Below are 96,975 nucleotides of genomic sequence, written 5' to 3' on the forward strand. Positions count from 1 at the left end.
ACTCCCGGACCGGTCACACCATACGAATCAGCGACCCGCGAAGTACGGGTCTAGACGGAGGGCCCGGGTCAGTCACCAGCCGGTGGCTGTCCCGGGCCCTCCGTCTGCGAGTAGGCCAGTCCTTGAGCACGGCCGGGGCCAGCACACTTCAGTACTGGCCCCGACGGGCTTGGTACCGCCCTGGCCTGGTCATGTGCCGTGGGGGAATGAAGTGGCAGTCCCGGGCCAGGACGGAGCTACCTGCGAGAGAACGACCAGCCAACGCGACGGTGGCGGCCCGGCCGCCTGCTGGCGAGGTGTTCCTCACCACGCGTGGCGGCTGAGACGGGGCCCGCTGGTTCATCGTTGAGGAGGATCGAGCGCCACACCCGGTCCTGGAGTTCACGGATACAGGGCCCACAGCCGTACATCGCCGCCTGGGCGCCGGCAACGGTGGCTGGGCCGATCCAGAGGACTCGGGTCCACTGCTGGCCGCAGTACAGCCAGCAGAATCCGTCGACCCAGCGGTTGCCGTCGTCGGTCGACGGCGGGTCGGGCAACCCTCCGCGGGCGAACTCGGTGATGCCGGGGATCACCATGTGCGGCACCGCCAGCTCGGTCAGCACAACGTCACCTCCGGTGTGGCTCGCCGCCAGGCGGGCTGCTGGGAAGGTGACCTGCCTCCGTGACGCCGGGCGCGACCGCGTCGGGGGGCCGCAGCCCGTCGGCCGGTGTCCACTCGTGCTCCAGGATCGAGTAGGTGATCGAGTCGCGCCATGCGCCATGGACGAAGACGTGGTCGCGGATGCGGCCGTCCTCGGTCATGCCGGCACGGAGGAGCGTCCGCGCGGACGCCTCGTTGAGCGGTGAGCGAGCGGCCCAGATGCGGTGCAGGCCGAGGACGTTGAAGCCGAGCTCACACAGGAGGTGCACGGTCTCGGTGCCGAGTCCCTTGCCCCACTCCGCCCGGTGGAGAGCGAAGCCGATGGTGGCGGCCTGTTGGGGTTCGGTGGCCAGGCGGGCGTACCCGATCAGCCGGTGGTCGCCGAGGTGGGTGACGGCGAGGCCGTACTCGGTCCTCGGGCTGTCCTTCGCCGAGTTCATCGAGCGGTCGATGATCGCCTGGACCTGTTCGCGGGTGCGCGGCTCGAAGCTGAGGTGCCGGGTGGCCTCGGGGTCGCCGTAGACGGCCAGGAGGGCGTCGGTGTCCTCGTGTTCGATCTCGCGCAGTGCCAGGCGGGGGCTGGCCAGGTGGACTGGGGTCATGGCTGCGGAGCCTACCTGCGCGGTCACCGGATGAGGACCGATGTCGGGGTAGCGGTGAACGCCTCGATCTCCTCACGCAGATCGGCCGCCGCCCCGCCGACTCGTCGGCTGCCGGACGGCAGGGCCGCGTAGACGCGCTGGGCACTGCTGGTGATGCCGAAATTCCGCTGCTCGATGGGCAGGTCGAGCACGGGCCGGACGGCCTCGGCCGCGCCGTCGATCTCTCCTCGGGCGAGGCGGGCGAGTGCGAGGTCAGTCTGGGCCCCGGCCTCGTCGCCGAAGGCCCACTCGTCCTCGGTGGCAGTGCGGTAGGCGGCGACGGCGGCCTCCGCCTGGCTCTCGCCGAGCGCGGGATCCTCGCCGAGGTGCACGGTGGCCTCGGCAACGTAGTAGAGCTGGCGGGGCACCGGGAAGGTCATGATGCCGCCGAAACCATCCAGGTCGTCCGGCTGGGCCATGGCGCGGGTGTCCTCGGCGCGCTGGATGGCGGCGCGGGTCGCCTCGCCATCGCCGAGCAGGGCGTGGGCACGGGCGGAGAGACAGGCAAGCCAGACGCTCGTGGTGCCTCGGACGTTGCCAGCGGCAGCCTGTCCGAGGTCGGCGTAGTCGGCGGCCTCGGCCGGGCGACCCGCCCAGTAGGAGATGAGCGACTGGAGTGACCGCACCCAGGCGCGCATGGCGTGGTGGTCGGCGTTGTCCGCGCAGACGAAGGCGGTGCGGGCCTGCATCATGGCGGCGCCCGGGTTGCCCAGGTCGTGGCTGGCCTTGGCGAGCATGCCGGAGGTGATGCCGGCGAGCAGGTACAGCTCGCGGGCCTGCAGGGGCTTGACGCGGCCGTGCTCCAGCAGGCGGAAGATCAGGTCCTGAACCTCGACGAGGTCGCCGAGTAGGGTCGGCAGGGCGAGTTTGGGATACGCGACGGTGAGTCGCCGTACCTCGTCCTGGATCTGGCCCAGGGTCTCCGGGCCGACACTGCTTCCTTCCGCCATCGCGGTGAAGCGAAGCGCACGACGAGCCGCCATCGCGACCTGCCTTTCCAATTCCGTGGTGCCCGCGTCGAGGCGGGTCTCGCTGCTGAACGGGCCACCCGCAGGCAGTACCTGCGCCTGCTCGGGTGGGAGGAGGACAGGGACCGGCCGTGGCGGCGGAACGACGACGAGCGGGGACGCCACACGGACGTCGGGCCGTGCGGGTGCGGGTCCGAGCAGTTGGTCGACGCTGACGCCGAACATGGCTTCCAGGACCCGGCACTGGTCCGGGTAGGGACGGGTCTTCACGGCACCGCCGTACCAGCGCTCGAACTGCCGCTTGGATACCGACAGCCCAGTCAGGCGCGGGTCGGTCTCAGCCTCGGCGAGCCGGGTCGCGGCACCTTCGAACCGGATCCTGAAGGTCTCGTAGACCTGCCAGTGCCGCTCCAGCGTCAAGACCCGTAAGAGCGTGGGAGTTTCAGCCACCGCAGATCCTCTCCGGTCCCTGTTCGTCTGATTCGACGATAGCCACGAGCGTTCGGCAGGAAACCCCTTCGGCGGCCTTGCGGCCCAGATGACGGCAGCCATGACGGCAGTCATGACGCACGGCATCGTCGACCGCTCCTCAGTGCCGGAGATGACGGCGCGTTCGTGACGGCGGCCACGTCGTATCGGTGCCGCAGGCTCCAAGGCCATGCTGAACGGCACTTCGCTTTCCGTGAATCTCCGACAGCGAAGCGTGAGATCGGTAGCTGCGAACGGCAGCACCGTCCGAACCACCCCATCCAGCACTACGTGCACACCGGCTCCGCTCGGGGCCGGCAACGGGAGGGAACCGATGGACAGCACCTTGACCGGTCTGGCCGGGCAGATCGCCCAGCTGGACACCGTGGACTCCGCCCAGTTGGAGCGGATGCGCCACGAGGCCCTGACCGCCCAGGCGCCCTGGAAGGCGGAGTACGGCGCCTACCAGTCCGGCGGCTGGTGGACCACCTCGCTGATGAACGCCTCCGGCGACGCGGCCGACGTGACGATCGGCGACTGCACCGCCCGCCCGACCGGCCTGCTCGGACGGATGCCGGCCACCGCCGCGTTCCTGGCCGACCTCGGCCTCAACTTCATGTGGGTGCGGCTCGCCCGGCTGGAGGGCAACGCCTTCCTCTGGGAGCACCGCGACTACGACGAGCTCGACCAGGTCGAGCGGCACCGGCTGCACATCCCGCTCCACACCAACAGCTCTGCCTTCCTGGTCACCGGCGGCACCAAGGTGCACATGGCCGGCGGCCGGATCTGGCGGCTCACCCCGACCTACGCACACGGGGTGTGCAACCTGCTCGGCCCGGACCGGATCCACCTGATCGCCGACGTGTACGCCGACGACGCCTACCGGCGGCTGGCCCGCCGCCCCGCGCTCCACCCGGCTGTCGCGGAGCCGCTGCCCGCCGCCGACCAGACGGTCCTGGCCGAACGGCTGGAGACCGCCCGCAACATGGCCACCCTGGGCTACACCGAGGCGGCCGAGCGGATGCTGCTGCGGCTCTTCTACACCTACGCCCTGCCCGAGGGCACGGCCTACGACCTGATCGCCGAACTGCACACCTCTCTCGGCGACTTGGAGGCCGCAACGCGCTGGACGACGGCCAAGCACCGCCTGCTCGCCCTCACGGCCTGACCGCCCCAGGAGCCCGCACCCGCGATTCCCATACTCCGAAGGGAGAAGCGCATGCCCACCCTGCAACTGGCAGAGATCACCCACGCCAACCGGCCTGCCCAGCTGCCGCTGCTGTCCAAGCTCGCGGACATCCTGGCCACCTCCCCGGCCGTCACCCACCTGATGGTCCGCGGGTCACTGGCCCACGGCACCGCCGACCGCCTCTCCGACGTCGACTTCGTCGTCGGCGTGCACGACGCCCAGCTGCCCGCCTTCGTCGAGACCTTGGACGGCCTGATGTCCATCGAGGCTGGCGCCCTGCTGCCCGGCTGGCGCGACACGATCGTCGCCGACCTCGGCGGCGTCGGGATGGTCTTCCTCGTCCCCGACGACGGGCGGCTCCAACAGATCGACCTCTACCTCGCGCCCGCCTCCCGCATCCCGCGCCTGCGGGAGACGGTCAGCACCGCTGTCATCCTCGACCGGAAGCCCACGCCGGCGGCCACGCCGGACATCGCGGTGGCCGAGAGCTTCGCCGCCGCCTTCCTCGCCCAGCCGCGCACGTGCACCGAGTTGCTGATCGAGCACCTGGTCCTGGCCGTGCTCCTGCACAAGCGGATCAAGCGCGGCCAGCGGTTCGTCGCGTACTCGGAGTGGCACCGGCTGCACACCGCGACGAAGGACCTCATCAAGACCGCCCTCGCGCCGGCCTCGCAGTTCTGGGGCTGGTACCAGCTGCGCGAGGAGATCGCCGTCACCCCGATCGGCCGAGCCTGCCTGGGCGACCTGGACGCGGCGGTCAGCGGCCCCGCGATCCCGGAGGCGACCGACGTCAACGCGGCGATCGAGCGGGTGCTCGCCCTGGTGGAGCGGGCCTGCCCGCAGGCGCTCGACGGCCTGCACGACGCCGTCACCGCCTACCGCACCTATCAGGAGCTGGTGTGAACGCACTCCACCTCGCGGGCCCGGCCGTCAGCCGGGCCCGCGAGAGCCTGACCGCCGTCTTCTTCGGCGGCGTCGTCCCCGCCTCCGCCGAAGAGGAGATCCTGGCGGAGGAGATCGGCCGGAGCCTGGCCCGGGCCGGATACGAGCTGCTGCACGGCGGCTACAACGGCCTGATGGAGGCCGCCGCGCGCGGAGCCGCCTCCCAGGGCGTCACAGTCACCGCGGTCACCCTGGTCGGGAAGCACGACGAGTGGGGCGCGTTCAACCCGCACGCCACCATGTCCGTCCACCTGCCCGACCTCGGCGCCCGGCTCAACCACTACTTGGACCACGCCGACGTGATCGTCGCCATGGGCGGCGGCGTTGGCACCCTCCACGAGCTGACCGCCGCGCTCTACTACGCGACCACCATCCGCCCCGTGCCGGTCTGCGTCGCCGGCCCGGCCGCCCTTCGCCTCCTCGCCTTCCTGCACGAGGAGAAGTGGCTCTTCGAGACACCCACCCGGCCCCTCGGTTTCCTGCGCGCCGCCGCGACCGCCGAGGACTTCCGCACCCATCTGGCAACGCTCGACAGCAGCACGATCGGAGGAGCATGACCACCAGCCCGACGCTGGCCGGCCTCGCCGCCCGCCTCGCCGAGACCGCCTGCGTGAACGCCCCGTTCAAGCTCGCCGACGGCACTCAGCTGAGCGCCTACTTTGACGAGTACCGCCTCGCCGCCGACCCCGAGCTGCTGCGAGACACCGCCAGCGCGATGACCCCCCTCATCCCCGACGACGCCCAGGCGCTGGCCGGCATCGAGCTGGGTGGCGTCCCGCTCGTCGTCGCCCTGTCGGCCGCCACCGGCCTGCCCGCCGTCTTCCTGCGCCGCCGACCGAAGGGCTACGGTTCCCGCCGCCAGATCGAGGGCGCCGACATCACTGGCCGACGCACAGTCCTGGTCGACGACGTCGTCCGCTCCGGCGGCCAACTGCTCACCATGGCCCGTACGTTGCGGATGGCCGGGGTGCCGGTCACCGATGCCGCCTGTGTCCTGGAGCGCCCGCTCGGCGGTCGCATGCTGCTGGCCGAGCACCGCGTCGCCCTCCACTCCCTGCTCACGGAAGCCGACCTGCCCGCCCAGGGGACCGGTGATGCCGCGTGAAGCGGGCCGTCCTTTTCGACCTCGACGGCGTCCTCGTCGACAGCCGAGCCGCCCAACTCACCACGCTGGCCGGGTACGCGACCTCGGCGCTCGACCGGCGGATCACCGTCGCCGACCTACCGTCCGACGCGGCCACCACACCGCGCGAGCAGGTGCTGGCGAACCTCGGCCTGCACGGAGCAATCAACGAGGACGGCTGGGACGCGGCCACCGCCACCGCCAGCCTCCACGCCGAGGTCTTCCCGTTCGTCACCGATACCCTCACCGGGCTCCGGGCCGCAGACGTCGCCACGGGAATCGTGACTCTGCGAAGCCGCCGCAGGGTCAACTGGCTCCTCCCGCCTAACGTTCTCGCCCTGATCGACACCGTCGTCTGCTACGAGGACGCCACGCCCAAGCCAGCCCCTGACGGCGTGCTACTCGCCCTGGACCAGCTCGGCGTTGCGCCGAACAGCGCCGCGTTCGTCGGCGACATGGACGTCGACATCCACGCCGCCCGCGCAGCCGGTGTCAAGGCCGTCGGCGCAGGTTGGGGCTTCGCCGGGCCCGAGGCACTCACGGCAGCGGGTGCCGACCTGGTTCTGCCGCACACCACAGAGCTCGCCGACGTACTGCTCCTTCTGGTGGGCGCCGAGCAATCATCCGAGTTCGCCAAGCGATCTTGACGCCGGACCCGCTACTCTGGGTGGTGCAGCCCGTACAGGATCAACGGGTCCACTTCGGGCTGCACCACCTCAGAGCATCGGATCTGGAGTCATGGTCTACACCGTGGGGGCGCGAGCTATCTGCGCCGAGCTGGAGAACTGAGAACCACTCAGTCCTCGTTCTCGGCCCGGCTCGGCGTGTGAACACCCCCCACCTCTCCCACGACTCTTCCGTGAGGGCCATACCGCCATGCGCTCGACGCAGATCCGCTCCACCTTCCTGGACTTCTTCACCTCCCGCGGCCACCGCCAGGTCCCGTCCAGCCCGCTGATTCCCTCCGACCCGACCCTGCTGCTGGCCAACGCCGGCATGAACCAGTTCAAGCCCTACTTCCTGGGCGAGGTCACCCCGGAGTACCGCCGCGCCACCACCATCCAGAAGTGCGCGCGCACCTCCGACATCGACAACGTCGGCCGCACCAACCGGCACGCCACGTTCTTCGAGATGATGGGCAACTTCTCCTTCGGCGACTACTTCAAGGCCGACGCCATCGCCTTCGCCTGGGAACTCCTCACCGAGGGCTACCAGTTGGAGAAGGACCGGCTCTGGATCACCGTCTACGAGGACGACGACGAAGCCGAGCAGCTCTGGCGCAAGATCGGCGTTCCCACCGACCGGATCCAGCGCCTCGGCATGGAGGACAACTACTGGTCCATGGGCGTCCCCGGACCGTGCGGGCCCTGCTCCGAGGTCAACTACGACCGCGGGCCGGCCTTCGGCCGCGAGGGCGGCCCCGCCGTCGACGGCGAGCGCTACATGGAGATCTGGAACCTCGTCTTCATGCAGTACCAGCGCGGCGAGGGTGACAAGAAGGGCGACTTCCCGATCCTCGGCGAACTCGCTCAGCAGAGCATCGACACCGGCCTCGGCCTCGACCGCCTCGCCGCGATCCTCCAAGGCGTCGAGAACGTCTGCGGCACCGACCTGCTCCTACCCACCCTCAAGACCGTCCAGGAACTCGCCGGCCGCGACTACCCCGGCAGCGGTGAGCAGAAAGTCTCCTTCCAGGTCGTCACCGAGCACGCCCGCTCAATCGCTTTCCTCATCGCCGACGGCGTCCTGCCCGCGAAGGACGGTCGCGGCTACGTCCTACGCCGCCTGATGCGCCGCGCGATCCGCCACGCCCGCCTGCTCGGCATCGACGGCCCGGTCCTCCAGGCCGCCACGGCGAGCGTCGTCGGCAACCTCGGCGACGTCTGGCCCGAGCTGACCGCCCAGTCCGCGCTGATCGAGCAGGTCGTCACCGCCGAGGAGGAGTCTTTCACCCGCGCCCTCACCCAGGGCACCCGGCTGCTGGACGCCGCCATCACCCACACCCGCACCACCGGCTCCACCTCCCTCGCCGGAGACACCGCCTTCGAACTGCACGACACCTACGGCTTCCCCGTCGAGCTGACCATCGAGGCCGCCCGCGACGCCGGGCTGACCGTCGACGAGGACCGCTTCGCCAGCCTGCTCACCGAACAGCAGCAGCGAGCCAAGGCCGGCGGCAAGGCCAAGACCTCCGAGGCCCTGCGCCGCCAGGACGCCTACCGCGAGCTGTCCGCCCGCCACGGCCGCACCGACTTCGTCGGCTACGACCGACTCACCATCGAGGCCACCGTCCTCGGCCTGATCTCCGACGGTGCCGTCGTGGCCGGAGCCGACCAGGGCAGCACCGTCGAACTGGTCCTCGACCGGAGCCCCTTCTACGCCGAGTCCGGCGGCCAGGTCGGCGACACCGGCACCATCCACACCGCCGACGGCGCCGTCCTCAAGGTGCTCGACACCAAGCTCGGCCTGGAGGGCTTCCACGTCCACACCGTCCGCGTCCTCGAAGGCGAGATCCGCAGCGGCCAGCTCGCCGAGGCCGTCGTCGACGGCGGACGCCGGGACGCCGTCGCCCGCTCCCACTCCGCCACCCACGTGCTCCACGCCATGCTCCGCCGCACCCTCGGCAACCACGCCCGCCAGCACGGCTCCCTCGTCGACGCCGGACGGCTCCGCTTCGACTTCGCCCACTTCTCCGCCGTCGACCCCACCCAGCTCGCCGCCATCGAGGCCCTGGTCAACGACCACCTCCTCGACGACCCCGAGGTCCGCATCTGGCACGCCACCCGCGCCGACGCGGAGGCCGCAGGTGCGACGGCCCTGTTCGGCGAGAAGTACGGCGACCACGTCCGCATCGTCGACATCGGCGACTTCTCCCGCGAACTGTGCGGCGGCACCCACGTCGGCCACGGTTCCAACGCCGGCCCCGTCCGCATCCTCGGCGAAGCCTCCATCGGCTCCAACCTCCGCCGCATCGAAGCCCTCACCGGCCGCGACGCCCTGAACTACTACGACACCGAACGCCGCCTCCTCGAAGAAGTCTCCACCCTCCTCGGCACCCGTCCCAAGGACGCCCCCGAAGCCTTGCGCAAGCGCCTCGACGCCCTCACCACCGCCCAGCAGGAACTCAGCCGCCTCAAGGACGCCGAGCTGCGCGACCAGGCTCAGCGGCTCGCCGCGTCCGCCCGCGCTGTCACCAGCGGCCGAGTCATCGCCGAGAGGCTGACTGGCCTCGGCCCCGAGGACCTCCGCCACCTGGCCGTCGAGACCACGGCCCTCCTCGACGCCGACCGCGCCGTCGTCGTCCTCGGCAGCGAGCACCAGGGCAAGGCCCTGCTCGCCGCCGGGATCACCCGCGCCCTCCACGAGGCCGGCACCCAGGCCAGCCAGATCCTCTCCCCCGCAGCCCGCGCTGTCGGCGGCGGAGCTGGCGGCAAGGGAGCCGTCGCCAGCGCTGGCGGACGCCGCATCGAGGCCCTCGACGAGGCCCTCGCCATCGCCGCCCAGGAAGCCGCAAAGCTCCTCGACCGGTAGCACGGAGCTGCCCCGCACCGCGCTCTGTGGGCGTGTCCCCAATTTGGGGACACGCCCACAGGGCTCTTCCTATGGCGGTCAGCCTGTAGGCAGGGCTTTCAGGAGAACGACGCTCCTGTAGTTGGTCACATCCCACCGCCAGGTGCCGATCGGCACGTACCCCCGTCGGCGGTACCAGCCGACCAGCTCGACCGCCTCGTCCGACGTGTCGATGACCACCTCGGTCGCCCCGAGAACAGTGATCCGCTCCTCCGCCAGGGTCAGCAACCGTTGCCCAAGCCCCGTCCCCCGGTACGCGGGGTCCACCGCCAGCTGCCAGAACGAACCCGCGCCCGTCGGGGCCGGGTAGCTCTCCGGCGCCTCGTACGGAGCCGCTACCGTCACGGTGCCCACCAGCTCACTCCCGGCCAGAGCTATCCAGCACTCACCCTTTCCCAGGCGGTTGGCCGTGTCCTGGACGGACTGGTACGAGGCAAAGAAGACTCGCCCAGCGACGACGTGATCGGAGTAAGCGCGGTGAAGCAGGCGCGTCAGTGCCTCGACGGAGTCACCCTGGATGAAGCGCCGCACCACGACCGGTTCGCCGGGGCGTGGCGACATCGACCTTCGAGCCGATCGCCTGGTCACGTGATCAAGTTTCCGGTGATCCGCGACCTGCCGCCCGCTGAACCGTGATCGCTGTTCCCGATCAGGCCCCTCGACCAGGCAGAACACGATCGTCCGTGGTTGCAGTTCTGGTTGCATTCACCCCCGTCCGGCACCGTTCAGAGCCCAGTCAGCGAGCTGTTCCGCCGCAGGTCAGGACGCATATGGACAGCCCCGGACAGCCGGACGAACATTTGGAAAGCGTGTTGGGGGCAACCTCACGAGTTCGAATCTCCCCCGCCTTCACGAAGGCCCGGACCGTGTCACACGGTCCGGGCCTTCGTCGCACCCACCCCGCGTTGGTACGTCATCCTTGTGCTCCCGGCTGGTTCCGGCAGGCCATGGATGTCTTCCTATGCGGTGAGGTGCCCCATCAGTAAGAAGAGCGGATCGGCACTGGCCGCATGGCTGCGTGGTCTGGACGCAGCTGCGTTGGAGCGCGTCCTGGCGGCTCGCCCGGACGTCGTGTCGGCTCCGGAGCCGCGGTCGGTCGGTGAACTGGCGGACCGCCTCCAGCGCCCGGCGTCCGTGGCGTTGGCCCTGCCCCGGCTCGCGCTGCCGTGCCTTCAGGTGGCGGAGGCCATCGCCGCGCTGACGGCCGTGTCACGGGACGACCTGGCGGGCCTCCTGGACGCGACGCACGGCGACCGCGCCCACGGATTGGATGCTGTCCTGGAGACGCTGGCCGACCGCGCCCTGGTGTGGCCAACCGGCAATGGGCTGCTGCACATGGCGGCGCCGCTGCGGAACGCATGGGGCTCACCCCTAGGGCTCGACGCACCGCTCGTGCACCTGCTCGCAGGCTCGAACTCCGACGATCTGGGCCGCATGTTGGCAAAAATCGACGTCAAACCTGCCACTAACAGAAAAGAGATGCGGCTGGCGGCGCTGGTCGACCATCACAGCGATCCGGCTCGGGTCGCCGCGCTGGTGGCCAAGGCGCCCGCAGCCACCCGGAAACTCCTTGAGCGGCGGGCACGTGGGGCTCCGGAGCGACCGGGCTTCATCATGTTCGGGACTCCGGCCGACTCCAAGCCCGGCGAGCAGTGGGCGCTGGAGCGGGGGCTACTGATCCAGGACCGCTACCGGTACGGGTCGGCCCGCATGCCCGCGGAGGTGGCACTCGCACTGCGCGGCTCCGACTGGCACGCCCCGTTCACACCCGTCCCACCCGGTGTGCGGTCGGTGCCTGCCACCGTCTCGGACATCGACCGAGAAGCCGCAGCCGCTTCGATGGCGTTCGCCGCCCATGTCGCGTCCGTCCTCGGGGTGTGCGCCGCCGCTCCCCCGGCTCGGCTGAAGGCCGGCGGGATCGGCGCCCGCGAGCTGTCCCGGATCGGCAGGGCGGCACAGTGTGACGAGATCGTGGTGCGCCTGGCGCTGGAGGCGGCGAGCGCGGCCGGGCTACTGACCCGGGACGGCGACCGGGTCGCGGCGACCGCCGCCTACGACACCTGGGCCGAGGAAGAACCGGCCGACCAGCTCGCCAGGCTCCTCCGGGCCTGGTGGACACTGCCGCTGACCCCCGGCGGGAGCCGCGACGAGAATGGGAAGGCTCTGCCGGCGCTCGCCGGGGCACCGGCCTGCGGAGGCTGCCTTCAGGCTCGACACGGGCTGCTCACGGCTGCGGCGCAACTCCCGGCCGGCGAAGGCGCGGCGAACCCGGCGGAACTGGGGGCGCTGCTCGTGTGGCTCCGCCCGCTCGCCGACGAACTCCCCCAGGACGCCACGCCGTTCGCCAACCTGATCCGCGAAGCAGAACTGCTCGGGGCGCTCGCCCGTGGGGCCGTGTCCCCTATCGGGGCCGCCCTGCTCGCCGACGATGCCGAAGCCCTGGCCGACGCCTGTCGGCGGCTGCTGCCCGCCGCCAGCGGGACCGCCCGATTCGGCAGCGATCTCACCGCCGTGGTCACCGGTACGCCGTCTGCGCATCTTCTCGCGCTACTGGACTCCGTCGCGGACCGGGAGAGCGCCGGGACAGCGTCCGTCTGGCGGTTCAGCCCGGCCAGCGTCCGCCGCGCCCTCGATGCTGGTCTGACCCCCGACACCTTGGCGGCCGATCTGGCTGACGTCGCCGTCGAACCGCTCCCCCAGCCGCTCTCGTACCTGATCCACGACACCGCGCGCGGCCACGGCCGGGTTCGCGTCGCCTCCGCCGCCTGTGTGATCCACGGCGAGGAGCCCGCCCTCCTGGCCGAGCTGGCCGCGCACCGCAAGCTCACCCAGCTCGGGCTGCGGTTGCTGGCGCCGACGGTGCTGATCAGCCGGACCCCGCCGGACAAAACGCTCTCGGCGCTGCGTTCCGCGGGCTACGCCCCCGTCGCCGAGAAACCAGACGGGTCCGTCCGCATCGAGCGGGCCCAACGCCCCCGCGCGGCGAGCCCGGCCCCCCTGCCCAGCGGCAGGTCCCGCCCACAGCGGTCGGGCGACCGCCCCGCAGACGTTCGGACCGCCGTCGACCTGCGCGCCCTCGCCGCCCGTCTACGGGGTGCCCCACAGGACGTCCCGGAGCCCGATCCGTACGACGGCCGCCCCTACGACAGCGACACCGAGGAGATCATCGCCGGGTGGGCGCGCAACCTCCCCTTCACTGATGTCCGCCAGTTGGCCCATGCCGTCAACAACGGCCAGGCCATCACGGTCGAGTACGTAGCCACCTCGGGCAACACGACTGTCCGCACGCTCAGCCAACTCGAACTGGACGCCCCCTACCTCCACGCCTGGTGCCACCTGCGGAATGACGACCGCGTGTTCACCCTCTCCCGCATCCACGGGGTGATGCCCTCATAGCTCCGGGCGGGATCAACACCACCTCGAAGAGGCGCCTGGTTGCAGTTCTGGTGGCATTCACCCCCGTCCAGCACCGTTCACCGCCGAGCCGAGGAACCACTCCGCCGCAGGTCAGGACGCCTATGGCCGTCCCCAGACGGCCAGGCGAACATGTGGAAGGCGTATTGGGGGCGACCCCTCACGAGTTCGGATCTCGTATCCTCCGCCGGCAGAAGGCCCGGACCGTTTCGACGGTCCGGGCCTTTGTCGTCTCCTGGTGGGCGGGCGGGGCGGGTGGGTCAGTGCTTGGTCACGAAGATGTATGCGGCGGTGCGGGTGGGCAGTTCGGTGGTTCGGCCGGATCTGGTGACTGTGATGCCGGCGGGCGAGGGTGTGACGTGGATGGTCGCGTCGGGGTGGATTCCGATGTGGTGCAGGGTGGACATCAGGTGGGTGTCGGTCTGGCTGACGGTGGGGCCTCTCTGGTCCAGGCGCTCGGCGATGCGGGCGCGCATGGGGGCCACGCCTTCCTCCTCGAGCTCCAGGATGGTGCGGAGGTACATCTCGGTGGTGTCGATGAGTCGGGACATGTGGTGGGTCAGGCGGGGGTCTCGGCGGTGGCGGTCAGGACCGCGCGGCCGAGGGTGTGGCCGGCCAGGGCGAAGCCGAGGGCGGCCGGGGTGGCGTCGGCCGCCACGCCGACGGACTCGACGTCGAGGGCGTGCACCACGACGAAGTAGCGGTGCGGGCCGTGCCCGGCCGGCGGGGCGGCGCCGATGTAGCGGGCGGCGCGGGCGTCGTTGGGGAGTTGGAAGGCGCCCTCGGGCAGGCCGGAGCCGGTGTCGTCGCCGGCGCCCTCGGGCAGGTCGGTGACGGTGGCGGGGATGTCGGCGACCGCCCAGTGCCAGAACCCGGAGCCGGTCGGGGCGTCGGGGTCGTAGACGGTGACGGCGTAGCCCTTGGTGCCGGCCGGGGCGCCGCTCCAGGACAGCTGCGGGGAGACGTCCTTCCCGCCCGGGACGCCGAAGATGCCGGAGAACTGCTCGGGCGACCAGGCGGCGCCGTCGGTGACGGTGCCGCTGGTGACGGTGAAGGGGACCGCCTCGGGGAGGCGCGCAAAGGGGTCGTTGGCGCTCAAAGCGTCGTTCCTTTCGACTGCGGGGTGGAGGGCCCTGCTGCCCTCGCCTCTCGCACGATCGACGATAGCATCAATAATCGATTATCTGTCGAGTCGTCTATGCTGACGGGCATGACTCAGGCGGCCCACACCCCGACCTCGTCGGGGAAGCAGATGCTCTCCGAGCAGGTCTACGCGAGCCTTCGGGACGCGATCATGCGTGGGGAGTACGGCCCGGGTGACGCCCTCAAACCGCAGGAACTCGCCAAGCGGCAGGGCGTCAGCCTGGCCGTCGTGCGGGAGGCGCTCCTACGGGTGGTGGGCGAGGGCCTCGCCGACCGGCTGCCCAACCGCGGCTTCGCCGTGCCGGCCTTCTCCGACCGCCGCTGGCAGGAGATCGCGGAAGCCCGCCGAACCATCGAACCGGTCATGCTGCGGATGTCCGTCGAGCGCGGCGACCTCGACTGGGAGGCCCGCGTACGAGCCGCCCACCACCGCCTGGCCCGTACCCCGGCGTACGTGCCCGAGGAGGGCGGGTACTACAGCGCCGCCTGGTCCGAGGCCCACCGGGTCTTCCACCGGACCCTGCTGGAGGGGTGCGGCAACCCCGTCCTCCTGGAGACCTTCGACCGGATGTGGACCGCGAGCGAGCTCGCCCGCCGCTGGTCGGCGCACCGCGCCCCCGAACGGGACGGCATCGACGAGCACCGCCGGCTGGAGGAGGCGGCACTGGCCCGGGACGCCGACACCGCAGCCGCGGAACTGGTCCAGCACCTCACCCAGACCGCGGCCAAACTGGCCGATCGCGACCCCGACCGCGAGGAGCAGGGCCGGACGGACGGGGCCTAGGACATCCCCGCCGGGATCTTCGCAGGCGGGATCTCCGCAGGCGGGGCCTCCTGCTGCTGCGGCAGGTCGCGGCGCGTCCGGACCGGTGAGAGGAAGACGGGCAGGAAGGCCGTCGACAGGAAGGCGGCGCCCACCCAGAGCGTGGTGTGCACGGTGGCCAGCTCGCCGATCACGCCTGCCACGGCGGCGCCGACGGCGAGGGCGCCGGTGAGCAGGAAGCGGAAGGTGGCGTTCATCCGGCCGAGGAGCGCGTCCGCCGTCGAACGCTGCCGCAGGCTCACGCCCAGCACGTTGTCCACACCTACCTTGAACATGGTCAGCAGCCAACCGGCCCCCGCCAGCCAGAGCCAGGGACCACGCCCCAACAGCGGGACCAGCAGCCCGGCGGGCGCCAGCAGCAGACCCAGCAGGCCCAGGGTGCGGCCATGGCCGAGGCGCCGGGCGATGGGCCGGGCGCAGCGCGCGCCGAGCAGGAGGCCGACTCCGCCCGCCGCCCAGAACAGGCCCAACGCCTCGGCCGGGAGGTGGAGTTCTCGGACGAACAGGACCGGAAGCACGGTGTTGATGATCTGGGAGCCGAGGTTGCTCAGGGCGGCGGTGAGTGCGAGGGCGCGCAGCTCGCGGTTGCCGAAGACGTGCCGCAGGCCCTCGGCGATCTGCGCCCTCAGCCGCGTGGGGCTCCCGGGCGACGGCGGGGCCGGCCGGGGCGTGCGGCGGATCGCGGTGAGGCGCAGGGCCGAGGCCAGATGGCCCACGGCCGCGCAGGCCACGGCCACGGGGGCGGTGAGCAGGTGGACGAGTTCCCCGCCCGCGCCCCGGCCCGCGACGTTGCCGGCGGCGATCAGGCTCACCACGGAGGCGTTCGCCCGGACGAGACTGTCGCGGCCGACGAGCTGCGGCAGCACGCTCTGCGAACCGATGTCGAAGAAGACGGTGGCGAAGCCGTTCATCAGGACGGTCAGGTACAGCTGGCCGAGCGTCAGGGAGTCGAGCCACCAGGCCAGCGGGACGGTGGCGAGGAGGGTCGCTCGCATCAGATCGGCGGTGATCAGCACCCGCCGATGACGCATCCGGTCCACCCATGCTCCGGCCGGCAGGCCGATGAGGAGGAAGGCGGCGGTGCTCAGGGCGGACAGCGCCCCGACCTGGCCGGGACCGGCGTCGAGGGCGGAGACGGCGATGAACGGGACGGCGACGTAGCCGATGTTGGTGCCGAGCTGGCTGAGCGTCGTCGCGGTGAACAGGGTACGGAAGTCGGCTTTGCGCCACGGTGATTCGGCCGACGCGGTCACGGTCATCCGATGCTCGATCCGGAGGGTCGCCGCGGCGCTTCCACGGCGGATGCGGCGGACGGGGCAGGGGCGGGGACGGGGGCGGGGGCGGGTGCAGCGGCGGGGGCAGGGCTCTGCCGGCGCGTCAGTCCGACGCCGACGAGCACCAGCGCGATGCCCCCGACGACGCGCAGGCCCACCCGCTCACCGAGCACGATCGCGCCCAGCGCCACCGAAACCACCGGCAGCAGATAGCCGACGGCCGCGGTCGTGGTGGGGCCCACATCGGCGATGAGCCGGGAGTTGAGGTGGAAGGTGATCCCCGTGCCGAGGACGCCCAGGGCGGTGACGGCGGCCACCGCGGTGAAGGTGGGAGCGGACAGGGCCGTGGTGGTCCCCGTGGGAAGGGCGAGGGCGCTGAGGCCGGTCGCGGCGAGGAGTTGGGCGGCCGAGAGGGCCAGCGGGGCGGTCTGCCGGCCGATGAGGTGTCGGGCCATGTAGGCGAAGGCCACCGCGTAGCTGACGGCCGCGGCGAGCAGGGCCGGCACGCCCCAGCCGGTCAGGCCGCCCTGCTGCCACGGGGCGAAGATGACCACCGTGCCCGCGAAGCCGAGCAGCAGGCCGGCCAGGCGGACCGGACGGAGGCCGCGCTCCGTGCCGATCGCGACGCCGATGGCCAGGGACCACAGCGGAGTTGTGGCGTTCAGGGCACCGGCCATGCCCGAGTCGACACGCTGTTCGCCGATCCCGAAGAGGAAGAACGGCAGGGCGTTGCAGAGGAAGGCGGCCACCACGAGGTGGCCCCAGGTCCGGCGGTCGCGCGGGAGGCGCTGGCCGCCGGAACGGGCCAGGACCAGCAGCACACCCGCCCCCAGCGCGCAGCGGATGACGGTGATGTGGAGCGGGGACAGGCCGCCCTCCAGGGCGAGCTTGATCCAGAGGAAGCCCGATCCCCACAGCAGGGCGAGGACGGCCATGCGTACGAGGGTCCCGCGTGAGCCGCTGAGCACTGTCCGCCTCCTGGTGGTTTCTCCTTCCCGTACGGTGCCGCGCGGGCCGACGTAAGACAAGCGAAAAGATCTGGATGGAGAGTTAAGCTGCTCTACATGCTTGATATGCGGCGTATGCAGGTGCTGAGGGCCGTGGTCACCAGTGGATCGGTCACCGCGGCGGCGCGGAATCTCGGGTACACGCCCTCCGCCGTCAGCCAGCAGATGGCGGCGCTGGAGAAGGAGGCCGGGATCGGCCTGCTGGAGCGGACCGGGCGGGGCGTGCGGCCCACGGAGGCCGGGCGGCTCCTCACCGAGTACGCGACCGTCATCGGCAGGCACGTCGCCGAGGCGGAGACCGCGCTCGCCGAGCTGCGGGCCGGGCGGACGGGGCGGGTGGTGGTCCGGTACTTCGCCACGGCGGGAGCGACGATGGTGGCCCCCGCCGTGGCGGCGCTCCGCCGCGAGCAGCCGGGCGTCCAGGTCGAACTCAGGCTGAGCGACGCCGAGGACGCCCTCCTGGAGGTGCGGGAGCGTCGGGCCGACGTCGCCCTCGTGGTCCGGTCGCGGGACAAGGTGACCGTCGACGGCCTCCGGTTCGTCCACCTGGCCGACGACAGGTACGTCGCCGTACTGCCCCGGGGGCACCGGCTCGCCTCGAAGCCGGCGCTCGACCTGATCGACCTCGCCGACGAGCCGTGGATCGGCAGCGACCAGCCCGGCGCCTGCCTGGACCCCGTCCTCGACGCCTGCGGTTCGGCCGGCTTCAGCCCGGACTTCGTCGTCGAGAGCGGGGACTACGCCACCGCGCAGGGGTTCGTCGCCGCCGGGCTCGGGGTGGGCCTGGTCCCGGCGATGGGGCTGGGCAACCGCCACCCCGAGGTGGTCGTCCGCGAGGTCCGCAATCCCGAGCCGGTGCGAGCGATCTACGCGGCCGTACGGGAGCCGGCTCCCGTCCAGCCCGCGCTGCACCGACTGCTCGACGCGCTGCGGAGCGCGGCCACCCGACTCACCGAGCGCTGAGCACGGCCCGGGCGCTGAGCACAGCCCGGGCTCTCAGTGCTCTCAGTGCACCGCGGCCGACACCGCAGCCGCCGCGGCCGAGGCTGCGGCCACCCTCGACGTGATCGCAGGCGAGCGCCGCCACCTGCTCAATCTCGGCTACCGCCTGCTGGGCTCGCTCGCCGAGGCGGAGGACGCGGTGCAGGAGACGTACGCGCGGTGGTACGCGATGTCCCGGGAGCAGCAGGACGCGATCGCCTCACCGGCCGCGTGGCTGACCCGGGTGGCGGGGCGGATCTGCCTGGACCTGCTGGGGTCGGCGCGGGTGCGGCGGGAACGGTACGTGGGGGAATGGATCCCGGAGCCGGTGCCGGGCCCGGCCGAGTGGCTGACCGGCCGGGCGGACCCGGGCGAGGCCTCCTCCGAAACGGCGGACCCGGCGGACCGGGTCACCCTGGACGAGTCGGTCGGCATGGCCTTCCTGGTCGCGCTGGAGGCGATGACCCCGGCGCAGCGGGTGGCGCTGATCCTGCACGACGTGTTCGAGTACCCGTTCGCCGAGGTGGCGGCGGTCACCGGCCGGACGCCCGCGGCCTGCCGGGAGCTGGCCTCCTCGGCCCGCCGGCGAGTACGGGCCGCCCGCCCGGGCGGCGCCGCCCCCGACTCCGCCACCTCGGCCACCTCCGCCGCCGGCCAGGCCGCCCTGGTCCGCGACTTCCAACGCGCCTGGCACACCCAGGACCTCAACTCCCTGCTGGCCCTCCTCGACCCCGACGCCGTCTTCACCGCCGACGGCGGCGGCCTCGCGACCACCGCCACGCGCCCGATCCACGGCGCCGAGCAGATCGCGCGCTTCATCGTCGAGGTGTCCCGGCAGGTCCAGGCCACGGTGACGCTGCACGAACGGCCGGTCAACGGACGGCCCGGACTGCTGGTACGGAAGGGGGGCGAGACCTCGGCGGTGTACGCGTTCGATGTGGTGGCCGGACGGATCGCCCGGATCTGGGTGGTGCGGAATCCGGAGAAGCTGCGGTTGTGGGGTGCCGAGTGAGCCGGTCGATCCGGCCCGAGTTCTGATCCCGCGCCCTCCGCCGGTGCCCAGTAGGGCAGTTGAAGGCCCGGACCGTGTCACACGGTCCGGGCCTTCGTCGTGTCGTGGTGTCGGTTTCGGTCCGGCTCTCACCGGGCGGAGAGGCGCGACGGCCGCCTCACGCCGTCGGGGTGGCGGCGAGGAGGCCGGTGGCGCGGTCCGCGGTGAGGACGCCGAGGATGTAGCCGTCCTCGTCGACGACGGGCCAGACCGCCAGGTGCTTGATCCGCATCGCGAGCGCGGCCAGCGGCAGCCCCATGGTCGGCCAGGTGAACGGGCCGCGCTGGTGCCTGGTGGCGCTGATCGCGGTCGGCTCGGCGGACCGGGAGCGGGCCAGGAACGGATGGAGTCCGGCGCGGGTGACCAGCCCCTCGCACCGGCCGTCGTGGTCGCGGACGAGCAGGTACTCGACGCCGGCGCCGCGGAGGACGTCATTGGCCTGCTCGACGGTGCTGTCGTCGGCTATCCGGTAGTCGCAGGGTTCCATGGCGTCGGCGACCGTGAGGTCCTGGCCGGGCCGCGGTGGATGCGGGGAGTGCGGCGAATGCGGGGAGTAGGTGGTCACGGTGTTCACCGGTCCCGTCTCCGGTGGCCCACGAGGGGCCGCCGGACTGTCCTTCACCCAGAACGAAGCCGGAACGGGTACCGGAATACGGGTTGCCCTGGATGTCTCCGAGACTACTCCGTCGGCGAACGGCCTGGAGGGGGCAACGGCGGAGTAGCCTGGGAGGCAACCGAGGACATTCCGCACACCGGCAGCAGCGTCGACGTCGCCCTGGGTCATGACGGGTCCCTCGTGGACCGGACGGGCGGCCTCCCATGATGCCGATTCCTCTCCCCAGCTCTGCCGGGCCATGGACGGTGCCCGGCGTCCCGCTGCTGCCACGTCTGGTGCTGGAGCCGACGATGTCGCGGGACGGGATCTTCGACGGCGCCTGGTGGCCCCGCTCGAACGACGTCGCCGCCGAACTGCCCGATCTGCTCACCGCGCTCGGCGCGCACGTCGGACGCATCCTCCGGGTCGGCCTCGACACCTCCGCGTGGGCCGGCGTACCCCGCTCCGTCGCGGCGAACGGTCTGACGATCAGGATCAACCGGTTCGCCGGCAGCGACGAGACGATCAGCGTCACCCGGGGCTTCCAGGACCACTTCCTCCTCCTCGTGGTGCCCCCCGGCACCGACCCCGCGACGGCCGCCTCGGCCATGGCCGGCGCCTCCGCGACCGGCAACCACACCCCGGCGGCGGAACTCCTGCTCGCCTGACCGGCCCGGCCCGCCGCCGACGGGTCGGACTCGCGTCGGACCTGGGTCGGACCTGGGTCCGACGGCGGGAAGCAGACCGTGCTCCGACGCGGCGGCGCCCTTCCGGGCGGCATCGTTCACGGCATGACGACACGGCAGAGCGCGCCCCCCGGCCACGACACCACCGCCGACACCACCGCCCCGGCGAAGGCCCGGCTGCTCCCGGTGGAGTGGTCCGGCGACTCGCCCTTCCCCGGCCGGTGGGCCGGCGGGGTCTCGCTGGTGGTCGGCCCGTTGCTGTTGGGGACGGGAGTCCTGCTGCGGCTCCCCTTCCACTTCTTCTTCCCCGAGCAGCTCGCCGCCCGCACCGAGCACCCCGCCCTGATGGCGGCCTCCTACGGCGCCTTCGCCGCCGGGACCGTCCTGCTCTGGCCGGCCATCGCCACGCTCGCGGCCCGGATCGGCCGCCGCAGCCCCGGCTTGGCCCTGTGGGGCGGGATCTTCGCCGTCCTCGGTCTCTTCGCCCGGACCTTCCACGCCGGCATCGACCATCTCGCCTTCCAACTGGCCGACCGCCAGGGCGCGGAGGCGGCCACCCGGCTCGTCGGCGACACGTACGGCGCCTTCCATGTGTTCAGCGCCCTCAACCTCGCGATCATGGGCGGCTGGATCCTCCTCGCCGTGGGGGCCTGGCGGGCGCGGGTGCTCGGCCCGGTCCGTGCCGTCGCACTCGCGGCAACCGCCGCGCTGCCGCTCGGTGTCCTCAAAGGCACCACCCCGCTGTCGGTCGTGGCCGTCGCCGGACTCTGCCTCGCCCTCGTCCCGCTGGGGGTCACCGTGCTGCGCGACGGCCCGGTACCGCGCCGCGCCACCGTCCTGCGCTGGACCGCCGCCGTCACCGCCGCGGTGATCCTCATGACCCTGATCGGACAGGCCGGTTGACGCTGTACGGTCGGGCCATGCGTCTCCCCCGGCGACCGCCCGACGGCCATCTGCTCGCGCTCGACCTCGTGGGCGCGCTCCTGATCGCCGCCGTCTACGCCGGTTTCGCCCGGATGTCCGGCAGCGGCGCCCAACCCGCCTTCACCGGGCCGGCGTGGGCTGGCGTCCTGGTGGCCGCGACGGTCGGGCTACCGGTCGCGTTCCGCCGGCGGTGGCCCGTACCGGCCGCGACGGCGGCCCTGGCCGGGGCCGTCGTCGCCACCCTCCTGGACATCACGCACGAGCCGTTCATCGCGGTCGGCCTCACCCTGTACCTGGTCGCCCTCGCCGAACCACCGCGCCGCTCCGTGCCGCTGCTCGCCGCCGCGCTCGCCATCTCGGCGGCCGCCGTCCTCACCGGGGAGGCCGTGGTCACCCCGGCCGAGACCTGGCGCGGGGCGGCCGGCGTCGCCGTCATCGTCTGGCTCGTCGCGGGCGGCGGCTGGGCGGCGGGCTTCGCGGTACGTATGCGCCGGGCCGGGGAGGCGGACCGCGCGGCCCGCCGCACCGAACGCGCCATCGTCGACGAACGGCTGCGGATCGCCCGTGAGTTGCACGACATCGTGTCGCACAGCCTCAGCCTGATCGCCGTGAAGGCGGGCGTCGCGGGGCACGTCGCCCAGCACCGCCCCGAAGAGGCCCTGGAAGCGCTGAGCGTCATCGAGCGGACCAGCCGGGCCGCCATGACCGAGATGCGCCGCACCCTCGGCGTGCTGCGCGCCGACACCGCCGACACCGCCGACACCACCCACGCCGCCGACGCCCCGCTGGGCCCGGCCCCGGGGATCGACGACCTCCCGCTCCTGGCGGAGCAGGCCCAACGGGCCGGCGTGACCGTCGACATGACCGTCCGGCTCCCGGACGGAGGCCTGCCCGCCGGGCTCGCCCTGGCCGTCCACCGGATCGTCCAGGAGTCCCTCACCAATGTCGTGAAGCACGCGGCCCCGGCCCGCTGCCGGGTGGCGGTCGAGGCGGATCCCCGCGAGGTGAGGATCGACGTCACGGACGACGGCGGCCGGGGCGGCGGACGCGGCTTCCACGGGGGCCACGGCCTGGTCGGCATGCGGGAGCGGGTGACGATGTACGGCGGGACGTTCAACGCCGGCCCGCGCCCCGAGGGGGGCTTCGCGGTCTCCGCCCGCCTGCCGCAGGACGCCACGAGGAGGACCGCATGACCGACCCGACCCGGGTACTCGTCGTCGACGACCAGGTGCTGCTGCGCGGCTCCTTCCGGATCCTCGTCGAGAACGAGCCCGGCCTCACCGCCGTCGGAGAGGCCGGTGACGGAGCCGAAGCCGTCGAACTGGCCCGCCTGCACCGGCCGGACGTGGTTCTGATGGACGTCCGGATGCCCGTCATGGACGGCATCGAGGCGACCCGACGGATCTGCGGCTCCCCGGAGGCCGCCGGGGTGCGGGTGCTGATCCTCACCACCTTCGACCTCGACGAGTACGTCTACGCGGCCCTGCGGGCGGGCGCGGCCGGCTTCCTCCTCAAGGACTCACCGCCCGCGGAGGTACTGGCCGCGATCCGGGTCGTCGCCGCCGGCGACTCCCTGCTGGCTCCGTCGGTCACCCGCCGCCTGATCGAGGAGTTCACCCGCCGCCCCGCCTCGGGCCGGGGCCCGACCGTGCTCGCGGGGGTGACGGAGCGGGAGCACGAAGTCCTGGAACTGATCGCGAGGGGCCTGTCGAACCACGAGATCACGGCACGCCTGCACCTGAGCATGGGCACCGTGAAAACCCACATCGGCCGCCTCCTCGCCAAGCTCGCCGCCCGCGACCGCGCCCAGCTGGTGATCGCGGCGTACGAGTCGGGCGTCGTGTCGGCCTCCGGCGGTACAGCGCCGTCCGAGTGATCCGCACAGGCATTCCGATTGACTTCGGAACGTATTCCGAAGTAGCGTCGCCCCATGTCGACCCTCACCGTGTCGTTCTCCGATCTGTCGAAGAACTCCAAGCGCGTCGCGGACACCGTCGAGCAGGCCCAGCGCGTGCACGTCACGCGCCGCGACGGCGAGGACCTCTACCTCACCACCGAGCGGCACGACCGCCAGCGCGAGGAGACCGCTGATGTCACCGCGCGCCTGTTCGCCGCGCTGATCACCAGCGACGAAGGGGCCCGGGCCGTACTCCTCGCGCTCCCCGAGGTGTTCCCCTGGACTCGACATCTGTCCACCGACGAGGTCCGGGAGTTCGTCATCGACCTCGTGAACGCCACTCGCGACGTGGTGGAGCTGGACGTCCACGCCAACCTGCACCGCGTGATCGTCGAGTGGCGCGCGACCGCCCGGATCCTGGCGGATCCCGAACTCGCCTCACAGCTCACCGAACCGCTTCCGGACGAGGACCACGGCGAGGTGCTCGCGCCATGAGCCCCAAGCGCGGCGACGACGTCCCACCGCCGCCGGTCGGCGACGAGTGGCGCCTGCGATTCGCCACCAACGAAGCGGCCAAGGGATGGGGCGATCTCTGCGTGGAGGCTCCGGGCAACACCCGTCGCTGCTTCGAAGCACTCCGCACCGACCCCTTGTCCCTGACCGACCCGGATCGACAGCACCGACTGCGGGGCCGCCTGGCGACCCGCTCACTCGGAGGGCGCGAGCTGCCCCAGTGGGAGTACGAGGTGACCGCCGGCGGGCGCGTCCGGTACCTCGTCGACGAACCGGCCCGGACCGTCCATCTCGTCTACGCCTCACCCCGGCACCCCAGGGACACCGACAGCTGACCAGCGCTCCGGGCCGAGCGGCCGGCGTCAGACGGCTACGAGGCGGACGCGGTCGCCGCAGAGTTTCGCCATGTCGTCGATGTCCGAGGTCAGCAGGACGACCGGCCGTTGCTGTCGGAGCGCCAGCTCGGCCACGGCCGCGTCGATCGCGTACTTGTGGCCGTGGAGGCCGGCGGCGATCAGCAGCGCGGACGCCGCTCGGGCCTCCTCGTCCCCCACCTGTGCGTTCCGCACTCCGGACAGGATCCATCGGAGGCGGGCCTGGTCGGTGCGGCCGTGCACGGCTTCGATGATGGTCAAGGCGCTGACCACCACCTCCATGCCCCGTTTGCGGGCCTCCGCGACCAGGGCGACGGCGGGCTCGTGGTCGTTGAGCAGCTTGGACAGGCCTTCGGAGTCGAGCACCAGGGTGCCCTCGTGGGTCAACTTGCGACGGGCCATCCGCCCTCCTCGGCGAACACCTCGTCGAAGACCTGGCGGGCCCGGTCCTGCTCCTCCGGCGAGATCGGTCCCTGCCTGCGCTCGTAGTCGGCCAGGTACTCGTCGAGGATCTGGCCGCGCAGCTCCCGCTCGACGGCCGCGGTGATGAAGGCCGAGAACTCGCGCTTGCCCACCCGCCGGCGGATGGCCTCCGCCGTACCTTCGGGCAGGGAGAGGCTGACCCTGGTGGCCGGTCCCTCACCGATGCTGTAGGGCGTCTCCGTCATGGCGCCCAGATTATCAAAGAAGTAGGAATTTCGGGCCTCCGGTCCCGCCACCGCGGGCCACGTTTCCGCCGCGGGCCACGTTTCCGCCGCGGTCGGAGGTGTCGTGCATGCGACACTTCGGGGCAGGGGCGGAGGGAGAAGCGTGGGATCGTCGGAGCTGCTGATCGTTCTGGACCGGGACAGCTCTACGCCGCTGCAGCAGCAGGTGTGCGACGGGATCGCCGCGCTGGTGCGTTCCGGGCGGCTGCGGGCCGGGGAGGCGGTGCCGGCCTCCCGGGAGTTGGCGGCCCAGCTCGGGGTCTCCCGTACCGTGGTCCTGCGGGCGTACGAACTCCTCACCGCCAACGGGCTGTTGACGGCCCGCCAGGGGTCGGGCACCCGGGTGGCCGAGCGTGGCGTCGGGGAACGGGCCGGGGGCGGGACGGGCGCCGGGCGGGTCGCGCTCGCGCCGCAGCCACCGCTGGCCACCGACCGGGGGGACGCGCTGTGGCAGCCGTGGGAGCCTCCGCCGATGCACCACCCCGGTGCCGCGCTGGACTTCCGGCACGGCACCCCGGCCCTCGCCAACTTCCCGGTGTCGCGCTGGCGGCAGTCCGTGCACGAGGCCTACGCGCGGGCGGACGTCGCCGCCCTCGGGTACGGCCCCGCCGAGGGCTCCCCCGCACTGCGGGCCCGGATCGCCGCACTGGTCCGGCAGAGCCGTGCCCTGGACGCCTCGCCCGACAGCATCCTGGTGACCAGCGGGGCGACCCAGGCGCTGGACATCCTGGTCCGGCTGCTGGTCGGCCCGGGCGACGTGGTGGTGATCGAGGATCCGAGCCACACCGTGCTGCGCCAGGTCTTCGGCTCCTCCGGCACCGGCACCGTGGTCCCGGTACCGGTGGACGAGGAGGGGCTGCGGGTCGCCGACATCGACGCCCAGATCCGGGCGCACGGGCAGGACCCGGCCCGGGTGCGCCTGGTCTACGTGACCCCCTCGCACCAGTTCCCGACCGGGTTCATCATGTCCGAGGCCCGGCGCCGGGCCCTGCTGGCCTGGGCGGAGCAGCGCGGCGCGATCGTGCTGGAGGACGACTACCACAACGAGTTCACCTTCGCCGCCGAACGGCTCCCGGCGCTGGCCGCCGCCCGGCACCAGGGCACGGTGGTCTACGTCGGCAGCTTCAGCAAGACGCTCTTCCCGGCGCTGCGGATCGGCTACGCGATCGTGCCGCCCCGCCTGGTGCAGCCGTTCCTCGGCATCAAGTGGATCACCGACCGGCTGACCCCGACGGTCACCCAGGAGGCGCTCGCGCACTTCGTCGCCACCGGCGCCTACGGCCGGCACGTCAGCCGGATGACCCGGCTGTACCGGCAGCGGCGGCGCGCGCTGCTGGACGGCCTCTACACCCACTTCGGCGCCGAGGTGCGGATCTCCGGGGCCGCCGCCGGCCTGCACGTCCTGGTCGCCCTCACCGGCGCGCGCGGCGTCGGCGAGGACGAGATCGTCCGCCGGGCCGCGGCGCTCGGGGTGCGGGTCTACCCCGCCTCGGGCTACTTCGTGCGGGAGCCGCCGGCCGAACCGACCTTCCTGATGGGCTACGCCGCCCTGCCCGGCGCCCGGATCGCCGAGGGGACGGCGCTGCTGGCCCGGGCGGTCCGGGAGGCGACGGCCGCAGCTAGGCGGGCTCCGGGGGCTCGGTGAACCGGGCCCGGCGGAAGCGGTGCCGCTGCGCGTACGGCACGGTGCAGTCGAATACCGCCTTGGCCGTACGCCCGTCCGCCGACAGCGCGGGCGAGTAGGCGACCGACTGCGACGGGTCGAGCGGGAAGCCCTCCCGGTCCGGCAGGACGAGCAGGTCCCGGTCCGCCTGCCACCGGGTGGCCATCGCCCACCACAGGTCCTGGTCCGACTCCAGGTCCACGTCCTCGTCCACCGACACCACCAGCTTCGCCATCCGGAACTCCTCCAGGACGGCCTGCGAGGCCTCCCGCACCAGCGCGTCGTCCGCGGCCGCGCGCTTGGGGGCCCACTGCAGCACGACCATCAGCTGCCCCCCGCCGGCGGTGTGGCAGTGCACCGCCCGGACCGGGGCGCCGCGGCGGCGCAGCGCGGCCAGCACGGCCGCCTCCATCCCGAAGCCGAGCAGCACCGACTGTTCGTGCCCCGGGCCGGAGACCGCCTGCAGGATCGGGCCAGGCCGGGCGGTGATCCCGGTGATCCGGACGGTCGGCAGGGCCGGGTGCGCGGTGCCCTGGTAGCCGAGGAACTCCGGGGTGGCGGCGGTGCCCCGCGGGTTCTCCGGCATGGTGTCCGCCAGCAGTTCGCCCTCCAGCACGTACTCGGCGTGGGCGATGTACTCGGCGTCCACCGTGCGGCAGGGCAGCAGTTCCACCGGCGCGCCGCCGAGCGCCCCGGCCACCGCCAGTTCGTCGGTCCCGGCCGGGACGAGCGAGGTGGGGCAGCAGGAGGCGAGCAGCACGGCGGGGCCGAGGCCGAGGTGGATCGCCACCGGCAGCGGCCGTCCGGCGGCCAGCGCGGAGCGGTGGGCCTGCTCCAGGTCCCGGCCCGGCACCATCCAGATGGTGAGCAGGTCGGGGCCCTGGACGCACATCCGGTGGATCGACAGGTTGCGGACCCCGGTGGCCGGATCGGTGGCCAGGACGGCGCCCAGGGTCAGGTACGGGCCGGCGTCCTCCTCGGTGAGCACCGGGACGGGCAGCGCGGTCAGGTCCGGCTTCCGGTCGCTGCGGGCCCACCGGCCGGGGTCGGCGGCGGGCACCGGCGGGAGCGGGGCGGCGACCGCGTCCAGCAGCCGGTGGGCCAGCTCGGCGGGGGTGGCGCCGAGCAGGGCGGCCGCCCGGCGCCTGGTCCCGTACAGGCCCATCAGCACCGCGCCGGCGCCGTGCGCGTCCCCGGCACCGCTCGCGTCCCCGGCCGCGCCGCCCGGGGGTGTCACCTGCTCGAACAGGACGGCGGGGCCGGGGCCGGTGGGCGGCGCCGCCGGGGCGCCGGCCCACCGGGCGTAGCGGGAGGAGACCCCGAACCGGGCCGGGACCTCCTCCCGGACCCGGACCAGTTCGCCCGGCATCGCGTCCAGCGCGGCGAGCGCGGCCCGCAGGTCGGCCGGGTGCCGACGGCTCATGGCCCTTCCCCGGCCGCGGACCCGGTGCCGGCCGCGGCTGCCCGGCGCTCGGCCAGGAGCTCCATCTGCATCCCGGTCAGCTCCGTGATCAGCGTGCGGTAGGTGGCCTCGGCGATCCCGGGCGGCATGCCGTGGTCGGCCGCCAGGCCCCGGACCTTGGCGACGACCTGCTCGACCCGGCCCGGGGAACGGACCGTCTCCTCGTCGCGCTTGAACACGGTCAGCTCGCGCACCACCGCGGTGCGCTCCGCCAGCAGCGCGATGATCTGCCGGTCCAACACGTCGACGGCCAGCCGGAGTTCGCCGATCCGGGGGTCGACGGCGGGGTCGACGGCGGGGTCGACGGCTGGCAGCGATTCGGTGCTCATACGGTGGGCACCACCTTGTCGACGACGTAGACGACGGTCGGCTCGCCCTCCGCGCCCTGCGAGCGGTGCTTCTCGCCGTCCGGGATCACGAAGCCCATGCCGGGGCGGCACGGCACCGAGCGGTCCTCGAAGTGGATGGTGAACTCGCCCTGCAGCACGTAGCCCTGGTGGCCGCGCAGGCACCACTCGTGCTCGTCGAAGCCGGCGGGCAGCTCCATCAGACGGACCCGCAGGCCCTGGGTGTAGACGAGCTTCACCCGGCCCTCGGCGCCCGGCTTCTGCCACTTCTCCCACGGGATCTGGTCGAAGTCGACGCCGACCACGGCGGCGGTCTCGGTCTCGGTGGTCATGGCACTCCTCAGCACGTCGGAATGAGCAAGTGGGGGTCAACAGGCGGGGATCAACGGAAGGGGATCAACAAGCGGGGTCAGCTGGCCTGCTTCTCCGAAGCGGTCCGCTGCCCCGGCAGGACGACCCGCGGCGCGCGGGTGATCCGCTCGTTGCGGTCGTCGAGCGGCAGGACGGGCCGGCCGTCGGCCGCCTCGTGGCGGCGGAGCAGCAGCGTCATGTCGATCATCCGGTGGAGCATCCGCTCCAGCGCCTCCAGGCCCTCGGTGTCCTGGAGCTGCGGCTGCGGCGAGGTGTTGCGCAGCAGCGCCGGGAAGCCGCTGCCGACCAGGATCATGCGGTTGAGCAGCAGGTTGTCGACCAGCTGGCTGTGCACCGCGGCGTCGCTGTAGCGGCGCGAGGTGATGATGATGCCGCCCACCTTGTTGGCCAGCGGGCGGTCGAAGCGCAGGAAGCCGACGCCCGCGCGCTCGATGAAGATCTGCATCAGGTGAGCGGGGCCGAAGCCGTGCACCGGGGTGGCGTAGACGATCGCGTCCGCCTGCCTCATCTGCTCGACGATCGCCGGCATGTCGTCGCGGAGTTCGCACGGCGTGCTCCGCTGGTTGCAGTCGCCGCACGGGCTGCACGGCGAGATCCGGTGGTCGCGCAGGTGGATGGTCCGGAACTCGGCGCCGCGTTCCCGCACCAGGCGGCCGGTGTACTCCAGCGCGAGGTCGGTGTTGCCGCCCGGCCGCTCGGAGCCGCAGATCCCGAGCACGATCGGAAGTGGTCCTTGCACGTGGTTCCCCCCTCGTGGTGTGCCCCTGCGGGGCGGGCGGCCGGACGGGCCCCATGAGGAGGGCCCGTCCGGCAGTGCTCGCCCCCTGATTCAGTCCTTCGTCAGTCCTTGAGCTTTCCGGCGAAGTAGTCGATGTACGCCTGCATGTCGAAGTGCCCGTGGCCGGACAGGGTGAACAGGATGGTGCGGGCCTCGCCGCTCTCCTTGCAGGCCAGCGCCTCGTCGATGGCCACCCGCACCGCGTGGGTGGACTCCGGCGCCGGCACGATGCCCTCGTTGCGGGCGAACAGGGTGCCGGCCTCGAAGCAGGCGGTCTGCGCGACGGCCCGGGCCTGGAGCAGGTCGAGGTCCTTCAGCGCGCTGATGATCGGCGCCATGCCGTGGTAGCGCAGCCCGCCCGCGTGGATGCTCGGCGGCACGAAGTCGTGGCCGAGGGTGTGCATCATGGTGAGCGGGGTCAGGCCGGCGGTGTCGCCGAAGTCGTACTCGTAGCGGCCCTGGGTGAGCGTCGGGCAGGAGGCCGGCTCGACGGCGATCGCCTGCACGCTCCGGCCGCCGGCCAACTGCTCGCGCAGGAACGGCAGGACGAGGCCGCCGAAGTTGGAGCCGCCGCCCGCCGCGCCGATCACCACGTCCGGGTAGTCCTCGGCCAGCTCCATCTGCAGCAGCGCCTCCTGGCCGATCACCGTCTGGTGCATCAGCACGTGGTTGAGCACCGAGCCGAGCGCGTACTTGGCCCGGCCGCCGCTCTTGACCGCGGCCTCCACCGCCTCGGAGATGGCCAGGCCCAGGCTGCCGGTGGCGTCGGGGTCGGCGGCGAGCGCGGCGAGGCCGGAGTCGGTGAGCTCGCTGGGGCTGGCGTGCACGGTCGCCCCGAAGGTCTCCATCAGGCCGCGGCGGTACGGCTTCTGCTGGTAGCTCACCTTGACCATGAAGACCTCGCATTCGAGGCCGAAGTAGGAGCAGGCCAGGGCGAGCGAGCTCCCCCACTGGCCGGCGCCGGTCTCGGTGGTGAGCTTCTGCACACCGGCCTGCTTGTTGTAGTACGCCTGCGGCACGGCCGTGTTGGGCTTGTGGCTGCCGGCCGGGCTGACGCCCTCGTACTTGAAGTAGATCCGCGCCGGGGTGTCGAGCGCGCGCTCCAGGCGGTGGGCCCGGACCAGCGGGCTGGGCCGCCACTGGCGGTAGACGTCGATCACCGCGCCGGGGATGTCGATCTCGGCCTCGGTGCTGAACTCCTGGGCGATCAGCGCCTCGGGGAACAGCGGCGCCAGGTCGGCGGGGGTGAGCGGCTCCCGGGTACCGGGGTGCAGCATCGGCGGCACCGGCTTCGGCAGATCCGCCAACACGTTGTACCAGGTGGTGGGGATGCGGTCCTCGGGCAGCAGGAACTTGGTGATCATCGGCCCTCCCAGAATGAATGGATACGTCGGTGGATCGGATGGGGCGGGTACGTCGGTCGATCGGATGGCGCGGGTACGTCAGGCCCCGGAGTGGACGGCGTCGGCCGGTCCGGGCGCGGCGGGGGAGACGGGGGTGACGGGGGCCGGCTCGCTCTTGGCGGCGGACCGGATGCGGAGCACCGCGAACACGGCGATGCCGAGCAGCGGCGTGACGAGCATGGTGTGCAGCACCGGACGCGCCCCCTGGTGCTGCCAGATCAGCCCGAGGCCGAACGGCACCACCAGGCGGGCCAGGCCCAGCACGAAGCCGTTGAGCGCCATGAAGCGGCCGACCCGGTGCTCGTCGACGTGGTCGGCGATGTAGGTGGGCACCACCACGGAGGCGATGATCTCGCCGAGCGTCCACACCACCGTGGAGGCCAGCACTGCGGCGAGCGAGAAGCCGAAGTCGAGCACGGCGAGCCCCAGCGCCCACAGCGCGCCGGCCACGAGCAGCAGGGAGCGGGTGCGGTAGCGCGCGATCCGCTTCTCCAACTGGAGCCCGAGGCCCACCACGACCACGCTGTTCACCGTGTAGACCACGCCGACCAGCCCGGCCGAGGCGTTCAGCTCGGTGGTGACGGCCAGCGGCAGCGCGTACTCCAGTCCGATCAGCGGGGCCACGTAGAAGAAGGAGGCGAGCACCAGCCACAGCACGTGGCCGTGGACGCCGCCGAGCCGTACGGAGCCGCCCCGGCCGGCCGCCTTGGGCCGGACGGCGCCGGTCCGGTCGTCCCGGGGCACCCAGATCCGGATCACCACCGCGCACAGCACGCCGACGGCGATGTTGCCCGCGAACATCAGGTGGTAGGAGTACGCGGCGGCGAGCCCGCCGAGCAGCGGGCCGATGCCCATCCCCAGGTTGTTGCCGATGTAGCTGACCGTGTACGCGAACGGCCGCTGCTCGGGGGTGGCCAGGTCGGCGATCAGGGTGTTGGCCGCCGGGCCGAACATGCCCATCCCCACCAGGGCGACGAACAGCAGCAGCGCGTACGTCCACGGCGGGCCGTCCAGGGTGCCGAGGCCGAGATAGCCGAGCGCGTTCAGCGCGAGGGCGGCGACCAGGGCGGGGCGCCGGCCGCGCAGGTCGCAGAGCGGCCCGCTGAGCAGCGAGCCGACCAGCAGGCCGGTCGAGCCGACCGAGATCAGCAGACCGGCCTCGGCGGTGCCGAGGTCCTTGCTGCGCACCAGGTAGACGGCGAGCAGCGGGAAGACGAACATGCCCGCGCGGTTGACGAAGGACGTCACGAACAGCACCCGCAGCGGGAGCGGGAGTTCCTTGAACCTGGCCGTCCAGGTCGTGGCGGCGGCCCCCTCCGAAGTGTCCGTACCCATCCCGGTCAGACCGCCGACTCGGTCTCGACCCGGAAGGCGCTGCGGACGGCCACGAAGCGCGTCAGCACGTCCTTGTAGTCGCGGCCCTCGCAGACGTACCAGCCGAGCACGTCGTTGGAGGCGACCGGCGGGGCCAGCACGTCGCCGACGCTCTTCCAGACGTCCGCGTCCAGTACGCCGTCGAGCGCGTTGAGCTCCCCGGGGGAGCTGATCCCGGTGATCCGGCCGTACTTGCCCGAGGACAGGTACTCGGTGCCGATCTCCGGGCCGAGCCGGGCCTCGGTGCGGTGCGCCGGGTCGAGTTCGAGCCGGGCCCACTCGCCGGCCAGGTTGATGCCGCGCCCGGCCTGGATCGCCGGGACGATCGAGCCGCCGCCCGCCCGGGCGCCCGCCTCGCCGAAGACCACCTCGCCGTCGTCGAGCAGGAAGAACTCGACGTGCGCGACGCCGGTGCGCATCCCGAAGCCGCGCAGCACCGTGGCGTTGAGCTCCAGGATGCGCTGCTCGCGCTTGGAGAGGTCGTGCTTGCGGGAGATGGTGCCGCCCGGCTCGTCCCGGTACTCCAGCACCGAGTAGGTGTAGCGGGAGAGCTGCTCGAAGACCACCTCGCCGTCCTGCAGCAGCGAGTCCACGTGGAACTCGGTGCCGCGGACGAACTCCTCGACCCGGTACTCGTGCCGGTCGTCGCCCATCTCCTGCCACACCTCGGCCAGGCGCTCGGCGCCGTCGACCCGGTAGGTGCTGCCGCAGGCCCAGCCCGCGTACGGCTTGATCACCAGCGGGTAGCCGACCTGGGCGGCGAACTCCTCGACCGCGCCGAGGGTGTCGGGGCGGCAGGAGCGGGCGACCCGGACGCCGAGCTCCTCGGCGCGGCGGTGCATGACGTTCTTGTCGCGGAAGTTGAGCGCCTGGTCCGGCGTCAGTCCGGGGATGCCGTGGTCGCGGCGGGCCCGGGCGGCGGGCAGCACGTCCCCCTCGAAGAGCGGGAAGATCCGGACCAGCCGGTGCTCGGCGGCGATATCGTCCACCGCGGCCCGGAAGGCCGGGGTGGAGTCCAGGTCGGCCTCCCGCACCGTCAACCCGTCGACCTCGGGCGGTAGTTCACCGGTCGGCACCAGCACGACCGGCCGGTGGCCGAGTTCGGTGGCGACCGCGACCACACTGCGGAACTGCGCGAGGTAGCGGCCGGCGGCCGGGCGGTAGACGATCAGAATCGCGGGGCTCATCGGGTCCTCCTGGAGGTAGTGGTCGGGCCGGCGCTCGGGCCGGCTCCCACGACGGTCAACCCGCGACGACGGACGACTCGGCCTCGGCCGGCCCGGCCGTCGGCCCCGACACGAAGAGTTCGGCCCCGGCTTCGGCGGCGTCGAGCACGACGGGCCGCTCACGCAACGCGCCGAGGCCGTCGAGCGCGCTGGCGAGGCGGTCGAGCGCGCGCTCCACGTCCGCGCGTCCGCCCTCGTGCACCGCCTCGACCGTGAGCAGCAGCCGGCGTCGGCCGACGTCGGTCCTGATCACCTCGCTCTGCCGCCAGTTCCACCGGCGCGAATGCGCGCGGTCCTGGGCGTCGGCGTAGACCACCTCACCCGCTTCTGGGTGCTCCGGCGCGTCCGGCGCCCCCAGCGGCAGGTAGGTCTCGCCGCCGTGGGCCAGCCGGACGGCCAGCTCGCCGGTGATGTCGCCGACGTCGCAGGAGGCGACCGGCAGCCGGCTGTCGAGCGAGACGCCGTTGCAGAGGTCCACCAGGGAGTTGATCCGCGGCAGCCGGTCGCCCTTGGCCACCCGGCGCAGCACCGACTCGGCCGCGCAGGGGAAGCGGTTGGGGTTGACGTCGACGCTGCGGTACGCGTCCCGCCAGGCGGCGATCGGGGGCAGGGCGGAGACCTCGGCCTTCCCCAGGGAGAGCAGGTGGACGGCGTCCTCGGCGGCGCCGAGCAGGGCGTCGACCTCCGGCACGGCCGCCGCGACGTGGACCGCCGGCACGGCGATCAGCCCGAGGACGTAGCCGGGCACCCGCGCCAGAAAGCTTGCGTCGACGGTGACCTTCAGGGCGCTGGTCCGGTCCATGAGGTGAGTCCTTCGTGTCCGAGCTGGGTTGATGACGTGACCGACGATAGGGAGCGGAGCCGCGGCCGACTGCGGCCAATTCCCGGTCATCTGTTGGTGCCACTTACGGCTGTGCCAGCTGTGCCACTTGCGTCCGTGCCCCTTGCGGCCGTGCAACTTGCGGCAGTGCTACTTGCGGCTGTGCCCCTTGCGGCCGTGCCACGTGCGTCCACCCGGCGGCTGACTCCGGCGGGCGTGAGCGCCGCCCCCCGCGCGTACGCGCCCTGACTCCGCATCCGCCGACGCGACCGCCCCCGCGGTCCGCCCCGACCCCCCTCGCGTGTCCTCACGCTTCGGATGTCCGTGCGAGACGAGTCCACCAAATGTGACAATGCTCGGTCCATACCACTTCACCCTCTGCACAGGAGGCCACTTGTCCTGGCATCTGGCCCTTGAGGTGGATCGCGCCTCACGCGTTCCACTGGCCCTGCAGGTACGCGACTCGGTCCGTCGCCTGGTCGAGGACGGGACGCTCCGCACCGGCACCCGATTACCCTCCAGCCGTCAGCTCGCCGCCGACCTCGGCGTCTCCCGCAGCGTGGTGGTGGAGGCGTACGAACAACTGGCCGCCGAGGGCTACCTGGTGACCCGGCGCGGCTCGGGCACCTCGGTCGCCGCGGACGGCGGCGGCCTGGCCCCCGTCGACTCCGCCCTCACCGCCGCGGCCTCCACGTCCACCTCCGCCCCGGCGGACGGCGACGGCAGCGAGGCCGCCTGGGACCTCCGGACCGGCACCTCGAACCTGCTCGCCTTCCCGCGCCAGGAGTGGATCCGCTGCGTCACCGCCGCGCTGGCCGACGCCGGCCACCGCGAACTCAGCTACTCCCCGCCCGCCGGGGTCCCGCTGACCCGGCACATCCTGGCCGGCTACCTCGGCCGGGTCCGCGGGGTCCGCACCCGCCCCGAGGACCTCATGATCACCTCGGGCTTCGCCCAGGGCCTCGCCCTGCTCTGCCGCGTCCTCCGGGACCGCGGCCACCGGGCCCTGGCCGTGGAGGACCCGGGGCACCCGGGCGAGCGGGAGTTCATCGCGAGCGCCCACCTCCGGCCGGTCGGCATCCCGGTCGACGCCGAGGGCATCCGCGTCGACCTGCTCGAACGCTCCGGCGCCCGGGTCGTCCTGACCACCCCCGGCCACCAGTTCCCCACCGGCGCCTGCCTGAGCCCCGCGCGCCGCGAACAGCTGATCTCCTGGGCCCGCGCGGTCGACGGCTACGTGATCGAGGACGACTACGACAACGCCTACCAGAGCCGGGCCGGCCAGCCCTCGGCCCTGCAGAGCCTGGCCCCGGACCGGGTCGTCTACGCGGGCAGTGCCAGCAAGGTCCTCGCCCCCGCGCTGCGGCTGGGCTGGGTCGCCGCGCCGTCCGAGCTGATGGCCTCCCTGGAACACGTGCGCGCCGGCTGGGACATCGGGTGCTCGGGCCTGGAACAGCTCGCCTTCGCCCGCTTCATCGACACGGGCGCGCTCGACCGCCACCAGCGCCGGCTGCGCGCGGAGTTCGGCCGGCGCCGCGAGGTCGTCCGGCAGGAGACCGCCCGCCACCTGCCCGGCACCCGCGTCCTCGGCGGCGACGGCGGGCTGCAGGCCTACCTCGAACTCCCGCCCGCCGTGGACGAGGACTCCCTGATCCGCGCGGCCCGGACGCGCTCCGTCCTGATCCGCGGCGGCCGGTTCCACACCCTCACCGACACCAGCCGTCCGCCGGCGCTGGTCCTCAGCTACGCCACCGTCGGATGCGACGGCCTGGTCCGCGGCATCGCCGAACTCGGCGCCGCCTACCGCCGGTTGCCGGCCGGCCAGGTCGGCGCGAACGCGTCGTAGCGGCGGGACACGCCGGGAGGCCCGGCCTGCGAGGGGCAGGCCGGGCCTCCGGTGAGAGTGGGGGTGGTGGTCAGGGGACGGGGATCCGGTCAGGGGACGGGGCCGGCGCCTGGGCGGCGGGGGCGCGGCGCGGCGTGGGCCGCAGCGGCCACCAGAGGGCGCGGCCGAGCAGCGCCGCCAGGGCGGGGACCAGGACCAACAAGAGGACGACGGCCGAGAGCAGGATGCCGAGCGTCATCGCGAAGGCGACCTGCTCGCTGCCCGGCGTGATCGCGAGGGTCGCGAAGGAGCCGGCCAGGACCAGGCCCGCCGTGGCGATCGCCGGGGCGGTGTGGCGGACGGCGCGGGCCACCGCGCCGCGGACCGGCCCGGGGTGGTGCATCTCCTCGCGGATCCGGTCGGTGATGAGGATGTTGTAGTCGGTGCCCAGGGCCACCACGAAGAGGAACAGCACCAGCGGGAGGGTGAAGCTGACGCCGGGCTTGTCCAGCAGGTGCTGGAACACCAGGGTCGCGGCGCCGAGGGTGGCGGCGAAGCCGAGCCCGACGGCGAGCATCAGCACCACCGGGGCGAGCAGACTGCGCAGGAGCAGCAGCAGGATCAGGGCGATGAGGGCCGCCGCGACCGGGAAGACGACCGCCAGGTCGTGGTCGACGGCCTCGGAGATGTCGGCGAAGATCGCCGCCGTGCCGCCCACATGGGCGCTCGTACCGGCCGGGGTGTGGGCGGCCACCGGCGGCGCGGACCGGGCCTGAGGCCAGGTCGCGGGCCCGCCGGCTCTGCGGGTCGGCGGTCAGGAAGAGGTCGATCCGGGCGGCCCGGTGGTCCGCGTTCAGGACGGTGCCGGCCACCTGGCCGACGCCCTCGACCTGGCCGAGCGCGCGGGAGAGGCCGTCCAGCCGGCGGGCGTCCAGGGTGCCGCCGTCGGTGGCGGTGAGATAGACGCTGGTCGGGTCGGACACGCCGGCCGGCAGCGCGCGGGAGATCTCGGCGGCGGTCGCGGCGGCCGGCGTCCCGGAGTCGCCGCCCTGCCCGTAGTCCATCCGGATCCCGGTCATCCCGGCGGCCAGCGCGCCGAGCAGCGCGACGGAGGCGACGAGCACGGCGAACGGCCGGCGGGCGACCAGCGCGCCGAAGCGGGCGGCGACGCCCTCGCGCGGCTCCCGGCGCAGGCTGCGGGACGGCCAGAACATCCGGCGGCCGCAGGCGGCGAGCAGGGCCGGCATCAGGGTGAGGCTGCCCAGCAGCATGACCAGGACGGCGACGGCGATGGCCGGGCCGAGCGAGCGGAACTGCCCGAAGCTCGCGACGCCCAGGGTGGCGAAGGCGGCCACGATGGTCAGCGCCGCCGAGGTGATCGCCGTGCCGACCCGGCCGGACACCTCGGCGGCGGCCTCGCGGGCGGGCTGGTCGGGCCGGGCCCGCAGGTGCTCGCGGAACCGGAAGAGCAGGAACAGCAGGTAGTCGATCCCGATGCCGAGCAGCACCACGGCGATCAGGCCCGGGGTGGAGGCGTCCAGCTTGAGTCCGGTGAGCGCCGCGGCGCCGGCCACCGCTCCGGTGGCCGCGGCGCTGATCATCGCGACGGCGAGGATCGGCAGCAGGGCCGCGAGCACGCTGCGGAACACCAGCACGTTGAGCAGCACGATCAGGCCCAGCACCAGGCTGCTGCCGATCGTCGCGGCGGTCCGGTTGGCGTCGGAGGTGTCGGCGGCCTCGGCCAGGCCGCCGGTGAAGCCGGTGCGCATCCCGGCCTCGCCGAACTGCGCGCGGGCGCCGTCCCGGAAGGCCCGGTAGACGCTCTGGACGCCCTCGTCCGCGGCGTTCCCGGTCAGTTCGGCGGAGAGCAGTTCGAAGCTCCGGTCGGGGGCGACCATCGCCGGGGCGACCCGGGGGGTCTGGGAGTGGTCGGGCACCAGGAACTCCGGCTCGTCGTCCTTCCGGGGCATGACCACCCGGCGCTGCCCGAGCTTCGCCGCCTCGGCCTCGATCCGCTGCTGGTCGGCGGGGGTGAGGGCCTGGCCGTCGGCCCGGGCGACCAGCACCGTCACCGTGGTGGCGTCCGGCTTGATCCCGAAGTCCTCCTCGGCGATCCGCAGGGCGGCGGCGGAGTCGTAGCCGCCGGGCAGGAAGTCACCGCTCTGCGACTGGGTGACCCGGGAGATCAGCATCGGGCCCAACACCCCCAGCCCGACGCCCAGTACCACCCAGAGGGCGATGACCTTCCACGCGTTTCTGGTCGAGAAACGGGTCAGTGCGCGGATCACGCTGCCCCCCGGCGGCTGGACGCGAACGTCGGCTTCGGAACCGGGGGTTCCCGGCCTGTTCCCAGACCATCAGGCGGCGGGGGTGGCGGGCGTCCGGGCAGCGGACGATCCGGGGCGGGGCCCCAGCTCCCCCGGCGGGCCCGGACCCGGGACCGTGCTCCTGGTTCCGGCCGCCCGCTCTCGGCCGCGGGGACCACGTCAGGCCCGGTGGGGCGGTGCCAGAATGGGGCATCATGGCTGACCAGCCCGGGAGGACCGAGATGGACGGGCGTCAGCGCCCCGGAGCGGACGCGGCAGCGCCGCCGAACCGGACGGACGGCACCGCCGCGTCGGGCCCGGTGGACGGCACCGCGTCAGGCCCGGTGGACGGCACCGCGCCGGTCCCGGCGGACAGCACCGCGCCGGTCCCGGCGGACGGCTCCCCGTGGAGCCACACCGACGCGCTGGTGGCCGTCGGCGCCGGCCTGCTCGACCTGGTGGCCTACCTGCTCTTCAACCAGGTCGAGGGCGCCCGCAGCATCAGCGTGCCGGGCTTCCTACTCCTCCTGCTGTCGGGCCTGCCGCTGCTCGCCCGGCGCCACCGCCCGGTGTGGGCGCTCGCCGCCGTCCTGGCGCTGGAGACCCTGGCCAACGTGCTGGCACCGATGGGCACCCACTTCGGCGCCGTCCTCACGGTGGCCGTGTACTCGGTCGCCCGGCACTGCAGCGGTCGCGTCACCGCCGCCGCGAGTGCGGCGACGGCGGTGGTGACGATGCTGAGCCAGAGCGGCATCGGCGCCCCCTCCTGGGGAGAGACCATCGCCGCCACCGCCTCCACCGCGCTGGTGGCCGCCGCCGGCCTCGCGGTCTCGCGCTGGCAGCGCGAGGTCGCGGCCAACCGCCAACTGCTGGCCGACCGCGCGGTGGCCGAGGAACGCCGCCGCATCGCCCGGGAGTTGCACGACATCGTGGCCCACCACATCACCACCATGCAGCTGATGGCCGGCGGCGCCCGCGCCAACCTCGGCAACCAGGAGGTGGTCCGGGACGCCCTGGTCACCCTGGAGTCCTCCGGCCGGCTGGCGCTGCGCGAGATGCGCCAGCTGCTGAACGTCCTGCGGGCCGGCGACGAACCGGACGCCGCCCCGCCCTCGCCGCAGCCCGGGGCGGAGGACCTCGACCGGCTGGTCGAGGAGTCCCGCCGGGCCGGACTGCCCACCGAACTCAGCGTCCACGGCGCCCCGCAGCCGCTGCCGCCGACCGTCGGCCTGACGGTGTTCCGGATCGTCCAGGAGGGCCTGACCAACGCCCGCAAGTACGCCGGACCGGCCCGCGCGTCCGTCCGGCTCGGCTACCGCCCGGACGGGATCACCGTCGAGGTCCGGGACGACGGCGCGGGCTTCGCCTCGCCGGACACCGGGCCGGCCGCCGGCGAGCGGGGCGGGTACGGCCTGATCGGCATGCGCGAACGGGTCGCCCTGCACGGCGGCACGCTGCGGACCGGTCCCCGGCCGGAGGGCGGCTTCGCCGTCCTCGCCGAACTGCCGCTGGCCCCCGACGAGACCGCCGAGGCGGCCGTCCAGCACGGGAGGGTGACCCGATGACCACCACGACGCCCCCGATCCGGGTCCTCCTCGTGGACGACCAGCCGCTGGTCCGGCGCGGGCTGTCGCTGATCCTCTCGCCGAACCCGTCCTTCGAGGTGGTCGGCGAGGCCGAGGACGGCGAGCGGGCCGTCGCCCTCGCCCACCGGCTGCGCCCCGACGTCGTGGTGATGGACATCCGGATGCCCGTCCTGGACGGCGTGGGCGCGACCGAGGAGCTGGCCCGCACCCTGCCCGGCTGCAAGGTCCTCGCGCTCAGCACCTTCGACATGGACGAGTACGTGGTGGCCGCGCTGCGGGCCGGCGCCCACGGCTTCCTGCCCAAGGACGTCTCACCGGAGGACCTCGCCACGGCGATCCGCACCGTGCACGCCGGGGAGGCGGCGGTCGCGCCGCGCCTGCTCACCCGGCTGATCTCCACCTACGTCCGGGCGCCCGTCGACGCCCCGCCGCCGCCCGCCGCCGCGACGGGGGAGCTCACGCCGCGCGAGGTGGAGGTGTGGCGGCTGATGGCCTGCGGTCTCGACAACGCCGGGATCGCCCAGGCGATGGACATCAGCAACTCCACGGTGAAGAACCACATCACCAGCATCTTCGGCAAGCTCGACGTCCGTGACCGCGCCCAGGCGGTCATCGCCGCCTACGAGTCCGGCCTGGTCACCGCCCGGACGGGCGGCGGGAGCGCCTAGGGCCTGTCGCGGCCCGGCGGTGTGGCGCGGCGTCAGGCCAGGCCGAGGATCACCGGGTCGCGGGCCAGGTCGTCCAGCAGGGCGTCCAGCTTCGCCCGGTCGACCGAGGGCATCAGGAACACGTGCACGTACCCGCGCAGCCCGGCCGGGTCGCCGGGGGTGGTCAGGACGTTCTCGGAGGACAGCGACCACTTGGCCACCAGCTCGGCGCTCGGCTTGCGGAACCGTACGGTGATCGCGCCCGGCGTCCTGGCCGGCCAGAGCTCGGCGCCGGTCTCCCGCTCCACCTCGCGGAGCCGGCGCTCCAGGTACGCGGCCAGCTCCTGGGAGCGGCGGATCCGGTCGACCTGGTCCCGGTAGGAGAGCCGGGAGAGGTGGTCCCAGAGCACCAGCGGCGAGAAGCCGTTGCGGGAGCCGGCGAAGGTGCTGTCCGGTGCGCCGATGTACTCCGGCTGGGTCGGCGGTTCGAGCTGGTACCTGGTCTTCGTCATGAAGACGCCGCAGGGCCACGGCACACCGGCCCACTTGTGCCCGCTCATGGCGATCGACGCGACCGGGTCGACGTCCCCGGACTCCCGGGTCGGCAGGGTGAGGCCGAAGTCGAACTCCGGCGGCTCGGCCTCCGGCGCCCAGCCGAACGCCGCCGGGTCCGCCGCGGCCATCCGCAGGAACGGCGCGTAGCCGGCGCCGAGCGCGCCGTCCACGTGGATCCAGAAGCCCCGGCGCGCGTCCTCCCCGGCGCGGGGCAGCAGCCCGTGGCGCTCGAAGATCGGCAGCAGGCGCTCGCAGGCACCCCGGACGTCGTCGTGGGCGCCCTTGAAGGTGCTCCCGAGGTTGAAGTTGACGAAGATCGGGTGCCCCTTCGCCGCGAAGAACTCCACCAGCACCGCGAGCGCGTCCACGTCGACGGCGCCGGGGCCGTCCCAGGAGCGGCCCGACGGGCCGGGCAGCGAGGGCACCTCGGCGGGCCACTCCCCGCCGAGCGGGCACGCGTCCGGGTAGTCCGCCGCGCCCACGGCGTGGAAGGTGTCGACGCCGAGCACGCGGACGGCCTTGGCGAAGGAGTAGTGGGTGTCCTCCGAGTAGAACGCCACCGGCCGGGGCGCGCCGGGCCGGGGCGCGCCGGGCCGGGTCAGGTAGTCGCGCGCGTTCCAGAGCGCGTACATGTTGCCCTCGGTCGAGCCCATGGACAGCATGTAGCCCCAGTACGACTCGGGGTCGGCCGGGTCGTACGCCGGCCCGGCGTGCCAGAGCCGGGCGTAGTAGTCGAGCACCGCGCGTTCGACGACCTTGGTGTTGGGCTTGTAGCCGCCGCTCTGGAACGGGTCGCCGAGGTTGTTGATGTTGCTCAGCATGAAGCGGGCGAGGTCGAGCGCGCTGCCCGCGAGCTCCTGGGTGGCCTGGTAGCCGACCATGTGCCGCCGCTTGCGGGTGAGGTAGCCGTCCATGCGGTCGAGCGCGCGCAGCCGCTCGCCGTCGGTGAGGCCCTCGGCGGGTATCGCGAAGTCCCCGCTCTCCGGCTCCGCGTCGAGCGCGGCCCCGTCGAAGTCGAGGACGCGGTCGACGGCGGCTGCACGGGCGGTCGTGGGGCTCATGGGCGCGGCACTCCGGTTCACTGGGACGGATTCGGCCGGGGCCGCTCGCCCGCCAGGATGGAACTTTTCACCACCTTGACGGAAGTGTTCCGAAGAAGATTCGAAAGCAGCCGGTTCAGCCTTGCGGATCTGCGGCACGGTCGGCGACCCTGAACGACGTGCCGAATTTTCCGCAGGCCCACCGGACGCCCATCGACGACATCGACCGCGCCATCCTGCGCGTCCTCGCCGAGAACGCCCGCACGCCGAACAACGCGCTCGCCGAGGCCGTCGGCGTCGCCGCCTCGACCTGTCTGGCGCGGGTGCGCGCCCTGCGCGACCGCGGCATCATCCGCGCGTTCCGGACCGAGATCGACCCGGCGGCCATCGGACTGCCACTCCAGGCGATGATCTCGGTCCGGCTGCGGGCGCACACCCGCGAGCAGAACGAGAGCTTCCGCAGCACCGCGCCCGACCTGCCCGGCGTCCTGGCGGTGTTCCACATGGCCGGGTCCGACGACTACCTGCTGCACGTCGGCGTGGCCGGCCCGGAGGGGCTGCGCGACTTCGTCGTGGACCACCTCACCACCCACCCGGCGGTGGCCCAGACGCGGACCAATCTGATCTTCGAACAGATACCGGGGCGGCGCTATCTGACCGAAGAGTGACGCCCGCGCCGGGCGGGCCGACCTCCGTGTCACCGCCCGTCGGCGTACAGGGCCTGGACGGTGGCGTAGCCGGGGGTGTCGGCGGGAGCGGCGGACACCGGGTCACCGGTGCGGACGGCGAGGGCGGCGGAGACGGCCGCGGCGAGGGCGGTCCGGTAGAGGAGCGATCCGAGGCTGACCCGGGCGACCCCGAGGGCCGCGAGTTCGGCGAGGCCGGGGCCGGTCGGGCTGAAGAGGACGTTCAGCGGGCCGGCGACGGTGCCGCAGATCCGCTCGATGGCGGCCGGGTCGGTCAGGCCGGGGACGAACAGGCCGTCCGCGCCCGCCCGTTCGTAGGCGGCGAGCCGGCGGTCGGTCTCCGCGGCGGGATCGGGCACGGCCAGCCAGTGGGTGTCGGTGCGCGCGTTGACGAACAGGGTGGGCGCGGCGGCCTTGACCGCGGCGATCTTGGCGGCGTGCACGGCCGCTGGGGTGAGCGTGCCGTCCGGACGACCGTCCTCCAGGTTGATGCCGACGACCCCGGCCTCCGCCAACTCGACGGCCAGCGCCGCGACTTCGTCCGGATCGTCGCTGAACCCGTTCTCCACGTCGACGGAGAGCAGGTAGCGCCCCGAGCGGCCGAGGCGGCGGGCCAGCCGGAGCGTCTCGTCGCGGGTGGCCGCGGCACCGTCGGGCAGTCCGGCCGCCGCCGCGACGCCCAGGCTGGTGGTGCCGATCGCGGGGAAGCCCTGCTCGGCGAGGACGGCGGCGGAGGCGTGGTCCCAGGCGTTGGGGAGCAGCAGCGGCTCGCCGGGGCGGCGGTGGAGGGCGGCGAACGGGGTGTCGAGCGGGGCATGCGGGGTGTGCGGGGTGGTGCTCATCGGACGGTCCTCTCGTACGAACGGAAGTCGGGTCGGGCGGTCAGGTGGTCGGCACGGCGAGGACCGGCGGGGCGGCCGAGGCGCCGTGCAGGATGCCGGTCGCGATGGCGAGCGCGTGCGTCCGCCCCGGGCAGCCTCGGCGGGGCGCCGAAGGTCAGCGGCGGCAGGTCGGGGCGGGCGGCCTGGGCGGCGGCGATGTCGAGCAGCACCTCCGCCCCGGCCGGGACGGGCACCCCGCCCACCTCGGTGGCCCGGGCGGCGCGGCGGCGCATGGTCCGCACGGGCGGGTCGTGCCGCAGCGCGGCGACGAGCGCCCCGGCCTCCCCCGCCCCGGCGCCGCCCGCCCCGCCCGCGCGACGGGCGTTCTCGACGAGGGTGGCGGTGGCGTCGCAGGCCTGGACGAGCAGCCCGATCCGGTTCGCCGCCCGCTCCAGCTCCAGCTCCGCCTCCGGACCCGCCGCACCGTCCCCGTCCGGCACCGCCCCCGGCCGCATCCGGGGCAGCAGCCAGGTCACCGCCGCGTCGGCCGCCGGGTTTTCCGGCCGCTCGACGAAGTACGACCCGGCGACCACCACGACCGCCCGGGCCACCTCCTCCGGCTCCGCCAGCCCGAGCGCCTCCGCGAGGACCCGGACCGCCCGGACCCGCACATCCGCCCCGGCACCCGCGGCCGCCGCCGACCGCAGGGCGTCCGGGTCGAGCCCGGCCAGGTCCGCCTCGACGAACGCCCGCCGGGCGGCGTGCCGCTCCCCCGCGCTGAACCGGGCCACGGTGGCCCGCAGCCAGGCCATGCCCCCGACCGGTCCCGACCCGGCGGGCGGCGGCACCAGCGCGGGATCGGCGAGGGCGGCGACGACGTCCTCGTACCGTTCGAAGCGCCGGACCGGGACGGGGCCAGTGGCTGGGGCGGAAGGGGCAGCGGAGGCGGTGGTGTCGGGCATGGACCTCACGCTAGGACCGGAACGTTTCGGCGCCCGCCGAACCGTCCGCAGGGCACCATGGACGCATGTCGCTCGTCCAACTCGCCGCCCTGCTCGCCGATCCGACCCGCGCCGCGTTCTGTACGGCCCTGCTCGACGGCCGCGCCTGGACCGCCGGCGAACTGGCCCGGCACGCGCGGGTGGCGCCGTCCACCGCGAGCGAGCACCTCTCCCGGCTGATCGCCGGCGGCCTGCTGGCCGAGGAACGGCAGGGCCGGCACCGGTACGTCCGGCTGGCCGGACCTGAGGTCGCCACGCTGATCGAGGACCTCACCTCCTTCACGCCCCCGGCCGCCGCCGCCCCGGGCACCGCCGCCCCCGCCCCGCGCTCCCTCCGCGAGGCCACCCGGCTGAGCGCCGAGGCCCGCGCCCGGACGTGCTACGACCACCTCGCCGGCCGCCTGGGCGTGGCGGTCAGCGACGCCGTCCTCGCGCGCGGCCTGGTGGCGGACGAGGCCGGCCCGGCCCTCACCGTCCGCGGTCGGGCCTGGCTGGCCGAGCTGGGCGTGGAACTGCCGCCCCGGGCCGGACGCGGCGGCGCCCGCCCGGTGGTCCGCACCTGCCTGGACTGGACGGAGCGGCGCAACCACCTGGGCGGCGCGTTCGGCGCGCTGCTCTGTCGGACGGCGCTGGACCGGGGCTGGGTCGAGCGGATCGGCTCCGGCCGCGCGCTGCGGGTGACGCCGGACGGCGACCGGGCCCTGCGCGACCTGCTCGGCGTCGACGCTGCCTGGCTTACCCTCCTCAGCCCATCGTCTTCGCCCCGTCCAGCGCCTCCCGGATGATGTCGGCGTGCCCGGCGTGCTGCGCCGTCTCGGCGATGATGTGCAGCAGCACCCGCCGGACCGACCAGGCGGCGCCCGGCTCGAACCACGGCGCGGTCGGCAGCGGATGCGCCAGGTCGAGGTCCGGCAGGCTCACCACCAGGGCGTCCGTCTCGGCCGCCACCCGCTCGTACTCGGCGAGCAGCCCGGCCAGGGTCTCGCCCTCGGCCATCCTGAACTGCCCCTCCCAGTCGACCGGTTCGGCCGCCATCGCGGTCGCGCCGCCGACCGCGAACCGCATCCAGCTCGCCTCCGTCCCGGCGACGTGCTTGATCAGACCGGCCAGGCACAGCTCGCTGACCGTGGTGCGCCGGGCGGCCTGCTCGTCGGTGAGGTCGCGGACCGTGAGGCGCAGGAACCCCCGGTGCTTGTCGAGGGTCTGCACCAGCTCCGCCCGCTCACCGCCCGACCCGGCCGACCCGGCCGCCCCGGACGGCGCCGCCGCGGTCACTCCGCCACCATGGCCGGCATGTCGCCGGCCGTCCGTCCGAGATCGATCACGCCGAACGCCGCGCCCTGCGGGTCACCGACCGCCGCGAACCGGCCGAACGGGCTGTCCATCGGGCCGAAGTGCAGTGTCCCGCCCCGCTCGGTGACCTTGGCGACGGTGGCATCGCAGTCGTCCACGGCGAAGTACACGCTGAGGTAGTTCGGCGCCTCGGGCGCCAGGTCGGTCGGGCCCGCCTGCATCCGGCCGAGCACCGGCTGCTCCCGGACGTGGAAGATCTTGTAGTCGACCTGCTCGGAGTCCATCCGCTTCACCGCGTACGGGAAGACGGCGGGGAAGAAGCCGTCCGCGGCGGCGGCGTCCCGGGTGATGACCTCGGCCCAGGTGTACGCGCCCGAGGCGCCCTGCTTCTCGAAGCCCTCGTGGGTGCCGGCCTGCCAGACGCCGAAGGCGACGCCCGCCGGGTCCTTGGCGATCACCATCGAACCGAACTCGCCGACCGCCATCGGGCCCATCAGGACCTCGCCGCCGTTGGCGCGGATCTTCTCGGCGGTGGTGGCGGCGTCGGGCGAGGCGAGGTAGAGGCACCAGGCGGACACCACGGTCCCGTCCTGGCCGGGCATCGGCGGGACGATCGCGGCGACCGCCTTGCCGTCGGAGTAGGCCTGGGTGTAGTTGCCGTACTCGGAGGAGGACTCACCGAAGGTCCAGCCGAGCACATCGCCGTAGAACGCCTTCGCGCCCTCCAGGTCGGTGAACATCGCGTCGGCCCAGCAGGGCGTTCCCTCGGGTAGCACAGGCATGGCGGAACCCTCTCGTGTGGCATTTTGTCCCGATTTGCCACCCTAGTCAGTCCCCAGCCGCCCCGCACACCCACACACCCGCGCGTCCCGCGACCAGCGGCGGCCCGCCGAGGACCGAAAACCCCAGTGGACCGCCGCTCACCCACTCACTAACCGACCACCGCCGCGACGCCGCCCCGGCCGGCCGCACCGAACACCGAGGCCGCCGACGTCCCCAGCCCGGTCGGCCCTCCCAGGAACGCACCCACCACGCCGCCGCCCGGCTCGGCCACCTCCTCGGCGGCCGCGGCCGGCGCCCCGGCCGCCTCCCGCCCGAAGTGCCGCAGCAGGTCCTCCTCCCGGTACCGGCGGCAGTCCCGGTGCCAGATCAGGATCCCGGCGAGCCAGTTCTCCAGCTCCTTGACGTACCCCGCGAGCGTCGCCCGCGCCGGCCCGCCCAGCTGGAAGTCCTCGAACAGCACCGGGAACTCCTCGGCCACCACGTGCTGGAACTGGTCGAGCCGCGAGTGCATGAGGTCGTCGACGATCCGCACCGCCGCCGGGTAGTCGCAGTTGAAGAAGGTCTGCACCACCAGGACGGCGTTGTGCACCTCGCCCTCGAACTCCACCTCCTTCTGGTACGAGTGGAGGTCGTTCATCATCGCCGCGTAGTCGGAGACGGCGTTCTCCACCGAGCGCATCGGACCGCTCGCGTAGACCTCGTCCGGCACGACCTCCCCGTGCGCCAGCCGCGCGAGGCTCATGGTGAGCTCGGAGCCGAAGGTGGCGCGGCGCATCTCCAGGTAGTCGACCGGGTCCGGGATCCGGTTCTGGACCTGGTTGTTGAGCTCCCAGATCCAGCTCGACACCATCGCCTCGATGGTGTCGCGGAACTTCCGGCGCGCCTCGACGGCCATCGGGCCGGCGGTCCGCTCCCAGAGGTCGGCCAGCGCGCGCTCCACCGCGTTCAGCGGCTCCGCGGCCGGCTCGCCGTCGACCGGCATGAGCAGCACGTACCGCGCGACCGCCGCCTTGGCGCCGGCGAGGTCGCCGGTCCGGCCGAACGCCCTCGGGAACCAGTCGTCCGCGTAGGTGCCCCAGAACAACCAGTCGGTGGAGAGGTCGAGTTGGTCGGCGCTGGCGTCCGGGTGGATGCCGGCCGCGCAGAGCGCGAGATCGTAGTCGGCGGCGTCCTCGGCGCTCCAGATGCCCGCGGACGGGTCGTCCGGGCGGGCCTCCAGCAGCCCCATCCGCTCGGCCCACTCGATCGTGTGCAGCCGCGAGGCCGCCAGGTAGGGGCTCAGCTCGACCGTGAACGGCAGCCGGAACTCGGGCAGCACGGACGGGCCGACCGCCTGGAACGGCACGTGCGCGTGCGACCGCGCCCGCCGGATCCCCGGTTCGACGTCCCCGCGCGAGCCGCCGACCAGACCGGTCCCGGGCGACTCCAGCGAGGCCCCCGGCCCCGGGCCCGCCGCCCCCAGCGCGGCCAGCAGCGCGGCGACCGGCGACTCCCCGACCGTCGGCGCCCAGTCCTTCGTCACCGGCCCGGACCGGCTCAACGAGCCCAGCTCGTCGGCCAGATCACCCAGCGCCTCGCCGGACCGCAGCACGTCCAGCGCCGACGTCCCGACACCGCCGATCGCGAACGGGTCCCACCAGGTGGCCGTGCCCGCGGCCGCGCCGCCGCCGTTCATGTACCGACTCGACCGCATGTGCCACTCGTGCCCGCCGGCCTGCCAGTCCTGCAGCCCCTTGACGTAGGCCAGCACCCGGGCGCAGCCGTCCGCGTCGAGCCCGGTGTCGGCGAACAGCTGCGGCAGTTCGGTGACCACGGTGTTCTCGAACTGCTGGAGCCGCGAGGTGAGCAGGTCGTTGACGGCGTCCGCCGCCTCCTGCGTGCCGCACTCCAGGAACTTCTCCAACACCAGGACGCCGTTGCTGAGTTCGCCCTCCTCCGTGACCTCGCGCTGGTAGGAGAACAGGTCGTTGCGCAGGTGGACGCCGTCCGAGAAGGCGTCCATCAGCACCCGCAGCGGCCGCGACCCCGACACCTCGGCCGGCACCTCGGCCCCGGCCGCGTACTCGATCAGCCCGGCGGACCAGGGCGCGCCGCCCACCTTGCGGCGCATCTCGATGTACTCGACGGGGTTGGAGATCCGGCCCGCGTTGATGTTCGCGAGCTCCCAGAGCGACTCGTTGAGCAGATTCCGGGTGCTCTCGGCGAACCGCACCCGCCAGTCCTCACCCATCGCCGGCACGGTCCGCCGCCAGAGGTCGGCCAGCCCGGCCTCGACCGGATTGGTGGGCTCGGGCATCGGCGCGCCCGGATCGGCCGGCATGAACAGCGGCAGCCGGTCCAGGTACGCCTTGCCACCCACCCGGTCGTTGGTCCGCTTGAAGACCTCCAGGAAGTGGTCGTCGAAGAAGAACACCCAGACGTACCAGTCGGTGACCAGCGACAGGACCTCGGACGACGCGTCGGGGTGGGTGTAGGCGCAGAGCAGCCCGTAGTCGTGCGCGTCCAGATCCGCCCGGGTCCACACGCCCGACCCCTCCAACATGCCCATCTCCCGCGCCCACGCGGAGGAATGGACCCGCGCCTCGTCAAGGTACGGATTGAGCCGCGCCGGATGCGGCACGTAGAAGGACGGCAGTTCGAACGGCTGGGACACCGGGCGAGCCTTTCTGGACGCGTCGACAAGGCCGACACAGCATTACCCGACTTCACCGATCTCAGCCGGAGAACCGGAACAGTCATATGAGATAGCCCACCCCACTCGAACACCTGCCCACCCCGGGGCCCTCATTAGCTCACTCGTGCGACTGATCGGCCCCACCCCACCCTTCCACTACGCTCGGACCGGACCGCCCGCCGCCGTCACCACCCCACCCGCACCGCCGAGTTCGACAGGCGGCGACCCGACAGCCGATAGAGGGAACACCCGCCACTGGAGGCTTTCATCGCCGGCCTCGGTGTCGACCTCGGCGACCGTATCCACCTCGGCTACCCTCACATGACCCTCGGTCTGGCGTAGCGGCACTGTCAGCGGCACCGGCACCGCACGGAACTCCGCTGACGAACCACCCCGTGATTCCAAGGAATCGGCTGGTCATGGCGTGTTGACACGGCCCCCTCCTCGCCCGTCCAGCAGACTGGGCGCGACCCGAGTCCATGCTCCGAGGAGGTCAGCCCATGAACGTCACCGTGCGGCTAGCGCAGCAGCCCGAGGCCGACGAGCTGCTCGGGCGGAGCCCGCTCGCCGCGCTCGTCGGGATGCTGCTGGACCAGCAGGTGCCCATGGAATGGGCGTTCACCGGGCCGCTCACGATCGCGCGGCGGCTGGGGCACGAGGACCTGGACGCGCACGAGATCGCCACGTACAACCCGGACGAGTTCGTCGCCCTGCTCTGCGAGAAGCCGGCGGTGCACCGGTATCCGGCGGCGATGGCCAAACGGGTGCAGCAGCTCTGCCAGTTCCTGGTGGCGCAGTACGACGGGGACGCCGCCGCGCTGTGGAAGGACGTCGCGACCGGGCGGGAGGTGCTCAGCCGGCTCAACGCGCTTCCGGGGTTCGGGAAGCAGAAGTCGCAGATCTTCCTGGCGCTGCTCGGCAAGCAGTACGGCGTACGGCCGGAGGGCTGGCGGGAGGCGGCCGGGGCGTACGGCGAGGAGGGGGCGTTCCGCTCGGTCGCGGACATCACCGGGCCGGACTCGCTGGAGCAGGTGCGCGCCACCAAGCAGGAGCTGAAGCGCGCCGCCAAGGAGGAGAAGGCCGCGAAGGACGCCCAGGCCAGGACGAAGGTCCGCGCCTGAGCCGGGCCCGGCCGCACCGCCGGGCCCGGCCTCACCGCAGCCGCCGGTACGGGTAGCGGTCGCGGATCTCCCGGGCGAAGTAGCGCCCGAGGCTGTCCGCCGCCACCAGTTCGCGGTGCACCCGCCCCGGCACGGACCGGTAGGCGTACAGGCCGCCGCAGGTGAACTCCAGCTCCAGCATGCGGTGCGCCGCGTCGTAGCCGACCGAGCGCAGCGCCGAGGAGTCCACCGGCGTACGGAGCATGGTCCTCCCAGTGTGCGCGGTGGGCCCCGGCCGCGCACTCCGCGCGACCGGGGCCCACCCCCGAGTCCACCCGCCCCGGGCCTACATCAGGACGAGCTCCTTCTCGGCCTCCTCGACGGCCGCCGGGGCGGCGTCCGTCCGCCGCCCGGGCAGCGCGAACATCAGCAGGAACACCACCGCCAGCACCCCGAGCACCCACCACATCGCGTGCTCGAACGCCCCGACGAACGCCGCGCCCGCCGCCGTCCCGGCCGGCACCGCGTCGAAGAAGGCCACCGAGACCAGGCCCAGGCCGAGCGCCAGGCCGACCTGGTTCACCGTGTTGATCAGCCCGGAGGCCGAGCCGGCGTGCTCCCGCGGGACCTCCGCCAGCACCGCGTCGGTGATCGGCGCGACGATCAGGCCCATGCCCGCGCCCATCACCACCAGCGGCAGCGCCATCTGCCAGGGTGCGATGCCGGTGCCGTACCGGTGCGCCTCCGCGATGTAGACGAGCACGCCGGCCGCCATCACCAGGGCCCCCGCCTGGAGCACCTTCCGCCCGAACCGGGGCACCAGCTGCTGCACCGAGACACCGGCCGCCGTGGACACCGCGAGCGAGAACGGGATGCCCGTCGCGCCGGCCTTCAGCGGGCTCCAGCCGAGACCGAGCTGCATGTAGAGGGTCCAGACCAGGAAGAAGATCCCGGTGACGACGCCGAAGGTCAGCTGGACGCCGATGCCCGCCGCGAACGACTTCACCCGGAACAGCGACAGCTCCACCAGCGGCGAGCCGTCCCGCCGCGTCTTGACCCGCTCGTACGCGACGAACAGCGCGAACACCGGTAGGCTCCCGGCCATCGTCAGGTGGCCCCAGAGCGGCCAGCCGGCCTCCCGGCCGTGGGTCAGCGGGTAGATCAGCATCAGCAGGCCGAGGCTGGCCAGCAGCACGCCCGGCAGGTCCAGCTTGAGCGCCCGCTCGGCCTTGGACTCGGTGATGAAGATCCGGCCGAGCAGCAGGCCGGCGATCCCGACCGGCAGGTTGATCAGGAAGATCGGCCGCCAGCCGAGCCCGAACACGTCCCACTCCGTCAGCACCGCGCCGATCATCGGACCGCTGACCGCGCCCAGGCCGATCACCGCGCCGAACAGGCCGAACACCTTGCCGCGCTCCTCCGCCGGGAAGGTCGCGTGGACGATCGACAGCACCTGCGGCACCATCAGCGCCGCCGTCCCGCCCTGGAGGATCCGCATCGCGACCAGCATCTCGGAGCCGCTCGCCAGACCGCAGAGCGCCGAGGCGAGCGTGAAGCCGGCCATGCCGATCAGGAACAGCCGCTTCCGGCCGTGGATGTCACCCAGCCGGCCGCCGGTGATCAGCCCGATGGCGAAGGCCAGCGCGTATCCGCCGGTCACCCACTGCACGGCGGAGAACGACGCCCCCGTGGACTCCTGGATGCTCGGGATCGCGATGTTCACGATCGTGACGTCCACCAGGTCCATGAAGGAGGCCGTCATCACGATCGCCAGCGCGATCCACCTCCGCCGGTCCGACACCGGCGCCGATACCGATGCCGGCACCGCCACCGGCCCCGCCACCGACACCGGCCCCGCCACCGGCCCGGCCCCCTGGCCCGAAACCTTCTCCACCGCACGCTCCTCGTCGCCGTTCTTCAGCACGTCGACGACGGTACGGGCCATCTAGGTCAGATCCTGTCCTGGACTTCCGGCACCCTGGTCCCATGACCGATACCCCGGCACGACTCCTCAGCCTGCTCTCCCTCCTCCAGACCCCGCGTGAGTGGCCCGGCAGCGAGCTCGCCGATCGGCTCCAGGTCAGCCCGCGCACCATCCGCCGCGACATCGACCGGCTCCGCGAGCTCGGCTACCCGGTCGAGGCCACCATGGGTCCGGTCGGCGGCTACCGGCTGGTCGCGGGCACCGCGATGCCACCGCTGCTGCTCGACGACGAGGAGGCGGTGGCCATCGCGGTCGGCCTGCGGGCGGCCGCCGGACACGCCGTGGTCGGCATCGAGGAGGCCTCGGTGCGCGCCCTCGGCAAACTGCTCCAGGTGCTGCCCGCCCGGCTGCGGCACCGGGTCGCCACGCTCGACCGGGCCACCCTCCCGCTGCTCACCGGCGACGGCCCGACCGTGGACCCGGAGGACCTCACGGTGCTGGCCAACGCCGTCGCCAACCGCGAGCGGCTCCGCTTCGGCTACCGGGCCGGCAACGGCGCCGAGACCCGGCGCCAGGTCGAGCCGGAGCGGCTGGTCTCGGCCGGCCGCCGCTGGTACCTGGTCGGCTTCGACCTCGACCGGGACGACTGGCGGCTGTTCCGGGTGGACCGGATCAGCGATCCCTTCGCCACCGGCGCCCGCTTCACCCCGCGCCCGCTCCCGGCCGAGGACGCCGCCGCGTACGTCGCGAGCAAGCTCCGCCGCCAGTCCTCGACCCACACCCTGGACGCCACCCTCCGGCTGCCGGCCGACGAGGCCCGCCAACGGCTGGGCGGCTACGGCGACGCCGAGGTCGAACCGATCGACGAGCACAGCTGCCGGCTCCGCTCCCGCACCGACTCCCTGGAGTGGCTGGCGGTGCGCCTGCTGATGGTCAACTGCGACTTCGAGGTCCACTCGCCGCCCGAGATGCGCGACCACCTCCGCGCCATCGCCACCCGGGCGGGGCAGGCCGCCGGCCCCGCCTGACGACGCGACGCCGCCGCCCGCCGCCCGCGGTCCACGGGCGGCGGCGTCGGCACACACAGTCCAGCGAGTCCGGCCGGTCCTCAGACGCCGTACTCGGGGGTGAGGACGGCGCGGGCCAGGGTGTGGAAGGTGATGTGGAAGCCGACCTGGGCCGCCGGGGTCTCGGGGGTGACGTCCAGGGCGTCCACGTCGAGCGCGTGGACGGCGAAGGCGTAGCGGTGCACCGGCCCGGGCGGCGGGGCGGCGCCGTCGTACTTGTTGCCCGGGAAGTCGTTGCGGGCGTGGAAGGAGCGCTCGCCGGGCAGGTCGCCGTCGGAGGCGCCGGCGCCGCGGGCCAGGCCGGTGGTGTCGGCGGGCAGGTTGAGGGCGAGCCAGTGCCACCAGCCGGAGCCGGTCGGGGCGTCCGGGTCGTAGCAGGTGACGGCGATCGAGCGGGTGCCCTCCGGCAGGCCCGACCAGGCCAGCTGCGGCGACCGGTTGCCGCCTCCGTGGATGAACTCATCGGCCAGCGTGCCGCCGTCGGTGACGTCCTCGCTGGTCAGCTCGAAGGACGGCACCTGCGGCAGGAACTCGTACGGCAGCGGCGGACGCACGCTCATGGAGGGTCACCTCTCGGCACAACGGGAAGGGGAGGCCCAGGCCTGGGCACGACATTCACCCTATCGGGGTGACCGACCCGGCGGCCCGGCCCTACAGTCGGGGCATGGCCCCGCGATTCGCCCGTCTGCTCCGTGACTCCCGTGCCGCGCTGCTCACCATGCTCGGCGCCCTCGCCGTCATCTGGGCGGTCCAGGTGGCGAACTGGCTCGACGACTACCGGCTCTCCTACGAGTACGGCATGAGCTCGGGCCGGCTCGACGAGCTGCCGGACGTGCTCACCATGCCGTTCCTGCACTTCGGTTGGGAGCACATCGAGGCCAACTCCTGGCCGCTGTTCGCGTTCGGCTTCCTGGCCGCGTACCGGGGCATGAAGCGGTTCCTGCTCGCGACCGCGCTGATCGTGGTGACCAGCGGCCTGACGGTCTGGTGGTTCGAGCGGCCCGATGCCGTCACGGCGGGCGCCAGCGGCGTGGTCTACGGGTACTTCGGCTACGTGGTGCTGCGCGGGATCTTCGACCGCAACCTGCTGGACACGGTGATCGGCGTGGCCGTCGCCGCGCTCTACTCCTACCTCCTGCTGGGCGTGCTGCCGGGCGCCCAGGGCGTCAGCTGGCTGGGCCATCTGGGCGGGCTGGTCGGCGGGCTGGCCGGCGCCTGGCTGCTGCGCGACCGCGCCCCTCGGCGCGCACCCGGCGCCGCCACGACCACGGCAAGCCCCGGCCCCGGCAGCCCCGCCGGCGCGCTGCTCAAGGAGCTCGACGACCTGGGCATCTGAGCCCTCCCTGCGGCCCCGGGCGCGCCGCCCCGGCCAGGTATAGACCATTCCCCGCCCCTGCGGTTAGCGTGAACGGGCCCCCGCCCCCTGCTCCGGAGCCACACCGTGGAGTCGTCCGTCCTCGCCTTCGCCACCGACCTCCTCGACGAGGGCGCCGACACCTTCTTCGGCAACCTCACCGACCGGGCCGGGGTCGGCGGTGTCACCCTCGCCTCGGTCTACCACGAGGCCCGCGACGTCTTCCCGCACAACCCCCGCCGGGTGATCCGCTACCTGGAGCCGGGCGCGGCCTACTTCCGCCCCGACCCGGCCCGCTGGTCCGGCCGGCGGCTGCGGCCCGTGCCGTCCACCGCGATCGGCGACCGAGATCCCTTCGCCGAGGCCGCCGAGGAGGCCCGTCGGCGTGGCCTGAAGCTGCACGCGTGGACGGTTTTCTGCCACAACGACCGGCTCGGCTTCGAGCATCCGGACTGCGCGCCCGCCAACGCCTTCGGGGACCGCCACCTCACCGAGCTGTGCCCGGCCCACCCCGAGGTCCGCGCCTACGCCCGCACCCTGGTCACCGAGCTGGCCCGGTACGGCGTGGACGCGATCCGGGCGGAGTCGCTGCACTTCCACGGCCTGCGCCACGGCTACCACCACGAGCGCTACTTCGAGGAGCTGGGCCCGGCCGCCGAGGCGCTGCTCGGCCTCTGCTTCTGTACGCACTGCCGGGCGGCCGCCGTCCGCGCGGGCGTGCCCGCCGAGGAGGCGGCCGCGGCGGTCCGCGCCGAGCTGCGCCGCCGGCTGGCCGACGACACGGCCGCCGCCGAGCCCGCCGCGCTGGACGAGCTGGCGGACGGCGCCGTCGCCGCCTATGTGGACGCCTCGGCCGCGACGGTGACCTCGCTGGCCGCCGAGGTGACCGAGGAGGCGGACCGGTACGGCATGCGGCTGAGCTTCCTGGACGGCGGCGGCCCGGGCAGCGGCTGGCTGTCCGGGATCGACCTGCCGGCGCTGGCGAAGGCCGCCCACCAGATCGAGACGCTGGGTTACGCCCGCACGCCCGAGGCGGTCCGCGAGAAGCTCGCCGCCTTCGCCCTGCACGGGGTGCGGCCGCGGGACATGGCGGTGATCCTGCGGCCGATGGCCTCGGACTGCGACGGCCCGGCCAACCTCGCCGCCAAGGTCGCCGTGCTGCGCGAGCTGGGCGTACCGGAGGTCGAGTTCTACCACTACGGCCTGATGCGGCTCTCCTCGCTGGACCGGATCGGCGCCGCCCTGGCCTGATGCTGCCATGGCCGGAATCGATCGCTCACCCGTACGGCCGATCCTGGCCATGCCAACATGTGCTCCCTAAGCTCCCCCTCAGTCGTGATCATCCGACGAGGGGGAGCACCCAATGACCGAGCCGCAGTTCAGCCGCCGCCGCCTGCTCGCCGGAGCCGCCGGCACCGCCGGGGCCGCCGCCCTGGCGGGCACCGTCGGCGCCACCGGGGCCGCCGCGGCCACCGTCCCGGCACCCAGCCCGTACGCGCTCAAGCTGCCGCACCAGATCGAGGCCGAGGCCCTGATCGACAACCTGCGGCTGCGCCCCTGGGACCAGAACGCCAACCGGTACAAGACGGCCGGTGAGTTCGAGGACGTCTACACCAGCGTCCGCTGGGGCACGGCCGGCCACCCCGAGGAGTTCTACAACCTCGCCCAGTGCTCCTCCTTCATCACCCTGGCGCTCCAGCGCGCCTACGGCACCCAGCCCACCGTGCCGGCCGGCACGCCGATGCCGTGGGGCGGCTACAGCTACGGCTGGGCGACCAGGGAGTACTTCCAGCAGTACTTCATCAAGGACCCGGCCAACACCAACCCCTACCCGACCGCCGAGAAGTACCAGCAGGCCTTCCTCGACCCGGGTTCGCTCCCGCACTTCACCCGCGTCACCAAGCCGGTGAACCTGCGCCCCGGCGACCTGGTGGCCCTCGACTACCACCCCGACGAGGACGGCTCCAAGCCGTACACCGGTCACATCGTCATGATCCGCGAGCGCAAGGGCACCTGGACGGACGCGGTGGTGGACGCCAAGCTCGGCCGCCCCGTCGTGCCGTACGTCTTCGAGATCATCGACTGCACCAGCGACCCGCACGGCAACCCGGCGAACGGCGGCACCGCCACCGAGCTCTACCGGGCCTTCCCGGACACCCGGATCGAGGAGATCCCGACCACCGCCGGCACCTCGGCCTGGAAGGAGCACGACGGCGTCGGCTACGGCCACATGGTCTTCTACGCGGACGCCGACACCAAGCTGTTCGCCGGCTACCGGTGGAGCCTCAACAGCACGGTGCCGCGCAGCGTCGCCGAGCGCCCGATCTCGGCCGGCCGGGTCTGGCTCACCGACGCGATCTGAGCCCGGCGTCCGAGCCCGGCGCGCCGCCTCACCTCCGCCGCCGGGACGTTCCGAACAGGCTCCGGGAGATCTCCCGCCCGAGCTGCGTCCCGGCGGAGCGGGCGAAGGACTTGAGCGCCGGGTTGCTCATCAGCGCCCCGAGCAGCCCGCCGCCCTCCTTCTCCCGCTCCCGCTCCGGCGGCTGCTCCACGTCCGCCGGCGGCACCGACACCGGCACCGGCTCGGCCTGCGGCCGGGCGGCCCGCGCCGCGAGCTTCTCGTACGCCGACTCCCGGTCGATCGCGTCCCGGTACTTCCCGGCCAGCGCCGACCCGTCCACCGCCGCCCGCAGCGCCGCCGGCGCGATCGGCCCCATCAGCGACTGCGGCGCCCGCAGCCTGGTCGCCGCCACCGGCGTCGGCGCGCCCTTCTCGGACAGCACCGTGACCACGGCCTCGCCGGTCCCGAGCGAGGTCAGCACCTCCCCCAGGTCGTAGGCGGGCGACTTCGGGAAGGTCGACACGGTCGCCTTCAGCGCCTTGGCGTCGTCCGGGGTGAACGCCCGCAGCGCGTGCTGCACCCGGTTGCCCAGCTGGGCCAGCACCTCCGACGGCACGTCCTTGGGCGTCTGGGTGACGAAGAAGATGCCCACGCCCTTCGAGCGGATCAGCCGGACGGTCTGGGTGATCGCCTCCAGGAAGGCCTTGGAGGCGCCCTTGAACAGCAGGTGCGCCTCGTCGAAGAAGAACACCAGCTTCGGCCGGTCGAGGTCGCCGACCTCGGGCAGCTCCTGGTAGAGGTCGGCGAGCAGCCACATCAGGAAGGTGGAGAAGAGCCGCGGCCGGTCCTGCACGGCCGGCAGCTCCAGCACCGAGACCACGCCCCCGCCCGCCGCGGACCGCAGCAGTTCGGCGGTGTCGAACTCCGGCTCGCCGAAGAACGCCCCGGCCCCCTCGTTCTCCAGCAGGGTGAGCGAGCGCAGGATCACCCCGGCGGTGGCGGCGGAGATCCCGCCGAGGCCCTTCAGCTCCTCCTTGCCCTCGGGCGAGGTGAGGAAGGTGATGACCGCCGTGAGGTCCTTGAGGTCGTACAGCTCCAGGCCGTTGCGGTCGGCGTAGAGGAAGACCAGGCCGAGCGAGGACTCCTGGGTCTCGTTCAGGTCCAGCACCTTGGCCAGCAGCAGCGGGCCGAAGCTGGTCACGGTCGCCCGGACGGGGATGCCGCTGCCCAGGCCGCCGAGCGCGTAGAACTCGACCGGGCAGCCCCGGGGCCGCCAGTCCTGGCCGACCTCGGCGGCCCGGGCGGCGGTCCGCTCACCCGGCTCGCCCGGCGCGGCCACCCCGGAGACGTCGCCCTTGATGTCGGCGAGGAACACCGGCACGCCCTGGGCGGACAGCTGTTCGGCGATCAGCTGGAGGGTCTTGGTCTTGCCGGTGCCGGTGGCGCCCGCCACCAGCCCGTGCCGGTTGAGCACCCCGAGCGGCACCCGCACCGGGGCGTCGGCGTACGCGGTGCCGTCCAGCAGCACCGCGCCGAGCTCCAGCGCGGGCCCGGTGAAGGCGTACCCGTCGGCGATCTCCCGGACGGCGTTCGGAACGGCAGCGGACATCGGAGACCCTCCAGGGTGATGCGGCGGTGCGGCAGTACGGGGGACCTACCCGACATTTCCCATGAAACAGCCGTAATCCCCCGCCCGCAGCTCACACCCGTGCGCGTGGCGCAGCCACGGCTGCTGGGCCATCCGCCGCCCAAACGGTAGGCTTTCCGTGTGATCTTCAAGCGCATCGGCAATGGGCGGCCGTACCCGGATCACGGCCGTACCAGCACCCGCCAGTGGGCGGACGTCGCCCCGCGCCCGGTGCGACTCGACCAGTTGGTGACCACCAAGGGCCAGCTGGATCTGGAAACCCTCCTCGCGGAGGACTCGACCTTCTACGGGGACCTCTTCGCGCACGTCGTGAAGTGGCACGGCGACCTGTACCTGGAGGACGGCCTGCACCGGGCGGTCCGCGCCGCGCTCCAGCAGCGCCAGGTGCTGCACGCCCGCGTCCTCGAAATGGAATGACAGACGAGCCGGTTCACCCGGCCGTACGCGTCGGACCGCCCTCCGGTCAGGGACCGGAGGGCGGTCCCCGCATACCCGGGTGCCGCCACGGTGCCGCCATTCGGGTACCGGCGTACTCCGGATGATGATCGTTTAGTACCTTCACAGCGGTACGGCACTAATCTGCTGACTACGGCCGCGATCGCCTTCCCGCGACGCCGCGCCCGGCCCCACCGTCACCCGATCCCCGCCCCGGCACGAGGGGGAGACAAACCGTGAGCATGTTGACTCCCCAAGGCCTGAAGGGGAAGCAGTACCGGATCACCGGCAACGCCTATCCGCGACTGGGCCGCCCACCGAAGAAGAGCCGCAAGGTGTTCGCGCTGCTCGGCGCGCTGCTCGCGCTGGCCCTGATCGGCCTCGGCGGCGTCCAGCTCTGGGACATCTTCACCGGCAAGGGCAAGCACGCCTCCGCCCAGGCCTGCGCCAACCCCTCCGGCAAGCCGCTCGCCGCCCCGACCCCGGACGCCGGGCCGACCGCACCGGGCACGGCCGCCGCGCCGATCGACCCCGCGGCGGTCCCGCAGCCGGCGGCCGTCACCGTGAACGTCTACAACGCGACCGCCAAGGCGGGTCTGGCGGCCCGCACCGCCGAGGAGCTCAAGAAGCGCGGCTTCACCATCGGCAAGGTCGGCAACGCCCCGGCGGAGCTGGACAAGAAGGTGCCGGGCACCGCCCAGGTGGTCGCCGGTCCGACCGGCGCCGGGGCGGCCACCCTGGTCGGCTCGGTGATCGCCGGTGCCACCAGCACCGCCGACGCCCGGACCGACGCCACCGTGGACTTCGTCATCGGCGACAGCTACAACGCGCTGCTCGACGAGACCCAGGCCGCCGCCGCGCTGGCCGCCGCCACCCGTCCGGTCCCCGCCCCGAGCAGCACCGGCAGCTGCTGACCCGTTCGGAGCAGCGCCCGCAGCTGCTGACCCGCTCGGAGCAGCGCCCGCCGCACAGCGAGGAGCCCCCCGGCAGCACGCCGGGGGGCTCCTCCGTATCCGTATCCGTGTCCGGACGGGCTGGGCTCAGCCCGCCGTGCCGTACAGCCGGTCGCCCGCGTCGCCGAGGCCCGGGACAATGTAGCCGTGCTCGTTCAGCCGCTCGTCGACGGCCGCGGTGACCACCGTGACCGGCAGGCCGGACAGCTCGCGCTCCATCACCTCGACGCCCTCCGGCGCGGCCAGCAGCACCACGGCGGTGACGTCGGTGGCACCGCGGTCGATCAGCATCCGGATCGCCGCGACCAGCGTGCCACCGGTGGCCAGCATCGGGTCGAGCACGTAGACCTGGCGGCCGGAGAGGTCGTCCGGCATCCGGGTGGCGTAGGTGGAGGCCTCCAGGGTCTCCTCGTTGCGCACCATGCCCAGGAAGCCGACCTCGGCGGTCGGCAGCAGCCGGGTCATGCCGTCCAGCATGCCGAGGCCGGCCCGCAGGATCGGCACCACCAGCGGGCGCGGGTAGGACAGCCGGGTCCCGGTGGTCACGGCCACCGGGGTGGTGATCTCCACCTCGTCGGTGCGGACGTCCCGGGTGGCCTCGTACGCGAGGAGGGTCACCAGCTCGTCGGTCAGACGACGGAAGGTCGGCGAGTCGGTGCGCTCGTCGCGCAGGGTGGAGAGCTTGTGGGCGACCAGGGGGTGGTCGACGACGTGGATCCGCATGCGTCGAGGTTAGCCCGCGTCCGGACGCCCGTACGACACGCCGTGCCAGGCGGCGCCGCCCGGCCGCCCGGGTCGCGCTCACTCTCCCGTGACGCGCCGTGACGCACCGCGAATGTCCGGGACGGAACGGCTTCCTGTGGTATCAACCCGGCCGATCTGGGAAAGTCAGGTCCTATGACGAGCAACCCGAACCCCGGGACCGGCTCGGCGGACGAGGCCGCGACCTCGTCGGGCGGCCTCTCGGGCCCGCCCCCGGACCGTCCGGAGACCGAGGCGGAACGCCGCAGGCGCCGCGCCGTCTTCCTGCGCGAGCTCACCGAGGCACGCGAACTCCGCGAGCGGGTGCAGCCCCGCCGTACCAAGGAACGCCGGATGCGCGAGGCCATGCGGATGCGAACCTTCCGGATCTGACGCCCCCTCCACGGCTTCTCCACATTCCCGCTGCCGCCCGGCCTCCTTTACACCGTCCGACGGCCAACCCTTCCGACACGACCTGCGAAGACGCGCTGCGGAACACTCCCCGTGGAGCCTGGCTTTCTGTCACGATTCCGAGGGGACGGTCCGAACAGCGGACCGCCTCTGGCGCGGGGGCGGCCAGTTCCGCGTTGCCCGAGAGCGCCGACAGCAGAGACGAGATCTTGGGAGTGTCCCTGGTGGCGTACTTCGCTGCAGTGCTTGCTCGCACCGAGGACGGGTGGGATGTGAGCGAGACGGAACTCGACAACGTCGAAACCCTCGCCGACCTGGCCGACCTGGCCCGCGAGGCGACCCAGGACGACGACAGCGTCCTGGTCTTCATCGAACAGGAGGACTCCTGGTTCGCCATCGTCCGGGTGGACGGCGAGGAGGACCCGCGGATCTTCGTGTCGGACGGCGCCGCCGCCGCCCGCAGCTCCTACGGCTCCGTCCTCACCGACGAGCTGGTGGACCAGGCCGGCGAGAGCGAGTTCGGCGACCTCGACGACCTGGTCGCCGAGTTGGAGGAGGACGCGGAGGCCGAGGCCCAGGAGGACGACGAGGACGGCGAGGGCCGCGACGGCGTCCCGGTCGGCCCGCTCGGCGACGCCCACCTGCTGACCGAGTTCGGCCTCGCCTCCGACGCGCTGCTCGCCCTCAGCGGCGAGGGCGCGGTGCCCGGCGACGCCCTGGAGGAGATCGCCGAGGCGCTCGGCTGCGGCGAGGTCCTGGAGGCCGTCCGGTAACGCCCCGTGTCCGCCGCCCGGACGGCCGGACCGCCGCCATGCCCGACACTGGATGCCATGCAGTCCGTCCGACCGATTCCGCCGCTGCCCGCCCCCGTCCGCCCCGACCCGGTCCGCGACCGCTGGGCGGCGCCGATGCGCCTCGCCATCGCCGAGGCCGCCCTGGCGCCGGCCACCGGGGACGTCCCGGTCGGGGCGCTCGTCCTCGGACCGGACGGCGAGATCCTCGGCCGCGGCCACAACGAGCGCGAGGCCGTCGGCGACCCGACCGCCCACGCCGAGGTGGTGGCGATCCGCGAGGCCGCCCGGACCCTCGGGAGCGCCGCGCACTCCACCCCGAACGGGGACGGCGCACGACCGGACGGCGGGCGACCGGACGGCTGGCGACCGGACGGCTGGCGGCTGAGCGGGTGCACCCTCGTCGTCACCCTGGAGCCCTGCACCATGTGCGCGGGCGCGATCGTGCTCTCCCGGATCGACCGCGTCGTCTACGGCGCCCTCGACGAGAAGGCCGGCGCGGCCGGCTCGCTCTTCGACGTGATGCGCGACCGGCGGCTCAACCACCGCCCCGAGGTGATCTGGGGCGTCCTCGCCGACGAATGCGGCGAACAGCTGCGCGCCTTCTTCGACGGCCACCGCTGAACCGCGCCCCGCGGCCGCCCCGGGATACGGATTTCGTCCCCGCGCCACCCGTCCGGTAGAGTTCCCCTCGGTAGCGTGTCCGAGCGGCCAAAGGAGCACGCCTCGAAAGCGTGTGTGGGGGCAACTTCACCGTGGGTTCGAATCCCACCGCTACCGCCAGCAAGCCCGAGGGCCCGTCCGGAGATCCGGACGGGCCCTCGGCGTTTCCGCGCACCCTCGAACGCGGAAAGGGCTCCGCACCCGTCGGCCGATGACCACCAACGCCTGTCGAGTACGGAGCCTGGAGGGGGGAGCGGTTCGGGGGGACTGACCGCTCCCCCGGGCGGAGTCCCACAACCGGGGCCGCGTCGGGGGGGAAGCCGCGGCACCGGTCCCACAGCGGGGAGCTCCGGATCCACGCACCGGGGATCCCTGCCAGACCCTCGGTACATCAACCATCCTGCCGCCCGTCCCGCGCCCCGGCACCCGGAGAAAGGCCCCTGTCGCGGGGACCTTCGTCCCGCCGGGTGAACGCGTCGCACACTTGATAGGCCGTCCGGGTGGATAAGCTGCCCGTTGCACGGGCCGCTCGGGGACCGAGCGACGGCGGCCCACAGCAGGGAGGAAGGTCACCGGATGGCGCAGGCGAAGAAGATCGGAATGGTCCTCCTGCTCGTCTTCGTGCTCTACACGATCATCACCTCGCCCGCCCGCGCGGCCGAGTTGGTCCAGTTGGGCTTCGAAGGCATCTCCAACGCCGCCAAGGCCGTCGGCACCTTCATGACCGGCCTGGTGAAGTAGCCCGGGACCCACCGGCTACGGTGGGCCCGACATCCGACCCCGTCCGCGAGGAGCGGCACCGTGATCCGCCACCTGGTCCTGTTCAAGCTCAACGAAGGCGTCAGCAAGGACGACGAGCGCGCGCTCGCCGGCGCCAAGGCCTTCGCCGAGCTCGGCCCGGTCGTCCCCGAGCTGCGCGAGTGGGAGTGCGGCTGGAACACCACCGACCGCGACATCGCCCACGACTACGCCATCAACAGCCTGGTCGAGGACCGCGAGGCCCTCCAGGCCTACCTCACCCACCCGGCCCACCAGGCCGCGGCCGCCCAGTGGCGCGAGTTCGCCACCTGGGTGATCGCCGACATCGAGGTCTGAGCCCGGCGGGACGCGCCGGCCCGGCCGGCGCGTCACCCTGACGGCTGCGGCGCCCCGCCCGGATACCGGGCGGGGCGCCCTGCTCTGTCCCGGAACGACCCTTGGGCCGCCCCGCCCGCACCCCCGACGGACGCCGGGCACGGCATCAACACACCTCCACGCGGTACTTGCCCGACACACGCCCGCCTTGTGATGCTATGACCGGTTTTGCCGGACATGGCGAGATGGTGAACGAGACGGGACACCCGGTCCGCAGGTCCCACCGTTGTCGACTTTGGGAGGGGTGACGTGTCCGTGCGGACACCAGGGAGCGCACCGGACGACGAGGTGCTGGCCACCGTGATCAGCCCGGCCGGCGAACTCCGCCCGGACGGGCTGCGCGGACCGGGCGGCCGGCCCGCCGTCGACGTCCGGACCCTCACCCGGGTGCTGTTCGAGCGGCTCGCCGAACTGCCCCCCGACGCCCCCGAGCGCGAACGGGTCCGGGCGGCGCTGATCGAGGTCAACATCCCGCTGGTCCGGTACGCCGCCACCCGCTTCCGCAGCCGCAGCGAGCCGATGGAGGACGTCGTCCAGGTCGGCACCATCGGTCTGATCAACGCCATCGACCGCTTCGACCCCGGCCGGGGCGTGCAGTTCCCCACCTACGCGCTGCCGACCATCCTCGGCGAGATCAAGCGCTACTTCCGGGACAACGTCCGCACGATGCACGTCCCGCGCCGGCTCCAGGAGCTCTGGGTACAGGTCAGCGGGGCGATGGAGGAGCTCACCGTGGTGCACGGGCGGGCCCCCAAGGTGCCGGAGATCGCCGCCAGCCTGCGCATCCCCGAGGAGGACGTCCGGGCCTGCCTGGACGCCGGGCGGGCCTACAACGCGGCCTCCCTGGAGGCCGCCCAGGAGCACGAGGGCGGCCTGGCGCTGCTCGACCGGCTCGGCTACGAGGACTCCGCGCTGGCCGAGGTCGAGCACCGGGACATGGTCCGCCACCTGCTGGTGCAGCTGCCCGAGCGGGAGCGCCGGATCGTCATGCTGCGGTTCTTCGCCAATCTGACGCAGTCGCAGATCAGCACCGAGCTGGGGATGTCCCAGATGCACGTCTCCCGGCTGCTGTCCCGGATCCTGACCAGGCTCCGGACCGGCAACTCCTGGGACGAGTAGGCCCGCCCGACCCCACCCGACCCCGACCGACCCCGGCCGGCGGCGTCACGGCACGACAGCGGCGTGTCACCAGCGTGTGACATCTTGCGACGTTCGGGTTTGCCGGGGAGCGTGAGCCGGTATGGAGGGGAGGGAGGGGGGCCGGTCAGGAACGCGGGAACGTTTCGACCGGTGGCACCCGTTGGACCGTCAGTCACGAGGGGGTGGGTGCATGTCCGGAGACCTGGGCACTGCGGAGATCCACGCTGAACCGGCCGAGGCCGTGCAGATCCCGCTCCAGCGGGCCGGGGCGGCGCCGGACGGCGCGCTCGACACCCGGACGCTCTCCCGCTCGCTGTTCGTGCGGCTGGCCGCCCTCGAACCGGGCAGCACCGAGCACACCTACGTCCGCGACACCCTCATCGAGCTCAACCTGCCGCTGGTGCGCTACGCCTCGGCGCGGTTCCGCAGCCGCAACGAGCCGATGGAGGACATCGTCCAGGTCGGCACGATCGGCCTGATCAAGGCGATCGACCGTTTCGACCCGGAGCGCGGGGTCGAGTTCCCGACCTTCGCGATGCCGACCGTGGTCGGCGAGATCAAGCGCTTCTTCCGCGACACCAGCTGGTCGGTGCGGGTGCCCCGGCGGCTCCAGGAGCTGCGGCTGGCGCTCACCAAGGCCGGCGACGAGCTGGCCCAGCGGCTCGACCGCTCCCCCACCGTCGCCGAGCTGGCCGTCTGCCTCGGCGTCAGCGAGGAGGACGTGGTCGAGGGCCTGGCGGTCGGCAACGCGTACACCGCCAGCTCGCTGGACTCCAGCCCGAGCGAAGAGGACGGCGAGGGGCCGCTGGCCGAGCGGCTCGGCTACGAGGACCTCGCGCTGGAGGGCGTGGAGTACCGGGAGTCGCTCAAGCCGCTGCTGGCCAAGCTGCCGCCGCGCGAGCGCCGGATCATCATGCTGCGCTTCTTCGGGAACCTCACGCAGTCCCAGATCGGCGACGAGATCGGCATCTCCCAGATGCACGTCTCCCGGCTGCTGACCAAGACCCTCACCCAGCTGCGCGAGGGCCTGACCGCCGAGGGCTGAGGGGCGAGGCGCGCACCTCAGGGCTCCAGCAGGGCGCTCAGGGCTCAGGGCTCCAGCAGGTTGGCGCGCAGGCCCCTCAGCACGCCCTCGTCCAGCCCGAGGCCGTCCGACCAGAACGCGTCGAAGTCCGGCCAGCCGGCCTCGACCTCCTCGAAGGCCGCCTCCAGATAGTGGCGCTCGGCCCGGAAGACCGGCAGCAGCAGCTCGGGCTCGCTCATCAGCCCGCGGGCCAGCAGGCCCTCCATGACGGTCGTGACCACGGCCGCGGAACGCTCGTTGGTGAGCAGGTAATCCGTGAACACCGTTTCCCGGTCCACGCCCAGCGCGGTCAGCAGCACGGCCGCCGTCCACCCCGTACGGTCCTTTCCGGCCGAACAGTGGAACAACAGGGGCGAACCGCCCGGATCGGCCAGTAGGCGCAGCACCGCGGCGAATTGTTCACGGGCAATCGAATCGTTGACGAACCAGCGGTAGAGGCCGGTCATCATCGCCTCGGCGCGGCCGTTCCCGAGCAGGGCGTGCTGCTTGCCCGGATCCCGGTCGGCCAGCGCCTCGCGCAGCGTCGCGAAGATGTCGAAGTTCTGTGCGAACACCGGAATGTGATGCAGGATCATGCCGTCGGCGACCCGATCGGCACCGGCCTCGTGGACCTCGTCCCGGCTGCGCAGGTCGACGATCCTGCGCAGGCCCATTCCGGTCAGCCGGCCGAGATCCTCGTCGGTGAGCCGGTGCAGACCGTCGCTGCGCAGCGCGACACCGGCCCGGAGCACCAGCCCCTCGGCCGTCCGATAGCCGCCGAGGTCACGGGCGTTGACGGCGCCGAACAGGCCCAGGCTGCGGGCGGCCGGGAAATCGACGGTCTCGGTCTGCTGCTCGGTCACGCTGCGGCCTCCATTGGATATTCGGACGGTGACGTGGCACAACCCTGAGCGATATTGCATGAACCTGCCCATCGAAACGACAGGATGTGCGACAGTGTCACGGGCAACGCCGCCAGTGTAGGGTCCGGGTCGCCCGTCGGGTCACACGATGGGTGAGCAGCGGTAACACTAGGTTCCGGATTTTAATTTTTAATTCATTATTTGCGCAGCCGGACCGGTTTCGGCCACAATCAGCGCGCTCATGGCCGGACCATGAACGTTGGTAACAGATTCGCTGCACTCCTGCCCATTTGGTCCCGCCCGGAACGGAAGTTCCACCAGGATGGGCGCCGGGCAGCCTGCTGCCCTCGAACAGCTACAGGGCAGGTGAACGCGAGCAGCGGAGCGCCCTGCCCAGGGGAGGAAAGACAACATGGGTCGAGCGACCCGAAGAGTTGCCGCCTGCGCGGCAGCCGTTCTGCTGGCCGGTGGCCTGCAGTCGTCCCTCGCGCACGCCGCCACCACCACGCCCCGGATCGACCTGACGGTCCTGGTGATCAGTGACGGCGGGCCGGCCACGGCCGCGATCACCGCCGAGCTGAAGAGCCAGGGCACCCCGTACAAGCTCGTCGACCTCAACGACGCCGGCCGCCCGGTGATCGACACGGCGTTCCTCAGCGACACCCTGAACGGCCAGCCCCGCGGCAAGTACCAGGGCATCGTGCTGCCCAACGACAACCCGTTCGCGGCCGGCTCCGCCGAGATGGCCGCGATCGCCGCCTACGAGGCCGCGTTCGGCGTCCGCCAGGTCGACGCCTACACCTACGCCCGTCCCGAGGTCGGCCTGAACTGGGCGGTCAACCCCGGCTACATGGGGACCCTGGACGGCTTCCAGGGGCAGGTCAGCACCGCCGGTCTGAGCGGTCCTTTCGGCTACCTCAAGGGCAGCGTCCCGTTCGAGGACAACGACCCCGCCGTCTCCGAGAGCTACGGCTACCTGGCCACCCCACGGACCGACCTGCCGGCCGGCTCCAGCTTCACGCCGTTGGTCGAGGTGCCGATCCCCGGCAGCACCGCGAAGGGCTCGCTGGTCGGCGAGTACGCCCACGACGGCCGCAAGGAGCTGGTCGTCACCTTCGTCTACAACCAGTACCAGCAGCAGTACCGCCTGCTGGCCCGCGGCATAGTCGACTGGATCACCCAGGGCGTCCACCTCGGCTACGACCGCAACTACTTCGCGGCCCACGTCGACGACGTCTTCCTGGCCGACGACCGCTGGGACACCGTGCTCAAGTGCACCCCCGGCGACGTCACCTGCCCGCCCGGCACCCCGGAGACCGCCCACCCGATCCGGATGACGGCCGCCGACGCGCAGTTCGCCAAGCAGTGGCAGACCGCCAACAACTTCACCATGGACATGGTGTTCAACGGCGGCGGCAGCGAGGACTGGAAGGCCGACCACGAGACCACCACCGACCCGGTGGTGGACCAGATGGTCGCGGACCAGAGCAGCTACCGCTGGGTCAACCACACCTACACCCACCCGTACCTGGGCTGCCTCCAGGACGTCTCGGTGGTCCCGTGGAAGTGCACCAAGAACGCCGCGGGCGCCACCGTCTGGGTCGACCAGGCCACCATCACCTCCCAGATCAAGAACAACCTCGACTGGGCGTCCGCCCGGGGCCTGCACCTGGACAAGAGCGAGCTCGTCACCGGTGAGCACTCCGGCCTGCTGACCGCGCCGCAGGAGACCAGCGACAACCCGTACCTGGCCCCCTCGCTGGCCGCCAACGGCGTCAAGTGGACCGCCAGCGACGCCTCCCGCGAGCCCGCCCAGCGGGCCGTCGGCGCGGCGCTGACCGTGCCGCGCTACCCGATGAACGTCTTCTACAACGCCGGCACGGCGAAGGAGGAGACCGACGAGTACAACTGGATCTACACCAGCACGGCCAACGGCGGCAGCGGCGTCTGCGAGAACAACGCCAACTCCACCTGCCTCCCGGCCCCGCTGGACGTGAACACCGGCTACGCGTCGTACATCGTGCCGCTGGAGGCCCGGATCGACCTCGGCCACGTGCTGAACAACGACCCGCGGCCGCACTTCATCCACCAGTCGAACCTGTCCGAGGACCGGATCGTCTACCCGGTGCTGGAGAAGGTCCTCTCCACCTACCGCTCGCTGCACGCCGACAACGCCCCGGTCGTGAACCTGGCGCAGAAGGACATCGGCCTGGAGTTCCAGCGCCGCGCGGCCTGGAACAACGCCCTCGCCGCCGGCCAGGTCACCGCCTACCGGGTCGGCGACACCGTCCGGGTCACCACCCCGGCCGGCGTCCAGGTCCAGGCCACCATGCCGACCGGCACCGTCCAGCAGCTCGCCATCGGCACCACCGCGTTCGGCACCGGCTACGCGGGCTCGCTCTCCGGCTGGGTCAAGCCGGGCCAGCTGCAGAGCGCCGTCCAGCTCCAGCTGCCCGCCGCGGCCACCCCGGCCGCCCCGGCCGGCACCAGCCCGTCCGTCGCGGCCGAGTCCGTCCCGGCCCCGGCGCCGAGCGACACCAAGGTCGTCCCGCAGGGCACCGCGGACGCCGTCCCGGCCGGCCCGGGCGACACCGACCGCACCGAGGCGCCGACCCTCGTCCCCGGCAGCGGGGCCCCGGTGGCGGGCAAGAACGCCGCTGCTGGTACCACTGCTGGTACCACCGCGGGTGCGCCCGCCGGCAAGGCCGCCGGCAAGGGCACCACCCCGCAGCAGGGCAAGGCCTCCGGGGGGAAGGCCGCACCCGCCGCACCCGCCAAGAAGACCGCCGGCACCACCGGCACCCGCTAGACAGGTGAACCCGGTGGCGGGTCGGCTCCCCGGCCCGCCACCGGCACCACCCACCCGGCCCCACCCGACCGGGAGTTTGAGGCAAGAACAGGAGGGGGGACAGAGATGCGCGTCACCCTGCTCACCGAGGGGACGTACCCGCACCAGCACGGCGGCGTGAGTGTCTGGTGCGACCAACTCGTCCAGGGCATGCCGGACGTCGACTTCGACATCATCGCCGTCACCGGCACCGGCCACGAGGCACTGGCCTGGGAGCTGCCGGCCAACGTGCGGTCGGTCACCACCGCCCCGCTGTGGGGCCCGGCCTCGGAGGCCAAGGCACCGCGCGGCAAGGAGATGCGCCGCTTCCTCAACGCGTACGAGCGCTTCCTGCACTCCATCCTGGACCCGGTCTACACCACCCACTTCGGCACCGAGCTGTACGGCTTCGCCGACCTCGCCCGGCGCGGGCTGCTCAGCCCGGCGCTGCGCAGCGAGCGCGCCCTGCGCACCCTCCAGCACGTCTGGACCCGCGAGTACCTCTCCACCGCGGCCTCCCGGCCCACCATGCACGACGCGTTGAACGCCACCGACCTGCTGGAGCACGCCCTGCGGCCGCTCTCGGTCGAGCCGCCGCGCGACGGCGTCGCGCACGCCGCCAGCGGCGGCCTGGCCACCCTGCCGGGCCTGATCGCCGCACAGCAGTACGGCGTACCGTTTCTGCTGACCGAGCACGGCATCTACCTGCGCGAGCGCTACCTCGGCTACCGCACCGGCCCGTACCGCTGGCCGGTGAAGGCGCTGCTGCTCGGCTTCTACCGGATGCTCGCCGAGGAGAGCTACCGGCGGGCCGCGCTGGTCACCCCCGGCAACCGGTACAACCGGCGCTGGGAGGAGCGCGGCGGCACGCCCTCCACGCACATCCGCACCGTCTACAACGGCGTCGACCCCGCGGCCTTCCCGCCCGCCGGGCCCGAGCCGGAGACCCCGACGCTCAGCTGGGCCGGCCGGGTCGACCCGATCAAGGACCTGGAGACGCTGATCCGCGCGTTCGCGATCGTGCGGCGCGAGATACCCGACGCCCGGCTGCGGCTGTTCGGTGGCACGCCCAAGGGGGGCGAGGCGTACCGCGAGAAGTGCGAGGCCCTGGCCGCCGAGCTCGGCACCGCCGACTCGGTGGTCTTCGAGGGCCGCGTCGCGGACATCACCGACGCCTACGCGGCCGGGAACGTGGTGATGCTCTCCTCGATCAGCGAGGGCTTCCCGTTCACCCTGATCGAGGCGATGTCCTGCGGCCGCGCCACCGTCTCGACCGACGTCGGCGGTGTGCGCGAGGCGGTCGGCGACACCGGTCTGGTCGTCCCCCCGCGCGAGCCCGAGCCGATGGCGGCGGCCGCGATCGAGCTGCTGCGCGACGCGGAGCGCCGGGCCCGGCTCGGCGAGCAGGCCCGGCTGCGGGTGATCGAGCAGTTCACGCTCCGCCAGAACATCGACGGCTTCCGCGGCATCTACACCGAACTGCTGGGCACCGCCCGCTGGCTGCCCGAGGGCGTGGTCGCCGTCACCGACGGCCCGCCGGCCCCGGACTGGGAGCAGGCCCCCGGCCGCTCCGAGCGTAGCGAGGTGACGGCATGAGTGGTCCCTTGCGTCTTGTTCCGGGTGAGGCCGCCGACGAGACCGTCCAGCTGCGGGTGCTGCCGATCAAGCGGCGCCGCCCGACCCTGCCGGCCCAGCGCCCCGCCCCGGTCACGGACCCGCTCGACCTCTCCGCCGACCCGCTCGACCTCTCCGCCGACCCGCTGGACGAACTCGCCGAGCGGCTGCGCGACATCTGCGCCGACGCGGTCCACCCCTACGAGATCGCGGCGATCCTGGAGTCCGACGGCCTCTCCGACGAGCAGACGGCCCTGCTGTACGGCCGCCCCGACGCGTTCACCCTCGCCGAGGAGCTGTTCGAACGGGTCGAGCGCCGCTACCCCGGGCCGAGCGCCGAGTTCGCCAACCCCTGGCGGGCCGACCCCTGGCGGTGCGTCGTGCGCGGCCTGGTGTTCGCCCTGCCGGGCCTCGGCTACCTGCTCGGCGCCAACCTGTTCGCCGCCGACCGGATGCGCTTCGGGCTGCCCTCGGGCATGCTCGCGCTGTCCGTCGCGACCCTGGTCAGCTGGTCGTTCAACCAGGCGCTGGCGCACCGCGCGTACGCCTGGCTGGGCCGCGGCCGGCGGCGGTCCGCCGGGGCCTGCCTGGCGATCGGGGCGCCGCTCGGCGCGCTGGTCGCGGCCGGTGCCGGGTACGTGGTCGGCGGACCGCTGGGCGCGCTCTGCTTCGCCGCCGGGCAGTCCGGCTACCTCGCGGCGGCCACCGTACTGCTGGTACTGGGCCGGGAGAAGTTCCTGCTGCTGGCGCTGGCGCCGTCGGCCGTCGGCGCGGGCGTGGTGCTCGCCGTCGACGTGCCGCAGGCCGTCCGCACCGCGGTGCTGCTGGCCTCGCTCGGCCTGGCCGTCGGGCTCGCCACCCGGGAGCTGCTGCGCTGCCGGCGCGGCGAGGCGGAGCCGGTCCCGCTGCGGCTGCCGCTGTCCAAGGAGGTCCCGCACCTGCTGTTCGGGCTCGCGGTCGGCACCCTGACCCTGATCGCCGGCCTCGGGGTCACCGTGCACCAGGCGGTGCGCACCGGCAGCGCCGAGGGTGCCTCGGCCAGCCCGACGGGGCCGGCCATGATCGCGCTGACGCTGAGTCTCGGGCTCGCCGAGTGGCTGCTCTTCCGCTACCGGGCGATGGCCGTGGCCGCGCTGCGCACCAGTCACACCCCGGTCGAGTTCGCCCGCCGCACCGGCGGTGTGCTGCTCGGCTGCCTGTTCATCTACCTCACCACCGTGGCCGCCCTCGACGCCGCCGCCACCGTGCTCTGGCCCGGCGCCCCGGCGCTGGGCGTCCCGGAGCTCGGCGCGCTGCTGCTGCTCGGCGGCTCGCTCTGGCTGGCGCTGCTGCTGAACGCCTTCGGGCTCAGCTGGAGCACCGCCCTCATCTGTCTGGCAGCCGCGGGCGCCGAGTGCGCCGGACTGCTGACCGGTGCGGACCCGACCGTCCTGCAGCTGATCGGCTGCGGGGGCGCGGCGGTCGTCCTCACCGCCACCGCCGGGCCCGTGCTCGGCCGCACCACCAAGCACCGCTGATGCGGCGCCCGCTGAACCGGCACCGCTGAACAGCTGAACAGCTGAACAGCGCAGCACGGAACCAGCACCGTCCGCACCACTCCGGCCGGGTCACCACACCGTCACCACACCGGGCCGGGCCGTGCAGTACACGTCCCCGGAAGACACAGGAAGCGAATCACCATGAGCAGCGTCGCCGTCACCGGAGCCGAGGGCTTCATCGGCTCCCACCTCGTCGAGGCCCTGGTGGCCGACGGCCACCACGTCCGCGCGATGGTCCAGTACAACTCGTTCTCGTCCTTCGGCTGGCTGGAGACCCTCTCCAAGGAGGTGCTGGACTCCGTCGAGATCGTCCTCGGCGACGTCCGCGACCCCGGCTCCGTCAACGGCCTGGTCAAGGGCACCGAGGCGGTCTACCACCTGGCCGCCCTGATCGCGATCCCGTACTCGTACCAGGCCCCGCACTCGTACATCGAGACCAACGTCACCGGCACCCTGAACGTCCTGGAGGCCGTGCGCCACCTGGACATCCCCCGCCTGGTGCACACCTCGACCAGCGAGACCTACGGCACCGCGCAGACCGTGCCGATCTCCGAGGACCACCCGATCAACACCCAGTCCCCGTACGCCGCCTCCAAGGCCGGCGGGGACCGGCTGGCCGACAGCTACCACGCCAGCTTCGAGACCCCGGTCGTCACCCTGCGCCCGTTCAACACCTTCGGCCCGCGCCAGTCGATGCGCGCCGTCATCCCGACCGTGATCGCCCAGCTCGCGGCCGGCGAGACCGAGATCACCCTCGGCGACCTGCGCCCCACCCGTGACTTCATGTTCGTCAAGGACACCGCGCTGGCCTTCCGCACGGTCGGCACCGCCCCCGCCGAGACGGTGGTCGGCCGCACCTTCAACGCCGGCACCGGCGGCGAGATCTCGGTCGGCGACCTGGTCTCCCTGGTCGGCAAGCTGATGGGCGTCGACGTCACCGTCAAGGAGGACGAGCAGCGCATCCGCCCGACCAACTCCGAGGTCATGCGGCTGGTCGCCGACGCCACCCGGCTGCGGACCGCCACCGGCTGGGCCCCGCGGTACTCCCTGGAGGAGGGCCTGGAGCAGACCATCGAGTTCTTCCGCGACCCCGCGAACCTGGCCCGCTACAAGACCGACATCTACAACGTCTGACCCGGTCCCGCCTTCCGGCCGCTCCCGGCACCGAAGGCCCCTTGTCGTTCCGATTTCCGTGGGGGAAACACCATGCACGCAGTGATCCTGGCCGGCGGTAAGGGCGTCCGACTCCGCCCGTACACCACCGCGCTTCCCAAGCCGCTCGTCCCGATCGGCGACCAGCACGCGATCCTGGAGATCGTGATGCGCCAGCTCGCCGCCGCGGGCTTCCAGACCGTCACCCTGGCCATCGGCCACCTCGGCCACATCATCCGCGCCTACGTCGGCAACGGCTCCCAGTGGGGGCTGCGGGTCGGCTACGCGGTCGAGGACAGCCCGCTCGGCACCCTCGGCCCGCTGCTCACCATGCAGGACCGGCTGCCGGAGCACTTCCTGGTGATGAACGGCGACGTCCTCACCGACCTGGACTTCGCCGGGGTGCTCAAGCAGCACGAGGCCTCCGGGGCCCCGCTCACCATCGCCACCTACGCCCGCCAGGTGAAGATCGACTTCGGTGTGCTGACCTCCGAGGGAGGCGCCATCACCGGCTTCCAGGAGAAGCCGCGCATCGACTACCGGGTCTCGATGGGCGTGTACGGGGTCTCCCGTTCCGCGCTCGCCACGTACACCCCGGGTCTGCCGCTGGGCTTCGACGAGCTGGTGCTGGACCTGCTGGCCGCCAAGACCCCGCCGGCCGCCTACGAGTTCGACGGCTACTGGCTCGACATCGGCCGCCCGGACGACTACGACCGGGCCAACGCCGAGTTCGCCCTCAACCGCTCGCTGCTGCTGCCGGACGAGCCGGACGCCGCCGCGCCCGCCACCGGTGAGGGCCTGTACGCCGTCCCGAACGGCCAGGACCGGCCGGTCCCCGCCGCCCGCACCGCCGCCGACGCCGCCGACGGGCAGCCGGCCGCCGCGGTGCCGGCCGGCCCCGAGAACGACGGACGGGCCGCGTGAGAATCCTGCTGCTCGGCGCCGACGGCTTCCTCGGCCGCCACGCCGCCACCGCCCTGCGGGCCCTGCCCGGTGCCACCGTGCTGACCGCCGGGCGGCGGCCCGACCACGACCTGCGGCTCGACCTGGCCACCATCCAGGCCGGCCCGCTCGGCGAGGAGCTGGCCGCGCACGCCCCGGACGCGGTGGTCAACTTCGCGGGCGCGGTCGCCGGCAGCGCCGTCAAGCTCGCCGAGGTCAACGCCCGCGGCCCGGCCGTGCTCTGCGAGGCGCTCGAACAGGGCGCCCCGAAGGCCCGGCTGGTGCACATCGGCTCGGCCGGCGAGTACGGCGTCTGCGCACCCGGCGACTCGCTCGCCGAGGACGCCGACGCCCGCCCGGTCGGCGTCTACGGCGCGACCAAGCTGGCCGGCTCCCTCGCGGTGGCCGGCTCGCCGCTGGACGCCGTGGTGCTCCGGGTGTTCAACCCGGTCGGCCCCGGCGCCCCGGCCGGCTCGCTGCCCGGCCGGCTCGCCGCCGAACTGCGCCGGGCCGCGCCGGAGGGCGCCGACGGCGTCGTGCGGGTCGGGGACCTCTCGGCCCACCGCGACTTCGTCGACGCCCGGGACGTCGCCCGCGCCGTCGCGCTCGCGGTGGCCGCCGAGGGCCCGCTGCCGCGGGTGCTCAACCTGGCCTCCGGGCGGGCCCGGCCGGTCCGGGCGATCGCCGACGGCCTGGTCGCGGCGGCCGGCTTCACCGGCCGGATCGACGAGAGCGGCGCCGGCTCCGAGCGCTCCGCCGCCGTGTCCTGGCAGCAGGCCGACGTGTCGGCCGCCGCCCGGGCACTCGGCTGGCACCCGGAGACCGGGCTCGACGAGACACTGCGCGACCTCTGGCTCTCCACCGCAACCCTGGTCACCGCATGACCGGCGCAAGCCACCAGGACGGCCGCCTGCTGGTGCCGCTGTACGTCCACCCCGCGGTGGACCCGGCGGCCTGGCAGGCGGTCGCCGCCGCCGACCCGAAGCGGATCGCCGCCGTCGTGCTCAACCTCGCCGACGGCCCGGGCGAGCCCGACCAGGTGTTCGCCGATGCCGTGGAGGAGCTCCGGGCGGCCGGCCTGCCGTTGCTCGGCTACGCCGACACCGACTACGGCCGGCGGCCGCACGCCGTCGTGGTGAACGACATCCTGACCTACCGGCAGCGCCACGGCATCACCGGCGTCTACCTCGACCAGGTGTCGACCGCGCCCGGCGCGCTGCCGCACTACCGGCGCCTCGCCACGGCCGCCCGCGCCGCCGGCTGCGCCACGGTGGTGTTCGGCCACGGCTCCCACCCGGACCCCGGGTACGCCGAGGTCGGCCTGGCCGACCTGCTGGTCACCTTCGAGGGCGACTGGACGGCCTACCGGGAGCTGGCCCTGCCGCTGTGGACCGCCCGGCACGCCGCCGCCCGGTTCTGCCACCTGGTCTACGACGTGCCCGCCGAACGGGCCGGGGAGGCGGCCACGCTGATCGCCGCCCGCCGAGCCGGGGTCGGCTGCGCCGTGCCGGGTACCGGGGACAACCCCTGGTGCACCCTGCCGTACGAGCTGACCGCCGGTCGGCCCGTCACCGAACCCACCTGAAACGACCCGGAGTTCGAGCACCGTGACCCGCCGTACCCGGCCTCTGGCCGCCGCCCTCGCTCTGGCCACCGCCGTCGCCCTGCTGGCGGCCTCGTGCAGCAGCTCGGGCTCGGAGGACGAGGACGATCCCTCGGCCGACGCCACCGGCGCCCAGCCACCGGCGGCCACCGCCGCCCCCGTCCCGGGCACCCCCGGTACGCCGGGCACCCCGGGCACCCCGGGCACCCCGTCCTCCTCCGCCGATCCGGGCTCGCCCAGCGCGCCGGCCACCGGTACCCCGTCGGCCCCGCCCGGCACCCCGTCGGTCCCGCCCGGTACCCCGCCCGGCACCCCGACCGGGCCCGGCACCCCGAGCGGCGCCACCGGAGCCCGCTGGCAGCCCACCCCCGGCCTCGCCTGGCAGTGGCAACTCGGCGGCGGGGTGGACCAGTCCGTCGACGTCCCGGTCTACGACATCGACGGCTTCGAGACCGACGCCTCCGTGGTCGCCGCGCTGCACGCCAAGGGCCGCAAGGTGATCTGCTACATCAACGCCGGCTCCTGGGAGGACTTCCGCCCCGACGCCCCCGCCTTCGCCCAGGCCCTCCAGGGCTCCGGCAACGGCTGGAAGGGCGAGAAGTGGTTCGACATCCGCAAGCTCGACCAGCTGAAGCCGCTGATGGCGGCCCGCTTCGACATGTGCCGGCAGAAGGGCTTCGACGCCGTCGAACCCGACACCATCGAGGCCTACAACCAGAACAGCGGCTTCCCGCTGACCGCGGACGACCAGCTCCGCTACAACCGCATGCTCGCCACGCTCGCCCACGAACGCGGCCTGGCGATCGGCCTGAAGAACGACCTGGAGCAGATCCCCGCCCTGCTGGGCGACTTCGACTTCGCGGTGAACGAGGAGTGCGCGCAGTTCGACGAGTGCGCCCGGCTCTCGCCCTTCATCCAGGCGGGCAAGGCGGTCTTCCATGTCGAGTACAAGCTCGGCACGGACCGGTTCTGCGCCCGGACCAAGGCCCTGGGCTTCAGCTCTATGCAGAAGAAACTCGAGCTGGACGCCTGGCGGAAGCCCTGCTGAGGCAGGGACCAAGACCCTCGGGCGGCCGAACCGCCAGGCATTCCGTCCCGAGGGTTACTTGGCAGCCAGCCAGATGACGGCGCCCAGCACCGCGAGGACGGCCACGGCGATCACCGCGATCATGCCGGTGCGGTTGCTGTTGGTGCCGTAGGTGTTGACGGAGCCCGGCGCCTGGGGTGCCGGGGTCTCCTCGACGAAGGCCCGGAACATCTGGGTGCTGCCGGCGGGGTCGTAGTCGTTGTCAGCCATGGCACGGACTCTAACGAATCCGCGGACCACCCCGACACCCGGTCTCCGCCCTACGAATATGCGACAAGTATGTGAAGTCCCCTACACGCACGGAATGCCGGCCCGGCGGATCCGGTTGACTCGCACCATGACCGAATCCCGCAGCGACGCCCCCCGTTACGTGAAGCTCGGCAGCTCCGAGCTCTCGGTGTTCCCGCTCTCCCTCGGCGGCAACGTCTTCGGCTGGACCTCCGACGAGGCCGAGTCCTTCGCCGTCCTCGACGCCTACGCCGCGGCCGGCGGCAACTTCGTGGACACCGCCGACGTGTACTCCGCCTGGGTCCCCGGCAACACCGGCGGCGAGTCCGAGACGATCATCGGAAACTGGTTGCGCAGCCGCGGCAACCGCGACTCCGTCGTCGTCGCCACCAAGGTCGGCCTGCACCCCGAGGCCGGCGGACTGGGCGCGGCCAACATCAAGGCCGCCGCCGAGGGCTCGCTGCGCCGTCTCGGCGTCGACCACATCGACCTCTACTACACCCACCAGGACGACGACACCCCGGTGGAGGAGTTCGTCACCGCCCTGGACGCGCTGGTGCGCGAGGGCAAGGTGCGCGCCGTCGCCGCCTCCAACATCGGCGCCGACCGACTCGCCGAGGCCCTCGCCTTCGCCGAGCGCGAGGGCCTGGCGAAGTACGTCGCCGTCCAGCCGCACTACAACCTGGTCTCCCGCGACACCTTCGAGGGCGCGCCGGCCGAGGTGGTCGCGGCCCACGGCCTCGCCACCGTTCCGTACTACGCGCTGGCCTCCGGCTTCCTCACCGGCAAGTACCGCCCGGGCGGCGCCGGGGTGGCCAGCGCCCGCGCCGAGGGGGCCGCCCGCTACCTGGACGACCCGCGCGGCCCCAAGGTCCTGGAGGCGCTCGACACCGTCGCCGCCGAGCAGGGCGTCGAGGTCGCCACCGTCGCCCTGGCCTGGCTCGCCGCCCGGCCGACGGTCGCCGCCCCGATAGCCAGCGCCCGCACCGTCGACCAGCTCCCGCCGCTGCTGGCCGCCGCCGCGCTGGAGCTCACCCCGGCGCAGACCGCGCTGCTGGACGACGCCTCCGCCTGACCCGGTGCGGCGACAGGGGCCGCGTCGTCCACAGGCTGTGGACGACGCGGCCCCTCTGCCGTGTAGGTTCCGATTGTCCTTGTCGCCATGGACCGTGTTGAGCTGGGGATTCAGCAACGTGTCTCATTGGTCTGTCCTCTGGTTCGTCTCATCGTTTTGTCGCGTTCTGCGGGGCGGGTGTCTTCGGCAGGTTGTCTTGGGTTCTGACCCAAGTTGTGTGACTGGGTTACAGAGTGTCAGGTCAAGGACTCGCGGGCCCTCGTTCGGATCGCCTGGTGGGGCGGCCGAGGTGTCCGAGTACCAAGGACCGTGTACTGCTCAGACAGACGACGCGTCGGTTGCTCTGGAACCCGCAGATCACAAGTGGGCATCCATGCCCTGGGCTCGGGGCACGCCGTCCCGCTGCGCCGCTAGGATCACTCGCGCCTGATTCAGGGTCGACCTCGCGTACGAGGCTCCCGCGCGCACCTATCGGAGGCTCCCTTGAGTGCTCGTTCCCGCTCTCTTCCCGCCCGTCTGGTGTGGATGGTTCTCGGGCTATTCCTGACGTCCCTGACGCTAGGCGGCTTGATTAGCGCCATCCGAATGCCGGACGTGATCAGCACTATCGGCGACTTGGTGATCTCCGCTCTTCTCGGCTGGGGAGCCGTCAGTTGCTGGAAGCGTGTATCGGCCACGCCTCGGCGCGAGAATAGGACCTCCTGACACTCGCGTAAGGTTCGCTCCGGCGAGGACTATCGGTTGATTTGCGAAAGGTTGGGGTAGGGAAATGTGGGCCACTCAAAGGCGCAAAAGCGGCGATCATCTGGGCTTGCGGCTGCGAAGGGCGGCGGCCTGGCCAGTCATGGCCACCTTGGCCCTGGCTGGTTGCTCGGCTGTCTCCGGCTCCGGAGATCTATCATCAGCAGATAAGGCGCGGATCGAGTACTGCGCCGGCCTGGGTTCGCAAATGATGGTCATGATGCAGATCAGTAGCGGCGGCGGGAAGAATCTGATTCCCGAACGCGTCGCAGAAAGTGCACAGCGAACCATCTCTGCCGCTGAAGAGGTAGAACGGTCTGATCCAAAAGCTCCAACAACATTGGCCGAGGACACAAAGACTTTCCTGACGCAATCCAACAATGCCACTGCGGCAGGGCCGGCGCTTACCCGAACCACGAGTTACTGCAAGTCCCACGGCCTTGACCCAATGGGCAGCGCCTCCAAATAGTCGGAACTCTGCGGCCGACTCCTGCGACTGGCGGTCAGGGCCGCGTGTCAGTAGAGCAAGCCCGGCAGCGCGGTCGACATGGCAGGCGGCGCTGGCTCAACTTCAACGACGTGGTTGCGGAGTGTCAGGCACGAAGGACTCGCTTGCATAGGAGAGCGAAGCAGGGCGGGTGTGTTTGCGGGTAGTGAGGACATGCTGGGCGGCGCGTCTGCCTTCCGATGTGAGGCGGTAGTAGGTGCGCCTTCGGCCTGGACCGCATCCGGGTGGGGCCCCGGCCAGCCATTCGGTTTCGTCTTCGGGGCGTGCGGTGAGCCAGCCCATGCCTTCGAGTCTGGCCAGCATCTGGTAGAGCGTTCCGAGGTCGGTGCCGGTGCTCTGGTGAACGCCGAATCCGTAGAACTCCTTGCCGTCGAGTTCGGTGTGAATGTGGTGCAGGACGGCCACCAGCCGTCGTGTGATTCGGGGCATGCCCACGTTGAAGTGGGGTGTGGGCTGGGCCCCGGTGGCACGTTCAGGCGCTTTGCGCCCCTTTGTCCATTTCAGGGTTGTGCGGTGGATGGTGAATTCGCCGGGTGGGGCGAGGTCTTGGATTTCGGGACGCGCGAGGACGGCAAGGAGTTCGGTTCCGCGGGCAGTGGGTGTCATGGGCTGACCACTGGCGTGCTTGTCGCTGCGATGGAACAGCTTGGCGCCGATGTCGCTCTCCAGTCGCTGGAGTTGGATCACGAGCGCGGACGGGGCGAGACCGAGGGTCTGTCCGGCGGCTTTGAGGCTGGGGTGGTTCATCGTGGCTTGGAAGCGGGCGAGCCGGAGCCATCCGTAGCGGGTGGCCTGGACTGCCTTCCTGACATCCTCTGGAGCGTCTTCGGGGAGCCGAGCGAGCATGACCTGGCTGCTGTGGACTCCGGAGGGCCGGATGGGGATTCCGAGCTGGCGCAGGTGACGCAGGATCGTCATGTCCTCGGTGCCGGCTTCCTGGGCGAGTGAGAGCGTTGAGCGGTGGTGGTTGACGTACTGGTCGCGGAGCCAGTCGGGGTCGAGGTCCCTGGGCCGGGGTGCGCGGTGAAGGGTGATCCCGGCTTTGCGGGCGAACTCGACCACGATGTCGCGGGGCATGTCGAGTTCCGCTGCGATTTCCCCCGCGTTCTTGCCTGCTTCGACGTACTCGCGCTGGAAGAACTCCTTCGTAAGCAGCGTGCGGGCCAGCTCGCGGTGCTTCCAGGTGGATCCCCTGGTGGTGGGCCGCTCCCGCAGTGGGCGTGACTCGATGAGGTCGAGCGCGAAGCGAACGTGGGTGTGGTTGGTGCCGAGCGCGTCGGCGGTCTGGACGACGCTGCGGCCTTCGCGGTGGACGAGCCGGTGCAGGGCCCGCAGGTTGATGTCGCCGATGCGCGGTCCGGGCAGGTGCAGGTCGTGGCAGATCCGTTCGGGCGGGCTCCAGGTGAGGGGTTCGTCGATGCCCAACGCGAGCAGGGCGGCGGCCCCGTGCTCGCGCAGGGCTTTGCGCTGGGCCGGCGGGAAGGTCTCGACGGCCTGGTAGTAACGGGCCCGGTGGGTGGGGTTCGGCCATGTGAGCGGGTGGTTCGGGTCAGCAAGATCGTCGCCGGTCAGCAGTTGGACGAGGTAGCGCTGGGCTTGGCGGAAACGTGGGGTGGCGGCGGCTTTGGGGCCGTGCTCGCCGGGGCTGGTGTCGGTGCGGTAGCAGATCCGCAGCCAGTCCTCCTCGGTCAGGATGTCGCTGGTGATCTGCGTGCGGCGCCGGTGGTAGTTGATCGGGCTGCCCTGCGCGTCCAGGTAGTCGGCGATCCTGCAGAACACCTCCAGCAGTTGGGCGTTCCCGGCGCGGACCATGCCCTGGATGGTGTGGCCCAGCAGGTAGCCCTGCAGGTTGGAGTGCAGGTGGCCGGTCGTGGACCGGATCCGGTGGTCCGGCTGTCCAACGTGCAGGACGACCGCGGAGGCGACCAGGCGGAACAGATCCGCCCGCATGGTCTCGGGCAGCATCCGCAGCGTCCAGTCGGGCCAGAGCATCTGCGGAACCCAGCGGGCCCGCGCCGTCGGCTCATCGGACTTGGGCAGGCGGGCTCCGGGTGTGCAGGAGCGGAAGCGGATCCGGCTGGTCGGGTCCAGAGTCGGATCGGCTGCCCGCAACAGCCTGTTGTGCAGCAGCGGCGAGAGCTCGGCGAAGTGCCTGGGATCCATTGTCCGCGGGCAGACGGAGACGACACCATCGTGGCGTCGGCCGAGCGTCCGCAACCGGTCGATCGCGTGTGACTCGTCGTCGCCGAGGAGAGACCGGCCTTCGCGGACGATCACGGCCGTGACCGGCGCGGTCCGGGCTGCGCGCCAAGCGCTCCTGGTGGCGTCGGGTGCCGCGGTGGGCCGGTTGTTCCAGCCGTCTGCAACGGCCGCGTCCAGGCCGGCGGTGTCGCGTTCGTCCAGGACGCGCAGAAGCCAGTTCGACAGATGCTCCAGATCGTTGAAGATCACCGATGCGGTGAGGGCGCCCCGGACCGCGGTAAGAGCGTCGACCCAGGACTGGGCTGCCACGAACGGGCTGCCCGCGGCGAGCGCGACGGTCGGGGCGGTGGCCAAGTCGGTGATGCAGCGGTGGCGTTCGGCGAGCCGGGCCGCGCAGAGGCCCGGTCGCGCGGGGACGAGGGGTGTGTGCAGGCGGGGGCGGGTGAGGCAGGTCGGGCAGTGGTCGGCCAGCAGGACGCGGTGTTTGGTGCAGGCGAATGTCCAAGGCGACCACCAGGTCAGCCTGAACCGGCCGCCGCGTTCGGCCAGGCAGGGCGGGCAGTAGCGAGGCGTGCGGGTGCGGACGGCGCCCGGGAACCAGTTGGCGGGCGCGACCGTACTTTCCAGCCGACCGCTCCGCAGACCGGTCAACTCCTCCAGCCGACGCAGATGCTCCGCCGTGTCCCAGGTGACCAGGGCGTGCGGGTTGGCGGGCTTGGGCAGCGCGAGGATGGTCAGCAGCCGGTCCATGGCGAGCCCGTTGCGGCGGGCCAGCGCGTGCAGCCAGCTGTCGATGCCCTCGCCTTCGAGCGGTGCCACCCGCAGCGGCAGAACGCGGGCGAGCGGCGTCATGACGCGGCCCCGCGAGCCGGGCGAGGCGGCGCCGAACCGTGCAGCTGGCGGCGGGCCTGCTCGGAGGCTTCGTCCAGGCGGACCTGGTCGAGCAGATCGCGGGTGAGCGCTTCGGAGCCGGTGCGGATCGCGCGGTAACAGCCGCGGACCAGCAGCGTGAAGTACGAGCCGATGTGTCCGGTGGTGCGCTCGAACAGATAGTCCTCCAGGTCGGCGAGTATGCCAGGGCGGTGTTCGGCCAGCACCAGCTGGCGTTCGGTCGACTTGATCAGGCTCCGCCAGTGCCGGCGGCCGGCGCCGTCGCGCCGGTGGAACGGCTCGACTCCCAGGCGGGTCCACCGCCTGGCGGTCTGCGCGAGGACGGTGTTCTTGCCGGTGAGCCCGTCAGCGAAGAACCGGCGCTCGGCCAGTCCGACGCCGACGTAGATGAACGTGACGGGGAGCTCGTTGGCCAGCCATTTCAGGTGGTTGCTGACGGCGAGGCCATCGCGGCGAGCGAGGTCGATGAAGTGGATGTCGTCGATGATGCCGACGCGGGACTCGCAGGACAGGACGCAGTCCAGCGCGTGGCTGGCCAGCGCCGCGGCGCTGGCCCGGTTGGTGGCCGGGTGCCCGTAGAACTCGCAGATCATCCGGTTCAGCGTGCGCAGAGTCGTGTTCGAGGTGAGCCCAACCCGGAAGACAGGGACGCGCTCGTGCCCGAGCTCGGTGACCGGCCCGTGCCGGCGGATCTGCGCGCGGTCGAAGTCGCGCCCAAACAGGTTCGCGATGGTCGTCTTCCCCAGTCCCGGCAGGGCGTCGATCACCGCCGCAGAGCGGATCCGGTCGCTGTCCTGCCGGTTGCTGTGGACGATCTCGTCGAGTTCACCGTGGATGGACTTCAGCTGCGGCGTCTGCACGATGCCGAAGTTGGCGTGCCAGTCGTGGCGGCGGTCGTTGTAGTCCTCCAGCGCGTCCCAGCCGAGCGCGCCGAGCTGGGCCCGGTTCAGTGCCTCGGGCCGGGTCCTGGGCGGGGTCTGGACGAAACGCCGCCAGCCTTCCTTGCGGGAGAGGCTGAACAGGCCCGGCGGCATGGGCGTCACTGCAGCACCTCGAACGCGTCGTCGTAGAAGTCGTCGTCTGGCCCGTCGAAGATCTCGTCGCCCTCGTCGGTGTCGCCGTCCAGCCGCGGTCCGGGGACCAGGTGCAGGCGCGTCGGCGCGTCCGTCTCGGCATCCGGCGCGGGCAAAGGGACCGCCGGCCGTTCGGCGGAGATGCGAAGCGCCATCCGGCGCTCGCGGCGATCGGCGACCTGCCCCTGCTGCCAGCGATCCAGCAACTCGGACAGGGCTTGGGCGGGGTCAACGTGCCGGCCCCGGCCTGTCGCTAGACGGCGCGCGTAGGCGGCGGCCTCCGCGCTGAAGGGCGCGGCCAGCCCCGGGGCGTGTTCCCACTCCAGCCGGTGCCAAGAGCCATCGGCCGGGTCCTGGAAGTAGACAAAGCGGACGTCGTCCGAGTTGACGCGGATCGGCCAACGGCCCGCCAGCCGCCCGCCGTAGGGGCTGGACTGGCCGCGGTAGCCGTCCAGCACCGCCCCGTTGTAGCGAAGCCCGCCGACCTCGACGCCGTAGTGCTGGATCGTGCGCGGCACCACCTTCAGGAAGTCGTAGGCCAGATCGGGGTTCGCCGCGATCCTCAGCAGCCCTGCCTTGGCGATGCCGATCCGCAGCATCTCCAGCGGCGACAGGTCGACGCCGGGCCACTGCGCAACGGCCAGACCGTCATGCTTGGCGCGGTGGTAGACGTCCCGTACCCACTCACGGATCACGTCTTCGAGCTCGTGGACGAAGAAGAACGCCTGCTCTTCGACCGCCAGGCCACGGCTGTGGACATCCGGGCCCTTGTAGGCGGGAAGGTGCTGGATCAGGCCCTCCCGCAGGGTCTTGAAGAACCGCTCGACGGTCGGCTTGTCGGTGGGCTTCTTCGGCTGGGCAGGCTGGATGGAGATCCCCAGCCGGGTGCAGACGCTGATCACGTGCGTGGACAGGAACGCGCGGCCGTGGTCGACCACCAGCGTCTCCGGCGGGCAGAGCCCCCGTCCGGGGACCTGGTCCTCCTCGCGGAAGACGAGCTGGTCCGGCAGCCCGTGGAACGGCGCCAGCACTCGCCGCCCTTCCTCCTCCGCGGGCGGGGCGACCGCCTCGAACAGCACCTGGGCGACGTCGACCGCCCGGGTGGACACCGCCGTGACCCGAAGCCCCACAATGCAGCGGGTGAACAGGTCCTGGGCGACCGTGAGTTGGGTCTTCACCCAGCGGCAGGTGACCTCTTCCATCGCGTAGACGTCGAGGTCCTGGGTGTCCAGCACGACGTACTCGCCCGGCCGTGTCGCCCGCAGCCGCCCGTAGACGCCCCGCGGGCGCTCGGCGATCGACCGGCGGGCCTTCGCGCTGCCCGACACCGCGTTCGTGCCGTGGGCCAGGGCCTCCAAACGGCGGTATGCCGTGGCCCGCGACGGCAGCGGAACCTCACCCGGCCCGTGCCGTTCCTCCAGCAGATCCTCGGCCTTGCGCAGCACGGCCGACCGGGTCGGGGTGGAAGCGTCCACGAGCTGCGCGAACACCTCACGAACCGCGTCGTCCCAGCGTGGATCCACCCGCTGTCCCCGGCCCTTGAGTCGGCGCTGGTTCACCAGCCCTGCCTCCCCGGCCTCCTCGTAGGCGGCGATCCAGCGTTCCACGGTCCGCGTGGAGACCTTCAACTCGTCCGCCTTGGCGGCAACCCGGTCAGACAGCTTCCGCGCCGGGTCGAACTGGGGCCGCGGCTCACCCTCGCCGGCGGCCTCCGCGAACCCCGAGCGGAACCCGCTGAGCACTTCGCGGACATGACCGGCCCGCTCGGCCACCTCCTCGCGCTGCGGCGACGACAGGCCCGCCAAGGCCAGGCCATCGCTCAACCCACCGCCCACGATGCCGCCTTGGAGTCGGACCCCCGCCGCGAGCCGGGCAACAGAAACCGCGTTGAAGGCGCCCGTACGCGTATTGCGCACCACGATCCGCCCGCCATCGAACTCCACCACCTCGACGACATCACCGTCGAAGACCACCCGCGAGCCGGGGAACAGGCTCACCCTCATGCCGTCCACCCGCCCCTCCCCGCAGGCCGCACCTCGGTCCACGCATCCAACGGACGGTCCAAGGAGGCAGTCAGCATCCCTGCCCAGACCAGATGCAGGACCGCCGGACGCACCAGCCCGGCCGGGAACCGGCCCGACAGATCCCGCTCGACCCCGGCAATCGTCGACTCCCCCTTGACTGCCTCGCGCACCTGCTCGACGACGTCCTGATCGATCACCTCCGGCCTGCGGTAGCCGGCCAGGAAGCGCACGTTCTCCACCAGCACCGGGTCCGCCCCAGACCACGTCTCGTAATCCCAGCCCTGGCCCGCGCAAATCCGTCTGGTCCAGGCGAACTGCGCTGACACCTTCGAATCGCCCATCCGCGACGCCGCCTTGACATCCACGACGCCCACCCGACCATCCGCGTACACCAGCAGCAGATCGGGAACGTGCTTCCGCACACGGTCTCCGTCCGGGCCGACGAGCTGGAACGGCTGAGCGGCAATCGCCGCGACCAACGGGTCAAAATCGGCCAGCAGAATCCTGGCCAGCTCAAGACGGCTCTCGTAGGCGACCATCCGCCCACCTGTCGAGGCCCAGTACCACCCCGAGTAATGCTGCCGTCCCCGGTACCAGCGGAACTCGCGTACGGGCAGCCCCGCCACCACTTCCGGGACCACCAGCAGGTCCAACGGGGCCTCGGTGATCGCCCCGTCCGCCTGTCGGTACCGAACCCGGAGACCATCACTCACGGACCCAGACATGCTACTGACGGTAGTGTTGACCATGGCTACCGGAACAGATCTCGAAAGAGTGATATCTCAGCACTCTGTCGCCACCGACACGGCAGCGACAGAGTGCTGAGAATCCGACAGATCTAACGCGAAACTACATGCCGTGTCACGACCTCTAGGGTCGGCCGAAGTGGGTCGGTCGGAAGTCGCCGCTGATCGTCGACACCCGAACGGCCTTCCCCGGCCGGGGCGCCTCGACGAACTTCCCGCCGCCCAGGTAGATCCCCACGTGGTGGATGCCCGAGGCCCGGCCGCTGTCCGACCAGAACAGCAGGTCGCCGCGGCGCAGCTGACCCGCCGTGATCGGGGTGGTCGCCGCGTACTGGTCGTCGGCCACCCGCGGCAGGCCGATGCCCGCCCGCCGGTAGGCCTGCTGCACCAGCCCCGAGCAGTCGTAGCCGGACGGGCCGTCGCCGCCCCACACGTACGGCTTGCCGAGCTGGGCGAGCGCGTAGTCGATCGCCGACTCCGGGCGCCCGACGGACGGTGCCGTGTCCGAGCCGCCGGTGCGGTCGAGGTAGACGTCGTAGTGGCTGGTCCAGCGCCACTCGCCCCGGGCGTTCTTGAACCAGTACTTGGACCCGTCCCAGCCCTGCCGCAGTCCGGCGGACCCGGCCTGGCCGTTGGAGACGGCCGGCGGCGCGGCGGCCGCACCGGAGCCCGCGGCGACGCCGGAACCGGCGGAGCCGCCCACGGCCTTCGTGTACACGTTGTAGTGGCTGGTCCAGCGCCACTCGCCCCGGGCGTTCTTGAACCAGTACTTGGACCCGTCCCAGCCCTGCTTGCCCGGCGCGGCGTGCGCGGCCCCGGCGCCGGCGGTCAGTCCGACCACCCCGGCACCGGCCAGCACCGTGGTGGCCAGACAGGTGCTGCGCACCGCCCGGTGTATTCGCCCGGCCCCGGACGGCGCCGCCGGACGGGCGGTGCGCGGCCGGGCCGCACAGTGCGGGCAGGCACAGCCCGCGATCGCGGGGCTGCCGCCGAGGCGCTCCTCGAAGCCGATCAGCGCGCTGCCGACGTCGCCGAAGCCGTCCGGCCAGTTGAAGTCGTCGAGATTCCCGAAAGCCTCGAACGCGTCGAGCCCGTCGGCGGTGTCGTCCGCGAACGCGAGGCCGGCGTCCGTGCCGGTGGCTATCCTCATGCCGGTCGTCCTTCCTTACGCCCGGCCCGGGCGGCCGGGGGCGGTACCGAGGCGGCCACTCCGGCCGGGGCGACGAAGGCGACCAGCAGCTGCTCCATCAGCGCGCTCCGGGCGGCCACGTCCAGCTCGTGCGCGGTGGCGCGCTCCAGCCGGCGCACGGCGAGCGCCGCCGCCTCCACCGCGTCGTCCACCAGCACCGTGCGCAGGCCCGCGTCCAGGTCGGCCAACCGGCGGCGGCGCATCGACTCGGCCACCTCCGGCGCGTAGTCCAGCGCCAGCGGCTGCGCCGAGTAGACCTCCAGCCCGGCCGGGGCGACCTCGGCGGCGAGCGCCCGAGTCAGCTCGTCGGCGAACCACTGGCCGTCGCGCAGCGCGGGCCCGGGCGCCGCGTTGCTGTCGCACGGCAGGGTGGAGGCGGTCCGGGTGAGCACCGCCTGGACCTGCTCGCGCAGGTAGCTCTCGTGGTCCTCGATCGCCAGCGTCGCGCGAGCGGTGTCCTTGACCCGCCACACGATCAGCAGCCGGACCACGATCGGCGTGCCGGTGCGGTCGACCACCTTGGCCGGCTCGCTGCGCCAGTGCCGCAGCCGGACGTCCACCCGGCGGCGGCGCAGCAGCGGGTTGACCCAGACCAGGCCGGTACGGCGGACGGTGCCCCGGTAGCGGCCCCAGCGGGTGAGCACCCGGGTCTCACCGCCCGCGTTGGCCAGCAGACCGGCGAGCGCGAGGACGATCAGCAGCCCGGCGGCGGTCACGGCGGCCACCGAACGGGCGGTCACCTCGGGCTGCCCGCTCGCCCGGGCGGCGTCCGTCCGCAGGTCGGGCAGCGCGTCCCAGTGCGGGACGACGCCGTCGTGCACCAGCACCAGCAGGACGGCGGCCGCTCCGAGCAGCAGCCCGAGCAGCGCGATCCAGCCGGGCAGGCTCGCGGCGTTCTGCTCGCGCAGCGTCTGGTCGGCGCGCGGCGGCCGGCGCGAGGTGGCGGCGGTCGGCGTCGCGGTCGGAACCGTCTCCGGCTCCGGAGCCGCCGCCACCACCGTCCGGGCGACCGGTTCCCCCGCTTCCAGCGGATCGCGCAGGTCGACGGGGGTGCCGGCGGGGCCCGGGAGTACCGTCGGCGGGGTGGTCGGCGGACCGCTGTCGGCCGGCCGGCCGACGGGCCGGGGCGTTCTCGACGCCCTGGCCAGCGGGCTGGATCCGGAGGCGAAACGTTCCGGCAAGGCCGGGGGGAGCATCGTGGGCAAAGGGTCGGGGTCGGGTCGCTGCGAAGAATCGCGGGTGACGTCCATGCACGGATCCTCAGGTTCAGTGTGTCGCGCAACGGGCGGCCCGGATCTGACGGGCAGTGCCAGAGCCAGGCTAGGTTCATAAGCCATCAAATGCGACATTTAGGGTGATGCGTGTCGACATTTACTGACGAATCATCCGAAGTCGGAGCTGACGCGCAGGCACATGAGCGGATGGTGGGAGCGGTTCAGCGCCGCCGGGTACCGGATCCCCGGGCGAGCACCCGGCGGGTGATCAGCCCGATCCCGGTGATGATCAGCAGGGTCCCGGCGAGCGCGCCGCGCCAGCCGTCCGACCGATGCCGGTCGGCCGCCGTCGGCGACGACGGCTCCACCTGCTCGGGCGGTGCGGCGGGTACCCGGCCCCGGCCGGCCCGGTCCCGATCCGAGTCCGGGTCCGGGTCCGGCTCGGCCGAGGTGACGGAGGAGCCGACGGTCGCGGTCGGGGTCGTCGTGGGGGTGGATGTCGGGATCAGGGTCGGACTCGGGCTCGGGGACGTCGGGGCCGAGGAGGGCGGAGTCGGGACGGCACTCCGGGACGGGGTCGGCGTCGGCGTCGGCGACGGGACGACCGGCGGCACCGGGGGCACCACGATCGGCACCAACCCCGGCACCACGGGATCGAGGACAGGCTCAACCGCACCCACCGACGGCACCACCACAGCGGACGGCGTGGACACGGTGGACGGAGTCGGGACAACGCTCAAGGTCGGAGACGGAGACAGGGACGGGGACACGGTCGGCGACGGGGATGCGGCCGCGGTGGGCGTCGGCGACGAGACCACCGGCGGCACCGGGGGCACCACGATCGGCACCAACCCCGGCACCACGGGATCGAGGACAGGCTCAACCGCAGCCGGGGACGAGGCCGTCGGCGAGGCCGGAGCCGTCGGGACCGTCGAAGCGGTCGGCGACGGAACGGCCGGGGACGGGACGGCCACCGAAGGTGTGGGCACCGGCGGCGAGGACACCGCCACCGCGGGGGCCGACGTGGGCTGGGCCGAAAGCGTGGGCGAGGCGGCCGGCGTCGGTACGGCCGAGGCCGACGGGGACGGCGATGGGGACACCGACGGCGAGGCCGAGGCCGACGGCGACGGCGGCACGACCGTCACCGAGCTGGGGGAAACCGTCGGCGTCACCGCCGGGGTGGGCGTGGCGACCGAGGTCGGCGTCGCTGTCGCTGTCGCCGTCGCCGTCGCGACCGGCGTCGGCGTAGCGACCGGCGTCGGCGTAGCGACCGGCCGGTCCGCTGCCGCGACCGTGACCGCCACCGCGTCCGCCGCCGTGCCGTTCCCGGCCCGGTCGGTCGCCGTGACGACCAGCCACTGCGCCCCGTCCGCCAGGTCCCGGTTCGCCGTGCACGTCCAGCTGCCGTCGACGGCCGCCGTCGCCCCGCAGGCGACGATCCGCGCGGCCTCGGGGGCGCGCTCCGCCCGCGCGGTGACGAGCACCTGCGCCCCGGGCTCCGCCCGGCCGGCGAGGCGCGGCCGGACGACCCGGACGGTCTCCCCGGCGGCGGGCGCGGTGAGCACCGGGCGGTCCGGCGGCACGGTGTCGACCACCAGCTCGACCACCTGTCCGGTGGTCCGGTTCCCGGCGGGGTCGGCGGCGGCCGGGGTGAGCCGGTGCCGCCCGTCCGCCAGGTTCTCCACCGGCAGGCAGGACCAGCCGCCGTCGGCCCGGACGGCCGTGCTGCACAGGTCGGTCCCCTGGCCGCTGGACCCGCCCGACCCGCCACCCGCACCGGCCGCCTCGCGCACGCCGGCCGGCCGGTCGACCACGGTGACCGTGCTGCCCGGTTCGCCGGTGCCGGCCAACTGCAGCCCCGGGTCGTTGGTGAACTCGGGCAGGGTGAGCACCGGCGCGGCCGGTGGCGCGGTCTTGACGGTGATCCGGATCGGCTCGCCGCGCAGCACCACGCCGCCGCTGGTGGTCTCCACCGGGGTGAGGCTGTGCCGGCCGGCGGCCAGCGCGGTGTCCGGGCGACAGGACCAGTCGCCGCCCCGCGTGACCCGGGCGCGGCAGAGCACGGTGTCGCCCTCACGGATCTCGACGGTGGCGCCCGCGACCGCGCCCTCGCCGGAGATCCGGGGGCGGGCCTCGGCGAGGGTGGTGCCGTCGACCGGTTCGGCGATCTCCGGACGGGCGGCCCCGACGGTCAGTCGGATCCGCTGGTCGGAGACCTGCCCGGAGTCGGCGAAGCCGCTGGCCGGCACCACCTGGGCGGCGTCCCGGCCGATCCGCAGCCGGGCCCAGGTCTCGCCGGAGGCCGCGTTGGCGGGGACGGTCCAGTCCAGGGTGGCGGTGCGCTCGCCGGGCGCGACCTCGGTCTGCACCCGCTCGGTCGGGTCGAAGCGGCCGTTGCGGTCGAAGTCGATCCAGCCGGCCAGGGTGGCGGTGGAGTCGCCGACGGCGACCGGGAGGGTGAGCCGGTAGTCGCGGCCGATCGCCGCGTCGGCGGGGTAGCCGACGGCCGGGTCGGCGCCCTGGTACTCGCCGCGGCCGGGCTGGAGCTGCGGCGGGGGCGGATTGCCGCCGTCGGCGGCGGCCCCCTCGGTGCCGCCGCCCGTACCGCCCGCGCCCCCTTCGCCGGTGCCGTCCGTGCGGCCGGCGCCGGGCCGCCGGAACAACCAGGTGGGCCGCCCGTCGGCCCGGGCACCCTGGGTCGCCGCGTCGCCGCCCAGGTAGAGGTCGGAGAGCAGGTGGGAGGCGTTGCCGTACCCCTGCGGCGCGGTGCCGACGCCCTCGTCCAGGGTGACCGTGTACGCCTGGGTGAGCGGTGCGGGGGCGGGAGCGGCGCCGGAGCCGGCCCGGGCGGTGGAGCGCCGTTCGACCCGGAAGATCACCGAGCGGAAGGTGCCGGCCAGCTCCAGACTGCCCTCGGCGGCGGATCCCGGATCGCCGTCGGCGCCGCCGTCGGCCCGGGCGGGGGCGAGCGTGTTGCCGTCGACCGTCCAGCCGGGCCAGTCGGTGCGGTTGACCAGGGTCGGCGCGGCCGGTGAGCCGCCGGTCAGGGTGAGCCTGGTCGCGGTGCCGGTGGAGCCGGATCTCGCGGTGGTGATTCCGGCGAGTCCGCTGAGGTGCAGCCGGGGGTTCCGGACGGCCCGGGAGAATGTCAGCCGGAGCGTTCCGACGGTCCGCCAGGAACCGTCCGTCTGCGGACGGTCCTCGGCGATCCGGAAGGTCTGCGCGGGATCTCCGGGCCGGAGTCCGTCGGCGTACAGCGCGCCGGAACGGCCGCCGCCGGCCCGGTCCGCCAATTTCCCGGCACCGGCGGTGACGGACATCCCGGGGTCGGCGGAGAAATCCAGTTGGACGGAGAGTCCGGAGGGCAGCACCGCGCCCCGTTCGGCGGTCCAGGCCCCGGGGGACTGCTGGGCGGCCGAGGGCGGCGGGTTCCAGCCGATCAGCAGCCCGGCCGCCAGGACGGCGGCGGCGCCGGCCGCAGCCGGGAACTGTCGGTTCATCCGGCTCTCCTTCGCATCGGCTGCCGGGCGGCCTGGGTGACCGGGCAGTCTGGACACAAGATCTGACAAAACGGAATCACGATCCTGGGCCGGTCATACCGCGACACCTGCGCTATTGGCCGTATGACACCCGATTGGCAGCCTCTGCCCCGACAGGGCCCGGATGTACCCGAAAGGGCCGAATTTCACCCATTAGGAGAGATATCGCAGGGAACACCCAGGACGGACCCGGCCGCCCGGCCGCCTGACCTGGGCCGGAAACGCAAAAACCCCCGGCCGATGGCCGGGGGTTTTTCGCTGGTGCGCTCAGCAGGATTCGAACCTGCAACCTCTTGATCCGTAGTCAAGTGCTCTATCCGTTGAGCTATGAGCGCAAGGGCCGGACGGATCCGGTCTTGCGGGGTTTGGTGCGCTCAGCAGGATTCGAACCTGCAACCTCTTGATCCGTAGTCAAGTGCTCTATCCGTTGAGCTATGAGCGCTCGCCCTGGTGAACGTGTCCAGCGGGGCGGTGCGGGGACAACATTACATGACCTGCGGCGCGGGGCGAAATCGATTGATCCGGGCCCCCGGGCGGCCCCCCGCCCGGCCCGCGCCCGACCCCCGCCCGGACAGTCTCGAACGGTCCCGAACATGCGAAGAGCCCCGCCGACAAGATCGTCGACAGGGCTCCCGGGCTGCGGAGGCTGAGGGATTTGAACCCTCGATCAGGAATAACCCCGAAACCGCATTAGCAGTGCGGCGCCATAGACCGGACTAGGCGAAGCCTCCTCCACATGGACCAGGCCCGCGTGCGCGGACTCGTTCCCTGTGCCTGTGATGATGCCACAACCCTGGGGCCCGGCACCAACCGCCGACAACGTTACTAGGCGGGTCGTCCTCGCCGCAAAGAAGAATGAGATACTGCCTTCTCCGGAGAGAGCTGCCCTGAAGCCGAGGAGACCTGTCGACGTGAGCAGCAGGCCGATCCGAGGCGCTGCTCGCCTCGCCGCCATACTCGACGCCCTACCCGACGCGTTGCTGCTGGTGAACAGCAACGGCACCGTCGTCGACGCCAACAACGCGGCCGTGCAGGCGCTCCAGGCGCCCGGCACCTCGCTGGTCGGCATGGGCGTGCTCGATCTCCTCCCGGAGTTCGACCCGAGCCGCATCCCCGGCTCGATGCGCCCGGCCGCCCGCGAGGACGAGCCGCTCGAACGCCCGGTGCGGATGACCGCCCGGCGCACCGACGGCACCACCTTCCCCGTCGAGGTGTCCGGCAACGACTTCGACCACGACGGCTCGGGCGAGGCCCGCGGGTACGCGTCCTCCACGCTGGTCCCCTACGACCCGTACCGCGAGGGCTCCCGCTCCTCCGACCTGCTCCTGCTGCTGGTCCGCGACCTGACCGGCCGGCTCGGCGTCGAGGCGGAGCTGCGCCGCCAGCACAAGCAGACCGAGATGATCCTGCGGGCCGCCGCCGAGGGTGTGCTCGGCGTCGACCTCGAAGGCCGCTGCGTGCTGGTCAACCCGGCCGCCGCGCACATCCTGGAGTACCGGGCCAGCGAGCTGGGCGGCCGCGAGCTGCACCCGCTGATCCAGCACTCCCGGGCCGATGGCACCCCGCTGACCCTGGAGGAGTCCGCGCTGCTGGACACCCTGACCTCCGGGCGCAAGCACCGGGTGCGCGGCACCGTGCTGTGGCGCAAGGACGGCCGGCCGGTCACCGTCGACCTCACCACCGCCCCGGTCCGGGACGGCGACCAGCTGGTCGGCGCGGTGATGACCTTCACCGACCGCAGCCGCGAGCTGGCGCTGGTCGCCCGCAACGAGCACCTCACCGCCGTCCTGGAGAGCGAGCTGGGCGGTGCGCTGACCGCGCTGCACCGGCGGATCGACGCGCTCGCCGCCGACCCGGCCGGGCAGCTCTGGCCGGAGGCCAACTGGACGCTGCGTCGACTGGCCGACGAGTGCCGCCGGTTCGGCAAGCTGATCGACGGCGTGCTCGCCCACCAGCGCTCCGAGGCCGGGGAGAGCGCCGCCGCGGCGGCGGCGGCGGACGGCAAGGGCGGCGGGCGGAAGACCGCCGAACAGGTCCCCGTCGCCCTGGACAAGGTGGTCCGCCGGGCCGTCGAGCACGCGGGCGAACTGGTCGGTGCCGGCCGGGTGCGGTTCTCCGTGCACGCCGCCGCCGTCGAGGTGATCGCCGATGAGCAGCGGCTCGCCCAGGCGCTGGCCCACCTGGTCGCCGACGTCAGCGGTGTCGGCCTGTCGCTGGACGCCACCTCCGAACTGCCCTCCCCCGGACTCACCGCCCCCGGCACCCCGGCCCTGCCGCCGGGCGGCGGCGACGTGCCGGCCGTGGTGCTCGCCGCCGCCCAGCGCGGGGAGGTCGCCCGGGTGGAGATCCGCGGCCCCGGGCGCGGCGGCAGCCCCGTCCACCTGCCGATAGCCCAGGCGGTGGTGGAGCGCCACGGCGGGGTGCTCCAGCCGCACGAGCTGCCGGGGCGCGCCGGCACCACCTATGTCGTCGAACTGCCGCTGGACCCGGCCGCCGCGAAGGCCGCCGCCGAGCGCGCGGGCGCCGAGGGCCGGTCGGACCGGCCGAAGGAGACCGACAGCGCCGTCCTGCCCGAGCTGCCGGGCATCCCGCAGCTGCCCACCGCGCGCACCGAGGAGCCCTCGCCCGAGGGCGCCACGGGCCCCGGGACCGGCCACACCCCCGTCGGTGCTCCGGCGGAAGCCCCTCGGGAGGGCGCGCGGGACGGTTCCGCGGACGTCTCCCTGGCCGGTGTGCCGGACGGTGTGCCCGTCGCCCGGACCGTCGAGCCGGGGACCGACCCGGCGGCCGGCGCCGCGCCGGCCGAGGCACCGGCCGTCGAGCAGCGCCGCGGGCGCCGCGGCCGGCCCGCCGTCGAGGAGCAGCCCGCCGGTCCGCCGGCCGCGGACCACGACCTCGGCACCCCGGACACCCCGGGCGCCGGCCCCGAGGCCCCCGCCGACCAGTGGCCGAACGCCCCGGCCCGGATCGAGCCGGCCGTCCCCGAGCAGTGGAACGGCACCGGCAACGACCCCGCGTACGGGCGGCAGGGCCTCGGCGGCCCGAGCGGCCCGCAGAGCGACCCGTGGGGCAAGGACGACGGCCGTTCCGGCACCGCCTACGCCGTCCCGGTCGACGGCGGGCGCCCGGACGGTCACCCCGGTGACCCGAACAGCGCGGCCGGTACCGACGGCGGCGAGAGCGGCCCGCGCGCCCCGATCGCCCTCGGCCCCGGCGGCGGGAGCACCCCGGAGGGCCCGGCCGCCGGCCAGGACGGCCCGGTGGTCGGCCGGGACGACGCCGGCGCCGAGTCCAGACCGTCCAGGCGCCGCCGCGCGCTGCCGGGCAACGAGGACTCCTCCGGCGGGTTCGCCCTGCCCGGCGTCACCGACACCCCCGTCTACCCCGGGCTGGAGCACGCCCTGCCGGACGGTCCGGCGCCCGCGCCGCCCGAGCCCGCCGCACCCACGCCGACCGGCCGACGGCGCCGGCTGGCCGTACCGCCCGGTCCCGGCGGCGAGCACACCGGCCCGTCCGCGACCGACGGCGCCGGGGCGGCCCCGGCGCTGCCCGCGTTGCC

General features: G+C 72.9%; 83 protein-coding genes, 4 tRNA genes and 4 pseudogenes. 48 read left to right on the top strand and 43 right to left on the bottom strand.

Annotated features, from left to right (window positions below; translation table 11 throughout):
• Nucleotides 1-236 precede the first annotated feature (236 nt).
• Genes ACFP3U_RS23205 through ACFP3U_RS23215 form a run of 3 tightly spaced genes read right to left on the bottom strand, consistent with a single transcriptional unit; the run spans nt 237 to nt 2,672 of the window.
• Complete coding sequence (locus ACFP3U_RS23205) at nt 237-605, bottom strand: hypothetical protein (protein WP_380227550.1); 369 nt, start codon at nt 603-605, stop codon at nt 237-239.
• Between the two features lie 4 nt (nt 606-609).
• Nucleotides 610-1,245, bottom strand: coding sequence for a GNAT family N-acetyltransferase (locus tag ACFP3U_RS23210; RefSeq protein ID WP_380227551.1), 636 nt, complete (start codon nt 1,243-1,245; stop codon nt 610-612).
• A gap of 23 nt (nt 1,246-1,268) precedes the next feature.
• A complete protein-coding gene (locus ACFP3U_RS23215; RefSeq protein ID WP_380227552.1) occupies nt 1,269-2,672 on the bottom strand; it encodes an ATP-binding protein in 1,404 nt (467 codons plus the stop codon).
• 382 nt (nt 2,673-3,054) lie between these two features.
• Here ACFP3U_RS23215 and ACFP3U_RS23220 point away from each other — a divergent pair, with 382 nt between their 5' ends.
• From ACFP3U_RS23220 to alaS, 6 genes are all read left to right on the top strand, one after another.
• Nucleotides 3,055-3,888 (top strand): aspartyl/asparaginyl beta-hydroxylase domain-containing protein, encoded by an 834-nt coding sequence (locus tag ACFP3U_RS23220; protein ID WP_380227553.1) that lies wholly within the window; start codon nt 3,055-3,057, stop codon nt 3,886-3,888.
• Between the two features lie 51 nt (nt 3,889-3,939).
• Entirely contained in the window at nt 3,940-4,812 is an 873-nt protein-coding gene (locus tag ACFP3U_RS23225; protein WP_380227554.1) for a hypothetical protein, read from the top strand.
• Entirely contained in the window at nt 4,809-5,408 is a 600-nt protein-coding gene (locus ACFP3U_RS23230) for an SLOG cluster 4 domain-containing protein (RefSeq protein WP_380227555.1), read from the top strand. Before ACFP3U_RS23225 ends, ACFP3U_RS23230 begins: the two co-directional genes overlap by 4 nt.
• Nucleotides 5,405-5,956 carry an orotate phosphoribosyltransferase gene (locus tag ACFP3U_RS23235; RefSeq protein ID WP_380227556.1) on the top strand — a complete coding sequence of 184 codons (552 nt, stop codon included), beginning with the start codon at nt 5,405-5,407 and terminating at the stop codon, nt 5,954-5,956. The genes ACFP3U_RS23230 and ACFP3U_RS23235 overlap by 4 nt, the downstream gene beginning before the upstream one ends.
• On the top strand, nt 5,953-6,621 hold the full coding sequence (locus tag ACFP3U_RS23240) for an HAD family hydrolase (protein WP_380227557.1): 669 nt from the start codon (nt 5,953-5,955) through the stop codon (nt 6,619-6,621). Before ACFP3U_RS23235 ends, ACFP3U_RS23240 begins: the two co-directional genes overlap by 4 nt.
• A gap of 229 nt (nt 6,622-6,850) precedes the next feature.
• The gene (alaS, locus tag ACFP3U_RS23245) at nt 6,851-9,505 is read left to right on the top strand and encodes an alanine--tRNA ligase (RefSeq protein WP_380227558.1); all 2,655 of its coding nucleotides are present in this window, start codon (nt 6,851-6,853) and stop codon (nt 9,503-9,505) included.
• Between the two features lie 78 nt (nt 9,506-9,583).
• Here alaS and ACFP3U_RS23250 read toward each other — a convergent pair whose 3' ends face one another.
• The gene (locus tag ACFP3U_RS23250) at nt 9,584-10,249 is read right to left on the bottom strand and encodes a GNAT family N-acetyltransferase (RefSeq protein ID WP_380227559.1); all 666 of its coding nucleotides are present in this window, start codon (nt 10,247-10,249) and stop codon (nt 9,584-9,586) included.
• Between the two features lie 216 nt (nt 10,250-10,465).
• Here ACFP3U_RS23250 and ACFP3U_RS23255 point away from each other — a divergent pair, with 216 nt between their 5' ends.
• Nucleotides 10,466-12,940 (top strand): helicase C-terminal domain-containing protein, encoded by a 2,475-nt coding sequence (locus ACFP3U_RS23255; RefSeq protein ID WP_380227560.1) that lies wholly within the window; start codon nt 10,466-10,468, stop codon nt 12,938-12,940.
• 437 nt (nt 12,941-13,377) lie between these two features.
• Here the strand turns inward: ACFP3U_RS23255 and ACFP3U_RS23260 are convergent.
• Nucleotides 13,378-13,509, bottom strand: a pseudogene (locus tag ACFP3U_RS23260) (dihydrofolate reductase); the annotation flags it as partial.
• Nucleotides 13,510-13,517: 8 nt separating this feature from the next.
• The gene (locus tag ACFP3U_RS23265) at nt 13,518-14,057 is read right to left on the bottom strand and encodes a YbhB/YbcL family Raf kinase inhibitor-like protein (protein WP_380227561.1); all 540 of its coding nucleotides are present in this window, start codon (nt 14,055-14,057) and stop codon (nt 13,518-13,520) included.
• Nucleotides 14,058-14,168: 111 nt separating this feature from the next.
• On the opposite strand from ACFP3U_RS23265, the gene ACFP3U_RS23270 reads away from it, so the two are divergent.
• Nucleotides 14,169-14,885, top strand: a complete 717-nt coding sequence (locus ACFP3U_RS23270) for a GntR family transcriptional regulator (protein WP_380227562.1) — start codon at nt 14,169-14,171, stop codon at nt 14,883-14,885.
• Here ACFP3U_RS23270 and ACFP3U_RS23275 read toward each other — a convergent pair.
• Both ACFP3U_RS23275 and ACFP3U_RS23280 read right to left on the bottom strand, forming a co-directional pair.
• Nucleotides 14,882-16,183, bottom strand: coding sequence for an MFS transporter (locus ACFP3U_RS23275; protein WP_380227563.1), 1,302 nt, complete (start codon nt 16,181-16,183; stop codon nt 14,882-14,884). The two genes, ACFP3U_RS23270 and ACFP3U_RS23275, sit on opposite strands and share 4 nt — an antisense overlap.
• Nucleotides 16,180-17,133, bottom strand: a complete 954-nt coding sequence (locus tag ACFP3U_RS23280) for a DMT family transporter (protein ID WP_380227564.1) — start codon at nt 17,131-17,133, stop codon at nt 16,180-16,182. Before ACFP3U_RS23280 ends, ACFP3U_RS23275 begins: the two co-directional genes overlap by 4 nt.
• A gap of 129 nt (nt 17,134-17,262) precedes the next feature.
• On the opposite strand from ACFP3U_RS23280, the gene ACFP3U_RS23285 reads away from it, so the two are divergent.
• Complete coding sequence (locus ACFP3U_RS23285) at nt 17,263-18,168, top strand: LysR family transcriptional regulator (RefSeq protein WP_380227565.1); 906 nt, start codon at nt 17,263-17,265, stop codon at nt 18,166-18,168.
• Between the two features lie 100 nt (nt 18,169-18,268).
• On the top strand, nt 18,269-19,198 hold the full coding sequence (gene sigJ, locus ACFP3U_RS23290) for an RNA polymerase sigma factor SigJ (protein WP_380227566.1): 930 nt from the start codon (nt 18,269-18,271) through the stop codon (nt 19,196-19,198).
• Nucleotides 19,199-19,355: 157 nt separating this feature from the next.
• Here the strand turns inward: sigJ and ACFP3U_RS23295 are convergent, their stop codons facing one another.
• On the bottom strand, nt 19,356-19,811 hold the full coding sequence (locus tag ACFP3U_RS23295) for a CBS domain-containing protein (protein ID WP_380227567.1): 456 nt from the start codon (nt 19,809-19,811) through the stop codon (nt 19,356-19,358).
• A 245-nt stretch (nt 19,812-20,056) separates the two neighbouring features.
• On the opposite strand from ACFP3U_RS23295, the gene ACFP3U_RS23300 reads away from it, so the two are divergent.
• The 6 genes from ACFP3U_RS23300 (at nt 20,057) to ACFP3U_RS23325 (ending at nt 24,187) form a co-directional block, all read left to right on the top strand.
• A complete protein-coding gene (locus ACFP3U_RS23300) occupies nt 20,057-20,500 on the top strand; it encodes a DUF5994 family protein (protein WP_380227568.1) in 444 nt (147 codons plus the stop codon).
• 123 nt (nt 20,501-20,623) lie between these two features.
• Nucleotides 20,624-21,421, top strand: coding sequence for a hypothetical protein (locus ACFP3U_RS23305; protein WP_380227569.1), 798 nt, complete (start codon nt 20,624-20,626; stop codon nt 21,419-21,421).
• A gap of 17 nt (nt 21,422-21,438) precedes the next feature.
• The gene (locus ACFP3U_RS23310; RefSeq protein ID WP_380227570.1) at nt 21,439-22,635 is read left to right on the top strand and encodes a sensor histidine kinase; all 1,197 of its coding nucleotides are present in this window, start codon (nt 21,439-21,441) and stop codon (nt 22,633-22,635) included.
• Nucleotides 22,632-23,318 carry a response regulator gene (locus tag ACFP3U_RS23315; protein WP_380227571.1) on the top strand — a complete coding sequence of 229 codons (687 nt, stop codon included), beginning with the start codon at nt 22,632-22,634 and terminating at the stop codon, nt 23,316-23,318. Before ACFP3U_RS23310 ends, ACFP3U_RS23315 begins: the two co-directional genes overlap by 4 nt.
• Nucleotides 23,319-23,372: 54 nt before the next feature.
• The gene (locus ACFP3U_RS23320) at nt 23,373-23,834 is read left to right on the top strand and encodes a prevent-host-death family protein (protein WP_380227572.1); all 462 of its coding nucleotides are present in this window, start codon (nt 23,373-23,375) and stop codon (nt 23,832-23,834) included.
• Nucleotides 23,831-24,187 (top strand): hypothetical protein, encoded by a 357-nt coding sequence (locus ACFP3U_RS23325; protein ID WP_380227573.1) that lies wholly within the window; start codon nt 23,831-23,833, stop codon nt 24,185-24,187. The genes ACFP3U_RS23320 and ACFP3U_RS23325 overlap by 4 nt, the downstream gene beginning before the upstream one ends.
• 27 nt (nt 24,188-24,214) lie before the next feature.
• Here ACFP3U_RS23325 and ACFP3U_RS23330 read toward each other — a convergent pair whose 3' ends face one another.
• Together ACFP3U_RS23330 and ACFP3U_RS23335 are read right to left on the bottom strand one after the other, a co-directional pair.
• Nucleotides 24,215-24,628 carry a DNA-binding protein gene (locus tag ACFP3U_RS23330; RefSeq protein ID WP_380227574.1) on the bottom strand — a complete coding sequence of 138 codons (414 nt, stop codon included), beginning with the start codon at nt 24,626-24,628 and terminating at the stop codon, nt 24,215-24,217.
• A complete protein-coding gene (locus ACFP3U_RS23335) occupies nt 24,610-24,894 on the bottom strand; it encodes a hypothetical protein (RefSeq protein WP_380227575.1) in 285 nt (94 codons plus the stop codon). The genes ACFP3U_RS23330 and ACFP3U_RS23335 overlap by 19 nt, the downstream gene beginning before the upstream one ends.
• Before the next feature lie 142 nt (nt 24,895-25,036).
• On the opposite strand from ACFP3U_RS23335, the gene pdxR (ACFP3U_RS23340) reads away from it, so the two are divergent.
• Nucleotides 25,037-26,578, top strand: coding sequence for a MocR-like pyridoxine biosynthesis transcription factor PdxR (pdxR, locus tag ACFP3U_RS23340; protein WP_380227576.1), 1,542 nt, complete (start codon nt 25,037-25,039; stop codon nt 26,576-26,578).
• Here pdxR (ACFP3U_RS23340) and ACFP3U_RS23345 read toward each other — a convergent pair.
• From ACFP3U_RS23345 to ACFP3U_RS23380, 8 genes are all read right to left on the bottom strand, one after another.
• Nucleotides 26,553-28,019, bottom strand: a complete 1,467-nt coding sequence (locus ACFP3U_RS23345) for a UbiD family decarboxylase domain-containing protein (RefSeq protein WP_380227577.1) — start codon at nt 28,017-28,019, stop codon at nt 26,553-26,555. The genes pdxR (ACFP3U_RS23340) and ACFP3U_RS23345 overlap by 26 nt on opposite strands.
• Nucleotides 28,016-28,387: a chorismate mutase gene (locus ACFP3U_RS23350; protein ID WP_380227578.1), complete on the bottom strand. Its 372-nt coding sequence runs from the start codon at nt 28,385-28,387 to the stop codon at nt 28,016-28,018. The genes ACFP3U_RS23345 and ACFP3U_RS23350 overlap by 4 nt, the downstream gene beginning before the upstream one ends.
• On the bottom strand, nt 28,384-28,737 hold the full coding sequence (locus ACFP3U_RS23355) for a cupin domain-containing protein (RefSeq protein ID WP_380227579.1): 354 nt from the start codon (nt 28,735-28,737) through the stop codon (nt 28,384-28,386). Before ACFP3U_RS23355 ends, ACFP3U_RS23350 begins: the two co-directional genes overlap by 4 nt.
• A 77-nt stretch (nt 28,738-28,814) precedes the next feature.
• Complete coding sequence (locus tag ACFP3U_RS23360) at nt 28,815-29,516, bottom strand: flavodoxin family protein (protein ID WP_380227581.1); 702 nt, start codon at nt 29,514-29,516, stop codon at nt 28,815-28,817.
• A gap of 101 nt (nt 29,517-29,617) precedes the next feature.
• On the bottom strand, nt 29,618-30,919 hold the full coding sequence (locus ACFP3U_RS23365) for a TrpB-like pyridoxal phosphate-dependent enzyme (protein WP_380227582.1): 1,302 nt from the start codon (nt 30,917-30,919) through the stop codon (nt 29,618-29,620).
• Nucleotides 30,920-30,997: 78 nt separating this feature from the next.
• Nucleotides 30,998-32,293, bottom strand: a complete 1,296-nt coding sequence (locus tag ACFP3U_RS23370; protein ID WP_380227583.1) for an MFS transporter — start codon at nt 32,291-32,293, stop codon at nt 30,998-31,000.
• Between the two features lie 5 nt (nt 32,294-32,298).
• Entirely contained in the window at nt 32,299-33,519 is a 1,221-nt protein-coding gene (locus tag ACFP3U_RS23375) for an ATP-grasp domain-containing protein (RefSeq protein WP_380227585.1), read from the bottom strand.
• A gap of 55 nt (nt 33,520-33,574) precedes the next feature.
• Nucleotides 33,575-34,360: a B3/B4 domain-containing protein gene (locus ACFP3U_RS23380; protein ID WP_380227586.1), complete on the bottom strand. Its 786-nt coding sequence runs from the start codon at nt 34,358-34,360 to the stop codon at nt 33,575-33,577.
• A gap of 412 nt (nt 34,361-34,772) precedes the next feature.
• On the opposite strand from ACFP3U_RS23380, the gene pdxR (ACFP3U_RS23385) reads away from it, so the two are divergent.
• Complete coding sequence (pdxR, locus tag ACFP3U_RS23385; protein ID WP_380227587.1) at nt 34,773-36,224, top strand: MocR-like pyridoxine biosynthesis transcription factor PdxR; 1,452 nt, start codon at nt 34,773-34,775, stop codon at nt 36,222-36,224.
• A 70-nt stretch (nt 36,225-36,294) separates the two neighbouring features.
• On the opposite strand, the gene ACFP3U_RS23390 is transcribed toward pdxR (ACFP3U_RS23385), so the two are convergent.
• Both ACFP3U_RS23390 and ACFP3U_RS23395 read right to left on the bottom strand, forming a co-directional pair.
• A complete protein-coding gene (locus ACFP3U_RS23390) occupies nt 36,295-36,957 on the bottom strand; it encodes an MMPL family transporter (RefSeq protein ID WP_380227630.1) in 663 nt (220 codons plus the stop codon).
• Nucleotides 36,958-37,387: 430 nt separating this feature from the next.
• Nucleotides 37,388-38,395 (bottom strand): annotated as a pseudogene (locus ACFP3U_RS23395) (MMPL family transporter); the annotation flags it as partial.
• Nucleotides 38,396-38,724: 329 nt separating this feature from the next.
• Here ACFP3U_RS23395 and ACFP3U_RS23400 point away from each other — a divergent pair.
• Both ACFP3U_RS23400 and ACFP3U_RS23405 read left to right on the top strand, forming a co-directional pair.
• Complete coding sequence (locus ACFP3U_RS23400; protein WP_380227588.1) at nt 38,725-40,074, top strand: sensor histidine kinase; 1,350 nt, start codon at nt 38,725-38,727, stop codon at nt 40,072-40,074.
• Nucleotides 40,071-40,763 carry a response regulator transcription factor gene (locus ACFP3U_RS23405; protein WP_380227589.1) on the top strand — a complete coding sequence of 231 codons (693 nt, stop codon included), beginning with the start codon at nt 40,071-40,073 and terminating at the stop codon, nt 40,761-40,763. Before ACFP3U_RS23400 ends, ACFP3U_RS23405 begins: the two co-directional genes overlap by 4 nt.
• Before the next feature lie 32 nt (nt 40,764-40,795).
• On the opposite strand, the gene ACFP3U_RS23410 is transcribed toward ACFP3U_RS23405, so the two are convergent.
• Nucleotides 40,796-42,358, bottom strand: a complete 1,563-nt coding sequence (locus ACFP3U_RS23410) for a PLP-dependent aminotransferase family protein (RefSeq protein WP_380227590.1) — start codon at nt 42,356-42,358, stop codon at nt 40,796-40,798.
• Between the two features lie 158 nt (nt 42,359-42,516).
• Between ACFP3U_RS23410 and ACFP3U_RS23415 the strand changes: the two genes are divergently transcribed.
• Complete coding sequence (locus tag ACFP3U_RS23415) at nt 42,517-43,005, top strand: Lrp/AsnC family transcriptional regulator (protein WP_380227591.1); 489 nt, start codon at nt 42,517-42,519, stop codon at nt 43,003-43,005.
• 29 nt (nt 43,006-43,034) lie between these two features.
• Here ACFP3U_RS23415 and ACFP3U_RS23420 read toward each other — a convergent pair.
• Nucleotides 43,035-44,656 (bottom strand): annotated as a pseudogene (locus ACFP3U_RS23420) (isocitrate lyase/phosphoenolpyruvate mutase family protein).
• 215 nt (nt 44,657-44,871) lie between these two features.
• Between ACFP3U_RS23420 and ACFP3U_RS23425 the strand changes: the two are divergent.
• Entirely contained in the window at nt 44,872-45,630 is a 759-nt protein-coding gene (locus ACFP3U_RS23425) for an ArsR/SmtB family transcription factor (protein WP_380227592.1), read from the top strand.
• On the opposite strand, the gene ACFP3U_RS23430 is transcribed toward ACFP3U_RS23425, so the two are convergent.
• From ACFP3U_RS23430 to ACFP3U_RS23440, 3 genes are all read right to left on the bottom strand, one after another.
• Nucleotides 45,590-46,120, bottom strand: a complete 531-nt coding sequence (locus ACFP3U_RS23430; protein ID WP_380227593.1) for a DinB family protein — start codon at nt 46,118-46,120, stop codon at nt 45,590-45,592. The two genes, ACFP3U_RS23425 and ACFP3U_RS23430, sit on opposite strands and share 41 nt — an antisense overlap.
• On the bottom strand, nt 46,117-46,920 hold the full coding sequence (locus ACFP3U_RS23435; RefSeq protein WP_380227594.1) for a VOC family protein: 804 nt from the start codon (nt 46,918-46,920) through the stop codon (nt 46,117-46,119). Before ACFP3U_RS23435 ends, ACFP3U_RS23430 begins: the two co-directional genes overlap by 4 nt.
• A 149-nt stretch (nt 46,921-47,069) precedes the next feature.
• A complete protein-coding gene (locus tag ACFP3U_RS23440; RefSeq protein ID WP_380227595.1) occupies nt 47,070-49,574 on the bottom strand; it encodes a terpene synthase family protein in 2,505 nt (834 codons plus the stop codon).
• A 521-nt stretch (nt 49,575-50,095) separates the two neighbouring features.
• Here ACFP3U_RS23440 and ACFP3U_RS23445 point away from each other — a divergent pair.
• The gene (locus ACFP3U_RS23445) at nt 50,096-50,716 is read left to right on the top strand and encodes an HhH-GPD-type base excision DNA repair protein (RefSeq protein ID WP_380227596.1); all 621 of its coding nucleotides are present in this window, start codon (nt 50,096-50,098) and stop codon (nt 50,714-50,716) included.
• A gap of 31 nt (nt 50,717-50,747) precedes the next feature.
• Here the strand turns inward: ACFP3U_RS23445 and ACFP3U_RS23450 are convergent, their stop codons facing one another.
• Both ACFP3U_RS23450 and ACFP3U_RS23455 read right to left on the bottom strand, forming a co-directional pair.
• A complete protein-coding gene (locus ACFP3U_RS23450; RefSeq protein ID WP_380227597.1) occupies nt 50,748-50,960 on the bottom strand; it encodes a KTSC domain-containing protein in 213 nt (70 codons plus the stop codon).
• A gap of 81 nt (nt 50,961-51,041) precedes the next feature.
• Nucleotides 51,042-52,457 carry an MFS transporter gene (locus tag ACFP3U_RS23455; RefSeq protein ID WP_380227631.1) on the bottom strand — a complete coding sequence of 472 codons (1,416 nt, stop codon included), beginning with the start codon at nt 52,455-52,457 and terminating at the stop codon, nt 51,042-51,044.
• A 224-nt stretch (nt 52,458-52,681) separates the two neighbouring features.
• Between ACFP3U_RS23455 and ACFP3U_RS23460 the strand changes: the two genes are divergently transcribed.
• Nucleotides 52,682-53,647: a helix-turn-helix transcriptional regulator gene (locus ACFP3U_RS23460; protein WP_380227598.1), complete on the top strand. Its 966-nt coding sequence runs from the start codon at nt 52,682-52,684 to the stop codon at nt 53,645-53,647.
• An 80-nt stretch (nt 53,648-53,727) separates the two neighbouring features.
• On the opposite strand, the gene ACFP3U_RS23465 is transcribed toward ACFP3U_RS23460, so the two are convergent.
• Nucleotides 53,728-54,246, bottom strand: a complete 519-nt coding sequence (locus ACFP3U_RS23465; protein WP_380227600.1) for a YbhB/YbcL family Raf kinase inhibitor-like protein — start codon at nt 54,244-54,246, stop codon at nt 53,728-53,730.
• Between the two features lie 104 nt (nt 54,247-54,350).
• On the opposite strand from ACFP3U_RS23465, the gene ACFP3U_RS23470 reads away from it, so the two are divergent.
• The 3 genes from ACFP3U_RS23470 (at nt 54,351) to ACFP3U_RS23480 (ending at nt 57,402) form a co-directional block, all read left to right on the top strand.
• The gene (locus ACFP3U_RS23470; RefSeq protein ID WP_380227601.1) at nt 54,351-55,022 is read left to right on the top strand and encodes a rhomboid family intramembrane serine protease; all 672 of its coding nucleotides are present in this window, start codon (nt 54,351-54,353) and stop codon (nt 55,020-55,022) included.
• Between the two features lie 105 nt (nt 55,023-55,127).
• Nucleotides 55,128-56,291 carry a hypothetical protein gene (locus tag ACFP3U_RS23475; RefSeq protein ID WP_380227602.1) on the top strand — a complete coding sequence of 388 codons (1,164 nt, stop codon included), beginning with the start codon at nt 55,128-55,130 and terminating at the stop codon, nt 56,289-56,291.
• A 112-nt stretch (nt 56,292-56,403) separates the two neighbouring features.
• Nucleotides 56,404-57,402: a hypothetical protein gene (locus ACFP3U_RS23480; RefSeq protein ID WP_380227603.1), complete on the top strand. Its 999-nt coding sequence runs from the start codon at nt 56,404-56,406 to the stop codon at nt 57,400-57,402.
• Between the two features lie 28 nt (nt 57,403-57,430).
• On the opposite strand, the gene ACFP3U_RS23485 is transcribed toward ACFP3U_RS23480, so the two are convergent.
• Entirely contained in the window at nt 57,431-58,990 is a 1,560-nt protein-coding gene (locus ACFP3U_RS23485) for a helicase HerA-like domain-containing protein (protein ID WP_380227604.1), read from the bottom strand.
• 159 nt (nt 58,991-59,149) lie between these two features.
• Between ACFP3U_RS23485 and ACFP3U_RS23490 the strand changes: the two genes are divergently transcribed.
• Both ACFP3U_RS23490 and ACFP3U_RS23495 read left to right on the top strand, forming a co-directional pair.
• Entirely contained in the window at nt 59,150-59,446 is a 297-nt protein-coding gene (locus ACFP3U_RS23490) for a type II toxin-antitoxin system VapB family antitoxin (RefSeq protein ID WP_030061387.1), read from the top strand.
• 260 nt (nt 59,447-59,706) lie between these two features.
• On the top strand, nt 59,707-60,378 hold the full coding sequence (locus ACFP3U_RS23495) for a LytR C-terminal domain-containing protein (RefSeq protein WP_380227632.1): 672 nt from the start codon (nt 59,707-59,709) through the stop codon (nt 60,376-60,378).
• A 126-nt stretch (nt 60,379-60,504) separates the two neighbouring features.
• On the opposite strand, the gene upp is transcribed toward ACFP3U_RS23495, so the two are convergent.
• Nucleotides 60,505-61,140 (bottom strand): uracil phosphoribosyltransferase, encoded by a 636-nt coding sequence (upp, locus tag ACFP3U_RS23500; RefSeq protein WP_380227606.1) that lies wholly within the window; start codon nt 61,138-61,140, stop codon nt 60,505-60,507.
• A 174-nt stretch (nt 61,141-61,314) separates the two neighbouring features.
• Here upp and ACFP3U_RS23505 point away from each other — a divergent pair, with 174 nt between their 5' ends.
• The 8 genes from ACFP3U_RS23505 (at nt 61,315) to ACFP3U_RS23540 (ending at nt 66,342) form a co-directional block, all read left to right on the top strand.
• Nucleotides 61,315-61,551 carry a hypothetical protein gene (locus ACFP3U_RS23505; protein WP_380227607.1) on the top strand — a complete coding sequence of 79 codons (237 nt, stop codon included), beginning with the start codon at nt 61,315-61,317 and terminating at the stop codon, nt 61,549-61,551.
• A 290-nt stretch (nt 61,552-61,841) separates the two neighbouring features.
• Nucleotides 61,842-62,342 carry a tRNA adenosine deaminase-associated protein gene (locus ACFP3U_RS23510; RefSeq protein WP_380227608.1) on the top strand — a complete coding sequence of 167 codons (501 nt, stop codon included), beginning with the start codon at nt 61,842-61,844 and terminating at the stop codon, nt 62,340-62,342.
• 57 nt (nt 62,343-62,399) lie between these two features.
• Nucleotides 62,400-62,984: a nucleoside deaminase gene (locus ACFP3U_RS23515; RefSeq protein WP_380227609.1), complete on the top strand. Its 585-nt coding sequence runs from the start codon at nt 62,400-62,402 to the stop codon at nt 62,982-62,984.
• A 69-nt stretch (nt 62,985-63,053) separates the two neighbouring features.
• Nucleotides 63,054-63,143: transfer RNA gene (locus ACFP3U_RS23520), tRNA-Ser, on the top strand.
• Nucleotides 63,144-63,599: 456 nt separating this feature from the next.
• Nucleotides 63,600-63,764: a hypothetical protein gene (locus ACFP3U_RS23525; protein WP_329884941.1), complete on the top strand. Its 165-nt coding sequence runs from the start codon at nt 63,600-63,602 to the stop codon at nt 63,762-63,764.
• Nucleotides 63,765-63,824: 60 nt separating this feature from the next.
• On the top strand, nt 63,825-64,118 hold the full coding sequence (locus tag ACFP3U_RS23530) for a Dabb family protein (protein ID WP_053645680.1): 294 nt from the start codon (nt 63,825-63,827) through the stop codon (nt 64,116-64,118).
• Between the two features lie 288 nt (nt 64,119-64,406).
• Complete coding sequence (locus tag ACFP3U_RS23535) at nt 64,407-65,276, top strand: RNA polymerase sigma factor SigF (RefSeq protein WP_380227610.1); 870 nt, start codon at nt 64,407-64,409, stop codon at nt 65,274-65,276.
• Between the two features lie 211 nt (nt 65,277-65,487).
• The gene (locus tag ACFP3U_RS23540) at nt 65,488-66,342 is read left to right on the top strand and encodes an RNA polymerase sigma factor SigF (RefSeq protein ID WP_380227611.1); all 855 of its coding nucleotides are present in this window, start codon (nt 65,488-65,490) and stop codon (nt 66,340-66,342) included.
• Nucleotides 66,343-66,386: 44 nt separating this feature from the next.
• Here ACFP3U_RS23540 and ACFP3U_RS23545 read toward each other — a convergent pair whose 3' ends face one another.
• Nucleotides 66,387-67,223 carry a tyrosine-protein phosphatase gene (locus tag ACFP3U_RS23545; RefSeq protein ID WP_380227612.1) on the bottom strand — a complete coding sequence of 279 codons (837 nt, stop codon included), beginning with the start codon at nt 67,221-67,223 and terminating at the stop codon, nt 66,387-66,389.
• A gap of 412 nt (nt 67,224-67,635) precedes the next feature.
• On the opposite strand from ACFP3U_RS23545, the gene ACFP3U_RS23550 reads away from it, so the two are divergent.
• The 8 genes and pseudogenes from ACFP3U_RS23550 (at nt 67,636) to ACFP3U_RS23585 (ending at nt 77,947) form a co-directional block, all read left to right on the top strand.
• Nucleotides 67,636-70,032, top strand: a complete 2,397-nt coding sequence (locus ACFP3U_RS23550; RefSeq protein ID WP_380227613.1) for a hypothetical protein — start codon at nt 67,636-67,638, stop codon at nt 70,030-70,032.
• A gap of 105 nt (nt 70,033-70,137) precedes the next feature.
• Complete coding sequence (gene pelF / locus ACFP3U_RS23555) at nt 70,138-71,646, top strand: GT4 family glycosyltransferase PelF (protein ID WP_380227614.1); 1,509 nt, start codon at nt 70,138-70,140, stop codon at nt 71,644-71,646.
• The gene (locus ACFP3U_RS23560; protein ID WP_380227615.1) at nt 71,643-73,181 is read left to right on the top strand and encodes a hypothetical protein; all 1,539 of its coding nucleotides are present in this window, start codon (nt 71,643-71,645) and stop codon (nt 73,179-73,181) included. The genes pelF and ACFP3U_RS23560 overlap by 4 nt, the downstream gene beginning before the upstream one ends.
• Before the next feature lie 162 nt (nt 73,182-73,343).
• Entirely contained in the window at nt 73,344-74,336 is a 993-nt protein-coding gene (locus tag ACFP3U_RS23565; RefSeq protein ID WP_380227616.1) for an SDR family NAD(P)-dependent oxidoreductase, read from the top strand.
• Between the two features lie 72 nt (nt 74,337-74,408).
• Nucleotides 74,409-75,110, top strand: a pseudogene (locus ACFP3U_RS23570) (nucleotidyltransferase family protein); the annotation flags it as partial.
• Between the two features lie 164 nt (nt 75,111-75,274).
• The gene (locus ACFP3U_RS23575; RefSeq protein WP_380227617.1) at nt 75,275-76,180 is read left to right on the top strand and encodes an NAD-dependent epimerase/dehydratase family protein; all 906 of its coding nucleotides are present in this window, start codon (nt 75,275-75,277) and stop codon (nt 76,178-76,180) included.
• Nucleotides 76,177-76,881, top strand: a complete 705-nt coding sequence (locus ACFP3U_RS23580) for a spherulation-specific family 4 protein (protein WP_380227618.1) — start codon at nt 76,177-76,179, stop codon at nt 76,879-76,881. Before ACFP3U_RS23575 ends, ACFP3U_RS23580 begins: the two co-directional genes overlap by 4 nt.
• A gap of 22 nt (nt 76,882-76,903) precedes the next feature.
• Nucleotides 76,904-77,947: an endo alpha-1,4 polygalactosaminidase gene (locus tag ACFP3U_RS23585; protein ID WP_380227619.1), complete on the top strand. Its 1,044-nt coding sequence runs from the start codon at nt 76,904-76,906 to the stop codon at nt 77,945-77,947.
• Nucleotides 77,948-78,001: 54 nt separating this feature from the next.
• Here the strand turns inward: ACFP3U_RS23585 and ACFP3U_RS23590 are convergent, their stop codons facing one another.
• On the bottom strand, nt 78,002-78,196 hold the full coding sequence (locus ACFP3U_RS23590; protein ID WP_380227620.1) for a hypothetical protein: 195 nt from the start codon (nt 78,194-78,196) through the stop codon (nt 78,002-78,004).
• A 127-nt stretch (nt 78,197-78,323) separates the two neighbouring features.
• On the opposite strand from ACFP3U_RS23590, the gene ACFP3U_RS23595 reads away from it, so the two are divergent.
• The gene (locus ACFP3U_RS23595) at nt 78,324-79,289 is read left to right on the top strand and encodes an aldo/keto reductase (RefSeq protein ID WP_380227621.1); all 966 of its coding nucleotides are present in this window, start codon (nt 78,324-78,326) and stop codon (nt 79,287-79,289) included.
• 844 nt (nt 79,290-80,133) lie between these two features.
• Nucleotides 80,134-80,499, top strand: coding sequence for a hypothetical protein (locus ACFP3U_RS23600; protein WP_380227622.1), 366 nt, complete (start codon nt 80,134-80,136; stop codon nt 80,497-80,499).
• Between the two features lie 102 nt (nt 80,500-80,601).
• On the opposite strand, the gene ACFP3U_RS23605 is transcribed toward ACFP3U_RS23600, so the two are convergent.
• The 10 genes from ACFP3U_RS23605 to ACFP3U_RS23650 form a co-directional block, all read right to left on the bottom strand.
• Nucleotides 80,602-83,592, bottom strand: coding sequence for a TniQ family protein (locus tag ACFP3U_RS23605; protein ID WP_380227623.1), 2,991 nt, complete (start codon nt 83,590-83,592; stop codon nt 80,602-80,604).
• On the bottom strand, nt 83,589-84,665 hold the full coding sequence (locus ACFP3U_RS23610; RefSeq protein WP_380227633.1) for an AAA family ATPase: 1,077 nt from the start codon (nt 84,663-84,665) through the stop codon (nt 83,589-83,591). The genes ACFP3U_RS23605 and ACFP3U_RS23610 overlap by 4 nt, the downstream gene beginning before the upstream one ends.
• Before the next feature lie 5 nt (nt 84,666-84,670).
• On the bottom strand, nt 84,671-86,707 hold the full coding sequence (locus tag ACFP3U_RS23615; RefSeq protein ID WP_380227634.1) for a helix-turn-helix domain-containing protein: 2,037 nt from the start codon (nt 86,705-86,707) through the stop codon (nt 84,671-84,673).
• A complete protein-coding gene (locus tag ACFP3U_RS23620; RefSeq protein WP_380227624.1) occupies nt 86,704-87,441 on the bottom strand; it encodes a TnsA-like heteromeric transposase endonuclease subunit in 738 nt (245 codons plus the stop codon). The genes ACFP3U_RS23615 and ACFP3U_RS23620 overlap by 4 nt, the downstream gene beginning before the upstream one ends.
• Nucleotides 87,442-87,598: 157 nt before the next feature.
• Nucleotides 87,599-88,624, bottom strand: a complete 1,026-nt coding sequence (locus ACFP3U_RS23625) for a C40 family peptidase (RefSeq protein WP_380227625.1) — start codon at nt 88,622-88,624, stop codon at nt 87,599-87,601.
• Complete coding sequence (locus ACFP3U_RS23630; protein WP_380227626.1) at nt 88,621-89,844, bottom strand: SPFH domain-containing protein; 1,224 nt, start codon at nt 89,842-89,844, stop codon at nt 88,621-88,623. The genes ACFP3U_RS23625 and ACFP3U_RS23630 overlap by 4 nt, the downstream gene beginning before the upstream one ends.
• Before the next feature lie 254 nt (nt 89,845-90,098).
• Complete coding sequence (locus ACFP3U_RS23635) at nt 90,099-93,377, bottom strand: Ig-like domain-containing protein (RefSeq protein ID WP_380227627.1); 3,279 nt, start codon at nt 93,375-93,377, stop codon at nt 90,099-90,101.
• A gap of 298 nt (nt 93,378-93,675) precedes the next feature.
• Nucleotides 93,676-93,751, bottom strand: a tRNA-Arg gene (locus tag ACFP3U_RS23640).
• A 31-nt stretch (nt 93,752-93,782) separates the two neighbouring features.
• A tRNA-Arg gene (locus ACFP3U_RS23645) sits at nt 93,783-93,858 on the bottom strand.
• Between the two features lie 198 nt (nt 93,859-94,056).
• Nucleotides 94,057-94,147, bottom strand: a tRNA-Ser gene (locus tag ACFP3U_RS23650).
• Between the two features lie 180 nt (nt 94,148-94,327).
• On the opposite strand from ACFP3U_RS23650, the gene ACFP3U_RS23655 reads away from it, so the two are divergent.
• On the top strand, nt 94,328-96,975 hold a 2,648-nt coding region (locus ACFP3U_RS23655), incomplete at its 3' end, for a PAS domain-containing protein (protein ID WP_380227628.1).

This window comes from Kitasatospora misakiensis (genome assembly GCF_042656005.1).
GTDB classification, from domain to species: domain Bacteria; phylum Actinomycetota; class Actinomycetes; order Streptomycetales; family Streptomycetaceae; genus Kitasatospora; species Kitasatospora misakiensis.

Excerpts from the sequence above, each read along its gene's own strand:
- ACFP3U_RS23495 (WP_380227632.1), top strand. The coding sequence starts at position 59,707 with ATGTTGACTCCCCAAGGCCTGAAGGGGAAGCAGTACCGGATCACCGGC.
- ACFP3U_RS23635 (WP_380227627.1), bottom strand. The coding sequence starts at position 93,377 with ATGAACCGACAGTTCCCGGCTGCGGCCGGCGCCGCCGCCGTCCTGGCG.
- ACFP3U_RS23625 (WP_380227625.1), bottom strand. The coding sequence starts at position 88,624 with ATGAGGATAGCCACCGGCACGGACGCCGGCCTCGCGTTCGCGGACGAC.
- ACFP3U_RS23405 (WP_380227589.1), top strand. The coding sequence starts at position 40,071 with ATGACCACCACGACGCCCCCGATCCGGGTCCTCCTCGTGGACGACCAG.
- ACFP3U_RS23590 (WP_380227620.1), bottom strand. The coding sequence starts at position 78,196 with ATGGCTGACAACGACTACGACCCCGCCGGCAGCACCCAGATGTTCCGG.
- ACFP3U_RS23375 (WP_380227585.1), bottom strand. The coding sequence starts at position 33,519 with ATGAGCCCCGCGATTCTGATCGTCTACCGCCCGGCCGCCGGCCGCTAC.
- ACFP3U_RS23605 (WP_380227623.1), bottom strand. The coding sequence starts at position 83,592 with ATGACGCCGCTCGCCCGCGTTCTGCCGCTGCGGGTGGCACCGCTCGAA.
- ACFP3U_RS23300 (WP_380227568.1), top strand. The coding sequence starts at position 20,057 with ATGATGCCGATTCCTCTCCCCAGCTCTGCCGGGCCATGGACGGTGCCC.
- ACFP3U_RS23270 (WP_380227562.1), top strand. The coding sequence starts at position 14,169 with ATGACTCAGGCGGCCCACACCCCGACCTCGTCGGGGAAGCAGATGCTC.
- ACFP3U_RS23380 (WP_380227586.1), bottom strand. The coding sequence starts at position 34,360 with ATGGACCGGACCAGCGCCCTGAAGGTCACCGTCGACGCAAGCTTTCTG.
- ACFP3U_RS23410 (WP_380227590.1), bottom strand. The coding sequence starts at position 42,358 with ATGAGCCCCACGACCGCCCGTGCAGCCGCCGTCGACCGCGTCCTCGAC.
- ACFP3U_RS23600 (WP_380227622.1), top strand. The coding sequence starts at position 80,134 with ATGGCCACCTTGGCCCTGGCTGGTTGCTCGGCTGTCTCCGGCTCCGGA.
- ACFP3U_RS23425 (WP_380227592.1), top strand. The coding sequence starts at position 44,872 with ATGTCGCTCGTCCAACTCGCCGCCCTGCTCGCCGATCCGACCCGCGCC.
- ACFP3U_RS23505 (WP_380227607.1), top strand. The coding sequence starts at position 61,315 with ATGACGAGCAACCCGAACCCCGGGACCGGCTCGGCGGACGAGGCCGCG.
- ACFP3U_RS23365 (WP_380227582.1), bottom strand. The coding sequence starts at position 30,919 with ATGATCACCAAGTTCCTGCTGCCCGAGGACCGCATCCCCACCACCTGG.
- ACFP3U_RS23280 (WP_380227564.1), bottom strand. The coding sequence starts at position 17,133 with ATGGCCGTCCTCGCCCTGCTGTGGGGATCGGGCTTCCTCTGGATCAAG.
- ACFP3U_RS23455 (WP_380227631.1), bottom strand. The coding sequence starts at position 52,457 with ATGACGGCCTCCTTCATGGACCTGGTGGACGTCACGATCGTGAACATC.
- ACFP3U_RS23370 (WP_380227583.1), bottom strand. The coding sequence starts at position 32,293 with ATGGGTACGGACACTTCGGAGGGGGCCGCCGCCACGACCTGGACGGCC.
- ACFP3U_RS23350 (WP_380227578.1), bottom strand. The coding sequence starts at position 28,387 with ATGAGCACCGAATCGCTGCCAGCCGTCGACCCCGCCGTCGACCCCGCC.
- ACFP3U_RS23465 (WP_380227600.1), bottom strand. The coding sequence starts at position 54,246 with ATGAGCGTGCGTCCGCCGCTGCCGTACGAGTTCCTGCCGCAGGTGCCG.
- ACFP3U_RS23515 (WP_380227609.1), top strand. The coding sequence starts at position 62,400 with ATGCAGTCCGTCCGACCGATTCCGCCGCTGCCCGCCCCCGTCCGCCCC.
- ACFP3U_RS23445 (WP_380227596.1), top strand. The coding sequence starts at position 50,096 with ATGAACGTCACCGTGCGGCTAGCGCAGCAGCCCGAGGCCGACGAGCTG.
- ACFP3U_RS23320 (WP_380227572.1), top strand. The coding sequence starts at position 23,373 with ATGTCGACCCTCACCGTGTCGTTCTCCGATCTGTCGAAGAACTCCAAG.
- ACFP3U_RS23325 (WP_380227573.1), top strand. The coding sequence starts at position 23,831 with ATGAGCCCCAAGCGCGGCGACGACGTCCCACCGCCGCCGGTCGGCGAC.
- ACFP3U_RS23250 (WP_380227559.1), bottom strand. The coding sequence starts at position 10,249 with ATGCAACCAGAACTGCAACCACGGACGATCGTGTTCTGCCTGGTCGAG.
- ACFP3U_RS23565 (WP_380227616.1), top strand. The coding sequence starts at position 73,344 with ATGAGCAGCGTCGCCGTCACCGGAGCCGAGGGCTTCATCGGCTCCCAC.
- ACFP3U_RS23560 (WP_380227615.1), top strand. The coding sequence starts at position 71,643 with ATGAGTGGTCCCTTGCGTCTTGTTCCGGGTGAGGCCGCCGACGAGACC.
- upp (WP_380227606.1), bottom strand. The coding sequence starts at position 61,140 with ATGCGGATCCACGTCGTCGACCACCCCCTGGTCGCCCACAAGCTCTCC.
- ACFP3U_RS23400 (WP_380227588.1), top strand. The coding sequence starts at position 38,725 with ATGGCTGACCAGCCCGGGAGGACCGAGATGGACGGGCGTCAGCGCCCC.
- ACFP3U_RS23355 (WP_380227579.1), bottom strand. The coding sequence starts at position 28,737 with ATGACCACCGAGACCGAGACCGCCGCCGTGGTCGGCGTCGACTTCGAC.
- ACFP3U_RS23610 (WP_380227633.1), bottom strand. The coding sequence starts at position 84,665 with ATGCCGCCGGGCCTGTTCAGCCTCTCCCGCAAGGAAGGCTGGCGGCGT.
- ACFP3U_RS23285 (WP_380227565.1), top strand. The coding sequence starts at position 17,263 with ATGCTTGATATGCGGCGTATGCAGGTGCTGAGGGCCGTGGTCACCAGT.
- ACFP3U_RS23275 (WP_380227563.1), bottom strand. The coding sequence starts at position 16,183 with ATGACCGTGACCGCGTCGGCCGAATCACCGTGGCGCAAAGCCGACTTC.
- ACFP3U_RS23450 (WP_380227597.1), bottom strand. The coding sequence starts at position 50,960 with ATGCTCCGTACGCCGGTGGACTCCTCGGCGCTGCGCTCGGTCGGCTAC.
- ACFP3U_RS23580 (WP_380227618.1), top strand. The coding sequence starts at position 76,177 with ATGACCGGCGCAAGCCACCAGGACGGCCGCCTGCTGGTGCCGCTGTAC.
- ACFP3U_RS23310 (WP_380227570.1), top strand. The coding sequence starts at position 21,439 with ATGCGTCTCCCCCGGCGACCGCCCGACGGCCATCTGCTCGCGCTCGAC.
- ACFP3U_RS23235 (WP_380227556.1), top strand. The coding sequence starts at position 5,405 with ATGACCACCAGCCCGACGCTGGCCGGCCTCGCCGCCCGCCTCGCCGAG.
- alaS (WP_380227558.1), top strand. The coding sequence starts at position 6,851 with ATGCGCTCGACGCAGATCCGCTCCACCTTCCTGGACTTCTTCACCTCC.
- ACFP3U_RS23550 (WP_380227613.1), top strand. The coding sequence starts at position 67,636 with ATGGGTCGAGCGACCCGAAGAGTTGCCGCCTGCGCGGCAGCCGTTCTG.
- ACFP3U_RS23595 (WP_380227621.1), top strand. The coding sequence starts at position 78,324 with ATGACCGAATCCCGCAGCGACGCCCCCCGTTACGTGAAGCTCGGCAGC.
- ACFP3U_RS23220 (WP_380227553.1), top strand. The coding sequence starts at position 3,055 with ATGGACAGCACCTTGACCGGTCTGGCCGGGCAGATCGCCCAGCTGGAC.
- ACFP3U_RS23210 (WP_380227551.1), bottom strand. The coding sequence starts at position 1,245 with ATGACCCCAGTCCACCTGGCCAGCCCCCGCCTGGCACTGCGCGAGATC.
- ACFP3U_RS23540 (WP_380227611.1), top strand. The coding sequence starts at position 65,488 with ATGTCCGGAGACCTGGGCACTGCGGAGATCCACGCTGAACCGGCCGAG.
- ACFP3U_RS23315 (WP_380227571.1), top strand. The coding sequence starts at position 22,632 with ATGACCGACCCGACCCGGGTACTCGTCGTCGACGACCAGGTGCTGCTG.
- pelF (WP_380227614.1), top strand. The coding sequence starts at position 70,138 with ATGCGCGTCACCCTGCTCACCGAGGGGACGTACCCGCACCAGCACGGC.
- ACFP3U_RS23525 (WP_329884941.1), top strand. The coding sequence starts at position 63,600 with ATGGCGCAGGCGAAGAAGATCGGAATGGTCCTCCTGCTCGTCTTCGTG.
- ACFP3U_RS23330 (WP_380227574.1), bottom strand. The coding sequence starts at position 24,628 with ATGGCCCGTCGCAAGTTGACCCACGAGGGCACCCTGGTGCTCGACTCC.
- ACFP3U_RS23225 (WP_380227554.1), top strand. The coding sequence starts at position 3,940 with ATGCCCACCCTGCAACTGGCAGAGATCACCCACGCCAACCGGCCTGCC.
- ACFP3U_RS23460 (WP_380227598.1), top strand. The coding sequence starts at position 52,682 with ATGACCGATACCCCGGCACGACTCCTCAGCCTGCTCTCCCTCCTCCAG.
- ACFP3U_RS23335 (WP_380227575.1), bottom strand. The coding sequence starts at position 24,894 with ATGACGGAGACGCCCTACAGCATCGGTGAGGGACCGGCCACCAGGGTC.
- ACFP3U_RS23305 (WP_380227569.1), top strand. The coding sequence starts at position 20,624 with ATGACGACACGGCAGAGCGCGCCCCCCGGCCACGACACCACCGCCGAC.
- ACFP3U_RS23615 (WP_380227634.1), bottom strand. The coding sequence starts at position 86,707 with ATGAGGGTGAGCCTGTTCCCCGGCTCGCGGGTGGTCTTCGACGGTGAT.
- ACFP3U_RS23470 (WP_380227601.1), top strand. The coding sequence starts at position 54,351 with ATGGCCCCGCGATTCGCCCGTCTGCTCCGTGACTCCCGTGCCGCGCTG.
- ACFP3U_RS23345 (WP_380227577.1), bottom strand. The coding sequence starts at position 28,019 with ATGAGCCGTCGGCACCCGGCCGACCTGCGGGCCGCGCTCGCCGCGCTG.
- ACFP3U_RS23435 (WP_380227594.1), bottom strand. The coding sequence starts at position 46,920 with ATGCCTGTGCTACCCGAGGGAACGCCCTGCTGGGCCGACGCGATGTTC.
- ACFP3U_RS23485 (WP_380227604.1), bottom strand. The coding sequence starts at position 58,990 with ATGTCCGCTGCCGTTCCGAACGCCGTCCGGGAGATCGCCGACGGGTAC.
- ACFP3U_RS23480 (WP_380227603.1), top strand. The coding sequence starts at position 56,404 with ATGACCGAGCCGCAGTTCAGCCGCCGCCGCCTGCTCGCCGGAGCCGCC.